113 protein-coding genes and 2 tRNA genes (1 of these 115 only partly in view) are annotated in these 111,987 nt (G+C 61.4%); 47 read left to right on the top strand and 68 right to left on the bottom strand.

Annotation, left to right across the window (positions count from 1 at the left end):
* Both HUV48_RS00570 and HUV48_RS00565 read right to left on the bottom strand, forming a co-directional pair.
* On the bottom strand, positions 1-2,121 hold the 5' portion of the coding sequence (locus tag HUV48_RS00570) for a PAS domain S-box protein (protein ID WP_176265840.1). Its footprint begins 282 nt before the window's first position; the window shows 2,121 of its 2,403 coding nt (coding positions 1-2,121); it begins with the start codon at positions 2,119-2,121; the stop codon falls past the left edge of the window.
* 230 nt (positions 2,122-2,351) lie between these two features.
* A complete protein-coding gene (locus HUV48_RS00565) occupies positions 2,352-4,331 on the bottom strand; it encodes a protein-L-isoaspartate(D-aspartate) O-methyltransferase (protein WP_176265839.1) in 1,980 nt (659 codons plus the stop codon).
* 924 nt (positions 4,332-5,255) lie between these two features.
* Here HUV48_RS00565 and HUV48_RS00560 point away from each other — a divergent pair.
* The gene (locus tag HUV48_RS00560) at positions 5,256-5,987 is read left to right on the top strand and encodes an FkbM family methyltransferase (protein WP_176265838.1); all 732 of its coding nucleotides are present in this window, start codon (positions 5,256-5,258) and stop codon (positions 5,985-5,987) included.
* 1,011 nt (positions 5,988-6,998) lie between these two features.
* Here HUV48_RS00560 and HUV48_RS00555 read toward each other — a convergent pair.
* The 4 genes from HUV48_RS00555 to HUV48_RS00540 all read right to left on the bottom strand — a co-directional run bounded on the left by HUV48_RS00555 (position 6,999) and on the right by HUV48_RS00540 (position 9,680).
* A complete protein-coding gene (locus tag HUV48_RS00555; RefSeq protein WP_176265837.1) occupies positions 6,999-7,631 on the bottom strand; it encodes a hypothetical protein in 633 nt (210 codons plus the stop codon).
* 20 nt (positions 7,632-7,651) lie between these two features.
* Positions 7,652-7,957, bottom strand: coding sequence for a hypothetical protein (locus HUV48_RS00550; protein WP_176265836.1), 306 nt, complete (start codon positions 7,955-7,957; stop codon positions 7,652-7,654).
* A gap of 438 nt (positions 7,958-8,395) precedes the next feature.
* Positions 8,396-8,812, bottom strand: coding sequence for an HIRAN domain-containing protein (locus HUV48_RS00545; protein ID WP_176265835.1), 417 nt, complete (start codon positions 8,810-8,812; stop codon positions 8,396-8,398).
* 91 nt (positions 8,813-8,903) lie between these two features.
* The gene (locus HUV48_RS00540; RefSeq protein WP_176265834.1) at positions 8,904-9,680 is read right to left on the bottom strand and encodes a hypothetical protein; all 777 of its coding nucleotides are present in this window, start codon (positions 9,678-9,680) and stop codon (positions 8,904-8,906) included.
* Positions 9,681-9,976: 296 nt separating this feature from the next.
* Here HUV48_RS00540 and HUV48_RS00535 point away from each other — a divergent pair, with 296 nt between their 5' ends.
* Complete coding sequence (locus HUV48_RS00535; protein WP_176265833.1) at positions 9,977-10,645, top strand: outer membrane protein; 669 nt, start codon at positions 9,977-9,979, stop codon at positions 10,643-10,645.
* 175 nt (positions 10,646-10,820) lie between these two features.
* Here the strand turns inward: HUV48_RS00535 and HUV48_RS00530 are convergent, their stop codons facing one another.
* From HUV48_RS00530 to HUV48_RS00515, 4 genes are all read right to left on the bottom strand, one after another.
* Positions 10,821-11,606, bottom strand: a complete 786-nt coding sequence (locus HUV48_RS00530) for a Crp/Fnr family transcriptional regulator (protein WP_176265832.1) — start codon at positions 11,604-11,606, stop codon at positions 10,821-10,823.
* A 202-nt stretch (positions 11,607-11,808) separates the two neighbouring features.
* Positions 11,809-12,306 (bottom strand): response regulator, encoded by a 498-nt coding sequence (locus HUV48_RS00525; RefSeq protein ID WP_217906643.1) that lies wholly within the window; start codon positions 12,304-12,306, stop codon positions 11,809-11,811.
* Complete coding sequence (locus tag HUV48_RS00520) at positions 12,303-13,280, bottom strand: sensor histidine kinase (protein ID WP_176265830.1); 978 nt, start codon at positions 13,278-13,280, stop codon at positions 12,303-12,305. Before HUV48_RS00520 ends, HUV48_RS00525 begins: the two co-directional genes overlap by 4 nt.
* A 727-nt stretch (positions 13,281-14,007) precedes the next feature.
* Entirely contained in the window at positions 14,008-14,367 is a 360-nt protein-coding gene (locus HUV48_RS00515) for a PilZ domain-containing protein (protein ID WP_176265829.1), read from the bottom strand.
* Positions 14,368-14,899: 532 nt separating this feature from the next.
* On the opposite strand from HUV48_RS00515, the gene HUV48_RS00510 reads away from it, so the two are divergent.
* Entirely contained in the window at positions 14,900-15,238 is a 339-nt protein-coding gene (locus HUV48_RS00510) for a DUF6894 family protein (protein WP_176265828.1), read from the top strand.
* Between the two features lie 204 nt (positions 15,239-15,442).
* Here the strand turns inward: HUV48_RS00510 and HUV48_RS00505 are convergent, their stop codons facing one another.
* Positions 15,443-16,867: a DUF1996 domain-containing protein gene (locus tag HUV48_RS00505; protein ID WP_176265827.1), complete on the bottom strand. Its 1,425-nt coding sequence runs from the start codon at positions 16,865-16,867 to the stop codon at positions 15,443-15,445.
* A gap of 560 nt (positions 16,868-17,427) precedes the next feature.
* Here HUV48_RS00505 and HUV48_RS00500 point away from each other — a divergent pair.
* On the top strand, positions 17,428-18,336 hold the full coding sequence (locus tag HUV48_RS00500) for a hypothetical protein (RefSeq protein WP_176265826.1): 909 nt from the start codon (positions 17,428-17,430) through the stop codon (positions 18,334-18,336).
* A 249-nt stretch (positions 18,337-18,585) separates the two neighbouring features.
* On the opposite strand, the gene HUV48_RS00495 is transcribed toward HUV48_RS00500, so the two are convergent.
* The 7 genes from HUV48_RS00495 to HUV48_RS00470 form a co-directional block, all read right to left on the bottom strand.
* Entirely contained in the window at positions 18,586-18,753 is a 168-nt protein-coding gene (locus tag HUV48_RS00495; protein ID WP_176265825.1) for a hypothetical protein, read from the bottom strand.
* Between the two features lie 4 nt (positions 18,754-18,757).
* The gene (locus HUV48_RS00490) at positions 18,758-19,102 is read right to left on the bottom strand and encodes a hypothetical protein (RefSeq protein ID WP_176265824.1); all 345 of its coding nucleotides are present in this window, start codon (positions 19,100-19,102) and stop codon (positions 18,758-18,760) included.
* Positions 19,099-19,233, bottom strand: a complete 135-nt coding sequence (locus HUV48_RS14455; RefSeq protein WP_263970481.1) for a hypothetical protein — start codon at positions 19,231-19,233, stop codon at positions 19,099-19,101. Before HUV48_RS14455 ends, HUV48_RS00490 begins: the two co-directional genes overlap by 4 nt.
* A 274-nt stretch (positions 19,234-19,507) precedes the next feature.
* Positions 19,508-19,807 (bottom strand): hypothetical protein, encoded by a 300-nt coding sequence (locus tag HUV48_RS00485; RefSeq protein WP_176265823.1) that lies wholly within the window; start codon positions 19,805-19,807, stop codon positions 19,508-19,510.
* The gene (locus HUV48_RS00480) at positions 19,804-20,490 is read right to left on the bottom strand and encodes a glycoside hydrolase family 108 protein (RefSeq protein ID WP_225871466.1); all 687 of its coding nucleotides are present in this window, start codon (positions 20,488-20,490) and stop codon (positions 19,804-19,806) included. The genes HUV48_RS00485 and HUV48_RS00480 overlap by 4 nt, the downstream gene beginning before the upstream one ends.
* Positions 20,477-20,932 (bottom strand): hypothetical protein, encoded by a 456-nt coding sequence (locus HUV48_RS00475; protein WP_176265822.1) that lies wholly within the window; start codon positions 20,930-20,932, stop codon positions 20,477-20,479. The genes HUV48_RS00480 and HUV48_RS00475 overlap by 14 nt, the downstream gene beginning before the upstream one ends.
* On the bottom strand, positions 20,929-21,342 hold the full coding sequence (locus HUV48_RS00470) for a hypothetical protein (RefSeq protein ID WP_176265821.1): 414 nt from the start codon (positions 21,340-21,342) through the stop codon (positions 20,929-20,931). Before HUV48_RS00470 ends, HUV48_RS00475 begins: the two co-directional genes overlap by 4 nt.
* A 162-nt stretch (positions 21,343-21,504) precedes the next feature.
* Here HUV48_RS00470 and HUV48_RS00465 point away from each other — a divergent pair, with 162 nt between their 5' ends.
* Positions 21,505-22,458, top strand: coding sequence for an acyltransferase family protein (locus tag HUV48_RS00465; RefSeq protein WP_217906642.1), 954 nt, complete (start codon positions 21,505-21,507; stop codon positions 22,456-22,458).
* Here the strand turns inward: HUV48_RS00465 and HUV48_RS00460 are convergent.
* From HUV48_RS00460 to HUV48_RS00415, 10 genes are all read right to left on the bottom strand, one after another.
* The gene (locus HUV48_RS00460) at positions 22,430-23,260 is read right to left on the bottom strand and encodes a hypothetical protein (RefSeq protein WP_176265819.1); all 831 of its coding nucleotides are present in this window, start codon (positions 23,258-23,260) and stop codon (positions 22,430-22,432) included. The genes HUV48_RS00465 and HUV48_RS00460 overlap by 29 nt on opposite strands.
* A gap of 18 nt (positions 23,261-23,278) precedes the next feature.
* Entirely contained in the window at positions 23,279-23,494 is a 216-nt protein-coding gene (locus tag HUV48_RS00455) for a gp53-like domain-containing protein (protein ID WP_439822689.1), read from the bottom strand.
* A 51-nt stretch (positions 23,495-23,545) separates the two neighbouring features.
* The gene (locus HUV48_RS00450) at positions 23,546-23,713 is read right to left on the bottom strand and encodes a hypothetical protein (RefSeq protein WP_176265817.1); all 168 of its coding nucleotides are present in this window, start codon (positions 23,711-23,713) and stop codon (positions 23,546-23,548) included.
* 108 nt (positions 23,714-23,821) lie between these two features.
* Positions 23,822-24,223, bottom strand: a complete 402-nt coding sequence (gene gp17, locus HUV48_RS00445) for a tail completion protein gp17 (RefSeq protein WP_176265816.1) — start codon at positions 24,221-24,223, stop codon at positions 23,822-23,824.
* Entirely contained in the window at positions 24,220-24,750 is a 531-nt protein-coding gene (locus HUV48_RS00440; protein ID WP_225871465.1) for an HK97-gp10 family putative phage morphogenesis protein, read from the bottom strand. Before HUV48_RS00440 ends, gp17 begins: the two co-directional genes overlap by 4 nt.
* Positions 24,750-25,100: a head-tail adaptor protein gene (locus HUV48_RS00435; protein ID WP_176265815.1), complete on the bottom strand. Its 351-nt coding sequence runs from the start codon at positions 25,098-25,100 to the stop codon at positions 24,750-24,752. Before HUV48_RS00435 ends, HUV48_RS00440 begins: the two co-directional genes overlap by 1 nt.
* Positions 25,097-25,618 carry a phage head-tail connector protein gene (locus tag HUV48_RS00430; RefSeq protein ID WP_176265814.1) on the bottom strand — a complete coding sequence of 174 codons (522 nt, stop codon included), beginning with the start codon at positions 25,616-25,618 and terminating at the stop codon, positions 25,097-25,099. Before HUV48_RS00430 ends, HUV48_RS00435 begins: the two co-directional genes overlap by 4 nt.
* 47 nt (positions 25,619-25,665) lie before the next feature.
* Positions 25,666-25,887: a hypothetical protein gene (locus HUV48_RS00425; protein ID WP_176265813.1), complete on the bottom strand. Its 222-nt coding sequence runs from the start codon at positions 25,885-25,887 to the stop codon at positions 25,666-25,668.
* Between the two features lie 56 nt (positions 25,888-25,943).
* Positions 25,944-27,221, bottom strand: a complete 1,278-nt coding sequence (locus HUV48_RS00420; protein ID WP_217906641.1) for a phage major capsid protein — start codon at positions 27,219-27,221, stop codon at positions 25,944-25,946.
* Between the two features lie 15 nt (positions 27,222-27,236).
* A complete protein-coding gene (locus tag HUV48_RS00415) occupies positions 27,237-27,530 on the bottom strand; it encodes a hypothetical protein (RefSeq protein ID WP_176265812.1) in 294 nt (97 codons plus the stop codon).
* A gap of 110 nt (positions 27,531-27,640) precedes the next feature.
* On the opposite strand from HUV48_RS00415, the gene HUV48_RS00410 reads away from it, so the two are divergent.
* The 5 genes from HUV48_RS00410 (at position 27,641) to HUV48_RS00390 (ending at position 30,353) form a co-directional block, all read left to right on the top strand.
* On the top strand, positions 27,641-28,060 hold the full coding sequence (locus HUV48_RS00410; protein ID WP_176265811.1) for a hypothetical protein: 420 nt from the start codon (positions 27,641-27,643) through the stop codon (positions 28,058-28,060).
* A gap of 11 nt (positions 28,061-28,071) precedes the next feature.
* A complete protein-coding gene (locus tag HUV48_RS00405; protein ID WP_176265810.1) occupies positions 28,072-29,187 on the top strand; it encodes a hypothetical protein in 1,116 nt (371 codons plus the stop codon).
* Positions 29,184-29,657, top strand: coding sequence for a hypothetical protein (locus tag HUV48_RS00400; RefSeq protein WP_176265809.1), 474 nt, complete (start codon positions 29,184-29,186; stop codon positions 29,655-29,657). The genes HUV48_RS00405 and HUV48_RS00400 overlap by 4 nt, the downstream gene beginning before the upstream one ends.
* A 136-nt stretch (positions 29,658-29,793) precedes the next feature.
* On the top strand, positions 29,794-30,012 hold the full coding sequence (locus tag HUV48_RS00395; protein WP_318656021.1) for a helix-turn-helix transcriptional regulator: 219 nt from the start codon (positions 29,794-29,796) through the stop codon (positions 30,010-30,012).
* Positions 30,013-30,014: 2 nt separating this feature from the next.
* Positions 30,015-30,353 (top strand): hypothetical protein, encoded by a 339-nt coding sequence (locus HUV48_RS00390; protein ID WP_176265807.1) that lies wholly within the window; start codon positions 30,015-30,017, stop codon positions 30,351-30,353.
* 24 nt (positions 30,354-30,377) lie between these two features.
* Here HUV48_RS00390 and HUV48_RS00385 read toward each other — a convergent pair whose 3' ends face one another.
* The gene (locus HUV48_RS00385; protein ID WP_225871464.1) at positions 30,378-31,715 is read right to left on the bottom strand and encodes a tyrosine-type recombinase/integrase; all 1,338 of its coding nucleotides are present in this window, start codon (positions 31,713-31,715) and stop codon (positions 30,378-30,380) included.
* Between the two features lie 127 nt (positions 31,716-31,842).
* A tRNA-Ser gene (locus tag HUV48_RS00380) sits at positions 31,843-31,931 on the bottom strand.
* Between the two features lie 228 nt (positions 31,932-32,159).
* On the opposite strand from HUV48_RS00380, the gene hspQ reads away from it, so the two are divergent.
* On the top strand, positions 32,160-32,543 hold the full coding sequence (hspQ, locus tag HUV48_RS00375; RefSeq protein ID WP_176265806.1) for a heat shock protein HspQ: 384 nt from the start codon (positions 32,160-32,162) through the stop codon (positions 32,541-32,543).
* A 15-nt stretch (positions 32,544-32,558) separates the two neighbouring features.
* On the opposite strand, the gene HUV48_RS00370 is transcribed toward hspQ, so the two are convergent.
* On the bottom strand, positions 32,559-33,428 hold the full coding sequence (locus tag HUV48_RS00370; RefSeq protein ID WP_176265805.1) for an ABC transporter permease: 870 nt from the start codon (positions 33,426-33,428) through the stop codon (positions 32,559-32,561).
* Between the two features lie 115 nt (positions 33,429-33,543).
* On the opposite strand from HUV48_RS00370, the gene HUV48_RS00365 reads away from it, so the two are divergent.
* Genes HUV48_RS00365 through HUV48_RS00355 form a run of 3 tightly spaced genes read left to right on the top strand, consistent with a single transcriptional unit; the run spans position 33,544 to position 36,117 of the window.
* Positions 33,544-34,239, top strand: coding sequence for a GcrA family cell cycle regulator (locus HUV48_RS00365; protein WP_176266634.1), 696 nt, complete (start codon positions 33,544-33,546; stop codon positions 34,237-34,239).
* 57 nt (positions 34,240-34,296) lie between these two features.
* A complete protein-coding gene (locus HUV48_RS00360; RefSeq protein WP_176265804.1) occupies positions 34,297-34,821 on the top strand; it encodes a DUF1993 domain-containing protein in 525 nt (174 codons plus the stop codon).
* 33 nt (positions 34,822-34,854) lie between these two features.
* Positions 34,855-36,117 (top strand): DUF481 domain-containing protein, encoded by a 1,263-nt coding sequence (locus HUV48_RS00355; RefSeq protein ID WP_176265803.1) that lies wholly within the window; start codon positions 34,855-34,857, stop codon positions 36,115-36,117.
* Here the strand turns inward: HUV48_RS00355 and HUV48_RS00350 are convergent, their stop codons facing one another.
* The 6 genes from HUV48_RS00350 to truB form a co-directional block, all read right to left on the bottom strand.
* A complete protein-coding gene (locus HUV48_RS00350) occupies positions 36,118-36,807 on the bottom strand; it encodes a spermidine synthase family protein (RefSeq protein ID WP_176265802.1) in 690 nt (229 codons plus the stop codon).
* The gene (gene rimK, locus HUV48_RS00345; protein WP_176265801.1) at positions 36,808-37,713 is read right to left on the bottom strand and encodes a 30S ribosomal protein S6--L-glutamate ligase; all 906 of its coding nucleotides are present in this window, start codon (positions 37,711-37,713) and stop codon (positions 36,808-36,810) included.
* A 10-nt stretch (positions 37,714-37,723) separates the two neighbouring features.
* Positions 37,724-38,203: an ATP-dependent zinc protease family protein gene (locus HUV48_RS00340; protein ID WP_176265800.1), complete on the bottom strand. Its 480-nt coding sequence runs from the start codon at positions 38,201-38,203 to the stop codon at positions 37,724-37,726.
* A 90-nt stretch (positions 38,204-38,293) separates the two neighbouring features.
* Positions 38,294-40,603: a polyribonucleotide nucleotidyltransferase gene (gene pnp / locus HUV48_RS00335; RefSeq protein WP_176265799.1), complete on the bottom strand. Its 2,310-nt coding sequence runs from the start codon at positions 40,601-40,603 to the stop codon at positions 38,294-38,296.
* 174 nt (positions 40,604-40,777) lie between these two features.
* Positions 40,778-41,047: a 30S ribosomal protein S15 gene (gene rpsO, locus HUV48_RS00330; protein WP_176265798.1), complete on the bottom strand. Its 270-nt coding sequence runs from the start codon at positions 41,045-41,047 to the stop codon at positions 40,778-40,780.
* 5 nt (positions 41,048-41,052) lie between these two features.
* Complete coding sequence (truB, locus tag HUV48_RS00325; protein ID WP_176265797.1) at positions 41,053-42,063, bottom strand: tRNA pseudouridine(55) synthase TruB; 1,011 nt, start codon at positions 42,061-42,063, stop codon at positions 41,053-41,055.
* 48 nt (positions 42,064-42,111) lie between these two features.
* Between truB and glpD the strand changes: the two genes are divergently transcribed.
* Complete coding sequence (gene glpD, locus HUV48_RS00320; protein WP_176265796.1) at positions 42,112-43,602, top strand: glycerol-3-phosphate dehydrogenase; 1,491 nt, start codon at positions 42,112-42,114, stop codon at positions 43,600-43,602.
* Here the strand turns inward: glpD and HUV48_RS00315 are convergent.
* The 11 genes from HUV48_RS00315 to pspF form a co-directional block, all read right to left on the bottom strand.
* Positions 43,599-44,279, bottom strand: a complete 681-nt coding sequence (locus HUV48_RS00315) for a site-2 protease family protein (protein WP_176265795.1) — start codon at positions 44,277-44,279, stop codon at positions 43,599-43,601. The genes glpD and HUV48_RS00315 overlap by 4 nt on opposite strands.
* A gap of 46 nt (positions 44,280-44,325) precedes the next feature.
* Positions 44,326-44,916, bottom strand: a complete 591-nt coding sequence (locus tag HUV48_RS00310; protein WP_176265794.1) for a thymidine kinase — start codon at positions 44,914-44,916, stop codon at positions 44,326-44,328.
* 27 nt (positions 44,917-44,943) lie between these two features.
* Positions 44,944-45,327: a hypothetical protein gene (locus tag HUV48_RS00305; RefSeq protein WP_217906640.1), complete on the bottom strand. Its 384-nt coding sequence runs from the start codon at positions 45,325-45,327 to the stop codon at positions 44,944-44,946.
* Between the two features lie 68 nt (positions 45,328-45,395).
* Complete coding sequence (rbfA, locus tag HUV48_RS00300) at positions 45,396-45,794, bottom strand: 30S ribosome-binding factor RbfA (protein WP_176265792.1); 399 nt, start codon at positions 45,792-45,794, stop codon at positions 45,396-45,398.
* Entirely contained in the window at positions 45,787-46,353 is a 567-nt protein-coding gene (locus tag HUV48_RS00295) for a DUF1697 domain-containing protein (protein ID WP_176265791.1), read from the bottom strand. The genes rbfA and HUV48_RS00295 overlap by 8 nt, the downstream gene beginning before the upstream one ends.
* Positions 46,354-46,375: 22 nt before the next feature.
* On the bottom strand, positions 46,376-48,925 hold the full coding sequence (gene infB, locus HUV48_RS00290; RefSeq protein ID WP_176265790.1) for a translation initiation factor IF-2: 2,550 nt from the start codon (positions 48,923-48,925) through the stop codon (positions 46,376-46,378).
* Positions 48,926-48,930: 5 nt separating this feature from the next.
* Positions 48,931-49,713, bottom strand: coding sequence for a DUF448 domain-containing protein (locus tag HUV48_RS00285; RefSeq protein ID WP_176265789.1), 783 nt, complete (start codon positions 49,711-49,713; stop codon positions 48,931-48,933).
* A complete protein-coding gene (nusA, locus tag HUV48_RS00280; protein WP_176265788.1) occupies positions 49,694-51,388 on the bottom strand; it encodes a transcription termination factor NusA in 1,695 nt (564 codons plus the stop codon). Before nusA ends, HUV48_RS00285 begins: the two co-directional genes overlap by 20 nt.
* On the bottom strand, positions 51,388-51,963 hold the full coding sequence (rimP, locus tag HUV48_RS00275; protein WP_176265787.1) for a ribosome maturation protein RimP: 576 nt from the start codon (positions 51,961-51,963) through the stop codon (positions 51,388-51,390). The genes nusA and rimP overlap by 1 nt, the downstream gene beginning before the upstream one ends.
* A gap of 200 nt (positions 51,964-52,163) precedes the next feature.
* Entirely contained in the window at positions 52,164-53,006 is an 843-nt protein-coding gene (locus tag HUV48_RS00270; RefSeq protein ID WP_176265786.1) for a hypothetical protein, read from the bottom strand.
* Between the two features lie 294 nt (positions 53,007-53,300).
* Positions 53,301-54,335, bottom strand: coding sequence for a phage shock protein operon transcriptional activator (gene pspF / locus HUV48_RS00265; protein WP_176265785.1), 1,035 nt, complete (start codon positions 54,333-54,335; stop codon positions 53,301-53,303).
* A gap of 163 nt (positions 54,336-54,498) precedes the next feature.
* Between pspF and HUV48_RS00260 the strand changes: the two genes are divergently transcribed.
* Genes HUV48_RS00260 through HUV48_RS00215 form a run of 10 tightly spaced genes read left to right on the top strand, consistent with a single transcriptional unit; the run spans position 54,499 to position 58,400 of the window.
* Positions 54,499-54,654: a hypothetical protein gene (locus HUV48_RS00260; RefSeq protein WP_176265743.1), complete on the top strand. Its 156-nt coding sequence runs from the start codon at positions 54,499-54,501 to the stop codon at positions 54,652-54,654.
* A complete protein-coding gene (pspA, locus tag HUV48_RS00255) occupies positions 54,651-55,532 on the top strand; it encodes a phage shock protein PspA (protein ID WP_404799905.1) in 882 nt (293 codons plus the stop codon). Before HUV48_RS00260 ends, pspA begins: the two co-directional genes overlap by 4 nt.
* A gap of 4 nt (positions 55,533-55,536) precedes the next feature.
* A complete protein-coding gene (pspB, locus tag HUV48_RS00250) occupies positions 55,537-55,833 on the top strand; it encodes an envelope stress response membrane protein PspB (protein WP_176265784.1) in 297 nt (98 codons plus the stop codon).
* Positions 55,830-56,210: an envelope stress response membrane protein PspC gene (gene pspC, locus HUV48_RS00245; protein ID WP_176265783.1), complete on the top strand. Its 381-nt coding sequence runs from the start codon at positions 55,830-55,832 to the stop codon at positions 56,208-56,210. Before pspB ends, pspC begins: the two co-directional genes overlap by 4 nt.
* 25 nt (positions 56,211-56,235) lie before the next feature.
* Positions 56,236-56,553, top strand: coding sequence for a hypothetical protein (locus HUV48_RS00240; protein ID WP_176265782.1), 318 nt, complete (start codon positions 56,236-56,238; stop codon positions 56,551-56,553).
* A complete protein-coding gene (locus tag HUV48_RS00235) occupies positions 56,550-56,867 on the top strand; it encodes a hypothetical protein (protein WP_176265781.1) in 318 nt (105 codons plus the stop codon). Before HUV48_RS00240 ends, HUV48_RS00235 begins: the two co-directional genes overlap by 4 nt.
* The gene (locus HUV48_RS00230) at positions 56,864-57,127 is read left to right on the top strand and encodes a hypothetical protein (protein ID WP_217906638.1); all 264 of its coding nucleotides are present in this window, start codon (positions 56,864-56,866) and stop codon (positions 57,125-57,127) included. Before HUV48_RS00235 ends, HUV48_RS00230 begins: the two co-directional genes overlap by 4 nt.
* 19 nt (positions 57,128-57,146) lie before the next feature.
* Positions 57,147-57,383, top strand: coding sequence for a hypothetical protein (locus HUV48_RS00225; RefSeq protein ID WP_217906637.1), 237 nt, complete (start codon positions 57,147-57,149; stop codon positions 57,381-57,383).
* A 23-nt stretch (positions 57,384-57,406) separates the two neighbouring features.
* Entirely contained in the window at positions 57,407-57,814 is a 408-nt protein-coding gene (locus HUV48_RS00220; RefSeq protein ID WP_176265779.1) for a SufE family protein, read from the top strand.
* A gap of 22 nt (positions 57,815-57,836) precedes the next feature.
* Positions 57,837-58,400 (top strand): hypothetical protein, encoded by a 564-nt coding sequence (locus HUV48_RS00215; protein WP_176265778.1) that lies wholly within the window; start codon positions 57,837-57,839, stop codon positions 58,398-58,400.
* Here the strand turns inward: HUV48_RS00215 and HUV48_RS00210 are convergent.
* The 3 genes from HUV48_RS00210 to HUV48_RS00200 form a co-directional block, all read right to left on the bottom strand.
* Entirely contained in the window at positions 58,397-58,897 is a 501-nt protein-coding gene (locus tag HUV48_RS00210) for a sterol desaturase family protein (RefSeq protein ID WP_176265777.1), read from the bottom strand. The genes HUV48_RS00215 and HUV48_RS00210 overlap by 4 nt on opposite strands.
* Positions 58,894-59,652, bottom strand: coding sequence for a fatty acid desaturase (locus tag HUV48_RS00205; RefSeq protein WP_176265776.1), 759 nt, complete (start codon positions 59,650-59,652; stop codon positions 58,894-58,896). Before HUV48_RS00205 ends, HUV48_RS00210 begins: the two co-directional genes overlap by 4 nt.
* A gap of 67 nt (positions 59,653-59,719) precedes the next feature.
* Positions 59,720-60,115, bottom strand: a complete 396-nt coding sequence (locus tag HUV48_RS00200) for an acyl-CoA thioesterase (RefSeq protein WP_176265775.1) — start codon at positions 60,113-60,115, stop codon at positions 59,720-59,722.
* A gap of 103 nt (positions 60,116-60,218) precedes the next feature.
* On the opposite strand from HUV48_RS00200, the gene leuC reads away from it, so the two are divergent.
* The 9 genes from leuC to HUV48_RS00155 all read left to right on the top strand — a co-directional run bounded on the left by leuC (position 60,219) and on the right by HUV48_RS00155 (position 66,332).
* Positions 60,219-61,655, top strand: a complete 1,437-nt coding sequence (gene leuC / locus HUV48_RS00195; protein WP_176265774.1) for a 3-isopropylmalate dehydratase large subunit — start codon at positions 60,219-60,221, stop codon at positions 61,653-61,655.
* A 75-nt stretch (positions 61,656-61,730) separates the two neighbouring features.
* Positions 61,731-61,886, top strand: coding sequence for an isopropylmalate isomerase (locus HUV48_RS00190; protein ID WP_176265773.1), 156 nt, complete (start codon positions 61,731-61,733; stop codon positions 61,884-61,886).
* Positions 61,886-62,482 carry a 3-isopropylmalate dehydratase small subunit gene (gene leuD, locus HUV48_RS00185; RefSeq protein ID WP_176266631.1) on the top strand — a complete coding sequence of 199 codons (597 nt, stop codon included), beginning with the start codon at positions 61,886-61,888 and terminating at the stop codon, positions 62,480-62,482. Before HUV48_RS00190 ends, leuD begins: the two co-directional genes overlap by 1 nt.
* On the top strand, positions 62,479-63,495 hold the full coding sequence (locus HUV48_RS00180; RefSeq protein WP_176265772.1) for an NADPH:quinone oxidoreductase family protein: 1,017 nt from the start codon (positions 62,479-62,481) through the stop codon (positions 63,493-63,495). Before leuD ends, HUV48_RS00180 begins: the two co-directional genes overlap by 4 nt.
* Positions 63,496-63,553: 58 nt before the next feature.
* Positions 63,554-63,877 (top strand): DUF1476 domain-containing protein, encoded by a 324-nt coding sequence (locus HUV48_RS00175; RefSeq protein WP_176265771.1) that lies wholly within the window; start codon positions 63,554-63,556, stop codon positions 63,875-63,877.
* 4 nt (positions 63,878-63,881) lie between these two features.
* Complete coding sequence (locus HUV48_RS00170) at positions 63,882-64,115, top strand: BolA family protein (protein ID WP_176265770.1); 234 nt, start codon at positions 63,882-63,884, stop codon at positions 64,113-64,115.
* 34 nt (positions 64,116-64,149) lie between these two features.
* Positions 64,150-64,482 (top strand): Grx4 family monothiol glutaredoxin, encoded by a 333-nt coding sequence (gene grxD / locus HUV48_RS00165; protein WP_176265769.1) that lies wholly within the window; start codon positions 64,150-64,152, stop codon positions 64,480-64,482.
* A 304-nt stretch (positions 64,483-64,786) separates the two neighbouring features.
* Positions 64,787-65,557, top strand: a complete 771-nt coding sequence (locus HUV48_RS00160; protein ID WP_176265768.1) for an NUDIX hydrolase — start codon at positions 64,787-64,789, stop codon at positions 65,555-65,557.
* A gap of 16 nt (positions 65,558-65,573) precedes the next feature.
* Positions 65,574-66,332, top strand: a complete 759-nt coding sequence (locus HUV48_RS00155) for a Stf0 family sulfotransferase (RefSeq protein WP_176265767.1) — start codon at positions 65,574-65,576, stop codon at positions 66,330-66,332.
* A 2-nt stretch (positions 66,333-66,334) separates the two neighbouring features.
* Here HUV48_RS00155 and HUV48_RS00150 read toward each other — a convergent pair whose 3' ends face one another.
* Complete coding sequence (locus HUV48_RS00150; RefSeq protein WP_225871463.1) at positions 66,335-68,656, bottom strand: glycoside hydrolase family 3 N-terminal domain-containing protein; 2,322 nt, start codon at positions 68,654-68,656, stop codon at positions 66,335-66,337.
* Between the two features lie 187 nt (positions 68,657-68,843).
* Between HUV48_RS00150 and HUV48_RS00145 the strand changes: the two genes are divergently transcribed.
* The gene (locus HUV48_RS00145) at positions 68,844-71,366 is read left to right on the top strand and encodes a glycoside hydrolase family 3 protein (RefSeq protein ID WP_176265766.1); all 2,523 of its coding nucleotides are present in this window, start codon (positions 68,844-68,846) and stop codon (positions 71,364-71,366) included.
* A gap of 49 nt (positions 71,367-71,415) precedes the next feature.
* On the opposite strand, the gene HUV48_RS00140 is transcribed toward HUV48_RS00145, so the two are convergent.
* Positions 71,416-73,062: a glycoside hydrolase family 43 protein gene (locus HUV48_RS00140; protein ID WP_176265765.1), complete on the bottom strand. Its 1,647-nt coding sequence runs from the start codon at positions 73,060-73,062 to the stop codon at positions 71,416-71,418.
* Between the two features lie 213 nt (positions 73,063-73,275).
* Between HUV48_RS00140 and xylB the strand changes: the two genes are divergently transcribed.
* The 4 genes from xylB to HUV48_RS00120 are packed head-to-tail and all read left to right on the top strand — an operon-like array spanning position 73,276 to position 78,186.
* Positions 73,276-74,058, top strand: coding sequence for a D-xylose 1-dehydrogenase (gene xylB, locus HUV48_RS00135; RefSeq protein ID WP_176265764.1), 783 nt, complete (start codon positions 73,276-73,278; stop codon positions 74,056-74,058).
* Positions 74,058-74,933 (top strand): SMP-30/gluconolactonase/LRE family protein, encoded by an 876-nt coding sequence (locus HUV48_RS00130; RefSeq protein ID WP_176265763.1) that lies wholly within the window; start codon positions 74,058-74,060, stop codon positions 74,931-74,933. The genes xylB and HUV48_RS00130 overlap by 1 nt, the downstream gene beginning before the upstream one ends.
* Positions 74,930-76,837, top strand: a complete 1,908-nt coding sequence (locus HUV48_RS00125; protein WP_176265762.1) for a sialate O-acetylesterase — start codon at positions 74,930-74,932, stop codon at positions 76,835-76,837. Before HUV48_RS00130 ends, HUV48_RS00125 begins: the two co-directional genes overlap by 4 nt.
* Positions 76,834-78,186 carry a glycoside hydrolase 5 family protein gene (locus HUV48_RS00120; RefSeq protein WP_217906636.1) on the top strand — a complete coding sequence of 451 codons (1,353 nt, stop codon included), beginning with the start codon at positions 76,834-76,836 and terminating at the stop codon, positions 78,184-78,186. Before HUV48_RS00125 ends, HUV48_RS00120 begins: the two co-directional genes overlap by 4 nt.
* 12 nt (positions 78,187-78,198) lie before the next feature.
* On the opposite strand, the gene HUV48_RS00115 is transcribed toward HUV48_RS00120, so the two are convergent.
* A complete protein-coding gene (locus tag HUV48_RS00115; protein ID WP_176266629.1) occupies positions 78,199-80,301 on the bottom strand; it encodes an alpha-glucuronidase in 2,103 nt (700 codons plus the stop codon).
* Between the two features lie 73 nt (positions 80,302-80,374).
* Here HUV48_RS00115 and HUV48_RS00110 point away from each other — a divergent pair, with 73 nt between their 5' ends.
* From HUV48_RS00110 to HUV48_RS00100, 3 genes are read left to right on the top strand one after another with little or no spacing between them, the layout of a single operon-like run.
* Positions 80,375-82,762 (top strand): glycoside hydrolase family 3 N-terminal domain-containing protein, encoded by a 2,388-nt coding sequence (locus tag HUV48_RS00110; protein ID WP_176265760.1) that lies wholly within the window; start codon positions 80,375-80,377, stop codon positions 82,760-82,762.
* A complete protein-coding gene (locus HUV48_RS00105; protein WP_176265759.1) occupies positions 82,759-85,158 on the top strand; it encodes a glycoside hydrolase family 3 N-terminal domain-containing protein in 2,400 nt (799 codons plus the stop codon). Before HUV48_RS00110 ends, HUV48_RS00105 begins: the two co-directional genes overlap by 4 nt.
* Entirely contained in the window at positions 85,151-86,359 is a 1,209-nt protein-coding gene (locus HUV48_RS00100) for an endo-1,4-beta-xylanase (RefSeq protein ID WP_225871462.1), read from the top strand. Before HUV48_RS00105 ends, HUV48_RS00100 begins: the two co-directional genes overlap by 8 nt.
* A gap of 175 nt (positions 86,360-86,534) precedes the next feature.
* On the opposite strand, the gene HUV48_RS00095 is transcribed toward HUV48_RS00100, so the two are convergent.
* Positions 86,535-89,918: a TonB-dependent receptor gene (locus tag HUV48_RS00095; protein ID WP_225871461.1), complete on the bottom strand. Its 3,384-nt coding sequence runs from the start codon at positions 89,916-89,918 to the stop codon at positions 86,535-86,537.
* 265 nt (positions 89,919-90,183) lie between these two features.
* Here HUV48_RS00095 and HUV48_RS00090 point away from each other — a divergent pair, with 265 nt between their 5' ends.
* Together HUV48_RS00090 and HUV48_RS00085 are read left to right on the top strand one after the other, a co-directional pair.
* Positions 90,184-91,716: a tryptophan halogenase family protein gene (locus HUV48_RS00090; protein WP_176265758.1), complete on the top strand. Its 1,533-nt coding sequence runs from the start codon at positions 90,184-90,186 to the stop codon at positions 91,714-91,716.
* Positions 91,717-91,721: 5 nt separating this feature from the next.
* A complete protein-coding gene (locus tag HUV48_RS00085; RefSeq protein WP_318656020.1) occupies positions 91,722-92,747 on the top strand; it encodes a cupin-like domain-containing protein in 1,026 nt (341 codons plus the stop codon).
* Positions 92,748-92,762: 15 nt separating this feature from the next.
* On the opposite strand, the gene HUV48_RS00080 is transcribed toward HUV48_RS00085, so the two are convergent.
* The 12 genes from HUV48_RS00080 to HUV48_RS00025 form a co-directional block, all read right to left on the bottom strand.
* A tRNA-Arg gene (locus HUV48_RS00080) sits at positions 92,763-92,839 on the bottom strand.
* 76 nt (positions 92,840-92,915) lie between these two features.
* Positions 92,916-94,469: a Ppx/GppA phosphatase family protein gene (locus HUV48_RS00075; protein WP_176265757.1), complete on the bottom strand. Its 1,554-nt coding sequence runs from the start codon at positions 94,467-94,469 to the stop codon at positions 92,916-92,918.
* Positions 94,469-96,664: an RNA degradosome polyphosphate kinase gene (locus HUV48_RS00070; protein ID WP_176265756.1), complete on the bottom strand. Its 2,196-nt coding sequence runs from the start codon at positions 96,662-96,664 to the stop codon at positions 94,469-94,471. Before HUV48_RS00070 ends, HUV48_RS00075 begins: the two co-directional genes overlap by 1 nt.
* A 127-nt stretch (positions 96,665-96,791) precedes the next feature.
* Positions 96,792-97,889 carry a P-type DNA transfer ATPase VirB11 gene (gene virB11 / locus HUV48_RS00065; protein ID WP_404799904.1) on the bottom strand — a complete coding sequence of 366 codons (1,098 nt, stop codon included), beginning with the start codon at positions 97,887-97,889 and terminating at the stop codon, positions 96,792-96,794.
* 13 nt (positions 97,890-97,902) lie between these two features.
* Positions 97,903-99,087, bottom strand: a complete 1,185-nt coding sequence (locus HUV48_RS00060) for a TrbI/VirB10 family protein (RefSeq protein WP_176265755.1) — start codon at positions 99,085-99,087, stop codon at positions 97,903-97,905.
* Positions 99,087-99,902 carry a TrbG/VirB9 family P-type conjugative transfer protein gene (locus HUV48_RS00055; RefSeq protein WP_176265754.1) on the bottom strand — a complete coding sequence of 272 codons (816 nt, stop codon included), beginning with the start codon at positions 99,900-99,902 and terminating at the stop codon, positions 99,087-99,089. Before HUV48_RS00055 ends, HUV48_RS00060 begins: the two co-directional genes overlap by 1 nt.
* The gene (locus HUV48_RS00050) at positions 99,899-101,098 is read right to left on the bottom strand and encodes a TrbL/VirB6 family protein (RefSeq protein WP_176265753.1); all 1,200 of its coding nucleotides are present in this window, start codon (positions 101,096-101,098) and stop codon (positions 99,899-99,901) included. Before HUV48_RS00050 ends, HUV48_RS00055 begins: the two co-directional genes overlap by 4 nt.
* Entirely contained in the window at positions 101,095-103,539 is a 2,445-nt protein-coding gene (locus tag HUV48_RS00045) for a VirB4 family type IV secretion/conjugal transfer ATPase (protein ID WP_176265752.1), read from the bottom strand. Before HUV48_RS00045 ends, HUV48_RS00050 begins: the two co-directional genes overlap by 4 nt.
* A gap of 30 nt (positions 103,540-103,569) precedes the next feature.
* Positions 103,570-103,851 (bottom strand): VirB3 family type IV secretion system protein, encoded by a 282-nt coding sequence (locus HUV48_RS00040; RefSeq protein WP_176265751.1) that lies wholly within the window; start codon positions 103,849-103,851, stop codon positions 103,570-103,572.
* A 7-nt stretch (positions 103,852-103,858) separates the two neighbouring features.
* Positions 103,859-104,170 carry a TrbC/VirB2 family type IV secretion system protein gene (locus HUV48_RS00035; protein WP_176265750.1) on the bottom strand — a complete coding sequence of 104 codons (312 nt, stop codon included), beginning with the start codon at positions 104,168-104,170 and terminating at the stop codon, positions 103,859-103,861.
* 7 nt (positions 104,171-104,177) lie between these two features.
* Positions 104,178-104,783, bottom strand: a complete 606-nt coding sequence (locus HUV48_RS00030) for a lytic transglycosylase domain-containing protein (protein WP_225871460.1) — start codon at positions 104,781-104,783, stop codon at positions 104,178-104,180.
* 195 nt (positions 104,784-104,978) lie between these two features.
* The gene (locus tag HUV48_RS00025; RefSeq protein WP_176265749.1) at positions 104,979-105,356 is read right to left on the bottom strand and encodes a hypothetical protein; all 378 of its coding nucleotides are present in this window, start codon (positions 105,354-105,356) and stop codon (positions 104,979-104,981) included.
* Positions 105,357-105,684: 328 nt separating this feature from the next.
* Between HUV48_RS00025 and HUV48_RS00020 the strand changes: the two genes are divergently transcribed.
* From HUV48_RS00020 to HUV48_RS00010, 3 genes are all read left to right on the top strand, one after another.
* Positions 105,685-107,277 carry a beta-helix domain-containing protein gene (locus HUV48_RS00020; protein ID WP_176265748.1) on the top strand — a complete coding sequence of 531 codons (1,593 nt, stop codon included), beginning with the start codon at positions 105,685-105,687 and terminating at the stop codon, positions 107,275-107,277.
* 152 nt (positions 107,278-107,429) lie between these two features.
* Positions 107,430-110,210, top strand: coding sequence for a TonB-dependent receptor domain-containing protein (locus tag HUV48_RS00015; RefSeq protein WP_176265747.1), 2,781 nt, complete (start codon positions 107,430-107,432; stop codon positions 110,208-110,210).
* An 84-nt stretch (positions 110,211-110,294) separates the two neighbouring features.
* Complete coding sequence (locus HUV48_RS00010) at positions 110,295-111,338, top strand: LacI family DNA-binding transcriptional regulator (protein WP_176265746.1); 1,044 nt, start codon at positions 110,295-110,297, stop codon at positions 111,336-111,338.
* Between the two features lie 37 nt (positions 111,339-111,375).
* Here HUV48_RS00010 and HUV48_RS00005 read toward each other — a convergent pair.
* Positions 111,376-111,987, bottom strand: a 612-nt coding sequence (locus HUV48_RS00005; protein WP_176265745.1) for a YadA-like family protein, incomplete at its 5' end; no start/stop codon positions are given.

Here is a 111,987-nt window from a genome sequence, read left to right as displayed (position 1 = left end):
TAGCGACATCCTGATGAGAATCTCGTCTTCGACCACCAGAATGCGCAAGGATTCGGCTTTATTTGCCGTTTCGTTGCTCGAAGAAGCTGCGGACGGCCCCTCGGACCCATCATGAGCGGATCGTCCCGACTTCGCCAGCACCGAGCGGATTTTCTGGCTGAGCCGCTCCGCCGTGTATGGTTTGCTGATGAGTTCGACGCCCTCATCCAACCGGCCAGCATGGACTATGGCGTTCTGGGTATAGCCCGAGGTGAACAGAACGGCGAGATCGGGCAAACGTTTCTGCGCCATTCTGGCAAGTTCGGTCGACTTGAGTTCACCCGGCATGACGACATCGGTAAAGAGCAGGTCGATCGTTATCCCGCAATTCACGATCGCAAGAGCGGCCTCCGCGTTCTCCGCCTCGATAACACGGTATCCGAGGCTCGATAGCATTTCCATTACCGTGGCGCGGACTTCCTCATCGTCTTCGACCACGAGGACCACTTCGTTGTTGCCAGGCGCGAGGACCAGGTCCGACTGACGGCGGCCTGACGGTTCTTCGGCACGAGTTCGCGGCAGGTAGATGCGCACCGTCGTGCCTTCGCCTACCTCACTGTATATCGCGATATGCCCCCCGGACTGTTTGACGAAGCCGAACACCATCGACAGACCCAGTCCTGTTCCCTTGCCCGTCTCCTTCGTAGTAAAGAAGGGTTCGAAGACCTTGGCCAGATCCTCCTTGGAGATGCCGCAGCCGTCGTCGGTCACGCACAGCATCACGTACTGGCCGGCCTGCGCCTCCGGGTTCGCCTGGATATATTCGTCGTCGAGCGAGGCGTTGCCCGCCTCCACGGTCAGCTTGCCTTCGCCCCCCATGGCGTCGCGGGCATTGATCACGAGGTTGAGAAGCACATTCTCGAGATGGCGCGGATCGACCAAGCAGTTCCACAAACCTGCACCGACAACGGTTTCGATCTCCACCGTCTCGCCAAGCGTGCGGCGGAACATGTCGTCCATTCCGCGGATAACCCGTCCGGCATTAACCGGCTCCGGACTAAGCGGCTGCTGTCGTCCGAACGCAAGCAACTGCGTTGCGAGATTGGCGCCCCGTTCCACACCGGATATGGCATGGTCCACACGGTCGGCGTTCCTGCCGGCAATCGCCGGATCGGATTTGAGCAGCTGCAGATTGCCTCCGATGACCTGCAACAGATTGTTGAAGTCGTGCGCGATCCCGCCGGTCAGCTGTCCGATCGCCTCCATCTTCTGCGCCTGCACGAGTTGCGCTTCGAGCTGTTCGCGTTCCGCCATAGCCTCGTCGACCCGGCTGCGCAGTTCCTCGTTGAACGAACTGAGCGCTGCTCGCGCCTCCAGTTCATCGTCGATGTTCCGCGCCTCGATCACCGTGCCGACAGTCTTGCCTGCGCTGTCCTTCATCGGCGAAGCCGTGAAACCCACGTTGTAGAAGTGGCCGTCCTTATGGATGAAAACCTCTTCGCCCTGCGTCTGGTAATCTTCCGGAAAAGCCCGATCGATCGGGCATTCCTCAATGGGAAACGGAGACCCGTCCGGGTGCTGATAGTGGATCACGTCATGCAGAGGGCGGCTCTGCGTTTCTTCGAAGGTAAAGCCGGTCATCTCTTCCGCCGCCCTGTTCATGAAAGAGCAGTGCTGACGGTCGTCCATCATGAACACGGCCATGGTGGTATTGTTCAGGATCGCATCCAGTCGAGCAGTCGCAGCCTCCAGGTCGCGATAAACGTTTTTCTGATCGGTCACGTCTCTGATCGCGGCATAGAACAGTGGCTCGTCACTGCTTGTGATAAGTTGCAAGGTAACGTCGACGTCGTAAGTCGAACCGTCGCTGCGCTGGTGAACGGTCTCGAACAACAGTTTGCCCGTCTCGCCCTTCAGCAGCGGCTGGACCATCTGCCTGAATTGCTCTTCCGAATATTCGGGCTTAAGGTCCCAAGGGCGCATATGCGTCAGGTCTTCGGCGCTCATTCCGAGGTTTTCGCGCGCGCCCCGGTTCACCAACAGGAAGCGGAAGTCCTCCGCACTGAAGACGTAGACTTCAGAGGCGGCTTCGTCGACGATCCGGCCCAGCCGCTGTGCACTCAGGGTCTTCGATTCAGGCATTGTGTGCAGTTCCCCTTGGTCTGCTAAGTGTCCAGACCACCCGGCTTCGAGACATCGAAAACTTTTCTCTCATGGCTTTTATCTCTGGGACGATCAGACCCAAGTCAATTCGCTGCTTTCCTGAAAATAGCTGCCGGGTGCAAGCACGCTCTCATTGCCTAACGGTTTTTCCATACAAATGAGAGGCCGATGACGCGCGAGTTGGTGCAAGCCACGAAATAACTGGCGAATTACAGACCGAACGGGAAGGTTTCTGCGGCTCCCGCGCCCGGCTCATGCTTCGCAAGCGGTTCCAGAGCGGTAGTTTCGTCGAACCAGCACCAGGCGTCGAACTGGCGCGGCAGGACAGCATCGCTGTAATGGCTCCAGCGTTCGGTTTCCGGGCGGTAAATCACGCCGATGAAGCGCTCCAACCGCGGATCGCTCAGCCTGTCCGTCACTGCAGGATCAGCGGATAAATCCAAAAGGAAGCGTTCGACACCGCTATCGTGGCACAACCTTTCGTAGCTGTCTCGCCTTGAGGGGTTTATGCGTTTGACCTCCCGTTCTCCATCCCAATCGGAAGCGGCACTGACCGTGCCGGTGTGCGTCCCGAATCCTATCAGGGCAACGTCGTCGTCACCCCAGCGTTCACGGGCAAGCTGCCCGATGTTATGCTCCCCGCGCACGGCACCCATGTCGGTAGCCCGCGCATCGCCGATATGGCTGTTGTGAGCCCATACCACGGCCTTGGACTGAGGACCGCCGTTGTCTAACAGGTGTTCGAGCGTATCGGCCATGTGGCTGTCGCGCAGGTTCCAGCTTTCTCGCCCACCATGATACATGATGCGGTAATACCGCTCGGCAGAGGCGACCAAGCGCGCGTTCATTGCAGCCGAGAAAGATTCGCTCTCGCCATTAATTCCCTGTTCCAGCAGTTCGCGGCACTGAGCGACGACAGCATCCTCGCACTCGGCGAAGCCTTTGGTCAGGGCGGCGCGTCCGTACGTAGCTGGATCGGATTGCCACGGTGTCAGGCACCCATATCGCTCTCGCGCGACCTGCGCGGCTTGCGGATCATGCGCGTCAAGGTACGCCAGAACCGCTTCAATCGAACCCGACATGTTATATATATCGAGCCCGTAAAACCCGACTTTCTTGCCCTCGGGCCGATCGGAATTGATTCGCTTCAGGCCGTTGAGAAATCCGGGCATGACAGCGTTGCGCCACATCCAGGTTGGAAAACGCTGGAACGGATTGGCTGGCTCTGCGCCTGCTTTTTCGCCGCGTATGTAGCGGTTGTAGACAGCGGCGTCGGGCCAGTCGGCCTCGACTGCGACGATATCGAAGCCGTGCCGTTCGACCAGCCGCTGCGTTATTGCAGCGCGAGCGGCATAGAATTCATGCGTGCCGTGACTGCTTTCGCCGAGCATGACGATCCGCTTGTTCGCATACCGATCAAATGAAGCGGCGAAGTCTTGACTCGTCAGTTCCGGAAGCGGAGTGCAACTCTGCCCTATCAATGCAAGAGTGGAGAGGTCGCGGGCGGGCCGGTGGTCCGATGCCGTTTGAGCACCATCAGCCGGTATGACACCCCGGAGTAAGGGGACAAAGCGAACCGGAGTAATATCGCGGCTCTCCCATCGATCCTCGGCAACTCTTTCGATGCAGCGCAATTGCTGCATGTCCTCGCCGCCGAAAGGTACAATCAATCTTCCGCCGAGTGCGAGTTGATCGCACAGTGCTTTCGGTACTTCGTCGGTGCGCGCGGCAACAAGAATGGCGTCGAACGGGGCCTTCTCCGGCAAACCCTTCGTTCCGTCGCCCGCGATGATATTGCAGTTTTCGTAGTCCAGAGCCTTCACCCGGCTCGAGGCTTCTCGCGCCAAGACCTCGTGCCTTTCGATCCCGATTACCTCGTCGGCAATGCGGGAAATAATTGCGGCGGCGTACCCTGATCCAGCACCCACCTCCAGCACCCGATCTTGATAGCCAATTTCCGCAGCGTCGATCATACAAGCGACGATGAACGGTTGGCTGATCGTCTGTCCTTCGCCGATTGGCAGTGGCCCATCGTCGTAGGCAAATTCCGACAGATTTTCCGGCAGGAAGTGTTCGCGCGGTACGGTTCGGAAGGCCGCCAAAATCAATGGATCGTCGATGCCCCTGTCGGCGATCTGTCGCTGCACCATCGCTTCGCGCTTGTTCGAAGAGTCCTTTGCTTCGTCCATGCTTTAATAACCAACGGACTAACTAATGGGTCCGCCGCGATTGCCGTCGTCCTGCCTCCGATAAGTGTCGTTTCAAATCAGAGAATTGGCGGAGAGGTTGTCCGCACAACAAGCTTCATAGAAGGCTGATTTAATTGTTACGTTGTCGAACGCTGAAATCCCTCCCACATTTCCTACGATACCGCCCCGCTACTGCCTCTTCATCCTATGCGAGCAAGTGGATTGGTAGTTTGGACAATTCCGTAGCCGATAATGGGCAGCGCCAAACACCCCAGCTGGTGGTGCGCCGATTACGTCGCTGCGAAGGGGTTAAATCGGTTTCAATAGGCTAACGAAAGCCAACATCTTTAGTTTGGCAGGGGGTGCCGCTCTTTTCTTCGCGGCTGCCGTCCCGGGTATTCGTGAACGTCAATTCCAGCCGTTCCTGCCCCGGTTCGTATATTTTGGCGGCGTAGCTAATCGAACCTTCGCCCACTCGATCCGTTCGCAGCGCTTATGCCGGATCGATGCGCAGCGAGTTATCTGCTGTTGGCCGCCCGCCTGTTCTGCCCGATCCAACCCCCTCCATTCGACAAGGTTGCCTCAATACCCTCTTTGACGCCAAACATTTTTCCGAAATACCTCGGATAAATCGACATTTGGAACGGCTGGGAATGCAAATGCAGGCTTCTTGCCGTCTTCGATAAGCGGACAGTCAGCAGCCGATTCCACTGGAAACATTTAGTCTCCATCGGGGCCTGTCATGTTTCCAAATACAAGCTTGAGTAATACGAGCATTATCGCCAAATAACCTCTTCGCCGGAAGCAAATTCGACTGCTTCCGTTCCCATTTGCCCACGACTTGATAGCAGTTCGATCGCTATTAAAAACGTGTTAGGCGAAGGCTAAATTTCGTCCTTCAACGCGCGCTGAGGTGTCTTATTAATGAGTAGATTCAGTTCCGAAGTCCGCCGATCGTACATCGGAAGTCGACTGCTTGGTTTTTTTCGTGGGTATGTAAAGGGTTTCTTTGCAAAACCAATTAAATCTTATGCTCAAAAAGGAGAAGACTTACTCGTTTCTGGCTACTTTTCTGAACCGGGATTTTATCTTGATATTGGATGCTATCACCCCAAGCATATCTCGAACACCTACTTACTGCATAAAAGGGGCTGGCGCGGTTGTGCGGTGGACATAGATCAACACAAAGTCGATCTCTTCAACAAAGCAAGAGGTTCGCGATGTAATGCTATACTAAAGGCGATTGTGGGGCACGGTATTGGGCGAGAATCAATGGAAGTTTTCAAGTTCGGAGGACATGGAGGATGGTCCGATATTGACACACTAGACCGTGTTACTGCGGAAATGTATCGGACTGTGAAAGGGTTCGGCGAATATACCGTGGCACGAGTTCCCATTCTAGGGATCAACGAACTGCTTGCTGAGTTGCCAGAGGTGAATTTTCTCAACATTGATGTTGAAGGACTAGATGGTGAATTGGTTGACGCATTGGACCTCGACCGATTTCCCATCGACGTCATTCTTTTTGAGGACAATGAAGTATGGGGCTCGACCTCGAAGCGGCGCGAGAAATTCGCGAAGCACGGATACGAAACACTATTTGTGAGCGGTGGGAGTGTTTGCTTCGCTAAACCGAAGTTGCAAATGGATCACTAGACACATCTGCATTTGAACGATTACTTGGCGACCGCTTATCACCCGTTCGCAGGACTTTGCTACTTGTGAGATAACGACCAAAAGCAGATAGACCTTATTTAGGTTCCAACGCTTTCAACGGGCTGGCTGGTAACAGCCCTTTCAGATGCTGGGCGATTCCAGTGAAAGCTTTTGTTAAGTAAACTAGCTGCGCATGCACAAAACCTAGGCGAAGCAACAGGCTGCTCAACGTCGCGCTCTGCAATGGGCGCGACGTCTATCTGAAACCGGTGTGGAACTCTTTTGCCAAGTTCAAAAACTCTAGAGTGCTGTCAATTTAATAAGCTATATTCGATTATAGGGTTACTTAATCTGCTGGCGGTGAGCGAACAATGAGGAACGGTCATTTGAAGCAATGCAAATACCAGAAATAGCCCACAACTAGATGCGATTTACCTTACCTAAAACTTGTGTTGAAACGTCTGGCAAGGTGCCAAAAGAACTTTAGGCCATAGTATGAAGGCGGAAAACTCAATGTCGGCTAACCACTCCTAATCGGATATTCGCGGCGGCGCTTGCAGCTTCTTCCAATAGCGGACCGGTCGCTTCCGCCCTCTCTGTTTCAAAACCGGACCGGCTGATAACCTCGCTCCCTCGATAGGTTCGCCTGGAATAGTCCAGGTGGCGGCATCTAAGTCCCGCTCGCTCCACGTTACCAGCCGCACCTCGCCTGACCGTGCGGATATCAGGATAACGGCTTCCCATGCCGACCGCCCCAAGCTCTCGCTCTTCCGCGGTTCACCCATGAAGACTGGAGGATTGGATAGGTAACGGCTGCGTGGTGGCGCACTTTGGCGCGTTGCTTTGGCGCGCTCGGCAACGAAGTGCTGGGAGTGAATGGCGGAGAGGGTGGGACTCTCGTCCGCACCCTCTAAAATGGCTGATTTTCGCGCCTTTATAAGCTGCGTTTCTAGTTCGTTTGTACCTCACGATTGTACCGCTGCTAGGCAGCGATGCCAATCTTTCGGATAGCTAGAAGGCGACTTCCTCTTCCATTCCTTCGATTTGAGCATCGAGCAGTTCAGGGCGCACGTATTCCTGTGGAACAGACAACAGCGCTACGGCAGAGCGAAAAAGAATCACTTCTTCACCGTCTTCGTCCTCAAACAGTGCAGACTTCTCTTCACTGTAGGGTTGCTCAAGATCGAAAAAGAGCCCCTGCAGATTTCCAATGTCATCCTCATCACCCTGTCGGCGGTCGTCGGGGTCAATGCCAACTTCGAATGGCTCCTGTTGGTCATTGAACCAGACCTTCATGCCTTCACCTTCTCTGACTTCCACCTCGGGCACTTCTACAAATGGGTCAAAGAGCAGGCGGCTGAAAGCAACAGCGTCATAGTTCAGCGCATACCGATGGCTGGGTGTGTCAATGATCAGAAAGTCGCTGTTGGTCTCCGAAAGCAGGCAGCTTCGGATTCTAGACGCCTCTCGCGCACTGACAAAGAAGTTGAAACAACGCCCACCCTTCAATCCTACCTCAACTGTATGGAGAGATGGGTCCAGTTCAAGACCCGCTGCAGCAAATCGGTCATCATCGTCATTGTCGGGAACCTTCGAACCTCCATTTCCAGACGCACGTGCGAGATCGGGGAAGAGGTCGTGCAATGAGCATTCCAGCGCGGCGGCTAGTCGCCGCGAGCGCGCCGCGACATCAGATCACAGAATGAAATGAAGAGGTCTGCCATGTCCTGCTGCAGACGCTCTTCAGCCTTTTCGGAAACCCTTAAGGACTCGGCTTCCAGTAGGCGGCTGGCTTCCTTGCGGAGATAGGGCGTGATCCTCCAAGGGCCCTCGAAAGGGGCGTTGCTGTTAGCGCCCAACCTGTCCTCATCCAAGGGATAGAGTTCCTCGCGCTGCACCTCCCAGCCAATCTCGTCGCCCGGGTCATCGCCATACTCTACCTTGAGCTGCCCGTACCATCTCCCAGCCAATGCTCGCGACTGTCGTTCCGTGAGATCTACACTTGGGCCGTCGTCACTTGTAGAACGCAGAGCGGCGATCCGCTCCTCTACCGCAATAAGCCAAGCGCCAAACTCCGCTCGTGCTTGCCCTTGCGTCAGAGTTGCAGGCCAAGTCGGTTTCTCTTCGCGCTTCCCGTACGCAGTTCGCACGTCCGCAGGGATCACCTTCCGGGACGTCCAGAGACCTGTGGGGGTTCGAGTCAGCTTCGCCATGCTAATCGCCATGTGTACCTGCCGTTTGTACTTGAGGCAGTTTGAAAAGCGAAGGAAATCAGCGATCTCTAGGATTTCTGCGGGTTCTAGAAGCCCGTGGCGGAGAGGGTGGAAACCGCACATTCTCGTTATCGGCCTGTTTTAGAATGCTTCTAAATCATGAGTGCTGTAAAATACCATAAATCATACCATGTTTCATTGCGGTACCATGTTCGAATCCCGGTCCCGCATCAAAACTTGATCGACCAGTGTCTGCATCCCGCTGTCCGGTAGTTCCGGATTTTCGCCGTCCATATTGATCCGCAAGATGACGTCGAGCGGTACCCCTTTCATGGACCTGCCCCGCACCCGTTCAACGATCGCGCGGACATCGTAACCCCGATCGATCTTGCTGCCGATCCACCCTGCCCTCACCCGGTTCAGATAGCCGACGCAGACGCTGCGCTCAGTGAGCACAGCGACTGCCATCGGGTCGTGCGGATTGTCCGGCTCACGTTTTAGCTCCAGCCGGTCACCGGGAGCGCACAACGCTAACTCTTCCTGCCGACTAGTGCCGTCCTCGTTCTCGTACTGCGAACCGCAAATTGGTAGGCTAAAGTCGTTCCACCCCATCCGAATCTTCTCCAGAACAAAAAGAGATCAGGTAGACGCAAAAGAAGCAATTTGAGAACCCTTGTTCCACATATTTCACAAGTTAAGCGACTTAAAAGTGCGCGTCTGCATCGTCGAGATAATCCGTAGTTTCAGTTAGTTCGTCGGACAGCCGATCCAATAAGGTCAGCCCCTGATCGTTTGCTGCATCAAGACGAGCGTGCTCAAAGGTCGATCCACACATCGAGTATGCCTTGTTTCGATAGCGAGAGGCGCGCTCTTCAATGAGTTCTACAGAAAGAACGCCTTCAAACAGGTCAGCGTACATATCGTAGGAAGCGTGCTCTCTGATCTCTTGAGGAACCTTGGCGCCGACCGCCGCCTCGATTTTCTCCAGTAGCCTCGTATCCTTTCGAACTCGGTGCCTAATATCTTTATTGCTCAAGCCGGTCCGGCGAAGGTGCGGACTGGTCATGCCGCGTCTAATCTTTTGGACGCTGTAGACCGAGCAACCAACGGCGGTCGCCACTTGAGTTTTGGACGCACCATCCTTCAATAATGCTTTAGCCATCCGCTTTGTATGCTTCGGAAGAGGCGCATTGCCGGTGAAATTCGCCTTCAAACCGTTGCGTTTCCGCCAATAGCATATCGCGGACTGATCGACGCCTAAAACTCTTGCGATTGCGCCGTCAGTTTCGCCCATCTCGTACATGCTAATAGCCTTGCGATCGTCAATTCTGTGCCGATAATTCGCTGCAGGAATGCCGTTTGATTTCCGGTATTGGCAGATCGCCTTATCGGTTCGGCCGACGACATTTCCAATCCGCACGTCCGTCCAGCCGTGTGAGTTTAGAAACGCGATCGCGTCCCGTTGATCTTGATTGAGCATAGCTTTCACCTCCGCCCTCAAACTTCAGGTGAATGCTTTCCTGGTCAAAGCGACTGGTGGAGAAGCCTGAGCAGACTCGGTGTAAAGACTAGATGGGCGTCTGAAGAGCCGGACTTATCGGGTTGAGAACTCGGCCAGATAAATTTTCGATCTTTCGTAATGGAGACTGACGGAATAGCCGCCTCACCAAGTCGTTCGTCGACTAAATTTGAAGGGTCGCAGTATTCGATTATCCGAATCGTAAGCATTTTCGGCAAAGGCCACGCCGTCCAATCACGGACGGGGGAATTCACTACATGAAAAAGCTTCTATTGGGCGCTGGCTTGTGCCTGTGCTCGTCGCCTGTCTTCGCACAGGAAGTCGACACCTTCGAGGGTCTTCGCACCGGCGTTCTCGTCGGTTGGGATCGCTTCGACATTAGTGTCGATGACGGTGAAGACGAACTTGAAGGTAATACCGACGACATCTTCTACGGTGCTGAAGCCGGATATGACATTCAGAGCGGCAACTTCCTCTTCGGCGTCGAAGGCGAAGTGTCGAGCTCTGGAAACGGGTTCGAGGAAGAACTGACCGAGACGATCGATGGCAGCGTCTACGACGGCACCCTCAGTCTCGAAGATGGTCTGAACTGGTATCTCGGTGGACGCATTGGCGTCGTGTCGGGTGCGAACCTGTTCTACGGTAAGGCTGGTTACGCAAACACGACCTTGGATCTCGACGCAGAAGGTACTGTGGACGGCGAGCCGGCGTCCGACAGTGCAGACTTCCGGTTCAGCGGCATTAGACTTGGCGTTGGCTACGAGCGTTCGTTCGGCGGCTTCCTTGGCAAGATCGAGTACCGGTACACCAGCTACCAAGACTCCGAATTCGATTACGACGGCTTCAATGTCGATCTTGAAGAGGAATTGGGCGAGTTCGACCTGGAACGTCACCAGATCGTCGCTGGCCTGGGCTTCCGCTTTTAATTTGATCGGGGGCCGGCGGAAGCGTCGGCCCCGCTATCGCAGCGAGATCCTTACATTCCATCTCGGCAAGTTGTTCGGAATCCGAGCCGCCGATGTCCGCCACTTCAAGTTCAGCGGTGATCTATACTTTTCGGGAATGCGAATGCCTATAAAGCCACTACCCCAGTTAATTTCGTTAATTGGGAACTGCCAGCGAATCCCCCCCTATAAGTGCATTTACCAAGCGGATATCATCCCCGCGCTTCTTTCCTTCCCGCAAGCGCAGGTAACGGTCATTAAACCCGGCAGCTTTTGCCAGCGCAGCGAAATTAGGAATGAAGAGTGAGTGCGCTCGGAGTTCAATCAAACCACTTTCCCGTAAGTCTTTCAACGTACGGTTCAAATGGACAGTCGTGATACCCGTTGCCTCAGCTAGTTCCGCCTGCGTAAGGGGAAGTTCAAACTTCCCGTCCTTCACGAGGCCGATCGACTTCAAGCGTTGATGTAGTTCACACATAAGGTGTGCGACCGCAGTGAAGGCTGGACGTGTTGCATTTACAACCCATTGCCGCAATACCGCTTCGTCAACTAACGTCGTCCACCAGAGCGCCCGCGTCAGGTTCGGGCGCTTATTCGCTAAGTCACTTAGCTTTCTGCTGTCGAGCATAGCTGCCTTACATGGCGTGAGGGCTATGATGCCGTGGTCCATTTGTTTCAGCACGGTAACGTGCAGGTGGCAAAAGTCTCCAGGTATAAGAAATGCCATGATCCGGCGCTTACCATTCGACAGCGTTTTGTAACGCGCTGCCCAACCGTCAAGAATGAGATGAATCTGTTCAGGGCACTCGCCATCGGCAAGAATATTTGATTTGGCGCGGAAAGTCGCCACGTTTGCGGCTGTCATTTTTTCAATGACCATTCTATCATTGACACTGAGCGGCCCGTAACCTTCCAACTTCCGCACTAGTAAGTTCTGTTCCATCCTAGTTCCCACTATGCCTAGTAAAGACCATGGCCTGAACAGATAACACAGGCCGGCCAAATTGGCAGGGGCGTTATTCGGAATATCAGAGCGCTCGGTGGCTTATGAAGCGAGTAAATCAGATCACGCACGAAAGCCTTACGGTCCGATAATCAACCAAATTACATGCCTACCGCGCAAGCGCCCAGTGTGGATAGATAGGTTAGTGGTGTGAACTCTCGCCCTGCAAGACCTCGTAAATTGCTGCTCTGAGGCTCTTGGCTTGTATTGGCTTGCGCAGCAGCTTCGCCCGTGGATCGAACGCCTCGACGCGGGCGTTGATTTGCTCCCCGGCATAACCGGTGACGAAGATCGGCTTTATCGACGTCATGCGGGCAATATCAGCAGCCGTGGCAATTCCGTCTGGACCGCTACCGAGGTTGACGTCGCATATGAGTAGGGAAGGAGCGAGAGTTTCCGCTGCCGTGATCGCCTCGCTATATGTGCCCGCCGTCCGAACGGAACTGAACCCCATGTCTTCGAGAAGATCGCGCATCTGCCAGGCAATTATCATCTCGTCTTCGACGATCAGAACCTCAGTCTCTAGCAAACGTTCGGCGAGTGTCGTCTGCTCCTGGAACCGTCCTGAACCTCGTTGATCGGACGGAGATAGGGGCAGCACCAAGCGACGGTGTATTTCAGAAAACACAATCTCAGTCATTGGCCAGTCGGGTACGGGAAATCCAGCCTGAATACCATCTTGCCGTCGCACCAGTCCCAATTCGCTTCACCCTGAAGATCGTGCTTTGCACTGAACTCGATCATTCGTGTGCCAAATCCCCGTCGATCGGATTTCTCCATTCGGTTGCCGTGTATCTCCTGCCATTCCAGACGAATGTCATCGTTCTCTCGCATCCATCGGATCGTCAATCGCCCGTTGCTCTCAGATAGCGCACCGTATTTCACGGCATTGGTAAGCAGTTCATACAGGATCATGCTGAGGGCCAGAAAGTGCTTCGAGGGGAGAAGAAGCGCTTCGCCGGTAATAGTGACCTGACTATTCGCTCCAGCGTACGGCTCGGTAATGGCCTGGACGAGTTCTTTTAAAGAAGCACATTCCCAGTTAACCGAAGTGAGGATTTCGTGGCTGCGGCCGAGTGCCCCCAAACGGCCGGTGAAGTCCTCGCCGAATTGATCCAACGATCTTGCGGTCCTGAGCGTCTGCTGCGCCAGTCCGGACACGACGCCCAGCACATTCTTCACACGGTGATTGAGCTCGTCAATCATGATGCGCTGCGTTTTTTCCGCTCGCCGCCTCTCGCTGATATCGCGTATGAATCCGATAAACAGCGGCTCCCCGAAATGGGTTGAATGCGTGATCGACAGTTCTACCGGCAGTTCCGAGCCATCTGCGTGCAGAGCCTCGATTTCAAAATGTTGTCCGAGCACTGGCCCGACACCAGACGCCAGAAAACGTGCGAGGCCCTGCTCATGGGCCTCGCGGTAGCGAGGCGGAATGATAACCTCGCTCATCCGCTTGCCTATTACATCATCGATGGCATGCCCGAAATCGCGGACCGCGATCGTATTCCAGCCCCGAATGACTCCCTCTGTGTCCATCACCACGGTGGCATCTAGCGCCGTGTGCAATACGGCGTTTAGACCGTCGATATCCAGAGGAGGCACATCAAGCATGCCCGTTCTATAGCGCCTTAGATCGTAATGTCATGAGATTGCCGTGATGATCAGGATACCGTGGATCCCGCTAAGTCCGGTAAGCTGTAGGAAAGCATTCGCTTGAGAAGTTCCTTTACCCGCCACGTCCAAAACGGTCGGCACAGGGTCTCCTCCTGTTCGTACCCGAGAAGGCCGGTTGGGTCGCATTTCCGAACCGGCCTTCATTTCTCGTCAGCCCTTCCCAACCAAGCCGTGTCTTATTCTGACACGCCACCTTTTGTTATGGTGTAGAAACGTAGTTCTGTCGCAAGGATGGTTAGGCGCAGCGATGCATCCTGCGCTTAGATGTGGAGGTCAGCGTCTCTCCACCTGAGCGCTGGCCTCCATTCGATGAAATTAGATGGACCATCATGCATCGAGAAGACGTAAATGTTAGACCGCTTCACTTGCGAGGCCTCATTTAATCGCAGCGACCTTCTCAACCGTTCATTTACTAGTGCTGTTTAGAACGTCTGCTACAGCGTTAGTTCGTTGTGTGATCCTAGAAGGCCAGCGCAACCGCCCCCTCAGCGCTGGCCTTCATCACTAATTATTGAACACCTGACAAAGTTAACAGACTCCCGCCATTCATCACGGTGCTGTATTTAGACAGCTTCTGAACTGAATTGCTCTGACTAACGCCCCGCCCTCGTGCGGGGTTTTTTCCAGCAATCTTAAGGCTCGTCCTCTGCTTCCGATTCAAATGCTAGACCGGTCGCCGCGGGGCGATCGGTTTTTCCGGTTCGCTCGGCGGGTTATATTCTCCGGTAATACAGGTACGGAATTCTTCCGGAATGATCGGATGGACGAAGCGCAGTCCGAACAGGCTTCCGTTCGACCATACGATACTGGCGGCGATCGGTTCGCTTTTCCGAATGCGGACCTGCACGTCCATTCCGGCCTGAAGGTCGAGGATACCGTTACCCTTCAGCCCGGTTGTGGAGATGTCCTTGATCCGAAACTGCCGCCACTCGTCATCGAGTTGCAAGAGACCCGTCAGGAGGATCTGCGAGCGGCCGCGGTTATGAAACGCCGCCTTATAAGCTTTGCCGGTGACCGAGAACATGGACGCTGGGCTAGGTGCGCTCCCTTACCATGGGGTTAAACTGGAACGGACAAAAGCGTTGTACCACGGCCACTTAGCAAATGTTATGCGGGCTATTTTCGTCTGAAAGGTCTGGCGTGACTGTTCGTTTACCCCTACCCCCTACGCCAGCTGAAGCAGGATCTTCCTGTTCTGGTTCGTGAAGGTCGGTCGGGTCGCTTAATCAGGCCGGCCTTCATTGCCCGAGGGTCTTGCTTCACCATACTCGCTGACCTACGGCGGGCCTCCCAAGACAAGGGTCACATATAAACCTCTTTCTACCTTAGCCCCGCTGCCCCCCGCAGCGGGGTTTTTCTTTCCGGCAGATTTAGCCTTTCTTCACAGGTGCTGGCTATCGCAATGGTTACAGGGTTGTTCCCCTGTGCGTTCCTAGAAGGCCAGCGCCCAGACCCTTCGCGCTGGCCTTCATTCATCCATCTACGCACCGATCAGAGTCGCGCCCCGTGGCAATCAGTCGACCCGCGCCGGCGAGCCCGTTTATTGTTGCAAGCAATTGGTACCGCTGGAAAAGATTCAATTCCTTGCAGAATCCGGTCGATTAGCGCATTTATTACTTGATCTTCAAAGTTCGAGGGCGGCTTTGCGCTATTTTTTCAATATAGCTGGAGCGATCACTGACCGGGATAACCAGGGGGTTGATATTAGCAGCCTCTGTGAGGCCCGAGTCGAAGCGGTAAAATTTGCTGCTCAGTATCTTAGCGAGAAACCTCAGTTATTATGGCTGGGCGAGGAACTCCGCGTCGAAGTATTAGATAGCGACCGACGTCTGTTGTTCACCTTCATTGCGCTTGGCGTGGACGCTCCCGCGGAGAACGGACGCTTACGGTTCTAACCGCGAGTGGCCGCTAGGTGCGTCTCATCAACGGAGATGCAATGTGCCGCATAGTAACGCTAGACTTCGTAACCATCCCGACTCGTATGCCAAGAAAAACACCGGCGCTTCGCCAATTTGACGTGCGCCCTAAACGGTATCTATCTGCAGGTCGGAAAGCGGGACAGTACGCCGCAAGCAGGCGGCTAGTCTGCCCCGCCCACCTCAATGCGCGTGTGTCGTGCCTTCTGGGCGCGTCGGGACCGCAGGGCGGTCCGGCTGCGTGTTGTTCCACGTCTTGTTGTGGTAATATTCGTTACGCTGGCCGCCCGACCCGTTGCCGAAATTGAAGTCCGAGCAATTGAGCATCTTCTCGATGCAATGCTCTTGCCAAGTGTTCAGCGCCAGATCGTTCCATGCCCCGAACCAGTCGGCGTGCAGGGTGTAGCCGGGTTCGCGAAACTCTTCCGGTGCCATCGGATCGCTCGCGAAGTACCACTTGCTCGTATCTTCGCCCTCTTGCACGACATACTTGGCCGTAATCGTGAACGTCGGCAGCATATACGGATGCGTCGACGGGCAAGCCTCGATGTAGCCGCTATCGCGGTTGCGGTAGCTTCCGGTCATGTGGGCCTGATGGTCAGGGCTGTCGAGATCCGTGCCGTTCCAGCATTTAGGGGATGATAGCGAAGCATAGAACGCGCCGCCTACTGGGCAGCGCGCCAGCACCTCGGTCATAGTACCGCTGAACGACCCACCTTCGCCGGGATTGCATTTGAAGTTCGCCTTGGGCTTCTGATACTCCGAAGCGCGGTAGGCATCCCACCCGAAGATATAGCGCAAGCCGCGCGGGAAGCGGGCAGGCTTCGTCCCGTTGTTCTCGAACGCCGCGTCGCCTAGCGGGCGGCGCTTGTAGTAGATCGAGAAGTATTCCGGCCGGACGACATGCCCGTCGCCTGTAAGCAGTGCTGGCATCCAGTATGCCGACCTATTCAGGTCACTCGTGCAGGTGCTTTCGCCCGACTTGCGCAGGCTTTCGTAGGTCGAGTTTCCATCAGCTTCGAGATTGCCAAAGAACTGATGCAGGTGCGAGGCCCCCGGCTTGCCGGGGAACACGACCGGATCGTCGTAGCGCAGCTGTCCCGGCGCGCAGATGAAGCGGAACGCGCCGACGACGTCGGGCGCGCTGGAACCTGCGATGCGTCCATGCGAATACGTGAGCGCCGTATAATCGAGGCCGTCTTGCACTGCGGCCAGTCCCTTGGTCGGGACTGTCGAATCGGTCGGAGGCTGTGGATTTGGAATCGGTTCGGGATCGGGCATCGGGTCCGGCAGCGGCTCCGGTTCCGGCGTAGGTACGTTAACGCCGCCTGCGCGCAGTGCTTCGATCAGCTTGTCGACTGCGTATAGTGCGCGGCGGAGCGCCAGCTCGCCCGTTCGGGCTTCGGCTTCCATCTTCGCCCAGTCGTCGAAGACCTCCAGCGGCAGGTTTTCAGGTTCGACCTGACCGAAGTCGTAGCGGGCCTGCGCTAGTTCGTTCTGCGATTCATTGAGGTCAATCCGCCCCTGCTCTGCGCGTTCGAGCGGCGAATCCTGGGCGAGCGAAGGGGCGGCGGCAAACAATGCCGCGATCGTCATCAGCAATCTCATGTATGTTCCTTCAGGCAGGCAGCATCGCGCCGCGAACGCGGATTGATGCGGGTGGCGGTATTGAAAGTGGTTCGAGGCCGATTGTCAGCCGGTCCGGTCGGTGATACTCTGACGGCAGTCGGCAGACCGCTGGGGTGCGAAGTTTGTTGATAGAAAGCCCGCCTCCCATTGGCGGGCTTTCGCTTTCTGGGCATCATTGCAGGTGTGCTGGCGGGAACGTATCAGTTCGGCGCCACGTTACCGGGCACCAGCTGATCCATCAGAAGGACCCCCTCTGGCCGCAGGATCAGCTGATAGAGAGCCCGCCCCCTAAGGCGGGTTCTCGCTTTCTGCACATAGCCGCATACACGCGGCTAGGAACGGATCAGCCGGACACCGCGTTGATGGACGTCAGCGATCCTGCACTGTGACCCACTGTGGATTGCAGGTGAACTGATAGAAAGCCCATCGCCCACGGTGGGCTTTCGCTGTTAACGGCGTGGGAATTTTTTAACGTCACGTACCGCTTTGACTCTCTGATAAGTGCGGCATAGCGTCCGCGCATCTTATCAGGGGGTTATATGGCCGAAGCTGACGTCACGCTGCGTTTTGAGATCGTAGATGGCGAAACACCTGACGCAGAGAACGTCATCCGGGCACTGTCGGCTTACGTCTCTATTCTGAAGACAGCAGGCGAGATTGTCGCGCCCGGCCGCCAGATGGAAGTCGGATTGTCCGGCGTTGAAGACGGCAGCGACATATTCAAATTCATTTTGCGGGCTTGCGAGAATTTCGGCGAAACATTGATTGAGGGGATGTCGGAATTCCCAATCGTCAGTAAGGCCACAATTACGCTCGGTGGCCTTATTGGCGGTACGATGATCGGCATCGGGTTGGAAAACCGCTTTTCTGATGACCCCCGTTTGCCGCCCGATCAAATGGCCGTCTTCGAGGAGCAAAATCAGCTGCTCAGAGAATCTAACGACCTCCAGAAGCGCGAAATGGAATTTTACGGCATTCTTCATGAAGAGCCGGCCTATCGGTCAATTGACATTATCAGACCTTATGGCGGAGGAACGGTCCACACCGTACCGAAAAGCGAATTCGCTTCTCGAAGTGGGCTGTGGGGCGGCGATGACGATCCGGTTGTAGACCCGTCATCTCAAACCATTACGGACACTTGGAATGTGGTCTTGATCAAAGCCACTTTGGTACCCGAACCACGAAGGTGGCGCTTCGCGAAAGAAGGCCTCGAATTCAGCGCCTTGATGAAGGATCAGCACTTCCTCGATGCTATTCACGACAAGACCCTGCCAGTGACGTTGGCAGAAGGAATTCGGATGAAAGTGGAGGTAAAATATCGCGAGGAATATACGAACGAAGGATGGGTGCCTGTGATCGGCTCCCATCGGGTAACTAAAGTTTTGCGCCCCTTACCTCCTGGGACGCCCATCCCTTTGTTTCCGGACGCCAGCGCGCCAAAGGAATAATATTAATCCGAAAAAGACGAAACTCGCGATGCCAAGCGTCCACTCAACGGACAATCTCGCAAAACCCATGTAGGAAACGATAACAGCGACGATCACCACAAGACCTGTCAACCAAGAGCGGGTCGATTCTGGTTTATGATCGTTCCTTGACATCGCTCGCTCCATGTAGCGAGAATCGCACGATGACCACCCTAAAGCAAGTTCTGGAGAGCGGAAATCGCGACCAGTTCATCGCCTACAATAACTTGCTTACTCGCGACAATCGAACTCCGCCCCCTGATCGTTGAACCACTGGCAAAGGCGCGTGCCGGCTGCTGAGATACGTTCGCCCCAGCTTTCAACGTCGGCATCGTATTGAGCCGCTACATCGTCATCGTCGACGATCTCCAGCGGCGGAACCGGCTTGCGCTCGGTCACCGCCTCAACGTCTGCACGCGGCGGGTAAATCGGCTTCTCGATAATGCTTTCGCAGGCGCAGGCAGTTAAGGCCAATGCGACCGCCATCATTGATCGCGTCGGTGCGTTCTTGTGCATTGTCGGTATTCTCCTGCTGGTCGAGCGTACGGGTAGAGTCTGCGTTTTCGTCCGCCTCGCGGGTCTGGCGCTGGCGATCGATCTCGGCTTCGCGCTGCTCCGCCAGTACGTTGTTCGTGCCGTCCGATCGCCCCCCGCAGTAAGCGAGCAGATGCGTGGCGATCAGCAGTGCGGCGATGCCGACTGCGATCTGCCAGTGCCCGGCGACGAGCGCGACTGCCCGCCTGATCATCGGACGCGCTGCTTCATGGTCTTGTCGGGGAACAGCAGCGCATAGGCGCGCGTCACATATCGTCCGGTGACAGCGCTCCGAAATACGTAACCGCGCTTGAAGACGTCTTTCCGTTCAACTGGCTGGTGCATCGTGTCCTCCTATCTATTCGGTCGCATGACGCCGCTTCCACCCGAAGGCGGAGGCGGCATAGTCCAGCCGTGCGGGACAGTTGCCCGACCGCCGTAAATATCATCGATTATGAGGCCATCACCGACACCGCCGCCCAGCCATCCAAAGTTCGCAGGCTGGAAGCTTCGACTGGTTCGGATCGCGCGGCGCTGCCCGGTGCGCGTGTTTTCTTGATATCGCCAGATGCTGGCGGGCATGGGAACGGTGCGCCAAGCGAAAGCGCGCAACAGCCGGTCAAACATGGGAGTCTCCATCTGGCCGCATGGGCGGATCGTATTTCGCGCTCGAATAGGCTTGGACGCCGCGCTCGCCAGTCTTGGCGATCGCGTAGGTGACGAACATCACTTCCAGCAGGCCGACCCAGCTTTCGGGCACGGATTGCAGCACCTGCATCACGGTCATGCCGAAGCGCACTCCGGTACCGGGGAAGACGACATTGATCGCACCGGAGAGCAGCGCCACGCCGCCAGTGATGAGACCGACGAAAATCAGGAGCAGCGGGCGCACCCACGGCGAGATGCGGCTCTCGTTCATTTCGCGAGCGCCAGCGCAGCTTCGGTTGTCTCGGCGTTGCGGCGGAGCCAGCCCTTGCCGTACTTCCAGAACATCTTGCGCGTCCGGTAGTACCCTTCGCGTGCCTTCTGGTAGAGCGCGATCACTGTCGGTTCGCCGACGTCCTGCACGTCCTTCAGCACTTCGGCCAGCGTCTGCGGCCCGAACCGTCCGTCCGGTGTTGCGCCGACCACTTCCTGCAGAAAGGCCACTGCCCGCGCCGGTCCCGCGTTCACCGCGAAATCGAATACGCATAGCCCCAGTCCCAAAGGGAGCAGATCGGCCCCGCTCGCCTCCCAGTAGTGCCGCTCGTAAAGCGGCTCGACCATCTCCGGCGTAAGGGCGCGCATCTCGGTTTCGCCGACCTTGCGCCCCACGAACTTCTCCCAGACGCGCTGCGTCACGCCGAGGTTGGTACGCCCACCTGCGTCATCCGGATCGTTTACGTACCCGCCTTCGTGGCGAAGAATGACGGCAAGTGCGGAGCCGAACGCATCGCCGTCCGCAGCGCCTTCACCCTTAGCGGGTGCAGGCTTCGCCTTGTCCGGCAGCACCGATCCGGCGAGATCGAGCAGACCGTCGAAGATCAGCACCGAGCCGGGTATGTTCCAGATGCCAGGTGCCTCGGCATCGACCAGATCGAAGATGCGCTTACGGTCCATCATCTTGCTCCTTCGGCTCGTTCTCGCCGTCCAGCTTGTGCGCGAGCGCATCCAGCCTCTTGTCCGGCTCCGGCAGACCTTTCTCGTCGATCCGCGTAATGCTCTGCTTGCCGTTGTCTTTCGTCTCGACTTCGAGATAGCTGCGGGCGGCAGCGCCGATCGCCGCACTCACGATCACCGGCATCCGCTTCGCCAGCGCCAGAACCAGAGCGGTCCCGCCCAGCGCGGTCAGCCCGCCGATGAGCGCGGCAATTTCAAGCGATGTTTCTGATGGCAGCATCGCTCCGGCGACTACGCACAGCAGCGGCGCGATACCGGCAGCTGTAAAGACCGCCTTGCCGTACCCTTCCTTCGGTCCATTGATAGTGATGAGCGCCATCGACCCGAACGCGATGCCGACCATGACGGCCCACCAGCGGACGGGCACTTCTCTTAGCCAGATCACCCATTCGCTCCGCCGTAAATTGTGAGAAGGGCAACGAAGCCCGACGCAGGAAAGATGAGCAGCAGACCGGACAGGAAGGCCGCACGAGCCGCTTCAGGTCCGGCGCGAAGTGCGCGGCGATAGACGGACGTCAGTAGGCCGCAGATGATCATCGCCATTGCGATATTGAGAACGAACAGACGCAGGTTCTCGTTGATGTGCCAGCCCGCGTCAGGAAACATATTGACGCTCGATCCGATGGCGCAGCCGAGCGCGATGACGGTCACCACGAAGCTGGACAGGTGACCTTTCCATCCCGGCCTGCGCAGGAGCACGGCGAGGAACTTCTCCCACCAGCCAATGACCATCGCACAGGCTAGGAGGATCATCATGATCCGGAATGTGACGGCGATAGCGGCACCGAGGCTCATTGAAGCCAATCCCAAGCGAGCCCGCCAAGGATATAAGCTGCGAGCGCAGTCACGCCGCAAAGCACGGTGAGCAAGGCCGTCATATCCGTTCCGTCATATCCGTTCCGTTTCTGGACGAATTGTCCGCTTGTATTTGTCAGGAATTGACGCAGAATCCCCCGCGTGAAGGGCGCGCAAACTCGGTTCTATACCCTAGACGCGATGCGTGGGGTGGCCGCGTTCCTCGTGGTTCTTTACCATGCGAACAGGTCTGTGCCGCTTGGTTACCTTGCGGTTGATCTTTTCTTCTCACTGAGCGGTTTCGTACTCTGTGCCGCGTACCTAGAGAAGCTGCATTCAGGCCTATCGTTCTGCGAATTCGCTCTTGTTCGCTTCATCCGCCTAGCCCCGCTGATGATCGCGGGCGCAGCTATCGGCTTAGCTATAAATGGCGGATCGCTATGGACCCTGCTGCTCGTTCCGACCGGCGACCTGGCCCTCTACCCGGCAAACATCCCGCTCTGGTCGCTGCTGTTTGAACTGGTCGCCAGTCTGGCCTTCGCTGCGCTTTATCGGTTCGGCAAGTCTGCTTGGCTGTTGCTGCTAAGTTTCGGCGCGGCAGGCTTCCTCGTCGGCGTCCTATCGCACGGATCTTCAGACCTTGGCTGGGGATGGCATACCCTCGCCCCCGGCCTTGCGCGCACCGCCTTTTCTTTCTGCATCGGCGTTGCTCTGTTCGCCATCTTTCGCCGGCATCCGACACGGGACGTTAGTTGGCTTTCGGTTCTCGCTATTACCGTGCCGGTCATAATCATGATCGTGCCAAGCCGTATGGCGGTCTACGATCTGGCGATTGTCGCCTTCGCATTCCCGGCAATCATCTGGCTCGGCGTCCGATACGAAGTGCCTTTCGCAAGAGCCGCCGCCTTTATCGGCGGCTCGTCCTATGCCCTTTATGCGATCCACCATCCTATCGTGCGAATGGACTTGCCGCTCTGGCTGACCATTCCCGCGACCGTCATTCTCGCGGTTCTGCTAGAGCGGTACTACGACCGCCCGATGCGGACATTGCTGACGCGATTAAGGCAGGTGCGGGCCACTGCCTCGGTTACAGCGCTGTCTGGGCATAGTGCTTGATCAGCATACTGTAAAAGCTGCCGTTCTGGTCTTCCACGCCGAAGCCGATCTGTGTGATGTTCGTAAGCCAAGCGCCGCGTGACTGAGAGAACATTGTAAAGAACGGTCCGTCTTTTGAAGCTCCGACTGCGAAGTGATGGTTTGTGCCGTCGTCTGTGAACTTCAGGAAGTAGTTCTCACCCCCCTGACCACCAGTGCCACCAGCGTAGGTGCCTCCGAAAGACGTATCGCTGTTCCAGCGTTGAATGATAGGACCACCGGCTCCCTGCAGCTCAATGCCGAACTTGATTATCCGCCCACCGAGATCGCGGATCATCATTCCCACGCCGTCACCGCCAGTATAGTCTGAGACTATCCGCAGATTGAAGACAGCGGAGAAAGGCGGGGTAGGATACGGTTTGAACCGGCATCGCAAAGCGGTTCCTACACCGCCCGCGCCGACGAAGAAACTCAGTCCATCGCCCGAATTACTTAGCGTCGTTTCCGAGCCGATATTCAGCGGTTCCGGAAAGTCGGCCAGCAACGGTGGGGACAGGACAGGGTTGGAACTACCACCGCCGCCGCCAGAGTCCGGCGCGTTGACCCAAGCCAATCCGTTGTAGCGCAGGATTTCGCCGTCCACTGGCTGCGAAATTGTTGTATCATCAAGATCGGCGAGCGAAGATGCGCCCGATCCGCCGCTGCCGAGTTCGTTCAGCGAAATGCGGTAGTTCGTGTAGGGACTGACGCCATCCCAAGCGAAGATATACTTCCCACCGTAATCTTCCGGATCGAGTTTCGGCAACGTGCGAACATCAACCATTTTTAATCGTCCTTGTAGTTACCACCCGCGTGCCATCCAATCGAGTTCGGCCACGTCATCATCGGGATTGCGCCAGCTAACCTGCGTCAACGTCTTCGAACCCTTATTCCAAGTCGGATAATTGTCTTGATCGTTGAACCCGCCATCACCCGCGCCGCCGGTAACGACCGCGTAGTTTAGCGAGGTAAACGGGACCGGGAACGTGATTGTCCCCACGCTGTTAGCGGGAGCCAGTACCGATCCCCAGGCCCAGCGTAATGGTCTCGCCGGAGCCGGTAATTACCTTCACGCTGCCGTCCTCGTAGAGATGGCATCGCCGCCGCTTTCAGCCGTAACGTCCTCGAGAACGCGCGCAGTCTTACCAGTGTTGCCCGCCACGACCGACAGCCCTGCAACCGTGTCGGTCCGCAGCTGCGCCAGTTCGCTGCGAAGATCGGCCAGCGTGTAGCGCATCTCGGCTTCCTGCGTTTCGGTCGCGCCGGATGCCCTTGACGATCTTCGTCGGCTCTTCAGCAGCGGTCTTCACAGTTTTATCGGCCATATTACGTCTCCTTGCTTTGCTCAGACCGGCTCGTTGAAGCCGACCATGAAATCCTGAGCCTTTTCGAAAGTATCGGCGGGACCGTTCACGTCCGGACCCGTTCCTGCCGCAATCACGGACACGGCATCGAAATTGGCGATGGTGCCGGTCCTCCCGGCGCAGGCATCGCGCACCAGTTTGGTCAGCGCCTTCTGGTCGTCGTAGTTCGCGGCGCGGATCGTGACCGAAACGCGCTCGCGCACGCGGACAAGAGCCTCGCGCTTCAGGGTGACGCGCTCGACTAAACTGATCGACCGAACCACCAGCGAGCGGCTGCTAACGCCGTCCGGCAAGCGCCCCGCCTTGATCATGCTCGGCGGGACGAAATCCGTGACTGCAGTGTCAGCGAGCAGCAGCGCCCCGATGATGTCGACGCCGCTCATTCTTCGTCAACCGGTATGTCGGGGCCGTTAAGCCCCGTGCTGGCGAGCTTGGCGTTGATGTAACCTTGCGCCTCGGCAATTGCTTCTGCGCCCTTCAGGTCCAGCGATGGCCGCAGGAACGGATGCGCAGCCGCGCCGGGGTGAAAGACCGTCCCGCTAACGAAATTGCCGTTGATGACGAGCGAACCGTCCTTTGTGCGCTCGTTGACCTTGCGCACGCTAAGACCCTGCCGCTGCTCGTCCGCCACGCGGATGAAGTGCGGATCGGTGCCGTATTCTTCCCAGTTGGCAATGGAGCGACCGAAACCGGGCTTCACGTCGATCGTGACGCGCACCTTGCCGTCCTTCGCCCGCGTCCGCATGCGAAGATCGTCGCGGACTTGATCGGATTGCGTGCGAAGCTTGGCTTCGTCCTTGATGACCGAACCGCCTGCCTTGGCCGCGCCGCGCAAAATCTTCGTTTCGAGCTTGTCCGGTAGGCTGGCGAAATACTGGCGGACCTGCTCGCGCCCCTTCATGGGCGCCATCAGCTGCCGCCTGCCGTGCTGTAATCTTCGGCCATAAGCTCCAGACCTTCGCGGTTGCCCAGTTCGGCAGGAGGGGAGACGATCTGCATGACGCGCTCCCCCATTACGATCCGCATGGCTGCGGTGACGTCGGTCCGGTAAAGGATGCGGATGCGAGCAGGCCGCGTGGCAATGTTGAGACCGTCTGCCAGCTTCTCGCCCCGGCTTGGCAGCATATCCTGCACATCCGCCCATACTTCGGCGATTAGCGTCCAGTTGGCCTTGCCAGCGCCGGTGAAACTCTCGTCGGCGGTATTGTTCTCGATGCGGACAAGCCGGTTCAGGGAGCCGCGCGGTAGCAGCGGCTTCATACCCGGTACGGCTTTTTCTGACGGCAGAGACGCTTGGCTGTCGCTTCCGCCTTCTGGAATACTTCGCCGCCTTCGCGGTCGGTTTCGTAAGCTGTGATCAACAGCAGCATCGCACGGCGAAAGTTGCGCGGCACGTCAGCCGGATCGGCGTAGCCTGCAGTGTAGCTGACCTCGACCATTTCTCCGTCCAGGAGGCGCGGCCAGTGCGTGCCCGATGCCGGTAAAACGCTGCCGGGACGCGACACGGCGTAGAGCCATGCGCCGTCGACAACCGTCTCACCGGTGCTGGTCAGGGTTTTCACGGCGACCGGACCGCCGACGATCGGCCAGCCCGAAAGGCGCAGACGGGTGAATGATGCGAACCGCTCGGTTATCTCGCGCGGCTCCAGCAAGTGGCCGGTGTATTCTTCGACCCAGCTAGCGGCATCGAGAATGTAATCAGCGACCAGTTCGTCCTGACTTGCGTCGGTGAACTTCAGCTGCCGCTTGGCATCGTCAAGGCTGACGGGAAGAGCCATATCAGCCTCCTATGGCAAGGCACCGGCCCGAAGGCCGGTGCTGCGCATTACTTCTTCGCTTGTTCTTTCAGGTTCTTCGCGACTGCTTCCGAACCGGACAGATCCGGGTCGTTGAAGTCGATCTTGTTCTGCTCGGCGGAAGTGCCCGCACGCGGATCGTTGTCGACGGCAGGATGATCCATATCCACGTCGGGTACGATCTGCTGGGGGGCGCCTGCGGTATCAATCGTCTCGGCAGGCTTCACGTTTTCGGCTTTCTTGGCGCTCATGGCGTTTCTCCAGATGAGGGGAAGCGAGCCGGGACAAGGTGTCCCGGCTCAATTCATTAGGCGTTCGCCGCGATCTTCAGCGCACGCATCGGTTCGGGATTGTGCACGCCGCCGCCAACGCGCTTCGTCGTGTAGAAGTGCACGAACGGCTTGTTGGTGAACGGATCGCGCAGCACGCGGATGCCGATACGGTCGACGACCAGATAGGTCGCTTCCATGTCGCCGTAGAGCGCTGCGATATTACCCGCAGCGACAAGCGGCATGTCCGGCATCTCGACGACCGGCGCACCGCCCAGCGTCTGCGGCTGACCCGAAGCGTAGCTCGGCTGCCAAAGATAGTTTTGCTGACCATCCTTGAGCTTGCGAGCCGCGCCCATTGCGAGGCGGTTGATGTAGAGCTTCGCATTGGCTGCGAACTCAGCCGGAAGATCGTACATCAGGTCGAGGAAGCCGTCGCCGGTAAAGGCAGCAGCCGCACCGCTGTTGAGCGTCTTGATGGCGCCGTAGGGGTGACGCGCCGCGTTCGCTCCGCCTTCGACATAGGTCAGAACGCCGTAAGGCTTGTTCGAACCGTCGCCGGAAAGGAAAGCGATGCCTTCCTGCCGCGCGAACTCGGTGTCGACTTCGCTCGACAGCCATTCCTCCAGGTCGACCGCGGCATCGTCCAGCAGACCCTGCGAAATAGCCGGATTTGCATAAAGCTCGCCCGGTTCGAAGGTCACCGTGCCGATCTGCGGCGTGGTCGTAGCGGGACGGCTCGCCGTCTCGCCTACCCAGCCAGAACCGACGTTGCGGTCGCTGAAGAACTTCTTGAAGCCCGCAGTCGAGATCGTGATGACGCGGCTTTCGGCGCGCATCGGCGAGACCTTCTTCAGCTTTTCGCCGATAGTACGGTCCCATTCGATCGGAGCGAGGAAGCCGCCATCGGCGTCCGTGCCCTTCTGCATCGCAGCCTGCACATCGGCGGAGACGTTGTTCTCGCCCTTGCGCATGAACTGCTTAAAGGCGGCGGTGTAAGCCGGGTCGGCCTTGATGTCGCCGATCACGGCACCGTCGCCGAGCTTCGCAGCAGCGTTGATCTTGGCCTGATCATCGATCGCGGTCTGCAGTTCGCTGAGCGCGGCATCGATCTTATTGAGCTTGTCGGTGGTGACGTAGTCTTCCGTGCCAGCCTTGATTTCGTTCAGCTGCTCGGTGTGGGTCGTCTTGAACGCTTCGAACGCGATCGCGAGATCGTCGATCGAGGCAATCTTCTTGGGCTGGGCTTCGGCGCGCACGGCAACGAGGCCCCGGCCCGTCGCGGCGGTGCCGCGCAGGGTGGTCTTCATGTTCATCGTCAATTCCTTGTTTTAGACGGTGAGGGCTTTGAGCAGACGCGAGTTATCGGCCTGCGGTTCGTTGCCAGCGCTGGGCGTGGCGGGGTCGGCAGCGTTTTGCGTGCCCATCGCGCGGTACAGGTCGCGGCGCTGCGTGCGCGGCATATCCTGTCTCGCGAGATAACGGTCGAGCGATGCCTTATCGCTCGGAAATTCATCGGCGGCGGCATAGACCGGCATCTCCGCCTCGCGCTCCATCAGCGCGTCGGCGAGGCCAATGTCGATTGCCTCCTGACCGCGGAAGAACACGTTCTTGCCTGCAATCATGCGGTCGAACTCCGCCTTCTCGCGTCCAGAGCGGGCAGCGTACGGTCAAGACGCTCTCTGGAATTGAAATCCGCTGCCGACAGAACCGCGCCGTCATAGAGCGCGCCACTTTGCTTCTATGCGATACGATAGAAGAAGCGGACGTCGGCAAAGGCAATCTCGAAACGATCCGCGATAACGCCGACAAGGCGAGTGACTTGATGCAAGTCGTCGACCGCGAACTCTCCATGATCCAGATCGAAGCGCAGTCGGCGCAGGTCGAAATCCTGCGCCGCCCGAAGACGAATTCGTTCGCTACCAGCGACGAATACATCCGGCGCGACTGGAACCACTCTTTCAGCAACTATGAAGCTGCCGCTGACGAGGACCGGATGCCCTGCTTCCGAACCTTACTGCGCACCCGCGTCCCTGATCTCGATCAGCTGCGCATCAAGGTCGAGGAGCTTCGCGAAGTCTACGGCGAAGTGTCCGCGCTACCTGCGGCCGAAATTTTCACCCAGCTTCTTGCTGACATTGACCGTCTAAATTGAGGGAGGCGAACATGCGATTTCACTACACCGGCGAATTCAGCGCAGCCTGTGAGCAGTACGACAAGGCTAGTGAAGCTTACTCTACTTTTGACGATACAGGTGACGACGCTGCCGAGCGAGAGAAGGAGTGCGGCGATGCGCTTACGCTTGCCGAAGGTCCGTTCTTCGATGCCAAGGCTTACACACCGTTCGAAGTCCTGAAGAAGCTCGATCGCGCTGCAGAGCGCGCGCGAGATGACTTCGACATTCGCGATTATTATTCACTCGATGCGATCCGATCAGATCTTGACCGGCTGAAGCGCAACGAACCCAGCCCATCCTTCGCACTCGCGTTTACCCTTTGGCGTTCGGCTGAGCAGGACCACGAAGACAAATGCCGAAACTGCGACAGCGAAAGCGACATTAGTCAGGCGAGCGAAGATCGCGCGATCAAATATCGCCAGTTGATGCAATGGCCTTGCGCTACGGCGGGGGACTTCATCGCGAAGCAGTACGTGCGCCTGCTGGGGGCGCGGGGCGGATGCAACAGCCCAGAGCAGTGTCGCAATTACACTGCAAACCCTTGGGATATCGACATCGAAATCAGCGAGGGTGAAGGCGCGTTCGATACGATCGACAAGAACACGCTCTACTACGATCTCGACAACTGCGATGTCGGTATGAACCTGCTTGCATACGGCAAGCTCGATTTTGACGCAGAGCTTTGGATGGAAGCTGCCGACCGGCTTGGCCAGAAGGTGGCGCTCCAGCAGCAAAAAGACGGTCGGTGGGATTTCTGGTTTTCGCTTGAGTACGATGACGAGGACGAAGTCTCGCCTCGTATTAACAGGGAACGGGATCGCTTGCACCGCCTGCTGGCTTGGCCCGGTGCCGAACGCCATAAGCTGGTCGCCGACGAGATGCGGCGCGAATGGCCGCAACTGGTACACGTCAATCCGATTGGAGAAGCGAAGCTTACGCTCGACGAGATTGATTACTCCGAGGAATGGACGCTGGAGCAGCTGCATGCTGCGCTTGAACCTCTGGACGCTGGGCAACGGCAGAAGGTGCGCGATGCGCTCCGCCTAACCGGTGATCTCAAGATTATAGAGGCAGGCGCGCTCGAAGCAGAAGGTCTTGTGCAATGACGGTGCCATTGCATGAGGAAGGCAGGGGGCGGAGCGTAGCCACGCTCCCTGCCGAACCATCTCTCACCGGTTTCGACTTTTCGGACCTTCAGACCTTCCGCTCCGTACCTACCGGCCAGAACTTCGACGTCGTCGCCATGCACGGCCTCGTTATCGTGTTCGACCGGCTGGCGATCCATCAGGGTTTTATAGCGGGCAAGCTCTATGTGCGCGAAAGCCAGCGACCTCACGGCGCGATGCCTTGGAGTTCATGGCTTGATACCGAGCGCCAATATGGCGACCGCGCTGGACCGACAGGTCCACTGCGGACGCGAAGAGAGGTCGTTCACTATATCTCGCATCCGGCAACAGGCGGACCGAGCCTTCGCCTGCCATGCGGACATATCGACGGACCGTATAAGGATCACGCGTTCGGGCGCGATCTGATTGGTAAGGTAATCGGCGTCTATCAGCCGGGGCGGCAGTCGTGACCGCGCGAGGCTTCAGCCGAAACGGCGAGACCCGCCGCATTGTGATCACGTTGGACAACGAAACCTTCGAGCAGGTCGCAGCCCGCGCAAAGCGGGCTCGCTCTTCCTTCGCTGAGGAAGCCCGACTGCTTATTGAATGGGGATTGGAGGCTGGGCAATGACGCAGACTACTCAAGCGCCGGACCGGTTGCTCCGGCTACCGCAGGTCATTGAGATCGTCGGTATCAGTAGATCAATGGTCTACCGGCTCATGCGCCGAGGCGATTTCCCGCAAGCATACAAGCCGGGTGGATACGCCAGCCGATGGAGTGAAGCCGAAGTCATGGCATGGCGCGAAGAGCAGAGAGGCGCATAAACATGGCCGACATTCCACTGGCTAAGGCTGTTTTCCTCTACAAGGCCGGTTTTGACGGCGAGGAACCGAAGTTTACGGTTCGGCCTCTCGGTCACGATGACTACTATAGTAGGGACTATACGTATTCGGTCGGAGCTTGTTTTCGCAGATGGCAGGAGACTGCTGAAGGCGGCAACAACGGAGAGCTACTTGCGAGGATGTTTATCGATATCTGGCATGCGGCAGCTTTTTACGAGGTGCCGATCCAGATGATCCACGAAGCGATGCTGGTAGTGCCGGAATACCGCAACATGCTGGCAGACGACTGCCTTCCGCGCGAATGGCAGTTCGAACGCAAATAAGCGGCTAAACTGCGGCCGGAATTTCTAGCGCGACTGGTTCGAGGGGAATCGCATCGGCTTGCCCAGATGTTCGGCAGCCGGAACTAGGTCGTCTGCTATAAGCTCCGCCCATTCCTCAGCTATCTCCCGCCGCCGCTTCATAAAAGCGGCGCGGTTGTAGGACGCCTCGACTTCGTTCGTCGGGACGTGCGCGAGCATTAGATCAATAATCTGCCGATCGCCTGGACGATTCGCTTCCTGCGCCCGCTCGTTCATGATCGTAGAAAATGCGGCGCGGAAGCCGTGCGGAACGTGCCGCTGGAAGTACCCGGCGCGGATAAGCAGGGCGCGGAGGGTATTCTCGGACATCGGCTTGTGAGGATGCCGATCGCTGGGGAATACGAGTTCGAGTTCGCCAGATAGCTGGCGCGCGGCTTCGATGACCGCAACGGCTTCCTTGGTAAGCGGCACGATATGATCGCCATCGCTACGCGCCTTGCGTTCGTCCGTGCCCTTCATCCGCTCTGCCGGAATGCGCCAGATCGGATCGCTGCCGCCCAGCCCTTCAAACTCGCTCCAGTGAGCCTTTCGGAGTTCGCTGGGCCTTACCGCCGTCAAAGCCAATAGACGCAGCGCCAGCTTCGTGCCTGCTCTGCACCGCTCGGCTTCGGCCTTGGCGAGCATGGCCTTCAGTTCGTCCAGATCAGTGATTGCCGGCTGCTTCGTCGCCAGCGGCTTCGGCTTCAGCGCCTTGCCCAGACTGGCCGCTGGATCGCTTTCAGCGTATCCTGCGGCAATAGCGTAGACGAATACCGAAGAGATGCGGGAGCGCAGCCTGTGCGCCGTTTCTATAGCCCCACGGTCCTCGATGTCGGATAGAAGGCGGAGCAGACGCTGAGCGCGCAGATCGGCAATAGGCACGGCCCCTATTTCGGGAAACACGTCACGCTCAAAGCTGCGCAGAATGTCAGCAGCGTGAACCTTCGACCAGCGGGACTTTTGCTTGCCATGCCATTCGCGCGCCAGCCGCTCGAAGGTTGCCTCGCTCGATTCGATGGCGCGCTGCGCATCCAGCTTCCGCTCCACGGAAGGGTCGCCGCCGCTCGCCAAAATGGCCTTCGCCGAATCACGTGCCGCTCGTGCGTCGGAAAGCGTCATTGCCGGATATGCGCCCAGCGACAGGGTCTTCTGCTTGGCTTTCACCGCTCCGGCAGGTTTGTAGGCGTAGTTCATGCGCCAGAGCCTGCCTCCAGCCGATGTCACGAACAGGTATAGCTGGCCGCTGTCAGATAGCTTGTAGGGTTTCGCTTTCGGCTTGGCCGCTTTGATCTTCGCGTCTGTCAGCATAGGTCCGATACCATAGATCAGCAGGCCCGATGCCATGCTTTATACCATGATACCATGTCGACGCTGGTAGACGACTTGAGACCAAGGCCACTGCTTTGATCGCAGCAGACCGGCAGGTTTTCAAGGTTTTGTAGACGACTTTAGACGACTGTCGAGGGTCAAATGGCGGAGAGGGTGGGATTCGAACCCACGGTACCCAGAAGGCACAACAGTTTTCGAGACTGCCCCGTTCGACCACTCCGGCACCTCTCCGCGTGAGACTGATGCAAAGGATTTCAGCGCACGAGCGCCGCATCCCGGTCTGTCGGGAGCGCGGCGGTTAGCGCAGGCCGCGCCGCTTGCCAAGCCCTATTCCGGCGCTGCGTACGCTTCGCACCGCATGTTCATCCTGACAGGGCGCCCACGCAGTTGCGCACGGGCGCGTCCACCGCCTTGCTTCGAGCGCCGCCGGGCACCATATTGCATTACATGATGAACCCCATGAACGATGACACGGAATTCTTCTCGGCTCAGGCCGGGCGCCTCATCACGGCACCGCGCCATTCGTCCACGCGATTCGCGATCGGCGACGTCGTACGGCACCGGATGTTCGACTTCCGCGGCGTTATCTTCGATATCGATCCGGTTTTTGCGAACAGCGAGGAATGGTACGAATCCATTCCGAAGGACATTCGGCCCGATCGCGACCAGCCGTTCTACCACCTGCTCGCCGAGAGCGACGATTCCAGCTATACCGCATATGTCAGCGAAAAGAACTTGCTGCCCGATGCGGATAGTGGACCTGTAGAACACCCCGATGTCAGCCAGTTGTTCGAAAATTTCGAGGCTGGGCGCTACCGTATGCGCCGCAACCTCACGCATTGATAGCGGAGCGTCGGATTAGCTTTTGATCTTCCAGCCCGATTTCAGCACCAGATAGACGATTACGGCTAAGATCAGGTTGAAGACGCCAAGCCCTATCGCGGCCTGTACGACTGCGCGCGAACCCTCGCCGATGTCGCTTTCTCCGATAAAGCCGTAGCGAAAGCCTGAGATCACGTAAAAGAATGGATTGGCGCGGCTGATCGCCTGGAAGACCCCGCTCAGGTTGTCGATGGTGTAGAATGTCCCCGACAACAAAGCGAGCGGCGCGACGATCAGGGTCGTGATGGCGGCGTTGTGATCGAACTTCTCCGCCCAGATCGATGTAAGCAATCCGAACAGCGAGAGCATTGCCGATCCCATCAGGCTGAACCAGACGATCGCCCAAAGATGCGACACGGTGAGCGTAACGTCGGGGTAGAAGTAGACCGCTACGGTCATTGCCGCGCCCACCATGACCGCACGCGTGATGCCCGCAGCGACGATGCCCGCCATTAACTCGCCGACTGAAAGAGGCGGCATCAGAAGGTCGATGATCGTTCCCTGGATCTTGCCGGCGAGCAGCGAGAAGCTGGCATTGGCGAAGGCATTCTGCATCATCGCCATGACGATCAGTCCTGGAGCGATGAAGGTTGGAAAGGGAACGCCGAGCACCTCGCGCCCCGCCCTGCCCAGCGCCACGTCGAATATTACGAGAAACAGCAGCGTCGATACCGCGGGACCCCAGATAGTCTGCGTCTGCACCTTGAGAAAGCGGCGAACCTCCTTAATATAGAGACTCCACAATCCGATGGTGTTGATCCCATGAATTACCGGCTCTCCGCGCGGCTTGAACCGCGAGGTTGCGGTAATATCCGGCATCTCGGTGCGCTGTGCTTGATTGGCCATGACCGCGCGCCTACTGGGGCGCGGCGCGGCTGGCAAGCATCGCGCTGACCTGACAGCTTGGCGGCACGGCATTCCCGACAGGACCGTACCGAAATACGATGGAAGCAGTGAATTTATGGCCTGGACCGATGAACGGATCGCGACGCTCAAGAAGATGTGGGAAGGCGGCGCTACGGCCAGCCAGATCGCGGACGAGCTCGGCGACGTCAGCCGCAATGCCGTGATCGGCAAGGCGCACCGTCTCGGGCTCAAGTCACGCCCGTCGCCCGTGAAAGCGAACGAGAAGAAAGCCAAGCCCGCTCCAAAACCGAAGACGAAGGTAGCGGCCAAGCCGGTAGCTAAACCGACGCCCGCACCCGCCGCGGCGGCACCGGAAAAGCCCGAACCGGCGGAACAGGCTCCGCCGCCGCGTCCCGCACCGAGCAACGCTCCGTCCAATCAAAGCCAGCCGATGCCGAATTCCGGCAAGGACATGCCGAAGATCGTTTCGGTCGGTCCCGGAGGGTTCCTGCGCCAAGGGCCAGGCGACCAGCAGCCTCCGATCCCGCCCGCGCCTCCGCGCCGACTTGTCCCGGCGAAACCGAGCCCGGATATCGCCGACAAGACGAGCCTGCTCGAACTCAGCGACAAGGTCTGCCGCTGGCCGATGGGACATCCGGGCGAGCCGGACTTCCATTTCTGCGGTGCAGACGTCAATCCCGGCTTTCCCTACTGCGTCGAACACTGCGGCCGGGCGTTTCAGGCACAGCTGCCGCGCGGTGCGCGCCGTCCGCCTCCGCCCTTGCCGTTTGGCGGTCCGAGAGTACGCTAACACGTACCCCGCCCCGGATCGGTTGGGACAAAAGTGCAATTTTGGGGAAGATAGGCGATGGCCGTTTCGCTTCACTACGCCGTTATACCGACTTGGCTTCAACTGCTCGGATCGGCACATAAATTGCTCGATAAGGCAGAGGCACATTGCGACAGCGATACGGCCAAGGAACGGGAACTACTCGAAACGCGGCTGGCGGACGATATGCTGCCGCTTGCTTACCAGTTCAAAAGCTGCTGGACTCACAGCAAGCTAGCGCTCGAGGCGGCTCGCTCGGGTAGTTTCTCTCCTGACATGAGCCCTTATCCGACTACCTTCGCAGCGCTGCGTGCGAAGCTGGACGAAGCTGTCTCCGCTTGCAAAGCGATCGGGGAGCAGGAGCTCGAGGATGTTGCGGAAAACGATCTGGTTTTCAGCATCGGAGAGAAGTTCCGGCTCGATTTCGCGGTTCAGGATTTTCTGCTGAGCTTTTCTACGCCCAATCTTCATTTCCACTGCGCGACTGCTTACGACATCATGCGGAAGAAGGGCTTCGATCTCGGCAAACGCGACTTCCTCGGCCGGATGCGATTGAAAGCCTGACCGCTTAGTCAGAGTTCGAGAAGGGTCTGCGCGATGCGTTTTACATCGCTTGGAATGGTCGCTTTTGCAGCGTTCGCATCATTACTGCTGCCCGCAGCGCCGGTAAACGCGGAACTGCCGCTCGAAACGCGGGAGATGATCGACGCTGCCATTGCGTCGGGCGAGCGGGAAAAAGTCGAGGCTATCGTTGCGCTCGCGCGCGAACTCCATCCCGAAGACGCAGAACTGCTGGATTGGGTACTTGCGAACTTCACCCTCAAAAACCCGCCGCAAGACGTCATTCCCGAAGAGACGCTCTCCCTGATCGAAGCTGCGAAAGAAACCGGCGAAGTCGAAGCGGTCGAAACGGTCGTTGCACTCGCGCAAAAACTGTATCCGCAGCATGCCGATACCTTGGGAACGATGGCCGTTGAGTTCGCTGCCGCGCAGCCGGTAACGAACGTGCTGCCTGAAGAGACCCAGGCCCTGATCGACGCAGCTATTGAGACGCGCAACCAGCGCCAGCTCGAGGCGATTATTGTCTTGGCGAAGAAGACCCAGCCGGAGGACGCAAGCCAGCTCGATGAGATAGCGCGCAATTTCGCCGCCGAAGAGGCTGAGCGGCAACGCGTCGCTAAACTCGCCGAAGAACAGCGCATTCGCGAAGCCAATTGGTACCGGCTTTGGAAAGGCCGCGGCGAAATCGGTGCTTCACGCTCGACCGGGAACAGCGAAAGTCTCGCGCTGACCGCCGGTCTCGACCTCAAGCGTGTCGGAATCGATTGGGAGCACGAAGTCCGCGCCATTGCCGATTACCGAACGAACAACGACCGGACGACGCGGGAGTATTTCTCGCTCGCATACGAGCCCAATTACGTCCTCAACCCGCGGACCTACGCCTTCGGACTCGCGCAGGCCGAGCGCGGCCCGTTTCAGGGCTTCGAAGCGCGCTATTCGCTGTCGGGCGGTATCGGTTACCGCGTGATCGAAAGCGACCGGTTGCAGCTTGCCGTACAGGGCGGCCCCGCATACCGGCGTTTCGTGCCCGTCGACGGACCGATCGAGAGCAATATTGCTACACTTGGAGCGGTCGACCTCGATTGGCAGCTCGCCGAGAAGGTGAAATTCGTTCACGATTCCAACGTCTATCTCCAAAGTGGGAACAGCACGTTGGTGGCCATTACCGGTCTTGAGGCGGAGATTATCGCTTCGCTATCGGCGCGGCTGTCCTACCGCATAGAATACGACACCGAGCCGCCGCCCGGCACGCTCAGCACCGATACGCTCAGCCGCTTTACACTCGTTTACGGCTTCTAGTCAGGCGGCACGTTTGCGCGCGAACCACAGGTGATGCCGCGGCCCCCTGTTGTTCGGCCGAGCCCGAACGGTCAGGTTTTCGACCTCGAACCCGGCATCCTTGAGCCGCCGCGTGAACTTTTGATCAGGCGCAGCCGACCAGACGGCCAGCACGCCCCCCTCGCTCAACGCGTCGCGCGCACGGCCAAGCCCGGTAGGCGAATAAAGGCGGTTGTTGGCCTCTCGCACCATGCTTTCTGGTCCGTTGTCTACGTCCAGTAATATGGCGTCGTAAGGGCGCGTCGTTCCGTCCATTGCATCGTCGATCAGCGCCGCGACATCGTGGAGTTCGACTGTCAGGCGCGGATCGGAAAGGCTCTCGCCGGTAAGCTCTGCCATCGGGCCCCTGGCCCATTCGAGAATTTCCGGTACGATCTCTGCAACGACGATCCGCGCATTCGGTCCGGCCTTGGCCAGCGCGGCGCGCGCAGTGAACCCTAGCCCGTAACCGCCGATCAGCACGCGCGGAGCCTCGCCCTGCACACGGTCTAGTGTCAATTCGGCGAGCTGTTCCTCGCTGAACTGCATCCGCGAACTCATCAACTCCTCGCGCCCCAGCATTACGATGAAGTCACGTCCGTGGCTGACGAGATGCAACTGCTCCTCGCCGCCCGGTACGGACGCGCTCGCCAAGGTTTCACGAGGCAGCATTCAGCCCTTCCCGCGCGTCTTGGTTTTGCCCGCCTTGGCGTTGGCGGCAATGTAATCAATGATTGTTCCGGCGACGTCCTTGCCCGTGGCATTCTCGATACCCTCCAAACCGGGCGACGAATTCACTTCCATGATGACCGGTCCGTGGTTCGAGCGGAGCATATCGACGCCGCAGACATTGAGCCCCATGTGTTTGGCCGCGCGAACCGCGGTACTGCGTTCTTCGGGCGTGATCTTGATGAGCTGTGCGCTGCCGCCCCGGTGCAGGTTGGAGCGGAAATCGTCGGGCGCACCGGTACGCTTCATGGCCGCGACGACCTTCCCGCCAACAACGAGCGCGCGAATATCCGTACCGCCTGCCTCCTTGATGAACTCCTGCACGAGTATGTTGACGTTCGCGCCGCGAAAAGCCTCGATCACCGACTTTGCGCTCGACATTGTTTCAGCAAGCACCACGCCAATCCCCTGTGTTCCCTCAAGCAGCTTGATTACGACCGGCGGACCCTTCACCGCCTTGATGATTTCTTCGGCCTGCTTGGGATCGTTGGCATAGGCCGTCAGCGGCAGGCCGAGGCCGTATTTCGCCATGATCTGCATGGACCTGAGTTTGTCGCGGCTGCGGCCGATGGCGACGCTTTCGTTGAGCGGCCAAGACCCGCGCATCTCGAACTGCCGCAGGATTGCGAGGCCGTAATTGGTGATGCTCGCGCCGATACGCGGAATGATCGCATCATAACCGGCCGCCGGTTCTCCGTTATAGAATACCTCGGGACGATGGCTCGCGATATGCACGGTGCACCGCGTCGTGTTCAGAATGTCGAGTTCGTGTCCTCGCGCTTCGGCGGCTTCTTTGAGCCGGGCGTGCGAATACAGTTTGGGATTGCGGGCAAGCATTGCGATTTTCATTGCGGGTATCTCAAGGTTTGTGCCCTTCGACGGGCTTGCGGCCCGGTGTCTGAAGCCAGGAATGGCCGGAATCGACCAGAAAACGGCGGCGGAGCGCGGACCGGCCGATCAGCATGGGAAACTTCATTCCCGAACGGTCGGCGAGCGAAAATTCGGCGCGGAATTCAACGTCGCCGATCTTGAGCGGCGTCTTGACCACTAGCCTGCGCTGGGTCTCGCCGTTCGAGCTCGTGATGCCGCGCCAGTCGACATGGACCGCTTCGCAAATTTGCCGCACTTTGCTGTCGGGAAAATCGACGACGAAACGCACATACTGCTCGCCCTCGCGCTCGAAGGTTTCGATGACCTCGGCGTCGAGCGAGGAGGTACGCGCTCCGCTGTCGATCTTGGCCGGAATGCGCGACAATCCGAGTTCGGGCAGTTGCACCATCTCGCGCCAACCGATCGTGGTTAGTGGCTTCTTCGGAATCGCAAACTCTCCCGATATCATTCGCTGCAGCGATTTGCCCTGTTAGCGGCGAAAAGAAAAGGCCGCCTGGATTTCTCCGGCGGCCCCTTCCGACTTGCTGGCTCTATCCCGTCAGTCCTTCAGGAAGTCGGGAACGTGGCCGCCCCCGTTGCTGCCGCCGTCACTGTCGCCGCCGCCGCGCCGACCGCCACGGTCGCCGCCCCGGCCCCGGCCGCCGCCACGCGGACCACGCCGGTCGCCGCCGCGATCACCGCGGTCGCCGCGCGGGCCGCCGCCTTCGCGCTTCTCGCGCGGAGGACGCGTGTCTTCGAGTTCCTCGCCGGTTTCCTGATCAACGACCCGCATCGACAGGCGGACCTTGCCGCGGTTGTCGATCTCGAGCACCTTGACCTTAACTTCCTGACCTTCGGAGACGACATCGGTCGGCTTCTCGACCCGCTCGTCCTTCATTTCGCTGACGTGGACGAGACCGTCCTTGCCGCCCATGAAGTTCACGAACGCACCGAAATCGACGATGTTGACGACCTTGCCGGTGTAGATCTTGCCGACTTCCGCTTCCTCGACGATGCCTTCGATCCACTTTCTTGCGGCTTCGATCTGGCTGTTGTCGGAGGAGGAGATCTTGATCACGCCTTCGTCGTCGATGTCGACCTTCGCGCCGGTTTCGGCGACGATCTCGCGGATCACCTTGCCGCCCGTGCCGATGACGTCGCGGATCTTCGACTTGTCGATCTGCATCGTCTCGATACGCGGTGCGTGCTCGCTGACTTCGGTCCGGGCGCTGCCCAGAGCCTTCGTCATTTCGCCGAGGATGTGCGAACGGCCGGCCTTCGCCTGCTCGAGCGCGGTTTCCATGATTTCGCGCGTGATGCCGGCGACCTTGATGTCCATCTGGAGCGAGGTGATACCCTTCTCCGAACCGGCCACCTTGAAGTCCATGTCGCCGAGGTGATCTTCATCGCCCAAAATGTCGGACAGGACGGTGAAGTCGTCGCCTTCGAGGATCAGACCCATCGCGATGCCCGAAACCGGACGCTCGATCGGAACGCCGGCATCCATCATGGACAGGCATCCGCCGCAGACCGTCGCCATCGAGGACGAGCCGTTGGACTCGGTGATGTCGCTCAGCACGCGGATCGTGTACGGGAAGTCTTCGTGCTTGGGCAGAACCGGGTGCAGCGCGCGCCAGGCGAGCTTGCCGTGGCCGGTTTCGCGGCGGCTGGTGAAGCCGAAGCGGCCCACTTCGCCGACCGAGTAGGGCGGGAAGTTATAGTGCAGCATGAAGTGGTTGTACGACAGACCTTCCAGCCCATCGATCATCTGCTCTGCATCCTTCGTGCCGAGCGTCGTGGTGCAGATCGCCTGCGTTTCGCCGCGCGTGAACAGTGCGGACCCGTGCGTGCGGGGCAGGAGGCCGACCATCGCCTCGATCGGGCGGACCTGGTCGGTCTTGCGGCCGTCGATGCGCTGGCCGTCCTTCAGGATCGCCTTGCGCACGATGTCGCTTTCGAGCTTCTTCACCAGCTTCAGGCGGCCCATGTATTCGGCCGGGTCGCTTTCTTCCAGGTCCTTATAATGCTCGCGCGCCTTGGTGCGCGCTGCGTTGACGGCATCCTGCCGGTCGCCCTTGTCGGTGATCTTGTAGGCAGCGGCCAGATCGTCGCCAATGACGCCGCGCAGCTCTTCGAGCTTCGCCGACTTGTCTTCGACCGGAGCGAGTTCCCACGGATCCTTTGCGGCCTGTTCGGCCAGATCAATGATCGCACCGATGACCTTGCGGCTTTCCTCGTGCGCGAACATGACGGCGCCGAGCATTTCCTCTTCGGTCAGTTCCTTCGCTTCGGATTCGACCATCATCACCGCGTCCTGCGTCGCAGCGACGACGAGGTCGAGGCGGCCTTCATCGTCGAGGCAGCTTTCGAGGCTCGGGTTGAGCTCGTATTCGCCGTTGCGGAAGCCGACGCGCGCTGCGCCGATCGGGCCCATGAACGGGAGGCCGCTGATGGTCAGAGCCGCGGATGCAGCAATCATCGCAACGATATCGGGTTCGGTCTCACCGTCGTAGGAAAGAACCTGCGCGATGACGTTGATTTCGTTGTAAAAGCCTTCCGGGAAGAGCGGCCGCACCGGACGGTCGATCAGGCGGGAAGTCAGTGTTTCCTTCTCCGTCGCGCGGCCTTCGCGCTTGAAGAAGCCGCCGGGGATACGGCCCGCAGCGGAGAATTTTTCCTGGTAGTGCACGGTCAGCGGGAAGAAGTCCTGCCCTTCCTTGACGCTGCGTGCGGCGGTCACGGCGCACAGCACCACGGTTTCGCCGTAAGTTGCCAGAACGGCGCCGTCTGTCTGACGGGCGATCTGGCCGGTTTCGAGGGTGAGGGTCTTTCCGCCCCACTCGATCGATACGCTTTTCTTGTCGAACATGTATTTTCCTTCATGAACCCGCGCCGCCTTATTGCGATGCGGGGCCTACATTTCCGAGCTACCCGGCTCGGTCCGGTGCGGGGCTATTTGCGCCCCAAGGCCATACCGCCGGATGCGGGATGCGCCCCATAAGCGAAGGGCGGCCCGTTTGTGGGAGCCGCCCTCGCGAAACTCTTATTTACGAAGACCCAGCTTCTGGATCAGCGCGTTGTACCGCTCCACATCCATCTTCTTGAGATAGGCGAGCAGGCTGCGGCGCTTGTTCACCATCATCAGCAGGCCGCGGCGGGAATGGTTATCCTTGTGGTGGCCCTTGAAGTGATCGGTGAGGTTGCGAATACGCTCGGTCAGAATGGCGACCTGTACTTCGGGAGAGCCCGTATCGCCGTCGTTCTGTGCGTGTTCCTTGATCAGTTCCTGCTTCTTTTCAGCAGTAATCGACATATTCTTTACTCCGCGACATCGGGAAGATTGAACCCCCGCACGACCTTGGCCGCGCCCCCTTCAAGCTGAACCAGTGCCACCGGTACCTCGCGGTGCATGGCGCAGTAGAGCCCTTCGGGATGGGGCTGTCCGGTGACGACGCGCCCCTGGCGGAGCGCTGCTGCCTGTTCGGACGTGAGGGATAGAGCCGGGATGTCGTCCAGCCCTGCCTCCAGCGGCAGTATGATGTCGTCCAGTGGCGCGCCCTTACCGATGGCATTGAGTTTGTCCAGCGAAATCGCTTGAGCCTCGGTGAAGGGACCGGCCTTGGTTCGCCTTAGATAGGTAACGTGCCCCACCGTTCCAAGGGCATGCGCGATGTCCCGTGCCAGACTGCGGATGTACGTCCCCTTGGATACACGCGCGATCAGGGTCACGCTGTCTGCCAGTTCGAGCGGCGCTTGCGGATCGTACGGGTCAGGCCGGCCGAGCGTGGTCTGGAAGGTTGAGTGAAGGCCTTCCACCCCGCCCGCTCCGTCCTTGCCGAGCATCGCGAGGTCATGGATGGTCACGCGCCGCGTCTTCAACTCGACGTCCTCCCCTGCCCGCGCAAGGTCATAGGCGCGCTTGCCGCCGACCTTAAGCGCGGAGTATTTTGGCGGAAGCTGGTCGATCTCGCCGGTGAACTGTTCGCACACCGCCGCAATCGCCACGCGCGGCGGGCGGCGATCCGAGCGGGCGACGACCGCGCCTTCGGTATCGAGCGTTTCGGTTTCCTCGCCGAACTGGACCGTGAACGCGTAGATCTTGTCGGAATCGAGCATTCGGCCTGCCAGCTTCGTCGCTTCGCCCAGCGCGACCGGCAGCACCCCTTCCGCCAGCGGATCAAGCGTGCCGCCGTGTCCGACTTTCGCCTTCGCATAGCCCGCCTCGCGCAGGTTCCGCTTCACGGCGGCCACGGCCTGCGTCGAGCCTAACCCCTGCGGTTTGTCGAGAATGATCCAGCCGGATGGCGCAGGTTTTTTAGTGTCGTTCACACGGTGCCTCTAGCCAAAGGCGCGCGCTACGGCCAATCGTCTTCGCGAATGGCGGCACAATACGATCTTCTCGTCATCGGAGGCGGTATCAACGGAGCCGGCATCGCGCGCGACGCGGCAGGGCGCGGCCTGTCGGTGCTGCTGTGCGAGAAAGACGATCTGGCGCAGCATACGTCCTCTTCCAGCACGAAGCTGGTGCATGGCGGGCTGCGGTATCTCGAACATTACGAGTTCCGGCTCGTGCGCGAGGCTTTGATCGAGCGCGAGGTGCTGCTGGGCATGGCGCCGCACATCATCTGGCCGCTGCGCTTCGTGCTGCCGCATGACGAAGGACTGCGGCCTGCGTGGATGCTGCGTGCCGGACTGTTCCTGTACGACAATCTCGGCGGGCGCAAGCTGCTGCCCGGTACCGAGAGCGTCGATCTGACGAGGCCGCCACACCGCGACATTCTGGAAGACCGGCTGAAGCGCGGCTTCGCCTATTCCGATTGCTGGGTCGAAGATTCGCGCCTCGTCGTGCTGAACGCGATGGACGCGCGCGAACGCGGAGCGGATATTCGTACGCGGACCGAAGTTGTTTCGCTGACCCGCGGTGCGAGTTCATGGACTGCGGTTTTGCAGGACAGCGCGGGCAATCAGGAGGTTAGCGCGCGCGCCGTCGTGAACGCCGCCGGTCCGTGGGTCGACAACGTGCTTTCTAGCGCCATTCCCGGCAAGGAGCATCGCAACCTGCGCCTCGTCAAAGGCAGCCATCTGATCGTGCCGCGCCTGTACGACGGCGAGCACGCCTATATTTTCCAAAACGGCGACGGACGCGTGCTGTTCGCCGTGCCCTACGAATACGACTACACCCTGCTCGGCACGACCGACGAGCGGTTCGAGGGCGATCCGAACGACATCGCCATTTCGGACCATGAAGCACGCTACATCTGCGATGCCATGAACGAATATCTGAAGGTCGATATTACGCCCGGCGACGCAGTCTCCTCCTATGCAGGGGTACGGCCGCTCTACGAGGACAATTCGTCGAGCGATTCCACGGTCACCCGCGACTACGTCTTCGAGCTCGACCGGGAAGGCGGCGCGCCGATCCTGTCGATCTTCGGCGGGAAGATCACGACGTTCCGCAAACTGGCCGAACATGCGCTCGAACGGCTTGCAGAGGTCGGACTGAAAGGCAGGTCCGCGTGGACCAGCACCGCGCCCCTCCCCGGCGGCGCATTCGCTGCGGACGGCGTAGCCCGGTTTCGCGCCGAACTCGGCAAACGGTATCCCTGGTTTCCGGCTCGAGGATTGACGCGATTGATGCGCGCCTACGGAACGGAGGTCTTCGACATTCTTGGCAATGCGACGAGCCCCGCTGATTTGGGCCACCACTTTGGCAGCGACTTCTACGAAGCCGAAGTCCGCTATCTTCGCGAGCAGGAGTTCGCGGTCACCGCAGAGGATACACTGTGGCGGCGCAGCAAGCTCGGCCTGCACTTGAGCGCTGTAGAGCAGCAGGCAGTTGCCGACTGGCTGGAGCAGACCCTCGCCTAGCCAGCAATCGATCCGGCAATACCCATGAAGAAGCTTTCCAGCCACAGAACGGGCGGCAGGATCGTGTTCTCGATCACGCCCCATTCCGGCGCAAACCACGTCACCGCGACGAGCGCGAAAAACAGGACCATCCCGAACGGGCGAAGCTTTTCATACTTTCTGGCGAGCGAGGGCGGGAGCAAGCCTTCGACGATGTGAGACCCGTCGAAAGGCGGAATCGGCAGGAGGTTGAACAGGCCGATGAAGATGTTGATGAGGATGAAGAACTGCAGGCCGGTCGACAGGTAAACGCTCACCGTATCAGTATCGGCGCTGAAGCTCCGCAACACAAAACCGAGAAGAACGGAAGCGGCGAGCGCCATTACGAAATTGATGCCCGGCCCCGCGGCCGCCACGAGCACCATCCCGAAGCGCGGATTGCGCAGCCGTTCCTTGATCACGGGCACAGGTTTCGCCCAGCCAAAGACCGGACCTTTTGCCAGCGCGAGCAAGCCGGGCACCAGTAGTGTGCCCACGGGATCGACGTGCCGGATCGGATTAAGTGTCAGCCGCCGCCGCTCCTTCGCTGTTGGATCGCCGAGAGCCAGCGCGGTCCAGCCATGCGCGACTTCGTGAAAGACGATCGCGACGATGAGGCAGGGAATGAGAATGAGCGCGAGGCTCAGCGTGTCTGTCATGCCCACTATATAGGGCGCGCCATGGTCCGCGCCAGTGAAGTCGCAACTAGCGGTAGCCTTCACCGCGCAGAGCGGCGCTGAAGTGCTTGCGGCACAGCGCAAGATAGCGCTCTTCTCCGCCAATCTCCGTCTGCGCGCCTTCGCTGACGGGCTGACCCGAAGCGTCAATCCTCAGGTTCATGCTCGCCTTCCGGCCGCAGTGGCATACGGCTTTGAGTTCGATCAGTGCATCGGCAATTCCGAGCAGTGCGGCGGAACCGGGGAAGAGCTCGCCTTGAAAATCCGTCCTCAGGCCGTAGCAGAGCACCGGTATGTCCTGACGGTCGGCAAGCTCCGCACATTGCCAGACCTGCTCTTGCGTCAGGAATTGCGCCTCGTCGATCAGCACGCAGGCGAGCGGTCCGCGCGCATGCTCTTCAGTTACGAACTTGACGATGTCGGTGTCGGCAGTGAATCGGTGCGCGTCGCTGGCGAGCCCGATCCGCGAAGAAATCGCACCGAAGCCGGGCCGGTCGTCGATCGCGGCAGTCCACAGCATCACCGCCATGCCGCGCTCCTTGTAGTTGAAGGTGGCTTGCAGCAGCGTGGAACTCTTGCCGGCATTCATGCTGGCGTAGTAGAAATAGAGCTTGGCCATGGGCGGTTGCTACCGCGCGCCGGCCGGTCAGTCGAGCGTCACCCGGCTGTCGCTGTCGAACTGAGGCGGCGTTTCCGAACGGCGGATGGACACGATGCCGCAGATGCGGTGGTAGCGCGGAAAGATCACGTTCGTGAGCTTATCGATGCGCCCGGCCGGACCGGTGGTATCGAATGCGATCTGGCGTCCGAGATACTCTCCTCCGATACAACCCTCGTTCGTTTCGATCCGGTACCATCGCAGCGTACCGTCGCGGACGAACACGACGTCGCCGTTACCGAAAACAAACTCTTCCACTCCTGTGCGGATGACCGTCTCTTCTTCGTCGACGCCAGGCAGGGGCTGCGAAGCGAGAGTAGAAGGCAGGCAGAACGCGGCAAGCGCTGTTAGAACCAAGTTTCGGAAGGTCACAAGCATCTCCATGAGTGGCTCAGACTAAACAAGATCTGCCGTGAACAAAGGTTGAACTGTAAAAAGCGTCAATCGTCTTGATCGAGGTCTCTCGCGACTTTCGGATCGCGCAAAAGCTTCTCAATCCGCTCCGCCTCGTCGAAACTTTCGTCGCCGCGAAACTTCAGCTTCGGCGCAAACTTGAGGCCCAGCCGCTTGGCGACCTCACGTTGCAGATATGCCGTATTCTGCCGCAGCGCCTTTACGACGGCATCCTCTTCCGCACCTAGCAGCGGCTTCACATAGGCCGTTGCATGGCGCAAATCAGGAGTGAGACGCACTTCGGTGACCGAGATATTCGCTGCGCTGACAGTTTCGTCGTGCACGTCCTGACGCGCGAGCAGTTCGGACAAGATATGCCGAACGCGCTCGCCAACCTTCAGCATTCGGACCGAATGCTGTTCCGCCGAATATTGCTGTCTAGCCACCCGCTGCCTCCAGCGTGTCCATCTTCGCCAAAATTCTTCTCATGGACCTTATATTGCGGGCCGTGCCGCCAAATCCAAGGCGTTTGGCGATAAAGCCGTTCGTCAGGGGGCTACGTCCCACCCCGTTGTTGTAATCGATATGAAGCGCGTTCGTACCGAGCGCGAGGCGCTCGGGCCCGCGCCCTTCATAATCTTTCAAGAGTTGCGCGAAGTCCTCTTCCGACGGTTGACCCGCGAAAAATAGGGTATGCACCTGCTTGTCCGCACCGTCCTGCGTGCGGTCGGTGAAGGGATTCTCCGCCAACGCTTGCGCAAGCTGATCGCGGGTCAGGACGACGACTTCGCTCGCGATCTCAAACTCCTCCCGGATGATCCAGGCAATCTTCTCACCTAGTCCTTCCGGAGGCGTTTCCTCATGCCGGAACAGGATATTGCCGCTTGCCGCGACCGTTTCGATGTCTGCGAAATCTTCACGCTCCAACGCCTCGCGCAGATCGACCATCAGCAGGCGGTTGCCGCCTACGTTGATCGATCCGAGCAAGGCGAGATAGAGATTCACCGGACTACGAAAACTTTACCCGTCAAAGCGTGCGTTCGCGCTCCTCGACCTCGAAGACCTCCAGCATATCGCCAGCCTTGATGTCGTTCGTGTCTTCCAGAACCACACCGCATTCGAGACCCGAGCGGACTTCGTCCACGTCGTCCTTGAAGCGCCGCAGCGACTGGATGGTCGTGGCGGAAACGATGACATCCTCGCGCGTAAGACGTGCGAACAGGCCTTTGCGGATCGCCCCTTCGGTGACGAGCAGACCTGCTGCCTTGTCGCGCTTGCCTGCAGGAAACACCTGTTTGACTTCGGCGCGGCCCACGACCGTTTCGATCTTCTCGGGACCGAGCTCGCCCGCCATCTCCTTCGCGATCGCTTCGGTCAGGTGGTAGATGACATCGTAATACATCATCCGCACGCCTTCGCGTTCGACCTGCTGGCGGGCCTTGGCATTCGGCCGCACGTTGAAGCCGATGATCGGCGCGTTGGAAGCAGCCGCCAGACTGACATCCGTTTCGGTGATCGCGCCTACCCCTGCGTGCAGGATGCGGACCTTGATGAGGTCGTTCGACAGGTTGTGTAGCGCGGTATTGATCGCCTCCACGCTTCCCTGCACGTCCGCTTTCACGAGCAATGGGAATTCGACCACGTCGCTTTGCAGGTTGTTGAACATCGTGTCGAAACTGGTCGGTGCAAGTGCAGTCCGCTTCTCGTCTGCCTTCTCCCGCCGGTATTCGGCGACTTCGCGGGCGCGCTGCTCGTTTTCCACCACGGTCAGCATATCGCCGGCACCCGGTACACCGCCGAGGCCAAGCACTTCGACCGGCATGGACGGACCGGCTTCCTTCATCTGCTTGCCCTTGTCGTCGACAAGCGCGCGAACCTTCCCGTTCTGGGTTCCGACAACGAAAGTATCGCCGCGCTTTAGCGTACCGCGCGTTACGAGCACGGTTGCGACTGCACCGCGCCCCTTGTCGAGCTGCGCTTCGACCACGATCGCTTCCGCATCGCGATCAGGGCGTGCTTTCAGTTCGAGCAGTTCCGCTTGCAGGCTGATCTGATCGATCAACTCGTCGAGCCCGGTGCCGTTCTTGGCGCTTACCTCGACATCCTGAACGTCGCCCGACATCGCTTCGACGATGACTTCATGTTCGAGCAGGCGTTCGCGGATTTTCTGCGCGTTGGCTTCCGGCTTGTCGATCTTGTTGATCGCGACGATCATCGGCACGCCGGCTGCCTTGGTGTGGTTGATGGCCTCGATCGTCTGCGGCATGATGCCGTCGTCGGCTGCCACGACCAGAACCACGATATCGGTCACGTTCGCGCCGCGGGCGCGCATCTCGGTGAACGCCTCGTGGCCCGGAGTATCGAGGAAGGTGATCTTGGCCTTGTCTTTCGTCGTGATCTGGTATGCGCCGATATGCTGCGTGATGCCGCCAGCTTCGCCGCGCACCACGTCGGTGCCGCGGAGAGCGTCGAGCAGCGAGGTCTTGCCGTGATCGACATGGCCCATGATCGTGACGACCGGAGGGCGCGGCTGGAGCGTCTCTTCCGGATCGACATCGGTTGCAGCCTGAATGTCGACATCGCTTTCCGACACACGCTGGATCCGGTGGCCGAACTCTTCGACAAGCAACTCGGCCGTATCCTGGTCGATCGTCTGGTTGACGGTCACCATCATGCCCATGTTGAACAGCGCCTTCACAAGATCAGCGCCCTTCTCGGCCATGCGCTGTGCAAGTTCCTGCACCGTGATCGCCTCGGGCACGATCACGTCGCGCACCTGCTTCTCACGCGGTTTGGTATTGCCGCCGCCATGGATCCGGCGTTCCTTCTCGCGCGCACGCTTCAGCGCGGCGAGACTGCGGGCACGCTTGCCCTCGTCTTCGTTCAGCGCCTTATTAACCGTCAGCTTGCCGCCCTTTCGGCGATCCTTGCGGTCTTCTGTACGCGCTTTGCCGACTTCCTTCTTCTTCTCAGGGCGCTTCGGCTCGGGGCGGGCGACCGGCGTAAACTTGCGCGGGCTCGGAGCCGCGGCATCGCCGGTCGTTGCCGGCGTCGCAGCGGCTTCCTCGGTCTTCGCGGGAGCTTCCGCTTCGGTGGTCGCTTCCTCGGTCGCTACCGGTTCTTCGTCAGCCTGTGCCGGTTCTTGCGCGCTGGCTTTCCGGTTTTCTTCCGCCCGGCGTTTCTCTTCCTCGGCAGCCTTCTCGCGCGCTTCGTCATCACGGCGCCGTGCTTCCTCGGCAAGCCGCATCCGCTCGTCCTCGGCCTCGCGCTGCATACGGGCGACGCGTTCCTGCGGCGTCTCGTCCGAAGCGGCCGCTTTCTTTGGCGCAGGCTTCGTCTCTACCGGCGCGGGTGCGGGCGTGGGAGCGGGCGCAGGCGCTGCCGTTTCTTCCGGCTCGGGAGCGGGAGCCGGCGCAGGCGTTTCGCCCGGCTTCACGAGCTTGCGACGACGCTTCACTTCGACCGCGACCTTGTTGGTGCGCCCGTGGCTGAACGTCTGCTTCACTTCGCCGGCTTCGACCGAGCGCTTCAGCCCTAAGGGCTTGCGTTCGCGCGGTTTTTTCTCTTCGTCGCTCATAAACCTCAGTATTCCTTCAAATCTTCATCGTTCTCGCGGCCAGCCGGATCGGCCGCGCCATCTGTCTGCATCGGTGCGGGCGCAAGTCCGCGGTAGTAAAGCAACCGCCCCAGGGTTTGCATGACCCGCTCGCGGGCCTTCCCGTTCGTAAGCGCCAGATGGACCACGTTGTCGCGGCCCAATGCCACAGACAAAGCCGCGCGGTCCAGTGGCAAGTCCAGCCCGCGCTTTCCGCTGCCTTCCTGATCGCTGCCGACGCGCCACGCCTGATCGAGCGTCTTGCGTCCATCGGCGCTCGCGTCGGACGCGTGGAGCAGCAGCGCCACCTTCCCCTGCCGCGCCGCCTTGTCGATACGCTGTGTCCCCAATGTGAGGTGCCCGGCGCGAAGTTCCAGTCCCAACCTGTCGAGCAGTAGGCGCACCAGCGCCTCGTCGATCCGGCGAGCTAGGTCTTCCGGCACTTCGAGCGGCGCATCTTTGGGTCCGCCTTTGTAGGCACGCAGCAGTGCCCCGCGAAGATTTCCGCCAGCCTGCGCGGCTTCGAGTTCGTCGCGGGTCGCTCCGATCCAGGCACCCCGCCCCGGCGCCTTGCCTTGAACATCAGGCAGAACGAGACCGGACGGTGAAATGGCGAGCCGGATCATCCCGGTGCGCGCACCGGTTTCGCCGCTGACGATGCAGCGCCGTTCCGACGTCTTGTCGGCACGCGCCTTCCCGGCCACGGAATCCCGCGTCCCGGTAGGCCTAGCGATGTCGGGAGTCAGGCGCTCATTGGGTGGAGTCCGCATCGGCGGCCTCCTGCGTGTCGGCGGCTTCGGGCGGAGCGGAAGCCTCTTCCTCGTCTTCGGACCCCGATGAAACCGTCTGCGGCTCCTCGTCTTCGAACCAATGCGCGCGGGCAGCCATGATGATCTCGTTGCCCTGCTCTTCGGTGAGGCCGTAGTCGCCGAGCACGCCGCCCTTGTCCTGCTCGCGCTGCGGACGGCGCATCGGCGGTCCGTCGGCGTTATTGCGGCGGCGCGGCGCCTCGCGTTTCTTGGCGATCAGCTCGTCCGTAGCGAGGTCGGCCACATCGTCGAGCGTCTTCAGACCGGCCTTGCCGAGCGTCACCAGCATCGCTTCGGACAGGTGCGGCAATTCGGCAAGATCGTCTTCCACACCGAGCGCGCGGCGCTCTTCGCGGTGCGCATCTTCCTGCCGGTCGATCGCTTCCTGCGCACGGCTCTGCAGTTCTTCGGCGAGCTCTTCGTCGAAACCTTCGATTGCGGCGAGTTCGTCCAGCTGAACGTAAGCCACTTCCTCGAGCTCGGCGAAGCCTTCGGCGACGAGCAGCTGGGAGAGCGTTTCATCAACGTCCAGCTCTTCCTCGAACATCTTGGAGCGTTCGGAGAATTCCTTGCTCCGCTTCTCGGCTGCTTCCTCATCGGTCATGATGTCAATCTGGTGACCGGTCAGCTGGCTCGCGAGACGGACGTTCTGACCGCGGCGACCGATCGCCAGCGAAAGCTGATCGTCGGGCACGACCACTTCGATCCGCCCCTCTTCCTCGTCGAGTACAACGCGGCTGACCGTTGCAGGCTGCAGCGCGTTCACGACGAACGTCGCCGTGTCCTCGGACCAGGGAATGATGTCGATCTTTTCGCCCTGCAACTCCTGCACGACGGCCTGCACGCGGCTACCCTTCATGCCGACGCATGCACCGACAGGGTCGATGCTGCTGTCGTGGCTGATGACGCCGATCTTAGCGCGGCTGCCCGGATCGCGTGCTGCGGCCTTGATCTCGATGATGCCGTCGTAAATTTCGGGCACTTCCTGCGCGAACAACTTGCGCATGAAATCGGGATGCGCGCGGCTGAGGAAAATCTGCGGGCCGCGATTGTTGCGCTCGACCTTGGTGATAAGCGCGCGGACACGCTCTCCCACGCGGGCGGCTTCGCGCGGGATCTGCTGATCGCGGCGGATGACGCCCTCGGCACGGCCGAGATTGACGATCACGTGACCGAACTCGACCGACTTGATGACACCCGTGATGATCTCGTCTGCGCGGTCCTTGAACTCTTCGAACTGACGCTCGCGCTCGGCGTCGCGGACCTTCTGAAAGATCACCTGCTTTGCGGATTGCGCGTCGATGCGGCCGAGATCGACCGGGGGCAGCGGGTCGACAATGAAGTCGCCGACCGAGGCACCCTTCTCAAGCTTCTGCGCGGCTTTCAGATCGACCTGCTTGAAGTAGTCCTCGACCTCTTCGACGACCTCGACCACGCGCCACAGGCGCAGATCGCCGGTCTGAGGATCAAGCTTTGCGCGGATGTCGTTTTCCGCGCCGTAGCGGTTGCGTGCGCTTTTTTGAATCGCTTCTTCCATCGCCTCGATGACGATCGCCTTGTCGATCATCTTTTCCGAAGCGACCGCGTTGGCAATCGCAAGCAGTTCAGCCTTGTTGGCGGAAATAGCAGTGGCCATCAGTCGTCAGCCTTCTCTTCGTCAGTGGTTGTGTCTTCGACAATATCTTCGGCGCCGCTTGTATCGAGCGGCTGGGTCGCGGCGATGAGCGCATCGGTCAGCACGAGCTTCGCCGCATGTATCTTGCTCAGGGGCAGCCGGACTTCGCCAGCTTTCGCATCCTCGATGACGGCCATGCCGTCCTCCAGACCCTTGAGTTCTCCCTTGTAATTGCGCTGCTTGTCCCAAGCCTTGTCCATGCTGATCTTGGCTTCGTGGCCCGACCAGTCGGAGAAATCGTTCGGGCGCGTCAGCGGACGATCGATGCCGGGCGAACTTACTTCGAGGTGATAGGCACCCTCCACGATCACTTCCCCGTCCGCTTCGAGCGCATCGAGCCTGTCGGAAATCCTACGCGAAAGAGCCGCGCACTGGTCGATGATCAATTGGCCAGTCGCCGGATCCTCAGCCATCACCTGCAGCGCACGGTCGCCGTCGCCCGCTTCGGACGAGGTCATCTTGACGCGCACGAGTTCGAAGCCGAGCGCCTTCGCTTCGGGTTCGATCACTTCGGTAAGGCGGGCAATATCGGCCATGATGCTCCTGAATTACGGTTCGCCGGCAATGCAAATCGGTTTCGCGCCGGCCCCTTCCGGCGCCAGCCCCTGATCGCTTACACAATGTCGGGATTGGCGCATAGATACGCGCCTGCCGCGCGGATGGCAAGAGCAGCGCTTAAACAAAAAGGGCCGGCGTGGACCGGCCCTTCTTCATGTTTCGTCACGAAACGTAGCGATCAGTGCTCGTGATCGCCGTGGTCACCGCCATGTTCGGCGAGATATTCGGGTGTCCAGGTGACATGCGTCACAAACTTCACACCGTTCGATTCGCGAACGAATACATGCGGAACACCGTTCGGCAGCCGGTCCACCGGACGGCCCCAGGTCGCGGGTGTATTACCGACGTCGGGAAGGCTCGCGCGGGTCTTGCCCTTGCCGTTGCCGCCGCCCTTGCCGCCGCCCGGCTTCGTCGTGCCGCCGCCATCGGTAGTGCCGCCGGAGTAGATCGCCAGCAGCTGGTCGTAATCATGCTGGTCCGGACCTTCGTTACCGCTCGGCCAGCTGGTGTATTCCATGCAGCTGGTCGTCTCGTCGGTATTGAAGTTCTCGTTCTGGTGAGCGAGGCCGTAATCGTGCCCGATTTCCTGACACGTCACGAGCTGGCGCCAGCTGTAATTGTCGTACGCAGCCTGATTGAAGTAGTAATCGTTCAGCTTCGTCGATCCGGCGGAAATCTTGCCGCTGGAAAGGCTGATCGTAGCAATACCGAGCCAGCCGGTCGAGCCGTAGTTGTCGTTGCACACCTGAATTGTACCGGTCACCATATTGCAGGCGCTCGAAGCAGTGCCGCGTTGCAGCGGAGCTTCGATCACCGGCGACTGGTTCCAATCGGAAACCGCGGTCGCGACGTGCGAATTCCAGGTGGTGTTGGTGTTGTCGATCACCGGCATATCGAGTTCGGCACCGCTATAGGGCCACGCGTAGCCGCCCCACCAATGGTCCGCCATCGCTGCGCCGGAGAAGGTGAGCGCAGCCAGCGCACCCGCCGCTCCAAGTATTCTGGTTTGCTTGATTGTCATGTCAGTCCCTCAAATCGGTGCTGAGCGCACCCGTCCGAGGATCGCACAGAAACTGCTAAGCAAGCCTAAAGCCTGCCCGGCAACTACCAAGATTTCGACTGAGAACAGCCTTCCTCCCGCGACCCCGAGTGAAGCTGCAAAATCGCCATTCTGAGGGCAAGTTAGTGAGCGGGCTTAGTCGATGAACAGAGTAGTATTCGTGCCGGATGGTTTGAGTGTCGGCGAGCGTTGTAGCTTATGTTGAAAAACCCGCTCTACATTGATGTCGAACCGTGCCTCAAACGCACCTAAAACTCAGTCATTGTCACTGAGCGCATGCTTCTTGATGCAGTGGCGAAGCTGATCGTAGGATAAACCGAGCGCCTTCGCGGTCTGACGCTGGTTCCAGCGATGTTTGCCCAGCGCATGCTCAACGATTGCCCGCTCATGCGCATCGACCGCTCCGCGCAGATCGTCGATCTCATCGAACGATGGCGAATGTCCCACTTGTGATCCGGGCCTCGCAGCCGGTAGTCCAGAGCGATCTTCACTGACATGCTGCGGATTGGACGGCTTCCACGGAGAGTCGAAAGGGTCAAAAACCACGTGACCGATCGGATCTTCCCAATTGTCCCACCGGTAGACTGCGCGTTCGACCACATTACGCAGTTCGCGCACATTGCCGGGCCATTGATATTCTTCCATCTGCTCGCGGACATGCGGGGCGAAGCCGGGCCATGCCTCCCAGCCGAGTTCAGCGCCCATCCGCCGCCCGAAGTAATCCGCCAGAACCCCTATATCGCCTTCGCGGACACGGAGAGGCGGCAAGGTGATCACTTCGAAGCTGAGCCGGTCGAGCAGATCGGCGCGAAACAAACCCTCTTCGACGCGCGCCGGCAGGTCTTCGTTCGTGGCCGCCACGATGCGGACGTCGACCTGTACCGGGCGCGACGATCCGATCCGGGTAACTTCTCCATATTCTACCGCGCGCAGCAGACGCTCCTGCGCTGCGCTAGACAAGGTACCCAGTTCGTCGAGGAACAGCGTTCCCTTGTCGGCCTCTTCGAACCGTCCGGCGCGGGCTTTGGTAGCGCCGGTGAAGGCCCCCGCCTCGTGACCGAACAGCTCGGCTTCGATCAATGTTTCCGGCAGGGCGGCGCAGTTCATTGTGACGAGCGGTTCGCCCCAGCGCGCCGACAGACGGTGGAGGCGCTCTGCGATCAGTTCCTTGCCGGTCCCCCGCTCGCCGATCACGAGAACGGGACGGCGCATGGGAGCGGCACGACTGGCGCGCTCTACCGAGTCGAGAAACGCTCCGGACTGACCGATGAACTGATTTTCCCGCTCCATGGAACCAAGGTATAGGAAATAACGCCAACTCTTGGCAAGCATTACCGCTACCGAGGTCTTATGTCGTGAAATCTACGGGAGAAATCTTTGCTTTCGCCGTTTTGGCACGCGCTTTGCAAAGTATCTCGCACAGACTTGATGAACGATTAGAACAAAGGAACTGATGATGTACGACCGCCGCTTCTTCCAGACGAAACTGGGGCAGGCCGCGTTGGCGAGCACCGCGGCGATGGCGATCTTCGCCGCGCTGTCCAGCCAGATCGTGCTGCAAACGCCGCCGCCGGTTGCGATGCAGTTCGCACAGGTCGAGCTGGCGTGAGCAAGCCCGACAAACCCAAACCGAGCGTTAAGCTGACGCGGATCGACGACGAGGTCGAGCGGCTGCGCCGCTCGCCGACGCCGACCCAGCCGCAGCGTAGGCGCGAAGATATGCGCGCCGCAGACTGGCTCGACACGGAAAAGGTCAGCGCCAAAGTAAACGACTTTCTTTCAACCGGAGCACCCTTCATGGGCATTTTCAGCCGTACCCGCGATATCATCGCCGCCAACTTCAACGACATGCTCGACAAGGCGGACGATCCGCAGAAGATGATCCGCATGATCATCCTCGAGATGGAGGAAACGCTGGTCGAAGTTCGCGCCAGTGCCGCGCGCACGATTGCGGACCAGAAGGAAATGCACAGGCACACGGTGAAGCTCGACAAGCTGCAGACCGATTGGGCCGAAAAGGCGCAGCTCGCGCTCTCCAAGGACCGCGAAGACCTCGCCCGCGCGGCGCTCGTGGAACGCAAGAAGGCGGCCGACATGTCGGACCAGCTGAAGGAAGAGATCACCGTCCTCGACGATGCCTTGCGCGCTTACGAGCAGGACATTCAGAAGCTGCAGAACCGTCTTCGCGAAGCGCGCAGCCGTCAGACGGCGATTGCCGCACGGCTCGAGAGCGCGGAGAACCGCGTCAAGCTGCGCACGGTGATGAGCACCGAGCGTACCGACGATGCGATGGCCCGCTTCGACCAGCTCGAACGTCATGTCGATTACGCCGAAGGCCGCGCCGACGCGCTGCGGATCGGCGACGAAGGCAAGCCGTCACTATCGGACGAGATCGCCGCGCTGGAAGGCTCGGACAAGATCGACGCCGAACTCGAAGAAATGAAACGCGCGCTCGGAAGAGGCAGCGCCCCAGAGAGCAAGGACTGAAATCATGGAAGAAGTCATCATCATCCCTGCCATTTTCATTGGCCTGCCCTGGGTCATCCTGCACTACATCACGAAGTGGAAGACGTCCGCCTCGATCACGACCGACGACGAAGCACTGCTCGAGGAACTCTACAGCCTGGCCAAGCGCCTCGACGAACGGATGGATACGGTCGAACGCCTGGTCGCGAGCGACCACGATGATTTCCGCCCCGCCCGCCTCGTCCACGACCAGGAAGTCGACAACCAGAAACTGCGCGAGCTCGACCGGATGCTCGCTGAAAAGAAAGGAAGCCGCCCGTGAACAGCCCCCGCACCAAACTCTACAAAGACAAGCAGAATGCGAAGCTGATGGGCGTTTGCGCGGGCATCGCGGACTATACCGGGGTGGATGCGCTCTGGGTTCGTCTCGCCGCCGTCGCCCTCCTGTTTGCCGGAATGGGTATGATCGTACCGGCCTATTTCATCGCGGGGATCCTCCTCAACGCCAAGCCGGACTACCTGTATACGACCGACAGCGACGAGCAGAAATACTGGCAGCGCGTTCGCCAATCGCCGAAGCGTACGGCGCGCGAAATCCGCAGCCGGATGAAGGATGTCGACCGCCGGCTCGCCGAAGTCGAAAGCTATTACGTGTCGAGCAACCCGCGCCTGAACGCCGAAATCGAACGCCTTCGGTAAACCGTAGCCAACAAGGGGAAGACGAATGATTGGGGAATTGACCGGCCTTGTTGCAGTCCTTGCACCGTTCCTGATGGTGCTCGGCATCATCTGGATCGTAACCCGGGCCAAAGTGGAATCGCGCCGCATCAGATCAACGGCCGAAACGAGTGCCGAGAAGGCCGCGCAATACGCCAGCCGCGTCCAGCGACTGGAGGACCGGATACAGGTCCTGGAGCGCATCGTCACCGACCGCGGCTATGACATAGCCACTCAGATCGAAGCCCTGCGCGATACGCGTTCGGTAGAGGAAAGCGGATCAGGCATTCCGCTCGACATGGAGCGGAAGGAGAAAGTCTCATGATCGAACTCATGACCACCGAACTGCTGATGACCGTCGGCCTCGCAGGTGTGGCCGGTTGGGTCTTCACCACCTGGATCCGCGTGAAGAACGGTTATCCGCTCGAAAACAGCTGGGGCAAGGCGATCTACCCCAAGACCGACGACGAGGCGAAGCAGCGCGTCGCTCTGCTCACGCAGGAGAATGCCGAACTGCGCGCCGAGATCGGTTCGGTGAAGGACCGTCTCGCGACAGTCGAGCGGATCGTCACCGATAGCGGGTATCATTTGACGCAGGAGTTCGAACGGCTGCACAGCGACAACGAGAGCGTGCAATGAGCTTCATGTCCGCCATAGTCCTTATCGCCGTCATCCTGTGCGTCACGGTCCTCGCGATGCAGAGCGCCGAAAACCGCAAGGAACGGCGCCTAACCGACGAAGGCGAGCGGAGGCAGGAAATCGAGCGCGAGCGGGACGAAGCGCAAGCCGAACTGGCCGATCTGAGGGAGCGCGTGAAGGTACTCGAACGCATCGCCACCGACCCGGCTCGCCGGACTGCCGAGGAAATCGAAAGCCTGCGCGACGAGCAGGACCGATAGAGCTTGAGAAGGAACGAACATGGTGTTTGAACCGACAATGGTAATTGCGATGGCCAGTCTGATCGGCCTGGTCGTGGTGACGGCGGCGCTGCTGCGCGCCTGGCACGACTGGCTCGAACTGAAGCGCGCGCAGCTCGAACGGACTGAAAAGAGCGATCCCAGCGCTGCCCCGCTCGGCGCGGCGAGAATCGAGATTTCCGACCTCAAGGAGCGCATCCGCAAACTCGAAGCCATCGCGAGCGGGGTGGATTTGTAATCGGAAGCGGCTAAAGGGGCGCCATGCGCTCCCTAGCCGACATTCAGGAAGAATACGAGTTTCTCGAAGGCGACGAACGCTATCGCCTGCTCATCGAACTGGGACGCGAACTCGACCCGATGCCCGATGCGCTGAAGACCGACGCGACACAGGTGCGAGGATGCTCCGCCAGCGTCTGGGTCTATCCGACGGATGAAAGCGGAAAGCTGCATTTTCTGGCTGACAGCAATGCCGCCATTACGAAGGGTATCGTCGCACTCGTCATCGCAGCAGTACAGGACAAGCCGGCCGGCGAAGTCGCCGAGATGGACGTGACCGGCGCTCTCGAACCGTTCGATCTGAAAAGCCAGCTATCCTCCAATCGGACACAGGGCGTGCCGAACATGATCGCGCTGATCAAGCAGCACGCTGCCCGGATCGCGAGCGCGTGACACGATCGCGATATTACCGCCGATGATCGTAGACTGGCAGGCGTCGATCGCCGACGCCGACCTAGCCGACTGGATCACCGTCGCGGCCTATCTCATCGCTGCAGTCCTGACGTACCGCGCCGCTTCGAGCGCGCGCCCGCGTAGCGAACATCGGGAGCGCTTATTCTGGCTCGCAAGCACGGCTCTGCTGGTATTTCTGGCAGTCAACGAACTGCTCGACCTGCAGACCTTGATCACGACGATCGGTAAGGAACATGCAAGAGCTAACGGATGGTATGAAGAGCGCAGGACTTACCAGGCCATCTTCATTGCCGCGCTGGCAGCCGCGGCTATCGCCTTCGGCCTCGCGGTGCTCTGGCTGATCAGGCGCATGCATTCGGGCGTGAAGATCGCTGTTCTCGGGTTCGTTTTCATCGGAGCTTTCGTGCTGGGGCGCGCCGCCTCATTCCATCATTTCGACGAGATGCTGGGCCGCGGGCCTGACAGCTTCAACTACGGTTCGGTTCAGGAGGTCTTCGGTGTCGCGATCGTGGGGCTAGCCGCAGTCGTCTACCGCGCCCGGAAGAAACGGCGCCGCAGGCGCTAAAGCCGCGCGCTTTCGCGCAGTTTCGCCGTACCGGCCGATTTCTGGCGTTTCAAATCCGCTTTAAGCTTGGCCGGATCTCGCGCCACGACGAAGCCGAAGCTGACCCCGCCCTCCTTGCCGACAGTCGCGTGATGCAGTTTGTGCGCCTGCACCAGCCTCTTCGCATAGCCGCGCTTGGGCACCCACTTGAAATAGCGCTGATGCACCAACCCATCGTGAATGAACGTGTAGATCACGCCGTAAAGCGTGATGCCGAGCGCCGCCCACCAAAGGAACGGCGAGTAGAAATATCCGATGAGGAACATGAAAAAGACGATCGTGCCAAAAGTCACGGCGTAAAGGTCGTTCTTTTCGAACGTGTTATCGTGCGGCTCATGGTGGTCGCGGTGCCAGCCCCAACCCAAGCCGTGCATGATGTATTTATGCGCCCACCACGCGAAAAACTCCATGAAGGCGAGCGCGCCGATTACCGTCGCTGCGATCTGCCACCAAGTCATGCGTATGCTCCTCGGGACGCCCTTCGCCGCACCGCGGGCAGCGCCCACCATGGCGTGTGCGGGGCGCGGTGATGCTCCAGATGATAGCCGAAATGGAAACAGGTGAGAAGGCTGGTGAGCGTTCCGAAATCCTCGCTGCGAGCATTATGACGGTCGCTGAATTCGTCGCCCGCGTGAGTGTGCGGACGGTAAGTACCGAAGTAGAAAAGCTGTAGAGAACTCGCGATCGCGGGAAGGCCATAAAGGAGGACGATGTTCGTCAGCGGAACCTTCAGCACGAACGCATAGATCAGCACCACGCTCGATACGAACAGGAGCGACTGCCAGCCGAAATAGCGCCGCAGGAAGGTCGCATACCACCGGCCGAAATGCGCTGGATTATGCTCGTCGAAATCGGGGTCACCAGCCCTTCCGGCAAGGCGGTGATGGTCGAAATGCGCCGCGCGCATCCGCTTCCAGCCAAACCCGGCATAGAGGAACAGAAGAACTGCCCCGACGATCCCGCCCAGGCGCTTGGCATTGGGAGCAAGCGATCCGTGCATCGCGTCGTGACTGACGATGAAGAGGCCTACCGAGAGCCAGCACTGGACGAGCGCGATCGCGAAAGCCAGCGGGAGACTTGCCCAGCTAAGCTCGAAAACGAACATCGCATACACGTGCAATCCTGCCCAGGCAGCGACGATCAAAGCCGCGAGCGAAAGTCCGATTGCGCCTTGGACGCGTGCGGAAGTGACAGGAGAGGCGCCGGGTGCCATGCACAACATATAGGAGCGAACGCCGTGCGCGGCAAACGCGCAGTCCCGCTGGCAACCTGCTTCTGAATCAATCTTTGAAAAAGGCGCGCCGAATTTCCTGACCGATCCGCGCCGGACGCAGGGTTTCGGCATCGATGCAGCACCAGCTCGAATTGATCTCTGCCAGCACTTCCTCGCCCCGCTCGATAATCGTGCGGTAGAAAGCGCGCGCACCTTTTGTGCTTTCGAGCACGGTCCGCGCGATAACGTCGTCTTCCAGAAAGGCCGGCTTGCGGTAGGTAATCTCGTGCTTGAGCGCCACCCACGCCCGCTCCGCGACCGCTTCGTCGGGGGCGAACTTGCGCCAGTGCGACAGCACCGCGTCCTGCACCCACGAAAGATACCGGGCGTTGTTCACGTGCCCCATGAAGTCGATGTCTTCGGGGAAAATCTTGATCGGAAAAGCGAATGGCGTTGCTGACATGACTGTCAGTTAGCACGGTATAGGTTACCTTTCCATGACTAGTTAAATCATATCGCTTTGCTTTCTTGAACGCCCCGGTTCATGCGCTAATCCGGTCGGCGACATGGCCAGCAAACCGCGCACGCTTTACGAAAAGATCTGGAACGCTCACGTTATCGAGCGGCGGGAGGACGGGACCTGCCTCGTCTACATCGACCGGCATCTGGTGCACGAAGTGACCAGCCCGCAGGCTTTCGAGGCGCTGCGGATCGCAGGCCGGAAGCTGCGGCGGCCCGACCTAACCCTTGCCGTACCCGATCACAACGTACCGACTACCGCGCGCGTCGATGACGCCGGAAACCAGCTACCGATCGCCGATCCGCAAAGCGCTGCGCAGCTCGCCGCACTCGAGAAGAACGTGGCCGATTTCGGCATCCGCTATTTCGACGCGGTCGCTCCGCAACAGGGCATCGTCCACGTCGTCGGTCCGGAACAGGGCTTCTCCCTGCCCGGCGCAACCATCGTCTGCGGGGATTCGCATACCGCCGCGCACGGCGGGGTCGGCGCGCTTGCCTTCGGCATCGGTACGAGCGAGGTCGAGCACGTGCTCGCGACGCAGACCCTGCTGTTGTCGCCGTCGAAGACGATGGAAGTCCGCGTCGAAGGCGAACTGGGCCCGGGGATCACTTCCAAGGATCTTATCCTGCACATCATCGGCGTGATCGGAACGGCCGGCGGCACCGGCTACGTCATCGAATATCGCGGCCGCGTGTTCGATGAGATGAGCGTCGAAGGCCGCCTGACCGTCTGCAATATGAGTATCGAAGGCGGTGCCCGCGCCGGCCTGATCGCTCCAGACGAAACGACCTTCGCCTACCTCAAGGGCCGTCCCATGGCCCCGCAAGGCGCGGACTGGGACGCGGCGGTCGCATGGTGGCGGACGCTGGCAACCGATCCGGGCGCTTCGTTCGACAAGACGGTGGTGATCGATGCCGCCGATATCGAACCCTGCGTGACTTGGGGCACCAGCCCGGAGGACGTTGTTGCGATCGGCGGCGCTGTCCCCTCACCCGAAAGCTTCGCCGATCCCTCGAAGCGCGAGGCGGCGCAGAAATCGCTCGACTACATGGGATTGGAACCCGGCACGCGCATGGCCGATATCCCGGTCGAGAACATCTTCATCGGTTCGTGCACCAATAGCCGCATTGAGGACCTGCGCGCCGCAGCTGCCGTTCTGAAAGGGCGGCGCAAAGCGGACAATGTCGGCTGGGCGATCGTGGTGCCCGGCTCCGGTCTCGTGAAGGCGCAGGCCGAAGAGGAAGGGCTCGACCGCATTTTTACCGCAGCCGGTTTCGAATGGCGCGAGCCGGGATGCTCGGCCTGTCTCGGCATGAATCCGGACAAGGTTGCGCCGGGTACGCGCTGCGCCTCGACATCAAACCGCAATTTCGTCGGTCGGCAGGGACCCGGCGCGCGCACGCACTTGCTCTCGCCCGCCATGGCTGCCGCGGCGGCCGTCACGGGCAGGCTCACCGACGTGCGCGATCTCGGCGAAGCCTAGCAAAACGGAAACAACTGTGCGGCTCGAACGCTGGTTTCGTGGACGCCGCTTACGATAAGAATACGGACAGAGGATATGACGAAGGAAATCAAGACGACTGCAGCCATTGCAGGGGCCATCGGGTCCGCCGCAATAGCCGCCGCCCTGCTCTATGCGAACAAGCGCAAGGCAAAGAACGAGCCGGTGCAGCCCAGGCCGATCCCCTCGGGCGAGAACCCCGAAACCGATTGATGAAGGAACTTGCCGAGATCGAAGGTCGCGCCATTCCCTACGGCGCGAAGAACGTAGACACCGACGTCATCATTCCGGCTCGGTGGCTGAAGACAATCACCCGCGAAGGCCTCGGCGAAGGCGCGTTCGAAACGGTGCGCGAAAAGCACGATAACGTGTTCGACGATCCAGAATACGCAGGAGCGCCGATCCTGATTGCAGGCGACAATTTCGGCTGCGGATCGAGCCGCGAGCATGCCGCCTGGGCGCTCCTCGACATGGGCGTGCGCGCTGTCATCGCGCCGAGCTTTTCGGACATCTTCGCCAGCAACGCCTTCAAGAACGGCATACTGACCGTTGCCTTGCCGCAGGAACAGGTCGACCGGCTGCTCGAAGTGGCACGGACGCAGCCTTTGCATATCGACCTCGAAGCGCAAAGCGTCACCACCCCGATGCAGGACCGCTTCCGCTTCGAAATCGACTCGTTTCGCAAACATTGTTTGCTTGAAGGGCTGGACGAAGTCGGCCTAACCCTCGAAAGGTCTGACGCCATAACCAATTACGAACAACGCCAGCGCAGCGATGCGCCCTGGCTCGCAAAGGGAGTGAATGCATGAAAGCCATCGTGTCGAAAGAAGTAGGCGGGCCTGACGATCTGGTTGCCGAGAACCTTGACGCGCCATCGCCCGGTAAAGGCGAAGTCGTCGTCGATGTCGCAGCCTGCGCGATCAACTTTCCCGATGCGCTCATCATCCGCGACCTTTACCAGATCAAGCCGCCGCGCCCCTTCTCGCCGGGTAGCGAAATATCGGGCACGATTTCTGCCGTCGGCGAAGGCGTCAGCGACTGGAAAGTCGGCGACCGCGTCCTTGCCGGCGTCGGCTTCGGCGGTCTGCGCGAGCAAGTCGTGGTCGACGCGGGTAAGCTGTTTGCGGTTCCGGAAGACATTTCGCTCGAAAAGGCATCCGCGCTGCTGATGACCTACGGCACGACCATTCATGCGCTGAAAGATCGCGGCGACATCGCGGAAGGCGATACGGTGCTGATCCTTGGCGCCGCGGGCGGCGTCGGCCTCTCGGGCGTCGAACTTGCAAAGGCTTACGGGGCGCGAGTAATCGCAGCCGTCTCGAGCGAGGAAAAGGCCGAGGTCGCGCGCAAGGCCGGTGCGGACGACGTGGTCATCTACCCCCGTATCCCGGAAGGGCAGGACGGGTTCGACAAGGAAACCTCGAAAGCGCTCGCTCAGTCGTTCAAGGATGCGGTCGGGCCGAACGGGGCCGACATCGTCTACGACATAGTCGGCGGCGCTTATTCCGAACCGGCCCTGCGCAGCATCGCATGGGAAGGCCGCTTCCTCGTCGTCGGGTTTCCGGCAGGCATCGCGAAGCTGCCGCTCAATCTGACGCTGCTCAAGAGCTGCGACGTGCGCGGGGTGTTCTGGGGCGCCTTCGCCGCGCGCGAGCCGAAGCGCAATGCCGACAACATCGCCAAGCTCTTCAAGCTCTGGAAGGAAGGCAAGATCGAACCGATGATCAGCGAGACCTACCCGCTGGAGCGCGCCCATGAAGCAATCGCCAAGCTGGAAGCGCGCAAAGCCGTCGGCAAGCTCGTCGTGACCATGGGCGGATAGGCTTGCCGCCTGCCGAGCCGCGGAGTATCGCGGCTCGGTAAGCTAACGAGGAACGACGATGACCGATTTCGATGACCGCAGAAGGGGCGAAGAAGCCAAATTCGCATTTGACGAGGAAACCGCGTTCAAACTGGCGGCACGGCGTAACCGCCTGCTCGGCGAATGGGCGGCGCGTCTCATGAACCTCACGCAGGAAGAAACCGATGCCTACAAGAAGGCCGTCGTTCAGGCCGACTTCGAGGAGGCGGGCGACGAAGACGTGATCCGCAAACTGCTCGGCGACCTGACCGCGGCGGACTGCGACGTGAGCGAAGCGGACATCCGCACCAAGCTCGAGGAGAAGACCGTCGAAGCGCGCCGCCAGCTGATGAGCGAGTCCTGACGGCATGCCGATGTCGGGTAAGGAAATCGAAGCTCTCATCACCGAAGCGCTCCCCGACGCGACAGTCGAGATGACCGATCTCGCAGGCGACGGCGATCACTGGGCTGCGAAGGTCACGTCCCCCTCGTTCGTCGGCAAAAGCCGGGTGCAGCAACACAAGCTGGTTTACGATGCGCTCGGCGGACGCATGGGCGGCGAACTCCACGCCTTGCAACTGACGACGCAAACACCCACCTGATCCGGTAACAAACGAAATTACCGAGGTTTAAGCCATGTCAGACGCAAAACAGCGTATCGAAGATGTCGTCAAAGGGAACGACGTCGTCCTTTTCATGAAGGGCACGCCGCTCTTCCCGCAGTGCGGCTTTTCCAGCCGCGCCGTCGCCATTTTGGATCACTGCAAGGTCGGGTACGAAAGCGTCGACGTATTGCAGGACATGGAAATTCGGTCCGGCATCAAGAGCTATTCCGACTGGCCGACCATTCCGCAGCTATACGTCAAAGGCGAGTTCGTCGGCGGCAGCGACATCATGATGGAGATGTTCGAAGCCGGAGAACTGCAGGAGCTGATGGCCGAGAAGCAGGTTCAGCCGGCACAGGAGTGAGCGTCTCTACGACTGCCATAACGGGAAAGGCTCCCGCCGATCGCTCGGCAGGAGCCTTTTTTGTTCGGGGAGGCGGGGCCATGAAACCAGGAGAGCGGCCCCGCCGTCATTCGAAGACCATCGAAATCATATGTGACTATGCACCCACCGTGCCAGTTTGCCAAAGACCCGCATTTGCCGCATCTGTAATGGTTAAACGACCATTGGCTTTGCGACCGCCTGTCAGGAAATCCGACAGCGCAGGCGCCATTCGCGCATCAAGCCAGCTAACGCATGTAAGATTTTCCGGCACAGGCTACATGCAATGAGCACGCAAGAAGAAATTCCCGCGGCCACGCTGATCATATTTCGGCACGGGAGAACGGATGATGCGCCCGAAATCCTGATGGTTGTTCGCAGCCGCGCGATGAGTTTCGCGGGCGGCGCGGCGGTCTTCCCCGGCGGCCGGGTGGATACTGCCGATTACACTCTCGCTGCGTCGCTCAGCCATAGCTGCCAGGATGACGACGAGGCCGCGCACCGGATCGCCGCAATCCGCGAGACGTTGGAGGAAACGGGGCTGGCGATCGGTATCGAGGAACCGGTCGACGCAAAAACGGCGAAGGAAGCCCGCGACATGTTGTTTCGCGAAGGCGAACTTGCCTCGGTCCTGACCCATTTCGGCTGGACGCTCGACCTCGAACGCCTCATCCCCTTTGCCCGGTGGCTTCCGCGCGGGATGAAGCACGAACGTATCTTCGACGCGCGCTTCTATCTCACCGACACCGGAACAGGCGAAGTGCAGATCGCAATTGACGACACCGAAAACACCCGCCTGTTCTGGACCAGCGCGAGGGAGGCGCTTTCCATGGCGGACCGAGGAGAAATCTCGATAATTTTTCCCACGCGCCGCAATCTGGAGCGGCTCGCCGACTTCCCGGATTTCGCCGCCGCACGCAGTCAGGCGGAAAGCATTCCGGTCCGCACAATCACGCCGCAGATCGTGGAGACGCCTGCGGGAAGGGAACTCACCATTCCGGACGACTGCGGATATCCGGTGACATCCGAACGTCTCGGAAACGCGGTGCGCGGCTGAAGATCGGGAGCACGGTTTGCAACTGGACGGTATCACGACCGGATACGAGCGGAAGTTCGACTGGCCCCCTTATGAAGGTAAGCCTCGGCCGTATTTGCTCGCAAGCGTCCCGCGCACAGGCAGCACCTACCTGAGCCATTTGCTGTGGGAAACGGGTTGCCTCGGCGCGCCGCTCGAATATCTGAATTTCGAACCGAGCGGCCCATATGGCCACGTCAGCAACTCACCCCCAGGGCAACTCGGCTTATGGCAACAAGTCGTCCCGGCTCGTACCTCGCCGAACGGTGTTTTCGGCCTGAAAGCGTTTCCGTTGCAGATGGAACTGCTCGGCCGGTCCAATCCGCCGCTCCTCGCGCGCGCCATGCGGTTTCTCTTGTCTGGCGGAGCGCAAAGCAAAGTGGTCCAGCTTCGCCGGCGCGATACGGCAGCACACGCCATCTCGCTCGCCCGCGCCAGCCTGCGAGGTATTTGGCGCGCGGAGCAAGAGAGCGAACGGCGCAGAGAACCGAATTACGATGCTGCGGTCGTCGAGCAGGCCATACGCGAACTCGCCGCGCAGGAGGACGCTTGGACTCAGATGTACCGCGAGATGGGTATTAGGCCGCTCGTCGTGTGGTACGAAGATGTCGTGGCAAACCCTGACGCCACCGTATCGGACATCGCGGCCTATCTTTCGGTCGAACTCGACCCGTCGTTAAGCGTCGATGTGCCGTCCATCGAGCGACAGGATCAGAGCGGCACACGCGAGTGGCGGCGCCGCCTTGAAAACGAGTAACTTCAGCGCTTTTGTCCGGAAACCTCGACACGCGTCGGGATCGCGGCGGGCGCCATGCGGCCCCGCCCCTCTCCGATGATTTCGAAAGCGGACCGAGCGCGAATATCGTCCGAGGCGCTACCGACCATCACTTCGATCCGGCCCGGCTCGATTGCCCACTTGCCGCCGGCATTCCACAGCGCCAGTTGTTCGGGCGAGAGGGTGAAAGTCACTGTGCGCCGCTCGCCCGGCGCTAGCGCGACGCGCGCGAAACCGCGAAGCTGCTTTACCGGGCGCGAAACGCTCGCAACCGGATCGCGCACGTAGAGTTGGACGACCTCGTCGCCCGCGACCTTGCCGCTGTTGGTCACATCGACGGCAATCGCGATCCTGCCGCCGCTTGCGGGAATACGCGCGCCGGAAAGCCGGATGTCGCCGTAGTCGAAGCTCGAATAGCTGAGGCCGTGGCCGAAGGCGTATTGCGGCGTGATCTCCACGTCCATGTAGCGCGCCGTATCCTTCGACAGGTCAGGGTCGGCAGGACGGCCGCTCGGCAAATGGTCGTAATTGACCGGAATCTGGCCGGTGCTGCGCGGAAAGCTGACCGGCAACTTGCCGCCCGGATTGGTGAAACCGAAGAGCGCATCGACGATGGCCGGACCTGCCTCGACGCCGAGCAGCCAGCTTGCGAGAACGGCGTCCGCACTCTCCGCAATCTCGGGTATGGCGAGCGGCCGCCCGCCCATCAGCACGACAACGATCGGTTTCCCCGTAGCTTCGAGCCCAGTGAAAAGTTCGCGCTGTTTACCGGGCAGTTCGAGCGAGGACCGGCTGCGCGCTTCGCCCGACCAATCGAAATCTTCGCCCAGCGCCGCGACGATGACGTCCGCATTTTCAGCGGCGCGAACCGCTTCCGCGATGCCCGAGGTGTCGTCCGAACGGGTATCGGCTCCGCGCACGTAGGTCACTCCCCCGTGCCGCGCTTCCAGTGCCGCCTTTAACGTGACCACGTCCGCTTCCTCGCCGCGCGCGCGCCACGAGCCGAGCTGCGACAATGCGTCGTCGGCAAGCGCCCCAACAAGCGCAATCCGCTGCGCGTCGCGGATGAGCGGCAAGACGCCCTCGTTCTTAAGCAATACGAGCGAGTTTGCAGCGCTGCGCCGGGCCGCCTCCCTATGTTCGGGTGACAGCATGACCGCCTTTTCGCGCGCTGTATCGTGATAGCGATAGGGGTCGGCGAACAGGCCAAGGTCTTGCTTAACTTTGAGGATGCGCCGGACCGCCTGATCGAGCAGCGGTTCGAGCGACGGATCGGCTTCGATCGCAGCGGCCAGATCGTCCGCGTAGATATCGGCGACCATGTCCATGTCGACGCCCGCTCGCAGAGCCAAGGCCGCCGCGCCGCTGCGATCCGCCGCGACGCCGTGCGCCATTAGTTCCTCAACTGCGCGCCAGTCGGACAGGACCAGCCCGTCCCAGTCCCATTCCCCGCGCAGCATATCGCGCAGCAGCGCGGCATTACCGGTCGTCGGCACGCCGTCCACTGCATTGAAGGCAGTCATGTAACTCGCCGTCCCAGCCTCGGCAGCCGCGCGGAACGGCGCGAGATAGGTTTCGCGCAGGCTGCGCTCGCCCAGTTCGGCTCCGGCGTAGTCGCGCCCGCCTTCCGCAGCGCCGTAAGCGCCGAAATGCTTGGTCCCGGCGACGATAGTGTCTGGCGCGGACAGGTCGCTGCCCTGAAACCCGCGCACCTGCGCCTCGGCCATGCGGCTGCCGAGATAGGCGTCCTCGCCCGAACCTTCGACGATCCGGCCCCAGCGCGGATCGCGGGCGATGTCAACCATCGGTGCGAAGGTCCAGTGAAGGCCCGCCGCACTGGCCTCGCGCGCAGCGATCTCGGCGTGCTCGCGGGCGACTTCTGGATCCCAGCTGGCGGCCATGGCGATGGGGACGGGAAAGATCGTGCGGTAACCGTGGACCACGTCCATCGAGAAAAGCAACGGTATACCGAGACGACTTTCCTCGACGGCGACCCGTTGCAATTCGCGCAGTGGATCGGCGCCGGCGACATGGAGGTACGAACCGACCTCACCGCGGCGAACGCGGTCGAGCTCTTCCGGTCCGAGACGCGAGTTGAGTGCCTTGGACCGCCCGCCCATTCGCTGCACCAGTTGACCGATCTTCTCTTCGCGGGTCATGCGCGCGAGAAGTACGTCGATCTCGATCTCTTGGCCGGTTTGCGCATCGTTCGCCGCCGATGTGTCGTTCTGCGCGTTCACCCCTACCGGCGCGCTCAACGCCAGAGCCGAAGCCGCTGTTACCGCTACCATTCTGAGTAATACCATCTGTCCCTGCTTCCCCGCAGATCGTTCACGTGTTTTGTCTTTGTCTCACCTTTGCTACCGCATGCATGATGTAGAGTGCAAGCTCTAGGCAATTGACTCGCTTCCTGCGTGCCAATACCAACATGATAGCGCTCACAATTCGTGAGGCAGGATAATCGGACTTTCGCAAGGCCGACCGGGAGAGAAAATGAAACGCTGGACCAAATCCGTTTTCGCTAGCCTGTGTGCGAGCGCGGCACTCACTGCATGCGCCACGACAGACATCAACGACACGCAATCGGTGCGGTCTGCCGATCCTGCTCCGCGCCAGGCGGGCGTAGCAAATCCCGAGATCTGGCCATCATACGAATACCCGGTACCGCTTCAGGCGGACGACGAAGCGCGTATCGCGGACCTTCTTGCAAAGATGACCCTCGAAGAGAAGATCGGGCAACTCGTCCAGGCTGACCTGTGCTGCGTCACTCCGGAAGACGTGAAGCAATACAATCTGGGTTCAATCCTCGTCGGAGGAAACAGTGGACCCGGCGGCAACGACCTGGCCCCCGCGCCCGACTGGCTTGAAGCAGCTGATGCATTCTACGAGGCTTCGGTCGACACGTCGGACGGCGGCGTGGGCATCCCGCTCGTCTGGGGTACGGACGCGGTGCACGGCCACTCCAACATCGTGGGCGCGACCATCTTCCCGCACAATATCGGCCTTGGCGCTATGCGTGATGCGGACCTCATCGAGAAAATCGGTGCAGTTACCGCAAAGGAAATCCGCGTAACCGGGCAGGAATGGACCTTCGCTCCGACCGTCGCAGTGCCGCAGGACTTCCGCTGGGGCCGCGCATACGAGGGGTATTCCTCCAATCCCGAACTCGTCGCATCCTATGTCGGCGCGATGGTGCGCGGGCTGCAGGGTCCGCCGACCAATGACAATCTGCTCGCCGGTCCCTACGTCATCGCCTCGACCAAGCACTTCCTAGCGGATGGTGGAACCGATAACGGCGTCGATCAGGGCGACAGCTCGATCAGCGAAGAAGAACTGCGCGACATTCACGGCGTGCCCTACGGCCCCGCCATCGCAGAGGGCGTCTCGACGGTCATGGTCAGCTTCTCGAGCTGGCAGGGCGAGAAGATGACCGGCAACAAGTCGCTCGTCACCGACGTGCTCAAGGACCGGATGGATTTTGGCGGCTTCGTCGTGTCCGACTGGAACGCGCACGGACAGGTCGCTGGCTGCACCAACGAAAGCTGCCCGCAGGCGCTGATGGCCGGGATCGACATGTATATGGCACCCGATACCTGGAAGCCGATCTACGAAGATCTGCTCGCTCGCGCACGCGCCGGGACGATCCCGATGGAGCGGATCGACGAAGCCGTGCGACAGATCCTTCGCGTCAAAGGCCGGCTGGGATTGTTCGAAGCGGGCAAACCTTCGGAGCGGCCATACTCCGGCCAGTACGAGCTTCTCGGTGCGCCCGAACACCGCGCGGTGGCGCGCGAGGCGGTGCGGAAGTCGCTCGTGCTGCTCAAGAACCAGGGCGTACTGCCCCTAGCACCTGGCGGTCGTCTGCTTGTGGCAGGTCAAGGGGCGGACGACATCGCACGCCAGTCGGGCGGCTGGACCTTGAGCTGGCAAGGTACGGGCATCGACAACAGCAACTTCCCCGGCGCGACCTCGATCTACGGGGGCTTGCAAAACGCCGTGTCAGCCGCTGGCGGCACTGCGGAGCTTTCGCCTGACGGCAGCTTCAGCCAGCGGCCCGACGCCGCCGTGGTCGTCTTCGGTGAAACGCCCTATGCCGAGTTCCAGGGCGACCGCGCCTCGCTCGCGCTCGATCCCGAACTCACCGCTCCGTTCGTGACGATGAGGGAACTTAAGGCGAAAGGCATTCCGGTAATCGCTTTGATGATCACGGGCAGGCCCCTCTACGTTAATCCCGCGCTGAATGACGCCGATGCGTTCGTCGTCGCGTGGCTGCCCGGCAGCGAGGGCGGCGGTATTGCCGACGTGCTCGTCGGCGACGAGACCGGCGAGCCGCGCTACGATTTTACCGGCAAATTGCCCGCCGCTTGGCCGCGGACCGCGCAAATGAGCGACGGCACGCTGTTCGATTACGGCTACGGGCTGACCTATGGCAATGGTGCGCAAAATTGGACCGAACTGCCTGAACTCGACACCGCCGAACTCGCCGGAGACAGCCGCCTGTGGTTCGGCAACGGCGCACCGGCAGCGCGCTGGTCGTTGCTCGTCGGCGCAGGTCAGGAAGGCGATCAGACCCGCATCACGACAGTACCCGCCGAAGCGCTGAACGGCAGAGCGCGCGTCACGGCGGAGAACTTCGTAGTGCAGGAAGGCGCTCGCCGTTTCACCATCAGCGGCGGTCCGTCGAGCGTCCAACTGCGCAATTTCGAGCCGGTCGATATCGACCGCGAGACGAATGCCGACATCTTGCTGCTCGTCATGATGAAAGTCTGGGATGCGCCTGACAGCGCGCAAATCGGAGCGATCGGACCGGGCAGCGAAGGCTTTGCGTCGTTCGACATGGAAGCGACCGGCGACTTCGTGCGCTACGGTATACCGCTCAAATGTTTGCGCTCTAAAGGCGCGGACGTAACTTCGCTGACCCAGCCATTCGTCCTTAATACCGAAGGCACGACCGACTTCGCGATCGGCGAAGTGCGCCTCGGAATGGATGCCGAAATGGTGCTACCCTGTACCTAAGGTAAGCGGGCGGGGGTTTGCGAAGTGCCCCCGCCCTCTCGTTCGCATACTAAGGTTGCGAGTAGACGTAGGGTCCCACGACCAGGCCGGTAAACAGGCCCGCATGGACCGAAGCCAGCGGCTCGACATTCACGGCCCCGCCAAGCTCGCGCCATGCACCCCGCCCCGCCTGACGCCAGGACACGCGGGCTTCTCCGCCCCGTAGCGCCAGTTTCAGTTCGACCGGTCCCGTGCCCGAAAGAGGCTGCTCGGCAACCAACTCACCCCGCTCGTCCTCGCTCGGATCGGTGCGCCGTCTGATGACCAGCCGGTCACCCTCAATCCCGGCCGCGAGGAAATGCGCCTCGTCCATGAAGGCGAGCAGGCCGGCGAAGTCGCCCTCGCCCGACGGCGCAAAATCGACCGAAGTCGTGAAGTCGGCATTGTGGTGGCGTAGTCGCTGGCCGACGAAGGACGGTTTGCCGAGGCTGCCGGCAGCATCCTCGCCGCCGATCAGGACCAGTTCTCCGTCCGAGAGGATACGGTTCTGCACTTGTCCGGGCGTGCGGAGACCGATCCACTCGTCGCCGAGCGGTTCGCTGAAATCGTCGCGCCAGTTCGCGTAACTTACCCGCTTCGATTGCGGTAGCGGGGGGCGCGGAGCCACCATCGGAACCGGCTCGCCCCGATCCAGAAAACGGGGAAAACCGTCTACCCATTCGAGCGGCAGCAGAAAAGTCTCCCTGCCAAGGAGGGTCGACTGGCCCTCGAAGGGCCGTGTCGCGAGAAACAGGCCCCACCAACTGCCATCGTCCAGCTTGACGATATCCGCATGGCCCGTCGCTTCGACGCGGTCGGGACGGTCCGCCGGCAGGTCGCGCTGCGTTAGGATCGGGTTGAACGGACCGGGCTCGTACGGACCCTGCAATTCGCGTGAGCGGTAGATCGTCTGCGAGTGCTGATCCGCCGTGCCGCCTTCAGCGGTCAGTAGGTAATACCAGTCACCGACCTTGTAGATATGCGGACCTTCCGCCCAGACCGGCTCTGCCGAGAGATCGACGCCCCCGTTCACCAGCAGCGTCCGCTGAGGCATGACCTGCATCTTCTCGGCATCGAATTGCTGGAGCCAGATCGCGCGATGCCCTTCGTACAGCGGCTCGCCCGGAGGAGCGTCGTTATAGGCGATCCACGTCGTTCCGTCCTCGGCGAAGTACAGCGAAGGATCGATCCCGCCGAAGTCGAGCCAGACCGGATCGCTCCAAGGACCGGCAGGGTCTCCGGCCGTAATGACGAAGTTGTCGCCGCACTCAATGCAGGTGTTGACGATCCAGAAGCGCCCGTCGTGATAGGTGATCGCAGGCGCGAACAGCCCTCGGTTCGTGCCGAGGCCGGAGAAATCAACCTGACCGGGCCGGTCGATGGCGTTGCCGATCTGCCGCCAGTTCACGAGATCCGTGCTGTGCAGAATTGGCAGGCCCGGGAACCAGCTGAAGGTCGACGTCACTGCATAGAAGTCGTCGCGCACGCGCACGATCGAGGGATCGGGATGAAAGCCGGGGATAACGGGATTGCGGTATGTCTCGTCCGAAGGAGCGTCCTGCGGGTTGGCGGCGCGATACTCGAGATAGTCAAAACTCGCCGTCGGTGCCGCTATCAGCGGGCTTCCCGCGAGACCTGCAAGACAAAGTCCCAACAAAAGATTGCGCCGTAAATGCATGATGATATGTCCCTCTTCCTCTTTGGGCTTGTCGCGTTACCCTTGCTTTTCTATGGTAGCGCTATCACGAACAAGGGCAAGTGCCAGCAGAGGCCGCGTTTTTCAACAAGCCTGCCAGATACGGGCTTTCGCGGCCGGAGCGGAAAGATCTGAAGGTGCGATCGCCGGACTTAACCTGCGGCGACGCGAGATGGGACGAGGATACCAGCTTTGATGAGCCAATCTGGCGATACTGCCGCGCATTCTGCAATTTACCCAAGCCTTGAAGGGCGCAAGGTCATCGTCAGCGGCGGTGCTTCGGGTATCGGCGAGGGTATCGTCGAAGGCTTCGTGCGGCAGGGCGCTGCAGTTGCGTTCGTCGATCTTCTCGAAGATGCCGGAAGCGACCTCGTGAACCGGATGTCCGGCGCCGAGGTGCCGCCCATCTTCCAGCGCTGCGACATCACCGACAGCGACGATTATGCGGCCAAGATCGGCGGATTGATCGAACGGCTCGGCGGATGCGACGTACTCGTCAACAATGCGGCGAACGACGACCGCCACAAGGTCGACGAAGTCACTAGCGATTACTGGGACAAGTGCATGCAGGTGAACCTAAAGCATCAGTTCTTCGCGGCGAAGGCGGTGACGCAGGCGATGCGCGATGCGGGCGGCGGCTCGATCGTCAACATGGGATCGATCAGCTGGCATCTCGGCCTGCCCGATCTCGCCATCTACCAGACCGCCAAGGCGGCGATCGAGGGGCTGACGCGCAGCCTCGCGCGCGAACTCGGACGCGACAACATTCGCGTGAACACCGTCATTCCGGGCAATGTGCAAACGCCGCGGCAGATGAAATGGTACACGCCGGAAGGCGAAGCGGAAATCGTCGCCGCGCAGTGTCTCGACGGACGCATCCAGCCGGTCGACGTCGCGGCGCTGGTCATGTTCCTCGCATCGGACGATGCGCGCTACTGCACCTCGCACAGTTACTGGATCGACGGAGGGTGGCGCTGATGAGCGAAGTCCGCAGGGTATTGGACGCCGACGCGAAACTCGGCGAAGGCGTTCTGTGGGATGCGGCACGCGAAGTCGTGTGGTTTGTCGATATAAAGCGGCACCGGCTGTGGCACTACGACCCGGCAACGGGCAGCAACTCGTTCAGCGAAGCGCCCGGCCAGATCGGCTGGGCAATTCCGGCGGAAGGCGGCGCACTTCTCTGCGGATTGCAGAACGGGCTGTACACGTTCGATCCGTCCGGGAACCAGTTCCAAAAACTGGCTGACGTTCCGGGAGAGCCGGCGGCCAACCGCTTGAACGATGCCTGCACCGATCCCTGGGGCCGCGTCTGGTTCGGCTCGATGGACGACAGCGAGAACAAGGCTTCGGGCAGGTTCTACGTGTTTGATCGCGGCGACATCCGGCCTGCTGGCCCCAGCGGCATCAAAATCACGAACGGCCCTGCGATCAGCCATAGTGGCGACCGCATCTACTTCACCGATACCACCGGGCAGAAAATCATGGTCGCGGACCTTTCGAGCAGCGGGGTCGGTGAAGCACGACCCTTTGCCGATACCGGAGCACTCTTTCCCGACGCTTTTCCGGACGGACCTGTCGTCGATGCGGAGGACCACATCTGGACCGGGCTGTATCTCGGCGGGAAGGTGGCCCGCTTCACTCCGGACGGCAAACTCGACATAGCAATCGACATTCCGGCGCGCGACGTGACCAAGATGGCGTTCGGCGGAGAGGACTTCAAAACCGCATACGTCACGAGCGCGACGAAGAACATGGAGCCTGCCGATATGGAAAAATACCCCGCTGCCGGAAGTTTGTTCGCGTTCGAAGCGCCGGTCGCCGGCTTTGCGCAGACAAGGGCGAAACTGGGATGATCCGCCCCGCCCTTACTGCGCTGGCGGTCTCGCTTTCCTGCAGCGCCGCCGCCGCGCCCGTGCTGGGCCCGGGTTATGGCGAAGGAATGGTTCTTCAGCGCGGCGAGCCGATCATACTTCAAGGGCGCTCGGAACCGGGCGCGACCGTGACCGCTATTATGGGCGAGACGCGCACTACCGCCCGCACTGACAGCGAGGGAACGTTCCGCCTCAGCCTTCCCGCACGGCCCGCAAGCACCGCTCCGGCACAGTTGATCGTCAGCGACGATACCGGAGAGACGCGCTACCAGAACATCCTGATCGGCGACGTCATTCTGTGTTCCGGACAGTCGAACATGGAGCTTTCAGTCAACCGCGCGCTCGATACCTACAACCAGCTGAACCGCGCGGCGGACGACGGCATCCGCCTGCTCAAGATTCCGCAGAAAACCGCAGCCGTGCCGCAGGATGCTTTCGGCGAGCCGGTATCGTGGGTCGCCGCGAGCAAGGACAGCGTCGCGGAATTCTCCGCCGCTTGCTTTTACATGGGCAAACAGCTTCGCGAACGCCGACCCGAAGTGCCCGTCGGGCTTATCCATTCAAACTGGGGCGGGAGCGCGGCGCGCGCGTGGCTGACACCGGAGGGCGTCCAAACCCTAGAGGGCGCCGACACGACTGCACTGCTGCAAGCCTATGCCGAAGATCCGCTCGAAGCGACGCGGGCCTTCGTTCCGCGCTGGAAGGAATGGTGGCGCGCGCAGGATGGCGGCCGCGAGCCGTGGCGCGACACGAGCACGCTCGACTGGTCGCCGATCCCGCAGTTCTCTTTCTGGAACGAGTGGGAGGGGACCGGGTTGGACACCGATCCGGTCGCCAATGTCTGGCTGCGGCAGACGCTGACCCTGACACCGGAACAGGCCGCGGCAGGCGGCGAACTGTCCATCGGCGCGATCGACGATCTCGACCTGACCTTCGTGAACGGCGAGCCGGTCGGATACACCTTCGGCTGGGGCGTCGAGCGCAACTACCGCGTGCCTGCCGACCTTCTACGCGCTGGCGAGAACGAGATTCTAATCGCAGCCAACAATGCTTGGGACAGTGGCGGTTTTTACGCGGGGGCCGACCGGCTGTTCTTCACATCGGCCAGCGGCGGCGCTCCGGTTCCGCTCGGCGCAGATTGGGAATATGCGAAAAGCGATGTCGATGGTACGCCGCCCCGCGCACCGTGGGATGCCAATGCAGGCGCCGGGGTCATGCATAACGCGATGGTCGCGCCCCTCGGACCGATGCGGCTTGCAGCAGTCGCGTGGTACCAGGGTGAAAGCGACGTCGGCCAAGCCGACTACGACCGCAAGCTCGACGCATTGTTCGATGGTTGGCGCAGCCAGTTCGGCGAGCAGGCGAAGATGCTGGTCGTGCAGCTTGCGAACTTCGGTCAGCGCGAGACCGTTCCGGTCGAATCCGGCTGGGCGCAGCTGCGGCAGGAACAGCTCGACGCCGTCATGGCGGATGAAAACGCGGACCTAGTGACTGCAATCGATATCGGCGAGCCGACCGACATTCACCCCGCCAATAAGAACGTGCTGGGCGTCCGACTGGCCGAGGCGTTCGCCGGCGAAACGATGCCCAAGCCGCAATACGCGCTCCGCGAGGGCGGCAATATCGTGGTCGGCTTCAGCGATCTCGAAGGCGACCTCGTTGCTTACGGCGGCCCGGTCCCGCTCGGCGTAGAACTTTGCGGCGAAGCTGCGGAAAGCTGCCGCTTCGTGCTGCCTGCGCTTGAGGGCGAGCGGCTGGTCATCGCTCCGCAAGATGGCATGACGCCGATACGAGTGCGTTATGCATGGGCCGATGCACCGGTCGTCAATCTTTACGACGGCGGCGGCAGGCCGATACCGGGCTTCGAACTCGCGATCGAGCAGTGAGAATCGATCGACGCACACTGCTGGCCACAACGGGCGCGAGCGCGGCATTGATGGCGCTCGGCGGATGCGTCCACAATTTTGCTTCCGCGGCGAGCAATTTCGTTGAGCGGCGCGGCACGCGGCTGCTGCGCGCTGACCAGCACTACCGCATCGTCGGCGCGAACCTGTGGTATGCCGCTTGGCTCGGGGCGGACGCGGAGTACGGCAACCGCGCGCGTCTGCTACGCGAACTCGACCGCCTGCAAGCCATGGGCGTCAACAATTTGCGGATCATGGCGGCCGCCGAAGAAGGACCGCTGAAGAACTCGATTGCGCCCGGCTTCACGCACGGTGACGGGAGCGGCAATCCCGAGCTCTTCGAAGGGCTCGATTTCGCCATGGCCGAGATCGGCAAGCGCGGCATGACCGCGGTGCTGGTGCTGTCGAACTTCTGGGAGTGGTCGGGCGGTTTGCAGACGCTGCTTTACCGCGCGACCGGCGAGTACATGGACATGGGGGATCCGGCGCACCCCTGGCCTGCCTTCGCCGATGCGACGGCTGCGTTCTACGCCAACGATGCCGCGCTGGCGGCGTATCGCGCTCACGTTGCGAAACTCGTCGGTCGGACCAACTCCCTCACCGGCCAGCGCTACAGCGAAGACCCCGCAATCATGAGCTGGCAGCTCGCAAACGAACCGCGCCCCGGCGGCAGCGATGCAGCCATCGCGAGGCACCGTGACGCCTATCTGTCCTGGATCGCCTCGACTGCCGACCTGATCCGTTCGCTCGACCGAAATCACCTCGTCTCGCTCGGGCAGGAGGGGACGATGGCGACGAACGGGAGCGAAGAACTGGTCGTCGCCGCACACGAGCCGGTCGATTACGTAACCGCGCATATCTGGCCGCTCAACTGGGGCTGGGTCGAGGGCGACGATCTGCCGGGAACATGGCCTTCGGGGAAGGCGAAGGTGGAAGAATACCTCACCGTCCACCAGCGTATTGCCGAAGCAATGGACAAGCCGCTGCTCGTCGAAGAGTTCGGTTTTCCGCGCGACGGCGAAGCCTATGACCCCGCCGCGTCGACCGAATTTCGCGAACGCTATTACCGCACGATCTACGACGCGGTCGAGCAGAGCTGGCGCGAGGGCGGCGCTCTGCAGGGAAGCAATTTCTGGGCGTGGAACGGCGAAGCACGTGCGGCACATGCGGATTTCCGCTTCCGTGACGGCGACCTCGCCTACATGGGCGACCCGCCGCACGAACCGCAGGGGTGGTACGGCAATTTCGACAGCGATGACGAGATGATCGCGCTCGTGCGCCGCCACGCCGAGCGCATGTGCCTCGGCATCGAAACACTCTGCCCGGCCTGACCGAACCGAACGCTACTGCCCCGGTGCTTCGGGGAAACTGCGTGCCTTGTATTCTTCCAACGTTTCGGGCGGTGGGGCCGCTCCTTCGGGCATCGGCAAACCGTTGAGCGAGCGCCAGTAGGCGATCGAGGCGTTACGCCACCAGCGCGCTTCGCCCTGCTGGATGGCGAGGTTCTCCGCTACCGCCCGGTGGCGCTGCGGGTCGACCGCGGCAGCAAGCCCGTTCCAAGCCTCGGCCATCGCATCGACCTCGGAAATCCCGCGGTCGTATTCGCGGACCAGTTCTTCCCACAGCGTCTGTCCCGAATGCATCCGGGCATTCCAGTCGACATGGTGGAACCACAGGAGATATTCGCGATCGATGGTTTGCGGGTCCGCCCACCGAGCCGCAACGCTGTCCGCATACTGCGACAGCGCATTGGAGCCTGACGCGGTCCGGTCAAACCCGATGCCGTCCGCATCTGCGCGGTGGTAGTAGCACGGGTTCCACTCCGGCCGGTCGAGGTCGCATACCCAGGGAGCGGGGCCATAGTGGTGGCCGGTCGCCATCAGATGCGCGAGACCGAGCGGCGTCATGTAGCGGACCACCGCTTCCCGGCTATCGAGCATCATCTTAGCGATAGTCTCGACCGCCTGCGGGTTGCGCGTGAACGTCTGCACCGCCCATTCGCGTGCAATCCGCTCGCTCGAAAGCGAGGGGTCCCATGCCAGCCGTCCGAGCGCATACCAGTTCGCCTGATCGAAGTCCGATCCGCTCCAGTTGCGGTCCGACCCAGTGTTCGCCACCCCAGCAATCCCCGCGGGCGCGACGACCTCGGCGACTGTGCCGCCCCGCCCCGTTTCCGCTTCGAGCACTTCGCTCCACATCGGAGCGAGGAAAGCGAGATGGCTCGCGAAACCGAGGTATTCCTTCGTGATCTGCGTTTCGAGCATCAGTTTCGTGTTCGGCATCGCGCCGAACATCGGATGGAAAGGCTCACGCGGCTGAAAATCGAGCGGACCGTTCTTCACCTGGATGATGACATTGTCCGCGAATTGCCCGTCGAGCGGCACGAATTCGGCATAGGCCTGCTTTGCGCGGTCGGTCTCGTCGGTCTCGGAATAGACGAAAGCGCGCCAGATGATCGTCCCGCGGTTCCCTACCGCCTCGGCGAGCATGTTCGCGCCGTCCGCATGCGTGCGGTCATAATCCTGCGGCCCGGGCTGACCTTCGCTGTTGGCCTTCACGAGAAAGCCGCCGAAGTCGGGGACCGCGCGGTAGAACTCGTCCGCTTTCGCCTTCCACCACGCGCGCACCGCCGGATCGAGCGGGTCGGAGGTTTCGAGCCCGCCGATGTCCTGCGGAGCACTGAAGCGCGCAGAAACGTACAGACGGATGCCGAAAGGGCGCCAAGCGTCGGCGAGACGCTTGTATTTGGCGATGTAACGCGGCTCCAACATGAAAGCGCGTGCGTTGACGTTGTTCACGACGACGCCGTTGATCCCGATCGAGGCATTGGCCCTCGCGTAATCGATCATCCGCTCATCGAGACGCTCGGGCAGATGCCACCAGTCGAAAATGGAGCGCCCGGCGTAGCCGCGTTCGACATGACCGTCGGGATTGTCCCAGTGGTTCAGCATGCGGAGCGGCATCGCGGGAGCGGAGACGAGGTCGACTACGCGCGGATCCTGGCCGAGCGACAATTCGCGCAGCAAGGCGAAAGTGCCGTAGAGACAACCTCCGGAATCGGGTGCCGTCAGTGCAAGTCCGTCTCCGCCCGACAGTCGAGCGATGCGGTACGCTCCCGGAATGCCGCCCACGTCCTCATTGCGGCAGTCGAAATCGATGTCGAAGCGCGTCTGCGGCGTCGTTCGGCTTTCTCCGATAAGCGAGCCGATGCCGCGCTCAAGTTCCGCGACCGCAACCGCAATCGTCGGGTCGGACACAAGTTCGTCCGGCACGTCGGGGTGCAGCGACAGACCCGCCAAGATCTCGCGCGCTTCGCCTTCCAGCGGCGCATAGCGCAGCCACAGATCGTAGCCGTCTTCCGCCGCCGCGGGCGCTGCCAGTAGCGCCGCCCCGACTAACGCTGCAAACGCATTTCCAATCCGGTTGACAAGCTTTGAACCCCTCATCATGGTAGCGCTAACAGAACAATTCCGGCGGTCAAGACCGGTACATGGGAGAGAGATTGAAATGCGTAAGTTCATGCGGGGCACGCTCCTCGTCGCGGCGAGCCTAGCCGCCCTGTCGCCCGTTACAATCCCTGCCGCCATCGCTCAGGAAACCGCCGCCGCAAGGCCGATGGCCGATGCGCCTTACTGGGATGCCTCGCTTCCGACCGAGCAGCGCGTCGCCGACCTGATGGCGCGCATGACGCTGGAAGAGAAACTGGCGCAGATGATCTCTGCCTGGACCAACAAGCCGGAGATACAGGACGAGGCGAATTTCTTCGATTCCGCCAAGGCGCGCGAACTCTACCCGCACGGGATCGGCTTTTTCGCACGCCCTTCCGATCTTCAGGGTGCCGGAAGCCCGCGCATCTTCAAGCCGCGCTCGATCGAGGAAAGCATCCGCTACGTGAATGCGCTGCAGCAGTGGGCGCGCTTGACCCGCCTCGGCATTCCGGTGATGACGCACGAAGAATCGCTGCACGGCCTCGCGGCGCTCGATGCGACCAGCTTTCCGCAATCGATCGGGCTCGCCTCAACCTGGGACCCCGATCTGGTGCGCGAGATCAACGACTATATCGCGAGCGAAGTTCGCGCGCGCGGCGTCCATCAGGTGCTTTCCCCGGTGGTCGATGTCGCGCGCGATCCGCGCTGGGGCCGCATCGAGGAGACCTTCGGCGAAGACCCGTATCTCGTATCCGAAATGGGCGTCGCCGCGGTCGAGGGACTGCAAGGCGTCGGAACCGACCGGAAGCTCAAACCCGGCCAGGTCATGGCGACGCTCAAGCACATGACCGGGCACGGCCAGCCCGAAAGCGGGACCAATACCGGCCCTGCACAGATTTCCGAGCGAACCTTGCGCGAGATGTTCTTCCCGCCGTTCAAGGAAGTCATCGACCGCACCGCCATCGACGCGGTGATGGCGAGCTACAACGAGATCGACGGTATTCCGAGCCACTCGAACCGCTGGCTCCTCGAAGACGTGTTGCGCGATGAATGGGGCTACGAAGGTGCGGTCGTATCCGACTATTTCGCGATCGAGGAAATGGTCTCGCGCCACAAGATCACCGAAGACATTCCGGGTGCTGCCGTCCTTGCCATGAACGCCGGCGTCGACATCGATTTCCCCGACGGGGTAGCCTACCGCACGCTGCCGCAGCTGGTAGCCGATGGCCGGATTTCGCAGGAGCAGATCGATACCGCGGTCGAGCGCATCCTAACGATGAAGTTCAATGCCGGCCTGTTCGAAGAGCCCTTCGTCACGGACAGCGCCCCGGCGCTTGCATCGAACAATGCTGAAGGCATCGCTCTCGCCCGGCAGGCCGCGGCGAAATCGCTGATCCTGCTCAAGAACGACGGCGTCCTGCCGCTCGCCATGCCGACCAGTTCGCAGAAGCCGACGATCGCCGTGGTCGGTCCGAATGCGGATGTCGCGCGGCTCGGCGGATACTACGGCATCCCCCGCGATACCGTCACGCCGCTCGAAGGCATTCGCGCACTGGTGGGAGAGCGGGCGAACATCATCCACGCGCCGGGCGTTTCAATCACCGAAAACGACGACTGGTGGGCCGACGAGGTCGAGCTGTCCGATCCGGCCGAAAACCGCCGCATGATTGCCGAAGCGGTCGAGGCGGCGCGCGGAGCAGACGTTATCGTACTCTTCGTCGGGGATACCGAGCAGACCAGCCGCGAAGGCTGGGCCGACAATCATCTGGGCGACCGCACCAGCCTCGACCTCGTCGGCGAACAGAACGAACTTTTTGCGGCCATGAAGGCACTGGGCAAACCGGTCGTGACGGTCCTCGTCAACGGCCGCCCGCCGAGCTACCCCACTATCGCCGAGCAGTCCGACGCCATTCTCGAGACGTGGTACGCGGGTGAGCAGCAGGGAACCGCGATCGCGGATGCGCTGTTCGGGCGCGTCAATCCGGGCGGCAAGCTGCCGGTTACAGTCGCACGCAACGTCGGCCAGCTGCCCAACTTCTACAATTACAAGCCGAGCGCGCGGCGCGGCTACCTCTTCTCCGACGTGTCTCCGCTCTATCCGTTCGGCTTCGGCCTCTCCTACACCGACTTCGAGATCGGCGCGCCGGTGCTGTCGTCCGCTTCGATTACGGCCGGTCAGGGCGTGACGGTCCGCGTTCCCGTCACCAACACCGGCAGCATGGCGGGCGACGAGGTCGTTCAAGTGTATCTGCGCGACCAGATCAGCTCGGTCACGCGGCCGGTCAAGGAACTGGTCGGTTTCGAGCGCGTCACGCTCGAGCCGGGAGAAACCCGTCAGGTCGACATCGCGATCCGCCCCGATGCCTTCGCCCTGTGGAACCGCGACATGGAGCGTGTCACCGAACCCGGCACGTTCACCATCATGGTCGGCTCGAACTCCGCAGAGCTTGCTGAAACCGAACTGGAGGTGACGCCATGAGCCTCACTCGCCGCAGCGCCCTCGCCATGCTTACGACCGGCAGCCTCTCCGCGCTGGCCGTTGCGCAAGCACCTGCCGCCTTCGCGCAAGGCAGCGGACCGCTCTACAAGAGGGCCGACGCGCCGATCGCCGCACGTGTCGCCGACCTGATGGCGCGGATGACGCTGGAAGAAAAGGTCGCGCAGATCCGCACCGCCTGGGCGGCGAAGGGCGACATGATCGACGGCCTCGCTTTCGACCCGGCGCGCGCAAGCAAGGCTTTCCCGCACGGTATCGGCCACGTCACGAGGCCGAGCGACAAGCGCGGCGTGCCCGGCGTCTCCGAGGCCTCCGGCGGAACCGCTGCCAATTGGCGCACGCCGCAGCAGACGGTCGAGTTCATCAATGCGCTGCAGCGCTGGGCAATAGAGGATACGCGGCTCGGCATCCCGGTCCTGCTGCACGAGGAATCGCTGCACGGTTACATGGCAACCGAAGCGACCATGTTCCCGCAGGCCATTGCGCTCGCCGGGACGTTCGATCCCGACCTGATGCGGCGCGTGCAGTCGGTAACCGCGCGCGAGGTCCGCTCTCGCGGTGTCCCGCTCGTCCTCAGTCCGGTCGTCGACATCGTCCGCGATCCGCGTTGGGGCCGGATCGAGGAGACCTGGGGCGAAGATCCCTACCTCGTCGGCGAGATGGGCGTCGCCGCTGTCGAAGGGCTGCAGGGCGCCGGCAAGTTCGAAAAGCTGGCGGACGGCAAGGTCTTCGCGACGCTCAAGCACATGACCGGTCACGGACAGCCCGAAGCGGGCAACAACATCTCGCCCGCGCAGCTTTCCGAACGCGAACTGCGCGAGAACTTCTTCCCGCCTTTCCGCGAGGTGGTGAAGCGCACTTCCATCCGCAGCGTTATGCCGAGTTATAACGAGATCGACGGTATTCCAAGCCATGCGAACACGTGGCTGCTCGGCGACATCCTGCGCGGCGAATGGGGTTTCGACGGGGTGATCGTAAGCGACTACGGCGGCGTCCACGAACTCGCGACGCTGCACAAGGTCGCGGACGATCTCGAAGATGCGGCGCGCCAAGCGCTGCGCGCCGGGGTCGACAGCGAACTTCCCGAAGGCATGGCCTACGCGACCCTCGTCGATGCGGTCGAGGCAGGGCGCATTCCGGTCGAACTGGTGAACCGCGCCTGTGCCCGGATGCTGACCATGAAGTTCCGGGCCGGTCTGTTCGAAAACCCCTATGGCGACTTCGAACTCTCGCAGCGCATCACCGGCAACCGCGAAGCGCGCGCACTGGCATTGGAGGCGGCGCGCAAGAGCCTATGCCTGCTCACCAACAAGAACGGCGCGCTACCGCTCGATCGTAGCACGATGGGACGCGTCGCGGTCATCGGTCCGAACCAGGCGATCGCACGGCTCGGCGGCTATTCGAGCGTTCCGAAGCAGCGCATCAGCCTGATCGAAGGGCTGCGTCAGATCGCACCCGATGCCGACTTCGTAACCGCGCAGGGGGTCTTCATCACCACCAGCGAAGACCGCTCCCAGGATCTCATCTATCTTGCGGATCGCGCGGAGAACCTGCGGCTGATCCAGGAAGCGGTCGAGGTCGCGCGCGGTGCCGACACGATCGTTCTCGCCATCGGCGATACCGAACAAACAAGCCGCGAGGGCTTCGCCAGCGATCACCTCGGCGACCGGACGGACATCGATATCGTCGGCGAGCAGAACGAACTGGTGGACGCCCTCGCAGCGCTCGGCAAACCGCTCATCGTTACCGCCTACAACGGACGCCCGCCGAGTTGGCCGAACGTCATCGAGAAAGCCGACGCGATCCTCGAATGCTGGTATCCGGGGCAGGAAGGCGGCATCGCGGTTGCCGAGGCGCTGCTAGGCCGGATCAATCCGGGCGCGAAAATGCCGGTGACGGTCGTCCGAAATGCGGGGCAAGTCCCCTATTTCTACAACCACAAGCCGAGCGCGCGCCGCGGCTATCTGTTCGACGACAAGGGGCCGCTGTTCCCCTTCGGACACGGGCTTTCCTATACCAGCTTCGCCATTTCCGAGCCTCGCCCCGGCAAACGCCGCTTCGGCCTGGCCGAACCGATCACGGCGGCGGTCGACGTGACCAATACGGGTAGCGTCGCCGGCGACGAGGTGGTTCAGCTCTATATCACGCGGACCGACGTATCGGTCACGCGTCCCGTGCTCGAGCTCAAGGGCTTCGAGCGCGTCACCCTCCAGCCCGGCGAAACGCGCACGCTGACCTTCGCCGTAACCCCAGACCAGCTCACGATCTGGAACCGGGCGATGGAAGAGGTGAACGAGCCAGGCCCAGTCAAACTATCCGCCGGCGGAAGTTCCGCCGACCTCAAATCGACCGACGTGGAGATCGTCTCAAATGCCTGACCGTTTCGAATTCTCTCGCCGCCATGCGCTTGCGGGAATGGCCGCACTGCCGCTCGTGGGCTGTGGCGGCCTGTCCTCGGGAGATTCCGCTGCGCCAGAAAGCGCGCCGATACTTTCGCCGTCGGGAGAGCCCTACCCCAAGCCGTCGCTCGAGACATTGGCCCAGCGCACCGGCCGGCACTTCGGCAGCGCAATCGCCTCCACCCCCGGTCGGACCGATGCGGGTTCGGTGCAGAACCCCCGCTACACCGACCTCATCAAGGCGGAATGCGGCATGGTCGTGCCGGAAAACGAGATGAAGTGGCAGACCGTGCGGCCCTCGCCCGATACCTTCGACTTCTCTCGGATGGACGACATCGCCGCCTGGTCGCAGGCAAACGGACTAGCGCTGCGCGGGCATACGCTGCTGTGGCACCGGCCGCAGTGGTTTCCCGACTGGCTCAACAATTACGACTTCGGCGCCAATCCGGCCACCGAGGCGGCGCGCCTGCTCACCCAGCATATCGAGACCGTCACGGACCGCTACCGAGGTCTCATCACCAGCTACGACGTGGTGAACGAGGCCATCGACCACGACCGGAACGATACGATCGAAACGAGCCTCAGCCGCGCGATGGGCAGCCCCGAAGCGGTCATCGACCTCGCTTTCCGCAGCGCGCGCGAACAGCTTCCTGACGGGCAGCTCGTCTATAACGACTACATGAGCTGGGAACCGCAGCACCAGAAGCACAACGACGACGTGCTGCGGCTGCTCGAGGGCATGGTCTCGCGCGGGGTCCCGGTCGACGCACTCGGCATCCAGTCCCATATCGAACTGTTCGAGATCGATCCCGCCACCGGCGTCGGACCTTACATGGAGCGCGAATGGCGCCGCTTCCTCGACGAAGTGACCGGTATGGGCCTGCGCCTGCTCATCACCGAGTTCGATGTGAAGGACCGCGAACTACCCGGCAGTATTCCTGAGCGAGACAGCAAAGTGGCCGATTACGCGCGGCGCTACTTCGACGTGATGCTGGATTACGACGCGCATCTCGACGACATCCTGATGTGGGGCATGATCGACAAGTTCAACTGGCTCCAGTATTTCGATCCCGCCAAACGCGCGGACGGGCTCGAAATACGCGGTACACCCTACACGTCGAACTACGAGCCGAAACCGCTCAGGACAGCGATCGCCAATTCACTGGCGGAGGCAGCCTGATCCGAACTTAAGCGCCCCCTTAGCGCAAGATGGGCCGTCCTGCCGTTCGCGGTAGGACGGCTTTCTTTTGCCGCGCGCAAAACCCTCGCAGACGGTCACGCCCGGTCAGCAAAAGAAAAAGGCCGCGCCACCGATGACGGGACGCGGCCTTGCTCAAAAAGTGTAGTGCTGGAAGCTAGAAGTTCCCGCGGATGATGAAACTGAACCGGCGGTCGTTCATGAAGAACGAACGCGGTGCCAGATCGTCGGGGTCGCCGGTGTAGGCCTGCGTCGTTTTGGTGACTTCGTTCAGCAGGTTCACACCTTGGACGCCGACGCGCAAGTCACCCGGCAGACCGAGTACCGACCCGATGTTCAGGAACGCGGAAGCGTCAAGCTGTCCAGTAGGCTCGTTGAAGATCGAGTAATACGGGAAGATCACGTCCGCTGCGGTAAGTAGGAAGCGCGAGCGCCAGTTGTAGGCAGCGCGAACCGATACCGGACCCTTCTCGTAGAACCCTGCGACGTTGTAGTTGTGCTTCGAAAGTTGCTCCAGCGGCAGATTGCCGGGAGGAATAGTCGAAGGGTTTACCACCTCGGCGCCGTTGAGGAACGTGTTCGGCAGGCCCTCGCTGTCGATGTAGGTGTAGTTCGCCTGCATGCCGAACCCGTCGAGCGGCTGCGGCAGGAAGTCGAACGTCTGCTGGTAAGCGACCTCGAAGCCCTTGACCTTACCCGACCCGTCGAAGTTCGCCGGACCGCGGACGCTGACGCTACGCGTTTCGCCTGCGGCGTTCGTGATCGAGATATCACGCGTCTCGTTATAGAAGAAGTTCTTAATATCCTTGTAGAACGCATTCAGCGTCAGCGATCCGACAGTATCGAAATACCATTCGAGACCGGCATCGAACTGCCATGCTGTCGCGGGCAGCAGGTTCGGATTGCCCGCCTGAGCAGTGTAGATACCGTCCGTCGTAAAGCCCGGCGTAAAGTAGTTGCGGATATAGCTATTTTCCGGGCGCGATAGAACCTTCGATGCGGCAAGCCGCAAAATCAAGTCATCCGTAAGTCCGAACTTCAGGTTCGCGCTTGGCAGGAAGTAGTCGTATTCCTTCCCACGCTGTTCGAACTGGCCGGAATTATCGAGGAATGCCCGCGTCGCGTCGAAGTCGACCGGCCCCAGCGTACACAGGCCGCCCGGACGAACGAACCCGCCGCCCTGCGCTTCGCTTCGCTCTACAAGCGCACACTGCACCGCGTATTCGGCAGTAAAGCCGAGATCGGCTGCGTTACCCGGTCCGCGTGTACCGGCCGAACGCACGTCGGACTTTACGTAGCGAACGCCGACATTGCCAGAGAAGCGAATGTTGCCGAACATCGTATCGCTACCGAACCGCAGCATTCCGTACAGCGCATAATCGTCCTGATCGATCGTCTGGATATCGAATGGTGTGTACGGCGTACCGTTGATCGCCCCTTCTCGTCCGGCAAGCGGCGTCCAGTTCGAATTTCGGTTTCCGCCCTGTGCAACCGCCAAGTCCTGAATATTCTGGAAAAAGCCGATTGCGTTCTGATAGTCGCCCGTCAGGTCGCCGCTGTAGTAGAATGCGCCCGGAGGAGCGAGCACCTCACCGCGGAAGAAGTTCGGGAACTCGTACCGCTCCGACTGATCGGCAGCAGTATCGGCAAAGTTCACCGGGCGGCCGCCCGTCCACACTTCACTGAGCTTGCCCCAGTTGTAAGTGGTGAAGCGAACATCCTGCTCGCGGCCCTGATAACGACCACCGAACTTCACTTCGCGCAGGAAAGTATCTTCGCCGAAATCATAGGCAAAGTCGGCGGCAAACGCGAACTGCTCACCCTTGCTGTCTTCCGCGTGATCCATGGCAGCCCGCCAGAACTGGAAGCGAGGATCGTTGAAATATTCCGCATCGCTGGCGTTCGCGAGAGCCTCGCCCGGCTGGGACCAAGTATAACCAAGGAACTGCGGCTTGTGCGGAATGATCTCCGGATAATCGCCCGAAATGTCCAGTTCCTGATCCGCGAACAGCGATCCGAAGACGCTCACGTCGAGGTTGTCGCGCTTCGACGTCGCATATTGCGCATCGAGTTCGACGGTCAGGCGGTCGGTCAGTTCGTGGTACAGATTGAGGCTATAGTCGGTGTTCGTCGTCTCGTCGGCAACCTCCCGACGTGCGAGACTAAACTGCGAACCGCCGATTGGCACGAACGGCGATGCGGCAGGGTCACCACGCCAGCCGTTGGAGGCATCGACAATGTAGCCTGACTGGAACAGGCCGTTCTCGTCATAGACGAAGTCCTGATACTCGCCGACCGGACACTGCGCTCGCGGGGGCGTTTCATCGTCCGGATTGACCACACCGTTGCTGTCGATCACGGCCGGGCCGTTCGCATTCTGCTGGCAGCCGAGCGGATACGTCGAATATTCCGTCAGATCGGGGGCGGTTTCGTAGGTGTACTCGCCCCAATCGTTGGTGGTGTGGGAGCGGATGAACTCGGCCGTCAGGCGCGTACGCTCGTCGAGGCTTTCCCACTGCGCGGAAGCGGCGATACCGTCACGCTTGCGGTTGTACTCCTGCGTACGGAACTGTCCGCCAACCGGCGCGACGCGGTAGTCGGCATAATCAGCAAATCCGTCCGCTCCGGCAGTGCCGAAGTTGCCACAAGCGGCGTTCGGCGGCGGCAATGTCATGGTATCGGTCGGTGCCGGAAGCGGGTTTCGACACACAAACCGGTTCTCATTTGCAAGCTGCGCCAGTTGCCCGTCGCGGGTCTGGTAGTTCGCAACCTGCAGACCGTCTGCCCGGCTCTTGATCTGAGAGAACGCGCCGCTCACGAGAAGACCGAACCGACCAGCGTCGGTTGTCCATGCCTTGCTGATGAGGCCTGAGAACGTCGGCGTCCACTCTTCGCGGAAGTCGCCGTAGTTCGCCTCGGCACTGAAGGCGATCTTGAGATCGTCCGACCCGCTGTCGAAGGGCTTGCGCGTGTTGAGGTTAACCGTACCGGCAAGGCCGCCTTCGATCATATCCGCGGTCGCGTTCTTCGAAATGATGACCGAGCCGAGCAGTTCGGAAGGAACATCGGCGAAGTTCAGCGCCTGGCCGTTCACGCCCGCTGCGAAAGCGGTACGCCCGTTAAATTCCGACCGCACGAAGTTGAGGCCGCGGATGGTCACACCCGAACCTTCGACCGAGAAGTGGTCGGGGTCGTTCGAACCAGCGAAGCGGTTGATGGCGATACCCGGAACGCGCTGAAGCGCCTCGGTAACCGAACGGTCAGGCAGAGCGCCGATGTCTTCGGCGGTAATCGCGTCCACGACGGTATCGGCATCGCGCTTTATGTCCTGCGCGTTGGCAAGCGACTGGCGAATACCCGAGACGATAATGACATTATCGTCGACGGGCGCAGCTTCTGCCTCGATGTCCTGTGCGAACGCGGACGAGCCGTACAGCAGACTGCCGACAACCATGGCCGAAGCGCCGGCCTTAAGAACGGATTTTAGCAGAACGTCACGGCCGTTGTCGGACGCATCGATGTTGGACATCGCCTTGGTCATATGACCACCTCTCCCATGATAGCGCTACCAATACATTCCGGCAGCAGTTGATTTCCTCGGCGCAGAGGCTTATCCGCCGGCCTGCGCATTGGCAAGTGCCTACCAGCCTGTTTACCGCAATACTGTGGCAAATTGCCAACAATGGTATCGGGCTATAGGGTGGCAGTATGATACATGCTTTAGATGTTATCGTTATCTTGCAGTGCACAAAAACTGTGATCGCCGTGGGCTCGGACGACGCGTTGATATCCCTGAGAAGCGCGCCATGACCCCTGCCCCGGTAACCAATGTCGTGATCGTCGGCGGCGGCACCGCAGGCTGGATGGCCGCTGCGGCGCTGGCGCATGTCATGGGGAAACTCCCCGGCTTTTCCGTGACCCTCGTGGAAAGCGAAGCGATCGGCACTGTGGGCGTTGGCGAAGCAACCATCCCGCAGATCATAGGCTACAACCGGATGCTCGGCATCGACGAGATGGAGTTCATGCGCGAGACGCGCGCAACCTACAAACTCGGCATCGAATTCGTCGACTGGTTGAGACCGGGACATTCCTACGTCCACCCGTTCGGCAGTTACGGGCTCGATATGCTGGGCATCGACTTCCAGCACTTCTGGATTCGCGGATCGGCGATCGGCGACGAGACACCGGTCGATGCGTATTCGATTGCCGCGATGGCTGGCAAAGCGGGCAAATTCGACTGGCCGCGCCCCAATACAAAGTCGCCGATGGCGAAACTCGCCTACGCGTTCCAGTTCGATGCAGCGCGCTATGCGCGTTTCCTTCGTGCGCGCGCGGAGGCAGACGGTGTAACCCGGGTCGAAGGGCGGGTTGTAGAGGTCGAGCAGAACGGCGAGAGCGGCGTCGTCACTGGTATCAAGCTGGACAGCGGGCAAACGATCGAAGGCGAGCTCTTTATCGATTGCTCCGGTTTCCGCTCGCTGCTGCTCGGACAAGCGCTCGAAGTGCCGTTCAAGGACTGGTCGGACTGGCTCCCGTGCGACAGCGCCGTGGCCGTTCCCTGCACGCTCGGCGGCAAGCACGAGCCGCTCACGCGTTCCACCGCCCGCCCGGCAGGGTGGCAATGGCGCATTCCGCTTCAGCACCGGCTCGGCAACGGACACGTCTTCTCCTCGCAGCACATGAGCCGCGAGGATGCGACCGACCTGCTGCTCGCCAATCTCGACGGGCAGCCACTGGCCGATCCGAACCAGCTGAGCTTCACCGCGGGTCACCGCGCGCGGGCGTGGGAAAAGAACGTGGTCGCGCTGGGCCTCGCTGCGGGTTTCCTCGAACCCCTCGAATCGACCTCGATTCACTTGGTGCAATCGGGCATCGCGCGTCTGCTTTCACTGTTTCCCGACACGAGCTTTGGCGCGACCGAGATCGCGCGCTTCAACGAAGAGACGGACCGCGAATATGCCGATATCCGCGACTTCCTCGTCCTGCATTACAATGCGAGCGAGCGCGACGATTCCGAATTCTGGCGCTACTGCCGAAACCTGGAATTGCCGGAAGGCCTGCGCGAGAAGCTGGAGATGTTCCGCAGTTCGGGCCGCATCTTCCGCGAGAACAACGAGCTTTTCACCGAGGCAAGCTGGCTTGCTGTCATGTCGGGTCAGGGCGTTCATCCGGAACGCTATCACCCCGTCGCCGGGCTCCTAGACGAAGCGGAAACACTCGAGCGCCTGCGGCACATTCGCGAGGTGATCGCGCATACGGTGGAGCAGCTTCCGACGCAGGACGCGTTTCTCCAGCAGCGCGGCGGGGCTGTTCCGCCCGGCGAGCGGCTGAGCACCTGACCTCGGTGCCTGAGCTTCCGCCACCTTCCCCGATCGAAGAGATCGCCACCCCTGTCACGGCAGAAGCTTTCGCCGAACTGCGCGCCTCGACAAGACCCGCCGTCTTTCGCGGTCTCGTCGGCGATTGGCCTGCTGTGGAAGCGGCGCGAGAGAATGACGTCGCGATATGCCGCTACCTCGCCGAGCGCGCCTCGGCGCGGCCCGTGAACGCGATAGCCGCACCGCCCTCCGCTGATGGCCGTTTCTTCTATACGGATGATTTGCGCCAACTGAATTTCGTCAAGGCCAGCGGACAACTGGCCTCATTTCTCGAAGACCTTCTTCACGCGAGGTCCGTCCCGCAGCCTCCGGCGATGGCCGTCCAATCGGAGGATATTGCGAGCCTAGCCCCGCGCTTTGCCGCAGATAACAGGCTCGATCTTCTCCCTGCGGTTGCGCCGCGTATCTGGATCGGCAACCGTATCAAGGTCGCCCCGCATTACGACGCTAAGGAGAACGTTGCCTGCTGCGTGGCGGGACGGCGGCGCTTCACGCTGTTTCCTCCAAGCCGGACACCTGATCTGTATCCTGGCCCGTTCGAGACTACCCCGGCGGGCACGCCTGTCAGCATGGTCGATCCGTCGGCTCCGGATCTCGACAGATATCCGCGCTTTGCCGAGGCATGGAAGGATGCAAAGCAGGCTACGCTCGAACCGGGCGACGCGATCTACATTCCCTACGGCTGGTGGCACGGCGTAGAATCGCTGGAGCCCGTGAGCATCCTCGTCAATTACTGGTGGACCCCCGATCTGCCCGAAGGGATCGGCAGTCCCTACGATGCACTTTTGCACATGATGCTGGCGTTCAGGCATCTACCGCGCGACGAGAAGGAAGTCTGGCGCGAACTGCTGGACTACTACGTGTTCGAGCGCTCGGGCGATCCGGGCGCGCATCTGCCCGACCATGCGAAAGGCATTCTCGGCCCGCCCAGCCCGGAACTGTTCGGACATATGCGGCGGCTGATACGCCATGCGATGGGTCCGGGAGACTGACCGCGAACGATCTGGTGGCGCGCCCGGCAGGACTCGAACCTGCTGCCTCAAGATTAGAAGTCTCGCGCTCTATCCAGATGAGCTACGGGCGCGCGCCGCCAGCGCGATAGCGCTATTTCCTCCGAACGCAAACGTCTTGAAACCAGACTTGGGCAGTCAAGGTGCGGACTACGCGTCGTCCTCTGCGCGCAGGACGTTCTCGACTTCCGAAGAATGCGTTTCGCCGACGACTTCCATGGTATAGTCGAGGCCGAGCCTTTCTCCGAGAGTCCTGAGATCCTTCTCGTTCGGTATGCCGAACAGGGGTGCCTGCTCTTCCTCTATCTTCAGAATCAGCCTGCCGTCTTCGACCGACAGCGTGCTCGCCTGCATCGGTCGGCGCGACCGTGCGCTAAGGCGGCGGCATAGCCGTATCGCCAGCCCCCAGCACAGAGCCTCCTCGAGCTGCTCGCCGCTTGCGATCCGGTGCAGCGCATCGGGCAGTTCGGTCACGTTTCCGTTGCCGCAGATAGCGGCCGCCAGCATCGCCCGCTCGTGCGGCTCAACCGCCAGCCAGCGTTTGTAGAGCGCCCATTCAATTCCCTGCTGGATACGCAGGTTCGGCTCTATCTGCATCGAGGCCAGCGCGAGCGTTGTCGCGGCCAGGCGAACCCGCTCACTGCCGCGGCCTTCGTTCGGAACTGCGCGCACCGTCCAGCCCGCCATCAATGCTGCGAGAACCGGCGGTGCTCCGCGCATTGCGCCGAACACGGCGACGCCGGCAAGCAGCGGGTCTTGCCCCCTGATATGCGGTGCCAGCCGTTCGTACAAAAGCCCCTCGCGGAGGCCCCAGGAAGAGAATACCAGCCGCTCCGGCTCGAGCTTCTTGAGCAGAGCCTGCAGAAGCAGCGCAGCGTCGGGCAATTTTTCCGCGCGCATGGTCGATATGCGCGGGATCGCCGCAAGGTCAGCCGGATCGGCAGCAGCCAGCGTATCTGCCAGCTTCGCTGCCTGCTTGGCGGCCAGTTCGTAGCCGTGCGGATCGGTCAGCAGCGTCTCGGCACGCTGCATCGCGAAGACTGCCATCGCCCGCCACGTTCCGCCGACGAGGTAGAGCGGCCCGCCGATCGGCTTTTCCCAGCCGGCCTTCTTGAGCATTTGCGACAGGACCTTGCGCGTGCCGTCCCCGTGCTGTTCGCGCAGCGCCGCCAGCCGCAGCGTACCGAGCGGCAGCGTATCAGCATCGCGGCATTCGCTGCCTTCCACGCGAACGAGTTCGAGGCTTCCGCCGCCGAGATCGGCGACGAGCCCTTCCGCACCCGGAAACGCGCCCATGATCCCATGAGCGGAACTCCGCGCTTCCTCTTCGCCCGACAGTACCTTGGGCGCGAAGCCCAGTGCGCGGATTTGCTCGAGAAAGTCCGCGCCGTTGCTCGCCTCGCGCACGGCCGCGGTCGCAACCGTGGTCACGTCCTTGATTTCGAGTTCGCGGAAGATCAGCGCATAGCGTCTGAGGCCGCGCATCGCGATTTCGATGGCTTCGGGGGCGAGATCGCCTTCGCTCCCTATGCGCCGGCCCAGCTTCGCCGTGACTTTCTCGTTGAGAAACACTGTCGGCGCCCGCGGGCTACCGCTGAAGACGACGGCGCGCACGGTGTTGGAGCCGATGTCGACGATCGCTCGCTCCGCCACGTTGCCGGACAGTTTGCTGCCGCGATCGCGCTGCCTGCTACGAAGCGGCATCAGTCGTCGCTCCGGTTCTTGACCCGCTTGGCAGAGCGCAGCGCGAGCTTCGGTACACGGCTCGCCACAAGCGCCCCGCCCCGGCCCGAAAGCGACGGGTTGGTCATGAAATAGCGGTGGCAGTTGAAGGGCTGCTCACCCGGCTCGACCCGTTCGTAGTCTCCATTCGGCTGCAGCTCCCAGCTTTGCTCTGTATCGAGCAGGTTGGCGAGCAGCACCTGCTGCAACACCTGGTCGTGGACCGTCCGGTTGCGGATCGGCACCATCGCTTCCACCCGCCGGTCGAGATTGCGCGACATGAGATCAGCGGAGGAAATCAGCACGCGCGCTCGCTCGCTCGGCAGCTTGTAGCCGTTCGCGAACGCATAGATCCGGCTGTGTTCGAGAAAGCGTCCGATGATCGACTTGACCCGGATGTTTTCCGACAGGCCGGGAATGCCGGGACGCAGCGCACAGATCCCGCGCACGACCATCTGCACCTCGACCCCGGCTGCGCTCGCAGCGTACAACCTGTCGATCATTCCCGTGTCGGTCACCTGATTGCATTTCATCCAGATCGCGGCTGGGCGCCCAGCCTTCGCGTTCTCGATCTCGCGGTCGATAAGCGCGTAAAGTTCCTGTCGCAGGCCGATGGGCGAGACCGACAGCACGTTGAGGCTGCGCGGCTCCACATAGCCGGTCACGAAATTGAACAGCTTCGCAGCATCGCGCCCGAACTTGGGATCGGCGGTGAAGAAGCTGAGGTCGGTGTAAATCTTGGTGGTGACCGGGTGGTAATTGCCGGTGCCGAAATGGCAGTAGGTGCGAAAGCCGTCGCCCTCTCGCCGCACCACCATCGCGACCTTGGCGTGTGTCTTGAGTTCCACGAAGCCGTAAACGACCTGCACCCCGGCTCGTTCGAGCTTGCTGGCCCAGACGAGATTCTGCTCCTCGTCGAAACGGGCTTTCAGTTCCACCACCGCCGTCACCGTCTTGCCCGCCTCCGCCGCCGCGATAAGCGCATTGATGACCGCCGACTGATTGCCTGCGCGGTAGAGCGCCTGCTTGATTGCCACGACGTCGGGATCGGCGGCAGCCTGACGGATGAAATCGACCACCACCTCGAAACTTTCGTAAGGGTGATGGATCACGATGTCCTTCTCGCGGATCGCGGAGAAACAGTCGCCGTCATGCTCGAGGATGCGTTCGGGATAGCGCGGGGAATAGCTGTCGAACTTGAGATCGGGCCGGTCCTCTGAGACGATCCGGTCGAGACCTTCGATCCCGATCATCCCGTCGGTCTTGATCACGGTCGCGCCGTGCAGGCCGAGCTGCTGCCGCAACGTACGCTCGGCGACGGGATCGAAATCCTCCTCCAGCTCGAGCTGGATGACCTGTCCGCGCCGGCGCCGCTGGATCGCGCTGCGGAAGGTGCGCACGAGGTCTTCGGCTTCTTCCTCGATCTCGATATCGCTGTCGCGCAGCACCCGGAACGCGCCATCGCCTTCGATGGTGTAGCCGGGAAACATCTTGCCTGCGAAGCGGCAGATCAGGTTCTCGATGCTGATATAGATAGCTTCCTCGCCCGGGACGCGAATGAAGCGGCGCAGCGCGGCCGGGATCAGCACCATCTCGATGATCTGCTCGCCGTCAGATTGGCGCGTCAGCGTGAACAGCAGGCCCATCCCGCGGTTAGCGACGAAGGGAAACGGGTGCGCCGGGTCGATCGCCTGCGGCGTGATGACCGGCATGATCTCGTTGAGGAAATGCTCCTTGAGCCAGCGATAGGTCGCCGAGTCCACCCGGTTGGTATCGACGATGCGGATGCCGTTTTCGGCAAGCTCGCTGCGCAGATCCCGCCATGCTTTCTGCTGCGCCGTGGCGATCCGGTCGAGCCGCTCTGATATGTCGCTCAATTGCTGCGAAGGAGTAAGCCCGTCGGACGATACCCGCTCGATTCCGCGCTGCACCTGCCCTACGAGGCCGGCCACGCGAATCATTACGAACTCGTCGAGATTGCTGCCGGAGATGGACAGGAATCGCAGCCGTTCGAGCAGCGGATAGCGCGCCCTTACCGCCTCGGCGAGGACACGGTCGTTGAACGAAAGCCAGCTGAGCTCACGGTTGGTATAGCGCTCTTCCGCATCCGGCAGGTCGACATCGGGCGGCAGACCGTCGTCGCCGTGATCGTTGCTCGCTTGCGGAAGAATGCTCATGAAACGGCGGCCTCGTCGAATTGCGCAGCGGCGTATATCTCGCGCCTCACCATGCGGCGGGAAGCGCCGGACTGCAATCTCGGTAAGACCATGCCTTAGCCAACCGCGCGGCGGCTTGGGCGGTTCCCTAACGCGGCGCGGTCGTTCCCGGAGCGGTACGCGCGGCCTTCAGCAATTGCTGGCTTTCGGCGATCTGCGTGATGCCGCGCTTGCCGTTCTCGTCGCGGCCGAGCTGCACCAGCACATCGATGACGCTCGCCGAATAGGCGATGGTGTCGCTGCGTGTCAGGCCGATGCCCGTCTGCATGACCATGAGCGCCAATTGCTCGAGCGCACCGCGCAGGCTGTTCGCGTGAATGGTCGAGAAGCTGCCCGGATGGCCGGTGTTGATGGCGCGCAGGAAACTTACCGATTCCGCGCCGCGCAATTCGCCCAGCACGATCCGGTCGGGGCGCAGACGCAGGGCCGCCTGCAAAAGCTCATTCGCAGTAACCTTCGCTTCGCCCAGTTCGCCCTTTACGGCGACGAGGCCGACGCCGTTCTCTCCCGGCAGGCGCAGTTCGGGCGTATCCTCGACCAGCACCACGCGTTCTTCGCTCGGTATTTCGCCGAGCATCGCGTTAAGGAAGGTCGTCTTCCCGGTCGAAGTACCGCCGGAAATCAGGATCGTTTTGCGCTGCGCGATCGCCGCACGAAGGAATGCGATCGGCTCCGCCTGCGGATCAGGCATCTGCGGGCGCACGGGTTTGCCGAGCGGGCCGGTGTCGTAGGCGTCCAGCGGCAGATCGAGCCTTCGGTGACGCCGGATCGCCATAACCCAGTGCTTGCGCGCCGCCGGCGGTCCGCAGAACTGTACGCGCCCGCCGTCGGGCAAGGTCGCGCCGAGCAGCGGGTGTTCGCGGTTGATCCCTTGGTGACTCACCCGGGCCACCTGTTCGGCAAGGCGCTGTACGAGCCGGTCGGTCACTTCGGGAACGGCGATGCGCCGCATTCCTGCGTGAGCCGCATCCTCGATCCAGACCTCGCCCGGCCGGTTCACGATGATCTCGGTGACCGTGTCGCGCTCCAGCCACGGGCGGAACGGGGCCAAATACGCGTCGAGATAGACGCTGCGTTCTTCGATCGCCGGAAGGTCGGCCGCCTGATCGAGCGCGCCGCCTTCGCTATCGCCGCCGGTCATGCTGGCTGCGAAGCCGCCGCTCAGGGAATGGATGTCGGCGCTCAAACCGGTTGCTTCCTCAGTTCGAAACGGTCGTGAAATCGAGGTCGCGTGCGGTAAAGATGCGGATCGGCTGACCCTGCTTCACCCGCACCGTCGGACCGATCTGTCCGTCGCGCTCGAACGCCGCCGCCGCCGCGCTCTGACCACCGCCAAGCACTACCGAGGTGCCGCCGCTCGCGAGGTTGGAAAGGCCGCCGACGACCGAAAGGAGCAGGGCCGAGCCGAAGCGCTGGAAGAAGTTGCTCTTCACCTTGCCCTGAAGACCGGTCGTGCCGTCGAAACCGATCGCGGGGGACGCGAGATTGACCGACGCACCGTCCGGACGGATCAGGCGCGTCCAGATGACGTAAGCACGCTTTTGCCCGTTCTGGAGACCGGACTGGTACTGCCCGATCAGGCGCGACGAACGCGGGACGAGCACTTTCGTACCATCGAAGCTGCGCACGTCCTTGCTGACCACCGCGCGCACGAAGCCGGGCACGTTGGTGTCGATTGCCGTTTCGAGGATCGCCGGGATCAGCGTGCCTTGCGTCACCGTGGTCGACGGGTTGGTCATGGCCGACGCTTGCGCCGGTGCACCGCCGACGCCGCCGATCCGGCTTGCGAAGCGGCTGACTTCGCTCGTGTCGCTGCCGACGCCGTCGGAATCGCCCATCGCGGCAACCGGCTCTCCGTTGCCGTCAAGCTGCGGCACGGCGGAACTGCTCGCATCGAAGACCATGGCCGGACTGGAGAGACCGTTCGCGCGCGGAGACGGCGCGATCGAGGGATCGCCGATCGGTGCGGGCGGCGAGGAATAGTCGGGCGAAGAGGCCGGTGCGGCGACGGGCTGCGGAGCAGACTCGCCATAGCCGGGCTGTACTTGCGGTTCGCCGATCGGAGCCGGCGCGACAGCGAAATCGCCGGGCGCCTGCTGCGGTGCCTGCGCGCCGACGTTCTCTGCCCCGCCGATGCCTTCGGGTTCGGTCAGCCGTGCAGAATTCATGCTCCACAGCGTTACCGCACCGAGCATAGCAACGATCGCCACGCCGGCCGCAAGGCCGAGGCCGTCGGACTTTGTCTTGCGGTTGGCGACGACCGGATAGGTATTGCGCGAGGCGAGATCGATGATCTCCGCGCTTTGGCCCTCGCGAGGATCGACGTCGTTTGCCGCTTCGCTCTGGTAGCCGGCCTTGGGCAGACGGTTGCTGGTCAGTCGCATCAATTCGCCTCCGCGAAACGACCCGCGTCACGCTCGGCGCGCAATTCGGGTTCCGGCCTGATCGGCCCGGTAAAGGTCAGGGTCGCAGCATCTTCGCCGGACCGCAGGATGATTTGCGAAGGGACGCCGTCGATCACGATGGTATCGCCGCGCACGGTGTAATTGACCGGTCCCTCGACGCCCTTGGCATCGGTGATGAGGATGGCCGGCACGCTGCGCCCTTCCGGCCAGGCGAGGAAGGTCGCTTCCCCGTCGTCATAGGTCTGCACCGGCAGCAGACCCTTGTCGCCCTTCGCCGCCCACGAGAAGTTCAGCGCAGCGGGATCGACCACCGCATAGGGATCCTGAGCCGCGGCGATTTCCTGTGCGCTCGCTTCGCCCGCGGCGGCGGCATATGCTTCGTTCTCCGCCGCGCGCTCGTCTTCCGGATAGACGAACTTCATTACATACATCGCCTGCGCACCCGGATGCGCGACGAGATCGAAGAAATAGGTGCGCCGGTTGGTGATGACGGTCATGTTGGTGGCGGCGCTGGGCAGAAGCGGCTTCACGAACAGAAGGTTCGCGCGCTTGTTCGGCGTCACCTGCCATGCGCTCGAATCGCCGATCGCGACGTTCTCGATCGTCTCGTTCTCGCCGAAAGCGATGGTCGCCTGAATGCGGGCGCGCCCTTCGATCAGCACGACCTCCGACGGATCGTAGATCACTTCGCGCAGCCGCGCGTCCTGCGCAGTTGCCGGGAAGGCCGAGAACGTAGCCGCGACGAAAGCGCCAGCGGCGAAGAGGAAGCGCCGGGGAGAAAGCGCATGGGTCATCGTAAATTCTCCGTGGATCGGGCCGGTGCGGCGCGAAAGCGGCTGCCGATGCCGCTCGCCCGCGAGGGTCCGCTGGAAAGCGCGGCGGTCTGTCCGCCGCCTGAGGATTGGGTGATTACGCGGGTTTCACGCGAAGTGCTGCCGCCGCTCGGTCCGCTGTCGTTTGCGGGCTGGTTCACGGGAACCGCGGATACGTCGATCCGGCGAGAAGCCGCGATTGCCTGGCTGGTGGCAAGCGCCGGGGAAGCGCTGGCTGCCGCTGCCGCCGGGGCGCTGGCCGGCGTAAGCGGGCGGGAATATCCGCTCGATGCCGTGCCGCCGTCGCTATCCTTGCCGCGGGCGAAACCGAAGACCGTCCAGCCGGACACCATCGTGGCGGCGACCTTGATGACCATGACCATAAGCGCGCAGTGGACTGCACCGATCAGGAAGAAGGCGGCTGCAGGATTGAGCTCGATCTGGCCCGGCGTCGCGGTAAGCGAGCCAAGCACCGGCACTGCGAGTTCCAGCATGACTGACCCGCCGACTACCGCGAACAGCGGCGTCAGCGCCAGCATGACGAGACCCTTGAGCCAGCCGACGAACATGCCGCGCGTTCCGTCGAAGATGGCGAGCACGACGAAGATCGGGCCGAGCGCAACGAGCACGGCGAGCGCGATCCGCGCCGTCACCAGCACGCCGACCGTGCCGAGCAGGAGCAGCATCGCTCCCATCCACAGCATGCCTTCGGGCGAGAAGGCGGATACCTCGTTGCCCTCCGCTCCGGCGGGGCCAGCGGCATCCTGCAAGGCGAGGAAGACGAGATCGATCTTGTCGCCGAAGACGCTCGTCGCAGAGCCATCGCCGTCCGACATCATCGTAGCGAGGTAATCGGGCGCGGCGACCGCCAGGTTCCAGACGACGCTCTGGTAAGCGAACCAGCTCGTCGCGAAAGTCAGCGCCAACCCAAGCGTCAGCATCCGCGGCGTCAATGCGCGCACGCCGACCGAGGCGCGGCCGGTCAGGAGCTGGATCGCGAAGATCGCGACATACAGGGTCAGCAATATCGTGAGCGCAGGAAGCAACCCGCCTTCAGCGCCGAACAGGCGTCCGAAGGCGTCGGCGGACATCTCGCCCGCCACGCAGTCGACCGCGCGGAGCGAGGCGGATACGCCCAGCCCTACCTGCTCGAGTGCAGAATCGCAGTTCACGCTCATTCGGCCGCCTCGCGGAATGCGGGCAGAATGTCGTCGCCCATCGGGTCGACCATGCCCGGCCACGCCTGTCCGGTGAGCGAGGGGTACCATTCGGAAGGTTCGTCGCCCACCGCATCGCGCAGCAGGTCGAGCCGCCGGACCGTGCTCTCGCGGCCGGACAGAATGGTCAGCACTTCGGGCGCGTTCGACAAGTCGAGCCGCACGACGACGCTCGCGTCGGGCTGCCGCACGAGGAAGCAGCGGCTATGCGCAGGCAGCGTGCGGATCAGCGCCAGTTCGTGACTGGTAAGGCCGAAGCCGTCGCAATAGTCTTCCGCCCGCGCGCGGCTGTTCGGCATGAACACCATCGTCGCGGTCTGCTCGACCAGCGCGGTGGAAATGCGGCTTTCGAGCGCATCGCGCGCGCTCTGCGTCGCGAAACCGACCAGCGCGTTGCGTTTCCGCAGCGTCTTCAGCCAGTCGCGGATGCGCGCCGCGAAAACCTCGTCGTCGAGCGCCTTCCAGCCCTCGTCGATCAGGATCATGGTCGGATCGCCGTCCAGCCGCTCTTCGATGCGGTGGAACAGATACATCATGACCGGCGTGCGTAGCCGCGGGTTTTCGAGCAGCGCGGTCATGTCGAAACCGAGCGTGCGGTGCGACAGGTCGAGCTTGTCTTCCGCGTTGTCGAACAGCCAACCGTGCTCTCCGCCCTCGCCGGTCGCCGAGCCGATCCAGGCCGACAGGCGGTCCGCCAGGTCGCCGGGCTGCGGCCGCCTTGCACCGGCCAGCAATTCCTTGAAGTGGCGCAGGCGGCGCAGCTTCGGATCGTTGCCGTAGGTCGCATCGACCGCATGGGCGATGATCGCCTGCTCTTCGGGCCCTTCGGCTTTGAGCAGCACCGACAGCCAGTCACGCAGGAACGCGCGGTTGCCAGGGTTGTCGGGCATCGCGAGCGGGTTGAAGCCGGAGGGCGAACCCGCGGTGATCCGGTCGTAGCGCCCGCCGATCCCGCGCACGAACAGCTCCGCACCGCGGTCCTTGTCGAACAGGATCGTACGCGGCTTGAACTTCTGCGCCTGCGCGGCGAGGAAATTCATCACCACGGTCTTACCCGAGCCCGACGGCCCGATGACGGAGAAATTGCCGAGGTCGCCGTGGTGGAAATTGAAGAAGAACGGAGTGGAGCTGGTCGTTTCCAGCAGCGTGACCGCATCGCCCCAGTGATTGCCGCTCGCCTGACCGAGCGCGAAACCATGGAAAGAGCCGAAGCCCGCCATGTTGGCGCTAGAGATCATCGCCTGACGGACGAGATATTGCTCGTTGCCGGGGAACTGTCCCCAGAAGGACGGTTCGAGATTGGTATCTTCACGCACCGCGATTGCGCCGGTATCGGCGAGTGCGGCAGCACAGGCGGCGCAGGCTTCGTCGAGCCGCGCGAGATCGCTTTCTCGCACGAGCACCGACAGGTGGTGATCGCCGAAACCGACCGCGCCGTTGCCCAGAGCATCGCGCGCGGCGAGCATGTCCGCGCGTTCCGCCTGCGCTTCCTCGTCGGCCGAGCGCAGGCGCCGCAGCGACAGGTCGATCCGCTCGCGCGCCGTCTGCCGTTCGCGGGGTGCGTAGCTTTCCGACACGACCATTTCGAACGGCTGGCGCAGCAGCGCGTCCAGCATTCCGGGCGAGGTTGCTTCGGGATAGTCCTTGAGGCCCATGATCGCCGCGAAATCGGGCCGCCCCGCCCCGCGCGTTTCCAGCGCATCGAGGCCAAAGCTGACCCGCCGGTAAGGGATCATGTGTCCGATATCGACCGCATCCGATGGCTTCCTGACCGGACGCATCTCGCCATTGTAGAGCGCGGAAAGCAGCTCCAGCATCTCGCTGTTCACTGCGCCGTTGCCCGTATCGTAATCGCCGAGCAGCTGCGCACCGTATGCCGACAGCGAAGCCACGAGACCCGTCGCCGCCGCTTTCAGCGCACGCACGTCCTTGGGATTGCCTTCGACGTTCTTCTTCCGGTCGCGGGAAAGGAACTTGCCGGTCCGCTCCGCAAAGCCTGCCTTGCCCTTGGCCGGACGGCGGATCAGCGTAATGAACTGGTCGTTGATGAACAGCGGATCCTTGCGCAGCTTGTCCTGCCAGCGCTGGTCGATGTGGCGGCTGAGCGGGTCCGCGAATTCCGATTCCAGCTCGACCGCAACCCGGCGCCGGATCACGTGATGATACATGACGAAACGCGCATCGAGCGTCGAGCGCAGCATCACCTCGCGCGTCGCGGCGTGCGCATTGAGCGCCTCGCTGTCCTCGGTTTCGAACAACAGGCCCGGAACCTGCAGGGCGGTCATCACCGACCCGTCGCGCAGCAGCACGGTATGCTCGTCGATGAGGCTAGCATAAGGCAGCCGGGCGCCCGCGGGCGCTTCCTTGTCGCTCCAGGCGGCGGCTCCGATCCATTTCTTCATGTCAGTGCGGCCCTCCGGGGCGCGGCGGTCTCAGGGCGCATAGCTGTTGCACCCCCACCGCTTGAAGTTCTTGACCCGCGGACACTTGGAAACCTTCGTGATCCACAGGTCGAAAATGCGCGGCTCGCGCAAACAGGCGAAATAGCCGATCACGTGGAAGATCAGCATGGCCGGCAGTGCCCAGAAGCTGCCGGTAATCAGGAAAAGCTCGGTCGTCAGCGCGAAATTGATGATGAAGTAATTGTAGGTCACGCCCGCGAACATCTGCGGGCGCGTCAATGCGCGGTGAACGGGATGGCGGGTCAGTTCCATGAACGCCTCAGCCTGCCGCCCCCTGGATGCCCGCCACGATCGAAGCCGATCCGAACAGGATGAAACAGCCGATGATGACGGTCGCGCCGAAACGCCAGTTCATCCGGCCGGTCAGCATCATGAAACCGACCGCGGCCACCGCCATGACGGCGACAGCCGTCGCCACGTTGCCGAGCAGCGTGCCCTGGAGCCAGCCGAGCGCGGCGACGATCGGGCCGGAGCCCTGCGGATCGGCGGCCTGCTGCGCCAGCGCGGCAGTCGGCGACAGGAAGAAAGCAAGTACGCCGAATTTGGCTGCCAAGCTTTGGGTAAAACGCATCGAAAAACTACTCCTGCGATAAACTGTTGGCATAGGCGAGCCGGCCCATGATGGATGCCACGTAATGCTCGGTCTCGCGAATGCGCGGAACGCCGTTCGCCCTCGCCACGCGCTCCGGTCCGGCGTTGTAGGCCGCCAGCGCCTTTTCGAGGTCGCCGCCGAAACGGTTGAGCTGTATCCGTAGATACCGCGCCCCGCCTTCGAGGTTCGCGAACGGATCGCGGGCATCGACGCCCATGTCGCGCGCGGTGCCGGGCATCAACTGCGCAAGCCCCTGCGCTCCCTTGTGCGAGCGCGCATCGTGCCGCCAGCGGCTTTCCTGCCAGACCAAGGCCTCGATCAGGGCCGGGCTGAGGTCGTAGCGTTCTGCGAGCTCGTTCACCTTGTCGGCGTATTCGGCGGGCGGAGCGATGGAAAGGCGGGCATTGGTTAGCTGGGCGGTCGTGATCGTCGCGGGAGAGCCGGAAGCGGACTGCACAGCCGCGACCGCTTTCGGGCCCGCCACCCAGCGCGCACCGTCGGTCTCGATCTGCAATACATCCGCCCGGACCATCTGCCCGGACATTGCGAAAGCGGCAACAAGGCCAACTTTCGCCAGTCCGCGATAACTCATGAACCCTCCGTTCGATCCCGATGTACACCTTTTATGGCATCGAGGTGACAAGATGGTTAACAATTTCAATCGGCGAGACGGAAAAAAAGAACGGCCTGCCGGTCGTGAAACCGAAAGGCCGCGGGTTAGCAAGGGGTTGGACGAGCGCTTACCGTCACTCGTCCTTATGGAATTAAGATAGCGGGGACGGCGGTTCTAGCGTGAACTTGCCATCTGCGGAGCGAAGTCGCCGCGGTCCAGTTTGCGCAGGGCCGTCTTCGCCAGCACGCGCGAATCGGTCCATTCGCCGGTTGAGGTTTCGAGCTGCAGGCGCGCATCGCTTCGCATGGCGGCGTCGAAATATTCGCGCGCCTGTTCGTCTTCGCCCTCGCGCGCGTGCGCGATACCTAGATTGATGAGCCGTGCCGGATCGGATGCGTCGAGCGCGTCGTTGGCCTCGATCCGGTCGATCGCGACTTCGTTCATTCCGGCGGTCAGTTCCGTGTACGCTACGTCGTTCTCGGGCGCGACATCGGGAACGGTAACGACGGCTTGGCCGGAAGCGACCAGCGCAGCAGCAAGAATGAGACTCATGGCAACTCTCCGATTATGTTTATGACAGTAATATTACATATATGACAGTTCGTTGCAACAAATCTGTAATATTGTCTTTGTTCGGTCATGCGTAACGGCGAGATGCGTCGCCCGAGCGGCGCTCGAAAAAGCGCTACGACTTCCGCCATTCCGGCGCGTTAAAGCGGCGTTCAGGCGCGCGTTTTCCAGCGGCACCGGTGGATAAATTCCGCCGCGCTCTGCAAATAAAGCGTCACGATACGCGCCTATTTATCCCCTCGGCGGCGCCAACGTCGCAGCAGACAGATTCTCGACAATTCTGGCACATCATAAGGGGGGAATTTTTCCCGTGACATTCACCACACGTTCGCTTCTCATCGGTTGTAGCGCGCTTGCCTTGGCAGGCTGCGGCGCAGACGAAATTGTCTCGCCCGGAACCGGCGGCAACATCACGATCAACAACCCCGCTCCGGCCCCGGCGCCCTCGCCCGCTCCGGCACCCACGCCTGCACCGACGGTTACCGCGGCGGACGGCTGCCCGACCATTTCGAACCCGACCGCGCTGACGGACAACGGCACGATTTCCGGCCCGACCGGAACCTATCGCCGCTGCACCCTGCCCGCGCGCTTCACCGCCTCGACCTCGCTCCCTTACATCCAGGGCGTGCTGTACGAGATCAACGGCGAGGTCGCAGTCGGCACCGACGGCGGCCCGGCTGCCGACGCCAGCGACGGCCTCAGCGATACCGACGTGACGCTGACCATCGCGCCGGGCGTGATCCTGGTTTCGAGCGGCTCGTCCTACCTCCTCGTCAACCGCGGTAACGAGCTTCAGGCGAACGGCACGGCCGAACGCCCGATCATCTTCACCAGCCTCGACAATGCACGCGGCTTCAACTCCAGCGTGAATGCGTCGGGCCAGTGGGGCGGCGTCGTTCTTAACGGCCGCGCTCCGGTAACGGACTGCATCGCCGGCGGCGCTGCAACCGGAACGGTCCAGTGCGAGCGCGAAGTCGAAGGCACGCTGACCCGTCCGCGCTACGGCGGCGCGACGCCGGGCGACAGCTCTGGCTCGCTGCAATATGTCCAGATCCGCTACTCGGGCTTCATCGTGGCCGACGGCGACGAACTCCAGGCGCTGACCACCGGCGGCATCGGCAGCGGCACGACCCTCAACCACATCATGAGCTACAACAGCTCGGATGACGGCATGGAGTTCTTCGGAGGCGTCAACCGCGCGAAATACCTCATCTCGGTGGGAGCGGAAGACGACAGCTTCGACGTCGATACCGGCGCGCAGGCCTACTTCCAGTACGTCATCGCCGCCCAGCGCGATTTCGGCGAGACCGATACGATCATCGAGCTCGACGATAACAACGACCTCTACAACGACACGCCGCGGTCCTACCTGGCACTGTCGAACGGGACGTTCATCCACCGCGCATCCTCTGCCGGTCGGGCGATCCGCCTGCGCGGAGAAGCCGATGCGACGATCATGAACTCGGTCCTGGTCGGTTCGGCGGCTCCGTGTCTGCAGTTCGACCTGCTCGACACAATCAATGCAGCCGAAGGTTCGCAGCCGGGCGAGCGCGGACCGCTCGAGTTCCAGTCGGTCGTGCTCGACTGCACCACCGACACGCGTTCGGGTTCGGGTGTCTCGGCGGATCAGGCGCTCGCGGCCTTCACCGGCGGCGGCAGCAACAACAACGCCAACTTCACCACCACGCTGACCATGACCTTCATCAACGGCAGCAACGAAAGCGGCGTCGCCGTTTTCAACCCGACCGCGATCTCCAGCTTCTTCGACAATCCGGCGCAGATCGGTGCGGCATACGAAGGCAACGCAAGCTGGGTGAACGGCTGGACCTGCAACTCTTCCACGCTCTCTTTCGGAAGCGGCAACACCGGCAATTGCTCGTCGCTGCCTGTCTATCCAAGCTGATTTGCAGAGAAGATACCGGGGGCCGTTCGCAACTTCGCGACCGGTCCCCGATTTCTTATGAATTTCTCCCGCCGGCCGCGCACCTGCATCGATCAGGTTAGGCGCGGCGCAGGCGAGTTTACGAACCGCGACCTAGTTAGGGGACCGCCATCATGATTACCGGAAAGCAGTTTGCAGGCTTGCTGCTGCTCTCGACCGCGCTCACCGTTCCATCTGCCGCCTTTGCGCAAGGAACGACCGGACAGCCCAGCACCGGCGCGGAAGGCCCGCCGCCCGAAGAAGGCGGCGATGAAAACCTGCTCGAAGAGGTCACAGGCGTCGACAATACCGAGGCGCAGGACGCTGCCGAGGCTTCGGGCGATCCGGTCGGGCAGGAAACTGGTGGCGAAACCGGCGAGGACTTCGGCGAGCAGCCCGAGATCTCCATCCCCGGCGGGAACGAGATCGTCGTCACCGGCCGCCGCCGCATCGACGCGACGCGCAGTTCGAGCCAGGTCATTTCCGTCCTGTCGAGCGAGCAGATCGCGCGCACCGGCGAAGGCGACATCGCGGGCGCGCTCGGCCGCGTCACCGGCCTGTCAGTCGTCGGCAACGGCTTCGTTTATGTCCGCGGCCTTGGCGACCGCTATTCGCTGGCGCTGCTGAACGGCTTGCCGCTGCCCTCGCCGCAGCCGCTGTCGCGCGTGGTTCCGCTCGACATCTTCCCGACGAACATCGTCGCATCCAGTCTCGTGCAGAAGACCTATTCCGCCAACTTCCCCGGCGAGTTCGGCGGCGGCGTCATCAATCTGACGACGCAGGCCATTCCCGACGAGTCCTTCTTCAAGGTCAGCGCGGGCATCTCCGGCGACACCGAAACGACGTTCCAGAACGGTCTCAGCTACTACGGCTCGGACTACGACTGGTTCGGCTTCGACGACGGGCGCCGCGATGCGCCGCCCGCGCTGCAATCGTTCTTCGATAGCCGCCAGTCGCTCAACACGCTGGAACTGGCGGACCGGCAGGCGATCCTCAAACAGCTCAACCAGCCGAACCAGACCCTGCTGCAAGGCATCGGCGAATTGCCAGCGAATTTCTCCGCCGGGTTCTCCGCCGGAACCTCGTTCGACGTGTTCAGCGACGGGCAGTTCGGCGTCATCGCCACCGCCGGCCTCAGCAACAAGTGGCGCAACCGTTTCGCGCGGCGCGAGCGTATCTTCTCGACCGACACGGTGCGCTTCACCTCGGACGACGTAATTACCGACAACCGCATCCTGCTTAACGGGCTGCTCGGTTTCGGCCTCGAAGTCGGCGAGCACAAGTTCCGCCTCACCAACCTGTTCATTCGCGACTCGCTGAAGCAGGCGCAACTCGGCGATATCGAGCAGCAGAACCCCGACGATATCGACATCCTGCAGCAGGATACCGCGTGGTTCGAGCGGCAGCTGCTCGACACGCAGTTCGTCGGCGAGCTCGATTTCGGCGACCTCACCGTCGATACCCGCCTCGGCTACGCGCAGACGCAGCGCGAAGCGCCCTACGAGTTCGGCTTCCGCTATGTTCGCACCAACCTGCCGAACGATCCCTTCGGCGACCTCTATTCCAACCGCCTGACGGGCGGCAACCGCGGCAGCGCGAACGTCGTCTTCTCCGACCTAACAGAGGATCTCTACTACGGCGGGATCGACGTCAGCTACCCGATCACGAACGATATTCGCGCCACCATCGGCTATGCCTACACCGACACGACCCGCGATTCCGTGCGGCGCGAGTTCGACATCCGCGGACCGCTGCCCGACGAGGTCGGCCTGTTCCGCCCGGACTATCTGCTCGGCTCGGCAGTGGTCGATTTCTACGGCCTTGACCTCATCGAGTTCAACGATTTCAGCGCCCGCTTTCGCGCCGACCTCGAAATTCACGGCGGCTACGGCAAGCTCAATATCGAGCCAGTGCTCGGCCTCAGCTTCGATGTCGGCGTCCGCTACGAGGACGCGGTGCAGACCGTCACCCCGATCGCGGTGATCGAGGGGCAGACGAGCCTGCTCGGCGCGACGGCGCTCAACAACGACTACTGGCTGCCAGCAGCGACCGCGACCTACGAGATCACCGACGACCTGCAGGTCCGCGCCCATGTTTCGCGCACGGTTGCCCGGCCGCAGTTCCGCGAGCTGATCTTCCAGTCCTACACCGATCCCGAGACCGACCGCGCCTTCATCGGCAACCCGGCCCTCGTCGACAGCGAACTCCTGAACGCCGAAATGCGCCTCGAATACTATCTCGGCGGCGGCAACCGGGTATCGGCGGCGGGCTTCTACAAGAAGATCGACAAGCCGATCGAACCTTACGTGCAGTTCAGTTCCAACGCGGCAGAGCTCGTGCGCTTCGCCAATGCACCCGAAGCCACGCTGTGGGGCGGCGAGATCGAGGCGCAGTACAACTACGACCTCTACGATCTGGGCGGACTGTTCGAAACCAAGCAGGCGATCCTCGTCGCCAACTACACTTACACGAACTCGGAAATCTCGGTCGGCGAAGGCGATACCATCACCACCTTCTCTCCCGCAGGACCGATTACCGAGAACGCGCAGAACTTCTTCGTCGACGGACGGCCGCTGGTCGGCCAGTCGGATCACCTGGTGAACCTGCAACTGGGTCTCGAGGATACCGAGCGGCTGCAGCAGCTTACCTTCCTCGTCACCTATGCGAGCGAGCGCGTTTTGCAGCGCGGTGCGAGCGGCGCTCCCGACGTGATCGAGGACCCTGGTATCCGCCTCGACCTCGTCGCGCGGCAAGGTTTCGAACTCGCCGGCAAGGAGATCGAGCTGAAGCTGGAAGCGCGGAATATCCTCGGTGAGAACCACGAGGAATTCCAGCAGACCGCCGACCAACGCTACGAGTTCTTCACCTACGACATCGGGCAAAGCTTTTCCGCCTCGGTCTCGGTCGAGTTCTGATCCCTGCCTATATCGGCAGGCCGGCGCGCAGAAAGCCGCGCACCGGGCTTGCCGAAACGGACTTGCGCAGTAGAACCGCTGCGCATGGAAGAGCATACTGCGCCGGAATATGTGCCAACGCGGCGGGTAACGTCGTTCGACGTCGCCGATCATGCGGGCGTCAGCCAGTCGACCGTATCGCGGGCGCTGTCGGGATCTGCCGTCATTACCGAGGCGACCCGTCAGCGGGTACTCGATGCCGCGCGCGAACTCGGATATTTCGTGGACGAGCGCGCCGCCCGCCTGCGCCGCGGCCATTCGGGCACCCTCGCGGTCGTCGTCATCCAGCGTCCGCGCGATACCGCCGGCACGATCAACCCGTTTTACTACACGCTACTCGGCTCGGTCTGCGAGGCAGCCTCCGCGCGCGGGTTCGAGACGCTCGTCTCCTTCCAGCGCGAGCCGGAGCAGTTCTTCTCGCATTACGTCGAGCGCGGGCAGGCCGAGGGCATGCTCGTCATGGGGTCGAGCTCCAACCGCGAGGCATGGGAGTTCTTCTGCGAGAACGACCGCGGGGACGGGCGTGCGGCCTATTGGGGTTCGCCCTTCGACCAGCTCGGCTGGGTGCGCTCGGACAACCAGTTGGGCGGTACGCTCGCGGCGGAGCGGCTGCTGGAGCGCGGCTGCAAGCGCCTTGCTTTCCTCGGCTCGGAAACCTCGCACCAAGCGCAGTTCGCCGAACGCTGCGCAGGCTTTCGAACGAAAGCGAACGAAGCCGGCGTCGACATCAGCGTAATCGAGATCGACGAGCGCATGAACCGCGAGGACCAAGGCGCGCACGCCATTGCGCGGTTTCTAAGCGAAAATGGCGAAGACGCGCTCCCCGATGGCATCTTCGCCGCCTGCGATTCGCTTGCGCTAGGCGCGCTCGACCTGCTGGCCGAACGCGGCATTCCGGTGCCGGAGCGCACTGCCTTCGTCGGCTTCGACGGAGTATCGGCGGGGCTTCATTCGCATCCCCCGCTCACCACGATTGCGCCCGATTTTGCGAGCGCGGGCAGGGCGCTGATCGACACGGTTTTATCGCACGACGACCCGGCCCGAACCCGGCGCGTGCCCGTCGAACTGATCGCCCGCTCCAGCGGATAGGAAGGGACAGGCCGAAGCCTGCCCCGCCCCCCCCGTTTCAGAATTCGCCGGCTACGCCTGCGCGCACGGCTGTATTCTTGCCGCCGGCATAGGAGACGCCGGCAGTAATGGCAAAATCGCCGTCCATCCGATGCGTCACGCCTGCCGACACGCCGACTTCGCCGGGGAAATAGGCAACGTTGGAGGCATAGCTGGTCTTGCCCACCTCGCTCGGAAAGTGCGGCTGCGCCATCGCGGCGACCGCCGCAATGCCCTGACGCGTATCAGTGCGCATCGTGTCGGTGAGGTCGAAGAGTGTGGTAATGTCGCCTTCGATACCGTCGACCCGGCCAGTCAGCGCAGCGAACTGCGCGTCGGTGACGGCGGCGATGTTGTCCATGGCAAGGCGGACGTTGTCGACCTGCGCCGCGGTAGCGATGGCGGTGGTGCCGAGCGTACCGGTGCTGTCGACCGTTACCGCCTGAACGTTGCCCGACTGCGCGGCGGTCGATGCGGCGATGTCGCCGATCCGCACCGAAGAGCCGGTACCGCCGAGCGTGACCTGGTTCGCGGCAGTGGTGGTGGCGTTCGCGCCGATTGCGGTAGAAGAGGTTTGGCTGGCAGATGCACTGGTGCCGATGGCAACCGCGCCGATACCCGAAGCCGATGC

It is taken from the genome of Qipengyuania atrilutea, from assembly GCF_013370205.1.
In the GTDB taxonomy this organism is placed as follows: domain Bacteria; phylum Pseudomonadota; class Alphaproteobacteria; order Sphingomonadales; family Sphingomonadaceae; genus Actirhodobacter; species Actirhodobacter atriluteus.
Note: the sequence above shows the minus strand (reverse complement) of the source record. Positions and strands in the feature narration are given on the sequence as shown.

Bases quoted from the DNA above. Each gene is read 5' to 3' on its own strand.
- HUV48_RS00565 (WP_176265839.1), bottom strand. From the start codon at position 4,331: ATGGACGAAGCAAAGGACTCTTCGAACAAGCGCGAAGCGATGGTGCAG.
- HUV48_RS00560 (WP_176265838.1), top strand. From the start codon at position 5,256: ATGAGTAGATTCAGTTCCGAAGTCCGCCGATCGTACATCGGAAGTCGA.
- HUV48_RS00545 (WP_176265835.1), bottom strand. From the start codon at position 8,812: ATGGGGTGGAACGACTTTAGCCTACCAATTTGCGGTTCGCAGTACGAG.
- HUV48_RS00540 (WP_176265834.1), bottom strand. From the start codon at position 9,680: ATGCTCAATCAAGATCAACGGGACGCGATCGCGTTTCTAAACTCACAC.
- HUV48_RS00535 (WP_176265833.1), top strand. From the start codon at position 9,977: ATGAAAAAGCTTCTATTGGGCGCTGGCTTGTGCCTGTGCTCGTCGCCT.
- HUV48_RS00530 (WP_176265832.1), bottom strand. From the start codon at position 11,606: ATGGAACAGAACTTACTAGTGCGGAAGTTGGAAGGTTACGGGCCGCTC.
- HUV48_RS00525 (WP_217906643.1), bottom strand. From the start codon at position 12,306: ATGACTGAGATTGTGTTTTCTGAAATACACCGTCGCTTGGTGCTGCCC.
- HUV48_RS00520 (WP_176265830.1), bottom strand. From the start codon at position 13,280: ATGCTTGATGTGCCTCCTCTGGATATCGACGGTCTAAACGCCGTATTG.
- HUV48_RS00515 (WP_176265829.1), bottom strand. From the start codon at position 14,367: ATGTTCTCGGTCACCGGCAAAGCTTATAAGGCGGCGTTTCATAACCGC.
- HUV48_RS00505 (WP_176265827.1), bottom strand. From the start codon at position 16,867: ATGAGATTGCTGATGACGATCGCGGCATTGTTTGCCGCCGCCCCTTCG.
- HUV48_RS00500 (WP_176265826.1), top strand. From the start codon at position 17,428: ATGGCCGAAGCTGACGTCACGCTGCGTTTTGAGATCGTAGATGGCGAA.
- HUV48_RS00490 (WP_176265824.1), bottom strand. From the start codon at position 19,102: ATGATCAGGCGGGCAGTCGCGCTCGTCGCCGGGCACTGGCAGATCGCA.
- HUV48_RS14455 (WP_263970481.1), bottom strand. From the start codon at position 19,233: ATGCACCAGCCAGTTGAACGGAAAGACGTCTTCAAGCGCGGTTACGTA.
- HUV48_RS00485 (WP_176265823.1), bottom strand. From the start codon at position 19,807: ATGAACGAGAGCCGCATCTCGCCGTGGGTGCGCCCGCTGCTCCTGATT.
- HUV48_RS00480 (WP_225871466.1), bottom strand. From the start codon at position 20,490: ATGATGGACCGTAAGCGCATCTTCGATCTGGTCGATGCCGAGGCACCT.
- HUV48_RS00470 (WP_176265821.1), bottom strand. From the start codon at position 21,342: ATGAGCCTCGGTGCCGCTATCGCCGTCACATTCCGGATCATGATGATC.
- HUV48_RS00460 (WP_176265819.1), bottom strand. From the start codon at position 23,260: ATGGTTGATGTTCGCACGTTGCCGAAACTCGATCCGGAAGATTACGGT.
- HUV48_RS00450 (WP_176265817.1), bottom strand. From the start codon at position 23,713: ATGCGCTACACGCTGGCCGATCTTCGCAGCGAACTGGCGCAGCTGCGG.
- gp17 (WP_176265816.1), bottom strand. From the start codon at position 24,223: ATGAGCGGCGTCGACATCATCGGGGCGCTGCTGCTCGCTGACACTGCA.
- HUV48_RS00440 (WP_225871465.1), bottom strand. From the start codon at position 24,750: ATGGCGCCCATGAAGGGGCGCGAGCAGGTCCGCCAGTATTTCGCCAGC.
- HUV48_RS00435 (WP_176265815.1), bottom strand. From the start codon at position 25,100: ATGAAGCCGCTGCTACCGCGCGGCTCCCTGAACCGGCTTGTCCGCATC.
- HUV48_RS00430 (WP_176265814.1), bottom strand. From the start codon at position 25,618: ATGGCTCTTCCCGTCAGCCTTGACGATGCCAAGCGGCAGCTGAAGTTC.
- HUV48_RS00425 (WP_176265813.1), bottom strand. From the start codon at position 25,887: ATGAGCGCCAAGAAAGCCGAAAACGTGAAGCCTGCCGAGACGATTGAT.
- HUV48_RS00420 (WP_217906641.1), bottom strand. From the start codon at position 27,221: ATGAACATGAAGACCACCCTGCGCGGCACCGCCGCGACGGGCCGGGGC.
- HUV48_RS00415 (WP_176265812.1), bottom strand. From the start codon at position 27,530: ATGATTGCAGGCAAGAACGTGTTCTTCCGCGGTCAGGAGGCAATCGAC.
- HUV48_RS00405 (WP_176265810.1), top strand. From the start codon at position 28,072: ATGCGATTTCACTACACCGGCGAATTCAGCGCAGCCTGTGAGCAGTAC.
- HUV48_RS00400 (WP_176265809.1), top strand. From the start codon at position 29,184: ATGACGGTGCCATTGCATGAGGAAGGCAGGGGGCGGAGCGTAGCCACG.
- HUV48_RS00395 (WP_318656021.1), top strand. From the start codon at position 29,794: ATGGGGATTGGAGGCTGGGCAATGACGCAGACTACTCAAGCGCCGGAC.
- HUV48_RS00390 (WP_176265807.1), top strand. From the start codon at position 30,015: ATGGCCGACATTCCACTGGCTAAGGCTGTTTTCCTCTACAAGGCCGGT.
- HUV48_RS00385 (WP_225871464.1), bottom strand. From the start codon at position 31,715: ATGGCATCGGGCCTGCTGATCTATGGTATCGGACCTATGCTGACAGAC.
- hspQ (WP_176265806.1), top strand. From the start codon at position 32,160: ATGAACGATGACACGGAATTCTTCTCGGCTCAGGCCGGGCGCCTCATC.
- HUV48_RS00370 (WP_176265805.1), bottom strand. From the start codon at position 33,428: ATGGCCAATCAAGCACAGCGCACCGAGATGCCGGATATTACCGCAACC.
- HUV48_RS00365 (WP_176266634.1), top strand. From the start codon at position 33,544: ATGGCCTGGACCGATGAACGGATCGCGACGCTCAAGAAGATGTGGGAA.
- HUV48_RS00360 (WP_176265804.1), top strand. From the start codon at position 34,297: ATGGCCGTTTCGCTTCACTACGCCGTTATACCGACTTGGCTTCAACTG.
- HUV48_RS00355 (WP_176265803.1), top strand. From the start codon at position 34,855: ATGCGTTTTACATCGCTTGGAATGGTCGCTTTTGCAGCGTTCGCATCA.
- HUV48_RS00350 (WP_176265802.1), bottom strand. From the start codon at position 36,807: ATGCTGCCTCGTGAAACCTTGGCGAGCGCGTCCGTACCGGGCGGCGAG.
- rimK (WP_176265801.1), bottom strand. From the start codon at position 37,713: ATGAAAATCGCAATGCTTGCCCGCAATCCCAAACTGTATTCGCACGCC.
- HUV48_RS00340 (WP_176265800.1), bottom strand. From the start codon at position 38,203: ATGATATCGGGAGAGTTTGCGATTCCGAAGAAGCCACTAACCACGATC.
- pnp (WP_176265799.1), bottom strand. From the start codon at position 40,603: ATGTTCGACAAGAAAAGCGTATCGATCGAGTGGGGCGGAAAGACCCTC.
- rpsO (WP_176265798.1), bottom strand. From the start codon at position 41,047: ATGTCGATTACTGCTGAAAAGAAGCAGGAACTGATCAAGGAACACGCA.
- glpD (WP_176265796.1), top strand. From the start codon at position 42,112: ATGGCGGCACAATACGATCTTCTCGTCATCGGAGGCGGTATCAACGGA.
- HUV48_RS00315 (WP_176265795.1), bottom strand. From the start codon at position 44,279: ATGACAGACACGCTGAGCCTCGCGCTCATTCTCATTCCCTGCCTCATC.
- HUV48_RS00310 (WP_176265794.1), bottom strand. From the start codon at position 44,916: ATGGCCAAGCTCTATTTCTACTACGCCAGCATGAATGCCGGCAAGAGT.
- infB (WP_176265790.1), bottom strand. From the start codon at position 48,925: ATGAGCGACGAAGAGAAAAAACCGCGCGAACGCAAGCCCTTAGGGCTG.
- HUV48_RS00285 (WP_176265789.1), bottom strand. From the start codon at position 49,713: ATGCGGACTCCACCCAATGAGCGCCTGACTCCCGACATCGCTAGGCCT.
- nusA (WP_176265788.1), bottom strand. From the start codon at position 51,388: ATGGCCACTGCTATTTCCGCCAACAAGGCTGAACTGCTTGCGATTGCC.
- rimP (WP_176265787.1), bottom strand. From the start codon at position 51,963: ATGGCCGATATTGCCCGCCTTACCGAAGTGATCGAACCCGAAGCGAAG.
- HUV48_RS00270 (WP_176265786.1), bottom strand. From the start codon at position 53,006: ATGACAATCAAGCAAACCAGAATACTTGGAGCGGCGGGTGCGCTGGCT.
- pspF (WP_176265785.1), bottom strand. From the start codon at position 54,335: ATGGAGCGGGAAAATCAGTTCATCGGTCAGTCCGGAGCGTTTCTCGAC.
- HUV48_RS00260 (WP_176265743.1), top strand. From the start codon at position 54,499: ATGATGTACGACCGCCGCTTCTTCCAGACGAAACTGGGGCAGGCCGCG.
- pspB (WP_176265784.1), top strand. From the start codon at position 55,537: ATGGAAGAAGTCATCATCATCCCTGCCATTTTCATTGGCCTGCCCTGG.
- HUV48_RS00240 (WP_176265782.1), top strand. From the start codon at position 56,236: ATGATTGGGGAATTGACCGGCCTTGTTGCAGTCCTTGCACCGTTCCTG.
- HUV48_RS00235 (WP_176265781.1), top strand. From the start codon at position 56,550: ATGATCGAACTCATGACCACCGAACTGCTGATGACCGTCGGCCTCGCA.
- HUV48_RS00230 (WP_217906638.1), top strand. From the start codon at position 56,864: ATGAGCTTCATGTCCGCCATAGTCCTTATCGCCGTCATCCTGTGCGTC.
- HUV48_RS00225 (WP_217906637.1), top strand. From the start codon at position 57,147: ATGGTGTTTGAACCGACAATGGTAATTGCGATGGCCAGTCTGATCGGC.
- HUV48_RS00220 (WP_176265779.1), top strand. From the start codon at position 57,407: ATGCGCTCCCTAGCCGACATTCAGGAAGAATACGAGTTTCTCGAAGGC.
- HUV48_RS00215 (WP_176265778.1), top strand. From the start codon at position 57,837: ATGATCGTAGACTGGCAGGCGTCGATCGCCGACGCCGACCTAGCCGAC.
- HUV48_RS00210 (WP_176265777.1), bottom strand. From the start codon at position 58,897: ATGACTTGGTGGCAGATCGCAGCGACGGTAATCGGCGCGCTCGCCTTC.
- HUV48_RS00205 (WP_176265776.1), bottom strand. From the start codon at position 59,652: ATGGCACCCGGCGCCTCTCCTGTCACTTCCGCACGCGTCCAAGGCGCA.
- HUV48_RS00200 (WP_176265775.1), bottom strand. From the start codon at position 60,115: ATGTCAGCAACGCCATTCGCTTTTCCGATCAAGATTTTCCCCGAAGAC.
- leuC (WP_176265774.1), top strand. From the start codon at position 60,219: ATGGCCAGCAAACCGCGCACGCTTTACGAAAAGATCTGGAACGCTCAC.
- HUV48_RS00190 (WP_176265773.1), top strand. From the start codon at position 61,731: ATGACGAAGGAAATCAAGACGACTGCAGCCATTGCAGGGGCCATCGGG.
- leuD (WP_176266631.1), top strand. From the start codon at position 61,886: ATGAAGGAACTTGCCGAGATCGAAGGTCGCGCCATTCCCTACGGCGCG.
- HUV48_RS00180 (WP_176265772.1), top strand. From the start codon at position 62,479: ATGAAAGCCATCGTGTCGAAAGAAGTAGGCGGGCCTGACGATCTGGTT.
- HUV48_RS00175 (WP_176265771.1), top strand. From the start codon at position 63,554: ATGACCGATTTCGATGACCGCAGAAGGGGCGAAGAAGCCAAATTCGCA.
- HUV48_RS00170 (WP_176265770.1), top strand. From the start codon at position 63,882: ATGCCGATGTCGGGTAAGGAAATCGAAGCTCTCATCACCGAAGCGCTC.
- grxD (WP_176265769.1), top strand. From the start codon at position 64,150: ATGTCAGACGCAAAACAGCGTATCGAAGATGTCGTCAAAGGGAACGAC.
- HUV48_RS00160 (WP_176265768.1), top strand. From the start codon at position 64,787: ATGAGCACGCAAGAAGAAATTCCCGCGGCCACGCTGATCATATTTCGG.
- HUV48_RS00150 (WP_225871463.1), bottom strand. From the start codon at position 68,656: ATGGTATTACTCAGAATGGTAGCGGTAACAGCGGCTTCGGCTCTGGCG.
- HUV48_RS00145 (WP_176265766.1), top strand. From the start codon at position 68,844: ATGAAACGCTGGACCAAATCCGTTTTCGCTAGCCTGTGTGCGAGCGCG.
- HUV48_RS00140 (WP_176265765.1), bottom strand. From the start codon at position 73,062: ATGCATTTACGGCGCAATCTTTTGTTGGGACTTTGTCTTGCAGGTCTC.
- xylB (WP_176265764.1), top strand. From the start codon at position 73,276: ATGAGCCAATCTGGCGATACTGCCGCGCATTCTGCAATTTACCCAAGC.
- HUV48_RS00130 (WP_176265763.1), top strand. From the start codon at position 74,058: ATGAGCGAAGTCCGCAGGGTATTGGACGCCGACGCGAAACTCGGCGAA.
- HUV48_RS00125 (WP_176265762.1), top strand. From the start codon at position 74,930: ATGATCCGCCCCGCCCTTACTGCGCTGGCGGTCTCGCTTTCCTGCAGC.
- HUV48_RS00115 (WP_176266629.1), bottom strand. From the start codon at position 80,301: ATGAGGGGTTCAAAGCTTGTCAACCGGATTGGAAATGCGTTTGCAGCG.
- HUV48_RS00110 (WP_176265760.1), top strand. From the start codon at position 80,375: ATGCGGGGCACGCTCCTCGTCGCGGCGAGCCTAGCCGCCCTGTCGCCC.
- HUV48_RS00105 (WP_176265759.1), top strand. From the start codon at position 82,759: ATGAGCCTCACTCGCCGCAGCGCCCTCGCCATGCTTACGACCGGCAGC.
- HUV48_RS00100 (WP_225871462.1), top strand. From the start codon at position 85,151: ATGCCTGACCGTTTCGAATTCTCTCGCCGCCATGCGCTTGCGGGAATG.
- HUV48_RS00095 (WP_225871461.1), bottom strand. From the start codon at position 89,918: ATGACCAAGGCGATGTCCAACATCGATGCGTCCGACAACGGCCGTGAC.
- HUV48_RS00090 (WP_176265758.1), top strand. From the start codon at position 90,184: ATGACCCCTGCCCCGGTAACCAATGTCGTGATCGTCGGCGGCGGCACC.
- HUV48_RS00075 (WP_176265757.1), bottom strand. From the start codon at position 94,469: ATGCCGCTTCGTAGCAGGCAGCGCGATCGCGGCAGCAAACTGTCCGGC.
- HUV48_RS00070 (WP_176265756.1), bottom strand. From the start codon at position 96,664: ATGAGCATTCTTCCGCAAGCGAGCAACGATCACGGCGACGACGGTCTG.
- HUV48_RS00060 (WP_176265755.1), bottom strand. From the start codon at position 99,087: ATGCGACTGACCAGCAACCGTCTGCCCAAGGCCGGCTACCAGAGCGAA.
- HUV48_RS00055 (WP_176265754.1), bottom strand. From the start codon at position 99,902: ATGACCCATGCGCTTTCTCCCCGGCGCTTCCTCTTCGCCGCTGGCGCT.
- HUV48_RS00050 (WP_176265753.1), bottom strand. From the start codon at position 101,098: ATGAGCGTGAACTGCGATTCTGCACTCGAGCAGGTAGGGCTGGGCGTA.
- HUV48_RS00045 (WP_176265752.1), bottom strand. From the start codon at position 103,539: ATGAAGAAATGGATCGGAGCCGCCGCCTGGAGCGACAAGGAAGCGCCC.
- HUV48_RS00040 (WP_176265751.1), bottom strand. From the start codon at position 103,851: ATGGAACTGACCCGCCATCCCGTTCACCGCGCATTGACGCGCCCGCAG.
- HUV48_RS00035 (WP_176265750.1), bottom strand. From the start codon at position 104,170: ATGCGTTTTACCCAAAGCTTGGCAGCCAAATTCGGCGTACTTGCTTTC.
- HUV48_RS00030 (WP_225871460.1), bottom strand. From the start codon at position 104,783: ATGAGTTATCGCGGACTGGCGAAAGTTGGCCTTGTTGCCGCTTTCGCA.
- HUV48_RS00025 (WP_176265749.1), bottom strand. From the start codon at position 105,356: ATGAGTCTCATTCTTGCTGCTGCGCTGGTCGCTTCCGGCCAAGCCGTC.
- HUV48_RS00015 (WP_176265747.1), top strand. From the start codon at position 107,430: ATGATTACCGGAAAGCAGTTTGCAGGCTTGCTGCTGCTCTCGACCGCG.
- HUV48_RS00010 (WP_176265746.1), top strand. From the start codon at position 110,295: ATGGAAGAGCATACTGCGCCGGAATATGTGCCAACGCGGCGGGTAACG.